Below are 115,343 nucleotides of genomic sequence, written 5' to 3' on the forward strand. Positions count from 1 at the left end.
TCAATTAGCAGTAAGTTTATTATCTAATTGATTTTTAGCTGTTTGCAAAATATTTTTGAAACAATTTTTTTAAATTTTTTATAATGAAATCTATTACAATTCAAGGTACAAAAAGAGAAAGCGTGGGCAAAAAGTCTACAAAAGCTTTACGTGATGCTGAATTAGTTCCTTGTGTTGTTTATGGAGGTGAAGCACCTTTAAACTTCTCTGCCGAAGAGAAAGCTTTCAAAGGGTTAGTATACACTCCTGAAGCACACACGGTATCTATTGAGGTTGACGGACAAACAATTCCGGCTGTTCTTCAGGACATTCAGTTTCACCCGATTACAGACAAAATTCTTCACGCAGACTTCTATCAGTTAGCTGACGATAAGCCGGTTATCATGGAAGTTCCTGTAAGAATTACCGGACGTTCTAAAGGTGTTGTAGCTGGTGGGGTTTTACGTCAGTCTTTCAGAAAATTGAAAGTAAAAGCTATTCCTGCTAACTTACCGGATGAGATCGTTGTAGATGTTACTCCATTAAGAATTGGTAACAAGCTTTACATCGGTAGCATTAAAACAGAAACATATACATTCATGCATCCTGACAACGCAGTTGTAGTAGCTGTGAAGATGTCTAGAAATGCAATGAAAGGTGGTGCTGCAGCTATGGATGATGAGGATGAAGAAGAAGTTGTAGCTGAAGAAGGAGCAGCTCCGGCAGCAGAAGAAACAGCAGCTGAATAAGATTTGCTTAAAAACAATAATATAAACCTGTCAAATATGGCAGGTTTTTATTTTTTAGATTGCATCTATCATCATATTCATCCGTCTTTCTTTAGGAAAAAAGCTGTAAATTTGAAGTGTTCTAAATAAGAACACCATTAATGATAAAATTGTAATAAATGTTTGACATTCAGGAAATCAGAAGTCAGTTTTCTATATTAAACAGGCAGGTGAATGGTAAACCATTGGTTTACTTAGATAATGCGGCAACCTCTCAGAAACCGGATTCAGTTTTAGAAGTCTGGAACAAGTATTATACAGAGCTTAATGCCAATGTACACAGAGGTATTCATACGTTAAGTCAGTTAGCAACAGAAGAAATGGAGCTTTCCAGAAGAAAGATTCAAAAATTTATAAATGCTGAATATGATTTTGAAGTGATCTTTACCAAAGGAACAACGGAAGGCCTGAACCTTATATCTTATATATTAACGCAGAAGCTTAAAAAAGATGATGAGATCATCATTTCTTATCTTGAACATCATTCCAATATAGTTCCATGGCAATTGCTTTGTGAAAGAACAGGAGCCAAGCTTAAAGTGATTCCTATAGATGAGAACGGAGTTCTTCAGTTGGAATATTTGGATCAATATTTAAGTGAAAAGACAAAAGTGGTCTCTGTAAACCAGGTATCCAATGCTTTGGGAATTGTAAACCCTGTTGAAGAGATCATTGCCAAAACAAGGAAAAGCTCAGAGGCGTATATTGTCATTGACGGAGCACAGTCTGCACCGCATTTTCAGATAGATGTACAGAAATTAGATTGCGATTTCTTCGTGTTTTCAGGCCATAAAATGTATGCTCCGATGGGAACAGGTATTTTATACGGAAAAAAAGAGATTTTAGAGTCTTTACCACCTTTTCATGGAGGTGGGGAGATGATCGCAACTTGCTCATTCGAAGGAACAACATATGCGGCTTTACCTTTTAAATATGAAGCAGGAACTCCCAATGTAGGCGGAAACATTGCTTTAGGAGCTGCCGTGGATTTTATTGAAAAAATAGGGCACAAGAATATCCAAAGCCATGAGAATGCTCTTTTAGAATATGCTCAGAAACAACTGTTGGAAATACAAGGTTTAAAGGTATATGGGGAAAAAGCCAAAAGAACCGGGGTAGTTTCTTTTAATTTGGAAGGAATAGGAATTGCTTCAGACGTGGGAATGATCCTGGATAAAATGGGGATTGCTGTGAGGACAGGGCACCACTGTACGCAGCCTATTATGGATTTCTTTAATATAGCAGGCACAGTAAGAGCAAGCTTTGCGGTGTATAATACCTTTGATGAAATAGATCTTCTCGTAGAAGGAGTAAAAAAAGCACAACGAATGCTAAGCTAATGAAGAATTGTATCAAGCAACTATAATAAAAAGTCCTTTCAATATTGAAAGGACTTTTTTATTTGATAATATCAGCTTTCCAAAGTTATGTGAGTCTAAAATAATTTAAACGTCTGGATCTTTATCCTTTGTTATTTAAGGTTTCCATTCCACAACTGCTCTGATAAAAGCCTCAGCATTTTCCAACGGAATATTAGGGAGAATGCCATGTCCAAGGTTGGCAATATACCGGTCTTTTCCAAAACGGTGAATCATCTCGTTCACCATTTTTTTTATGGTTTCAGGTGTTGAATGTAATCTTGCAGGATCAAAATTTCCTTGTAAGGTCATAGTGTGATTGGTCAAAGTTCTGGCAAACTCCGGTTTGATGGTCCAGTCCACCCCTAAAGCGGAAGCTTTGGACATCGTCATTTCTTCTAAAGCGAACCAGCACCCCTTTCCGAAAACCACTACATGACTAAGCGGGCTTAATGCTTCAACGATCTGATTAATATATTTCCATGAGAATTCCTGGTAATCCTCAGGGGAAAGCATTCCACCCCAGGAATCGAAAACCTGTACGGCAGAAACTCCTTTTTCAACCTTTCTTTTTAAATAGGCAATCGTAGTATCCGTTATTTTTTGAAGTAATAAATGAGCAGCTTCCGGTTGCTGGAAACAGAAAGATTTTGCAATATCAAAAGCTTTACTTCCTTTTCCTTCCACACAATAGCAAAGAATCGTCCAGGGAGAACCTGCGAAACCGATTAGTGGAATTTCATTGTCTAACTTTTGAAGAGTCAGTTCAATAGCGTCAAAAACATATCCTAACGTGTCGTTCACATCCGGAGTTATAATATTCTGAACCTGCTCCATTGTTCTGATGGGATTGTCTAACCATGGTCCAACAGATTCTTTCATTTTGAAATCAATTCCCATTGCCTGTGGCACTACCAAAATATCAGAAAACAGAATTGCAGCGTCTAACGGAAATCTGCGAATCGGCTGTACGGTAATTTCAGCAGCCAGCTCAGGAGTCTGACATCTTGTAAAGAAATCGTACTTATCACGAAGCGCAATGAATTCAGGCAAGTATCTTCCTGCCTGTCTCATCATCCAAACAGGTGGCCTTTCTACGGTTTCTCCGCGAAGTGCTTTTAAATAGAGGTCGTTTTTGATCATAATGTATTTCAATCAATACTGCCTTTGTGGCAATAGGTATTCATATATTGCTATTACTCTCCCTTCTTATGATTTCCAAGATAGAGCTTAAGTTTTTTCCTTCGGAAGTAAAAATTTTTCCCTGAGTGTGCTTTTTAAGCTCATTGGAAGTGGTTTCACCTATTGAAAACAGTTTCATGCCTTCCAATGAATTGTGCTTTGCAAAACTACGAACTCCGCTTGGACTAAAAAAAACTACAGCATGATATTTTTCAGGTATCGTAGGATAGGTTTCTGTAGTATGATACACCGTTACTTTTCTGTATTTGATATTCTGTAAAGGAAGGCTTTTGTCAAGAACATCAAGGGCCAGGTTGCCACAAAAATGGAGGAACTTTTCGTGCGAACAATTACCAATGATAAACTGTGAAAGATCTTCTGCACTTCTCAGCACTTTAAAAGTCCCGAAACCATGCTTTCTCAATTCTCTTTTCGTCTTTTCACCTACGCAATAGATCTTATTGTAATTTTTTGCCGTAAAATCTTCGTTAGGCTTAAATTGATTTTTAAAAAAGGAATTTACTCCATTTGCACTTGAAAAAATCAAAGAATAGTTTTTTAAGTCGAATGGAGTTACCTGTATAGGGTCAATCTTGATTACCTCAACATAATCAGTTGAAATATCCTTTCCTAATTCTTTGGATATAACAGACGGGTCTATATTTTTGGTAAATAAGATTTTCATTTTTGAATATTTGGTGGTGAAGATTGAAGAAACTTAATTTAATCTAAAATCCAGAATTTACAATTAAATCTTGCTTTTAATTTCTGCCATGAGTTCCTTCCCGCCGTTTTCAAGAACAACCCGGGCAAATTTTTCACCAAAGTTTTCTGTTTCATTGTATTCAAAATTTTCATCCAATGAAATACAGTTTTTACCATCTAATGAACAAAGTGCAGCTTTAAAGCGAACCTGGTTTTCAATGATTTCTGCAAAAGCTCCAATAGGAGCGGTACAGCCTCCTTCAAGAGTACTTAAGAAATTTCTTTCTATTTCCACGCAGATCTGCGTTTGTTTATGGTTAATTTGGGATACAATTTCGTTGATTTCTTTTTTATCCGAATGTCCGGCTACGGTGATTACTCCTTGCGATGGCGCGGAGATCATCAATGGAAGCATTTCGTAATCAATGCTCATTTTCATTCTTTTGATTCCGGCCAATGATAAAATAGTGGCATCAAAATCACCCTCTTCCAGCTTTTGAAGTCGGGTCTGTATATTTCCGCGGATATCGGAAAAAGAAGCATCAGGATAATATTTTAACCAGAATGCTCTTCTTCTCAGGCTGCTTGTTGCCAGCTTAAGCTCATGGAATTCTTTATCTCTCGATTCTTCCTTTCTGATCAGAACATCCTGAGGATAATCCCTTTCAAGGTAAGCGATAAGCTCAAGATTTTGAGGGAGTTGGGTAGGTACATCTTTTAAAGAGTGGACCGCAATATCGATTTCGTCATTTAATAATGCGACATCCAAATCTCTTGTGAAAACACCAGTAATCCCTAATGAATAGAGAGGTTGTGTAAGATTCTTATCTCCGGAGGAAACAATAGGAACGATCTCTGTTAAATAGTTATTGTTTTGTAAGTGTCTTGCCACTTCTCTTGCCTGCCAAAGAGCCAGTGCGGAATTCCTGGTTCCGATTCTAATGCTTTTCATTGAATTCGTTGTTTGGTTGTTCAACTAATATTTCGTGCATTAATTTACTAATTTCTTCGGCTTTCCAAGGATTATCGATGATATATTTTGCAAAACGGTTGGTAATTTTCTGGATCATTTTATCAGAAAGCTCCATATCCGTTACATTAATATATTTATTTTTTCTGTAGAAGTTATGCATTTCATTGCGCTCCATATTCTTTAAAACGGCTTTGAAATGATGGATATTAGGAGCCAGCCTTCTCTTTTTTTCCCATTCAAGGAAGTCCTTCGTTAGTTCCTTAATGATCTTCTCCGCTTTCGGAACTTCTTTTTCTCTTTGTTGAATGGTTTCCTGAATTTGTTTCGAAAGATCATCAACATCCACTAAAGTCACATTTTCATTATTGGTAACATCTTTTTCCACATTATGGGGAATGGAAAGATCAATCACCAGTGTTTCTTTTCCATTAGGAAAATGAGACGAATTAATAATAGGATGTTTGGCACCGGTTGCAACGATCAGGATGTCGGTATTTTTCAGTTCTTTATCAAAATCAGCATAGTCAACATGAGGAATGTTGTATTTCTGGGAAATCTTTTCCGCTTTATCCTGCGTTCTGTTGGCAATTTTGATTTTGGGCTGATACACGTGCTTTACCAAATTTTCAACAGTGTTCTGTCCGATTTCACCTACTCCTAAAAGAAGAATGTTTTTATCTGTGATTCTTTTCTGATTGTTCAAAATATAATGAACAGCAGCATAAGATACTGAAGCGGCTCCGTTAGAAATTCCGGTTTCGTTTTTAATTCTTTTGGAAATCTGAATGGCTGAATTAATTGCCCTTTCCAGATAAGGATTAGAATTTTGCCTTTCTTTTTTGAAACGGTTATAAGCTTTTTTGATCTGACCGATGATTTCAAAATCACCAATAATCTGGCTCTCCAATCCGGCGGCCACTCTGAAGAGATGAGTCAAAGCTTCCTCTTTCGTTAAAATATTGGCAAACTGAAGAAAGTCTGTAAGATGAACCCCGATAGTTTTGCAGTATTCTTCCGCAACTAAAAGGTAATTGGGAGTGGTAGTATAGATTTCCGTTCTGTTACAGGTGGAAACAACAAAAGCATCTCCTAAATTTTCATCATGAATTCGGGAAACAAAACTTTTAATGTTTTCATCAAAAAATGCAAATTTACCACGCGTTTCTCCGTCAGCCTTTTCATAGCTTATAGAAAGTACGGCGAAATTGGATGTTTGATGCATATCAGAATACTGTAACATAAGCGTTGCAAATTTACGTTTTTTTTAATTAATCACTTTCTGAAAATACATATGATAATTATCGTAAAAAACTATAGATAAAAGGGTAAGTTTAAGATAAATTTTAATGCGATGGAAAATGGAGCCAATAGTTAAAAAAAATATTTCAAATTTTAATAAAACTTTAACCAAATTATATAGGAGTGGAATTTTATTCGTAGTATGAAATTTATATCTTTGTAAACTTAAAATCAGAAGAAATATATGAGTTTATTTGATATGTTTACGCAAGAAATTGCGATAGACCTGGGAACTGCTAATACCCTTATCATTCATAATAATAAAATTGTTATCGATCAGCCTTCGATTGTTGCCATAGAACGTTCTACTGGAAGACCGATTGCTGTGGGGGAACAGGCAAAACATATGCAGGGAAAAACTCACGAAGATATCAAGACAATCCGTCCTTTGAAAGACGGGGTAATCGCTGATTTTCATGCTTCTGAACATATGATCAAAGAATTTATCAAAAAAATTCCGGGAATTAAAGGTAAATTCATTCAGCCTGCTTTAAGAATCGTGATCTGTATTCCTTCAGGAATTACCGAGGTAGAAAAAAGAGCGGTAAGAGATTCTGCACAGAAAGTGAATGCAAAAGAAGTAAAATTGATTTATGAGCCTATGGCAGCTGCAATAGGAGTAGGAATTGATGTTCAGAAACCGGAAGGAAATATGATCATCGATATAGGCGGAGGTACTACGGAAATTGCAGTAGTGGCTTTAGGAGGTATTGTGTGCGATAAATCTGTGAAAATTGCAGGTGACGTATTTACCAATGATATTGCGTATTACTTAAGAACTCACCATAACTTATACATCGGAGAAAGAACAGCGGAAAGAGTGAAAATTGAAGTGGGTTCAGCGGTTGAAGATCTTGATGTAGATATTGAAGATATCCCGGTACAAGGTAGAGATTTGATTACAGGGAAGCCAAAAGAAATTATGGTTGGATATAAAGAAATTGCAAGAGCATTAGACAAGTCGATCATCAGAATTGAGGATGCCGTAATGGAAACACTTTCTTTAACTCCACCGGAATTGGCAGCTGATATCTATAAAACAGGGATTTACCTTGCAGGAGGAGGCGCATTATTGAGGGGTCTTGCAGACAGAATTCACAAGAAAACAGGGCTTCCTGTATTTGTGGCAGAAGATCCGTTGAGAGCTGTTGTACGTGGAACAGGTATTGCGCTTAAGAATATGGATAAGTTCAATTTCTTAATTAAATAATTCTAACTTTTACGAACCTTATATCTGAATGGGATTTTTGCTGAGATTATTTTCGAAGAACGCACTTTTTGTCTTCTTTATTTTCTTGCAAATTATTGCTCTGGTTCTGATATTCTCTAAAAATGCCATGCAGAAATCCTGGATTGCAGGGCAGACTGCGGCATTCAATTCCTGGGTTTCAGGATATATTGATGAAGGAGTTTCCTATTTGAAGCTGAAACAGATCAATGAAGATCTGGTCGCTCAGAATAAGGCTTTAATGGTACAGCTTTACGGAAAAGAAGGGGCAAAGAATCCTGTTTTCAGAAAAGTTCATGATACATTGGGAGGAGGCCAGATCTATACATTTGTAGATGGGGAGATTGTTTTTAACAGTATCAACAGAAGGAATAATTATTTCACGATCAATCGTGGAAAAAGAGACGGCGTATTCCCGCAAATGGGGGTGATGGCTCCAAAAGGTATTGCAGGAATCGTGATTAATTCTACAGATAGCTATGCCCTGGTTCAATCAATTTTAAGCGTCAATAAAATCAGGATTAATGCTGCTTTAAAAAATTCAGGATATTTTGGAACCTTAACCTGGGGTGGGGATAATTCAAGAGTGATGCATTTGGCAGATATTCCTAAATATGTCGCTTTGAAAATTGGAGATACTGTTGTCACCGACGGTAAATCGGCCATTTTTCCTAAAGGGGTAATGATTGGGACCATTGCAGGATATTCAGTAGATAATAAAACAGGTTTCTGGGATATTTCTGTAGAGCTTAGCGAAAAAATGGGGGCATTGAACAAAGTATATGTAGTGAAGAACCTAAAGAAAGCTGAAGTACAGAGAATTCAGGATACATTGCAGGCCGTAATAAAAAAAGAAAATGATTAGCAGGACACTATTTACGGATATTTTAATCATGATTTTTCTTGTTGCATTGCAAATTTTTGTTTTGAACAGGATCACTATTTTCGGGAAATATACCCCGGTGCTATATCCCGTCTTCGTTATGTTTTATCCTTTTTTCAGAAATAAGTTCCAATTTTTAGCCTTAAGCTTCTTAATAGGTCTGGCTATTGATATGTTTTTAAATTCAGGAGGAATCAATGCATTTGCAACAACTTTGATCGCCTATTTCAGAACCTTGATTTTCAGGACATCCACAGACACTTCTACAGATTTCTTTTCATTTCAGTCCCTTCAGTGGGCTCAGTTTCTGTTATTCCTGTTTTCAAGCATATTTTTGCACCAGCTTTTAGTGCAATACATCGAATTCTTTAAATTTAGCCGATTTTTTGAAATATTACTTAATGTATTGGTAACAAGTATAATTTCCTTTATATTTATCGTTATATATGCATTAATATTTAAAATCAAACAGAAAGTTTGAACACACGTTATTTAAAAATCTTTTCCGTTCTTATCGTTGTTGCCGTAATTTTTGTGGCAAGACTTGCTTATTTGCAGCTGTTCACAGACCGTTATGCCTTAAATGCGGCGAACACTTCCATTAAAACCGAATACATCATTCCGCAAAGGGGTGTTATTTTTGATCGTAACGGAAAAATTCTGGTGGGAAACCAGCCCGCTTATGAAATTTCCTTTACCCAGGCTTTAATGAAACCTGATTTTGATACTGTAGGGTTCTGTAATCTGATGAGGATCACAAAACCTGATTTTATTAGCAGAATCAAGGCCATCAAAAAAGAGAAATATTATTCCAAGCTGACTCCTATGACATTCATAAAGAATCTCAGCAGAGAAGATATAGCCAGAGTTCAGGAAATCATTTTTAAATACCCTGCTTTCAGTATTGTTTCCAGACCTCAGCGCCAATATGAAGTTTCCACATCCGGAAACCTTTTAGGATATACCAGTGAAGTGAATGACAGAGAAATAAAGAAAGATTCCACATATTATCTGCCTGGGGATTTCATTGGAAAGACCGGTGTTGAAAAATCTTATGAAAAAGAGCTTCGGGGAATCAAAGGAATGAAATACATCCAGAAAGATATTAAACTCAGAAGTATTGGTTCCTATAAAAACGGGGCATTAGATAAAGATGTGGTTACCGGCAAAGATGTTACACTCACCATCGATTATGATTTACAGAGAATGGCAGAAGAAATGCTGGTGAATAAGCATGGAGCTATTGTTGCTATTGACCCTAATAATGGGGAAATATTAACTTTGGCAACGGGACCGGATATTGATCCTAATTTATTTACAGGTCCCAATAAATCTAAAAACTTATATGCCCTATCCAAAGATACGATCTATGAGAATAAACCTACTTTTGATCGTTCTGTTCAGGCGGCTTATCCACCGGGCTCTACCTTCAAGTTGCTCACAGCTCTGGCGGCTATGCAAATGGGAGTAATGGATGAGAATACTATTTTTCCTTGTGGAGGGGGCTTTAACTACAGAGGGTTAAGAATTAAGGGGCATGGAGGAGCAGATCCATTAATTCCGTCTATTCAGGTGTCAAGTAACTGTTTTTTTTCTTATGCCTATTTGGCTATTATTAATAAATATCCGGGAAATCCATCCAAAGGAGTTGATGAATGGAAAAACATCATGAACAGTTTTGGTGTGGGAGAATTTCTAAACAATGATTTAGCGGTAGGAGCAAAAGGAAGAATTCCTTCCGGAGAATTTTATGAAAAAAGAATGAAATCCATTCTTAAAGCTAGTGGTTCTAAGAAAGATCATAAAAATTGGGATCCTTTAGCTACGGGAGCTGTATTCAACGGAATGGGGCAGGGCGATGTTCTGGTAACTCCCCTTCAGTTAGCGAATTATACAGCTGCCATTGCCAATAAAGGATGGTATTATACACCGCATATTGTGAAATCCATTGACGGAAAGCCAAATCCGGATCCAAGATTTAAAAAGAAACATAAAACCCTTGTAGATCCGAAACATTTTGTCCCGGTTCTGAAAGGTATGGAAGCCGTAGTTTTAAGAGGTACCGCAGCTGGTTTAAAATCCAGTGATTTCACCCAATTAGCGAAGACCGGTACCGCACAGGTTCCGCAAGGAAAAGATAACTCTATTTTCGTTTTAATCGCACCGGCAGATAAGCCTAAAATTGTAGTGGCAGCGGTTATGGAGCATGCAGGATTCGGTGCAACATGGGCGGGCCCGGCTTGTACGGTAATTGCAGAAAAATATATTACGGGAGACTTGAAGAGAGAACATCTTTACAAAAAGATGACAACGTCCAGCTTTATGCCGGAATATAAAAGGCAATGGATCGCTGATCTGAAACGTAAAGGTTTGTATGTAGAGCCGAAACCGGATTCCATTAAACTTAAAAGAATGCAGGACAGCATTGAATTTGTTAAAAAACAAAAAGCCAAACTGCAGAAGAAAATAGAAGAAGAAATCAAGAACAGTAAGACCAAAACCACAAAGCAATGAAATGGACGGAAGGATTAGATAAAATAGGCCTGGGTTTATATTTCCTGCTTTGCAGTTTTGCCATCGCAAATATTTACAGTGTAGACCCAAAACTCGGTGAAAAACAACTGATATTCTTTTGTATTTCTCTTTTTGTAGGCTTAATCATCTTTGTAGGAAGAAGCAAGTTTTTCGAAAATATGGCCGGTATTTTTTATATCGGGGGGGTATTGCTGTTGATTGGCCTTTTCCCCTTCGGAAAGGAAATATTAGGACAAAAGAACTGGTATAAGTTTGGGAGCTTTACCATGCAGCCGGTAGAATTTGCCAAAATCGGGACGGCTCTTATGTTGGCGAATTATGTTTCAGGGCCGGATTTTAATTTGAGCAATAAAAAATCTCTGTGGACATCTTTAGGAATTATCGGTATTCCTGCCGTTGTGGTATTGGCTATTCCGGATGTAGGTTCCATGTTGGTTTTTATTGCGTTTTTTATCGCGTTATACCGGGAAGGATTAAGTGGACTGCTGTTTGGAATCGGTTTTCTGTTTGCTGGTGTTTTCCTGGTTTCCTTAGCCATTAACCCTATTTATATAGTTATCACCATATTACTGATTGCCGGAGGCTGGATTGCCATGAATTATTACAGAATGTCATGGAATGTCATTTCTATTTCGGGGATTGCCGGCTCCATTCTTATCTTGTGCGGATTGGCTTTCGCTTCTCCTTATATATTAGAAAAACTTCCTAAGCATCAGCGGGAAAGAATTGAAGTTCTTTATAAAGGAGAAAAAGCATTTAGAGATACTTCGGGCTACAATTTATTATATTCGAAAACAGCGATCGGTTCCGGTGGACTTTTAGGAAAAGGATATCGCGAAGGCTCCGTTACGCAGGGTAAATTTGTACCTGAACAGGAAACAGACTATATTTTCTGTACGGTAGGAGAAGAATGGGGATTTGTAGGAAGTGCCGTTCTAATTCTTTGTTACATGATCTACATCGGCAGAATCTATTATCTCGCAGAAAGGCAGAAATCTACTTTTAACCGTGTTTTTGGTTATTGCTTTGCCTCGATCCTTCTGATGCATTTTTCCATCAATTTAGGAATGGTTATGGGACTTTTCCCAACGGTTGGTATTCCGTTGCCTTATTTTAGTTATGGCGGGAGTTCATTACTGGCATTCTCTATCATGACGTTTATTTTCTTTAAATTAAATTATTCGGATAAGAATAGTCTGGTATAACCTCATCTGATATGTTTATCATAAAGAGATGGATTTAATATGTAATAATCTGCCATATCAGAGATAGATTTCTAAATTTACAACCACAAAAACATAAATACATGAAAGAATCTTATATTTCAGACCAAAATTTCGAGAATACAGACTTTGCCCAACATCCTTTAGAAAAAGGGGAATATGAAAACTGTACCTTTAAAAACTGCTGTTTTGAACAGGCTGATTTCTCCGGCTTTAAATTCACCGGTTGTGACTTCATCGGATGTAATCTGAGTCTGGCAAAACTTTTAAACACAGCCTTCAGGGACGTGAACTTCAAAGATTGTAAAATGCTTGGTCTTTCATTTAGTGATTGTAATGAATTCGGACTCTCATTTCAATTCGATGGTTGCTCTTTAAATAACTCCAGCTTTTATAAAACTTCCCTTAAAAAGATAATTTTTAAAAATTCAAAATTAATTGAAGCAGATTTTGAAGAATGTGACCTTTCTAATGCCTTGTTCCATCATTGTGATTTAAGCGGGGCTGTTTTCGAAAACAGCAATCTTGAAAAGGCAGATTTAAGAACCGCTTTCAATTATTCCATAGATCCTGTTAACAACCGTCTTAAAAAGGCGAAATTCTCTCTTTCTGAAATTTCAGGTCTTCTGTATAAGTTTGACATAGAAATCGAGAAAAATAGTTAGGGTTAAAATTAATAATTAGTATCAGCGATATAGACTCTCTTTTATCGAAATAGGATAGTTATAATAAAAAAGAGACTGTCCTACTTTTGAGACAGTCTCTTTTTGCAAGTTTCCCGGTACAAATTCACTCATTATTATCAGACTTGAAAAAGTTTCTTCCATTTTGTAACAGAATTGCGGCTCAACTTGAAATGTCTTGCAAGCTGAGTATTATTGAGGTTGTTCTTTCTCTGATAATCTAATATTTTCAGAATATCAGATTTCCGGTAGGAACGGTGCATTTTATTGAAATTTTCGGTTTGCTTATCCGATGTCCCGAAGATGATTGTATTAAGTGCAATAATGTTTAAAGCAGATAAACTTTCCTGGCTAAGCAATGCTTCGCATTCTTTTTGTTTTTGGGGGAATTTCTTGCTTAATATATCGGAATAAATGCTCTTATAGTTCGGAAGATTATTTTTCATTGGTTGTGTTCATTGTATGTTAAGATTTTATACTTTATCAAATTCTAAATAGAGCTATGTTAGCTTTCCATCTTTTTTCCATGTTTTATTAACCATTTGTAAAGAGTGGTTTTCGGAATCCAATATTTTTTTATTACCTCCATTTTGGTCATTTCACCTGTTTGTATCTGTTCCAGTATGAAATCAATGACTTCCCGGGTATAGATATTTTTTCGGAACTGGGGAAGTTTTGTCTCTTTGAATTTTTGATTCCCCACTTTTGCCGTGGGTGGTGCATACAGGATAAGATGTTGTGAATAGACACGAAAAAAATCATAATTCAACAGTTTACTCCATTTCAGCAAGGCTTCCGTTTCAAGGCTTTTTTGCTGATACATTTCTTTTATTTCTTCTTCGGTACATGTAAAGAAATTACAAATGCGGAATAATTCTATTTTTCGGTCTGCTACTTCTTGCTTAACCATTTCTCCGATATGAATGCTTTTGAAATTCATTTTTGTGTTTTTTTAATTTCTTTAGTAAATAAAAAATGCCCCCATGAATTCTTTCCCATCATTTGTGCATTTTAAGATTAAAAATGGGGGCATTAGTTAATTAATTATTTAAGCCGACATTCTCTGTGCTGTCATAAAGACACGTCGGATGTTATTAGTAGCATCAGTATCATTTAGGTTATCTACGGAAACATAAACAGTTATTCTATACCAGATTCCGTCTACCAGTAAATCCACTGTTTCTATCTCCTGGGAATTGTCACTAGAGCTGGTTGCTATTACAGGAATTGAACTGCTATTCATATTGTCTCCCCAGTTAAGATAAATTCCGTTGTCAGTTTCCATATAACCTCCTGGAGCGACCAGGACATTAGCACGACGATAATTAGTTTCATTTGATAATGCTGCATACCACAATTTAATGTTAGAAGTAGAGATATTTACCAAACGAGGATTGTAGGTAACAGCTCCTGACCCGGCATTAGAACTATTGGTAAAATTGATGTCTAATCTTACCTTTTGCCCTAAAATAGCATCATACCCACCGCCAATATATGTACTTAATAACCCAATATAGGTAGCAGGTAATGTATAAGTAAAGAACTGATATTCTCCTGGTGCCAGCTTTTTACCTCCGCCAACTTCTGCGCTACATGTTTGTCCTCCAATCGAGATTGGAAATGTGGTGGTATTAGGGCTGGATACGGTTGGTGTTCCGGTAATAGAGTAGCTTAAGGTACCGGCTCCCTGCGCAAAATTACCTTGTATAAGTGTAGCTGTAAGCCCGTTCACAGGGCCTATGGTCTGTCCTCCGTATATTCCTCCATTTCCTCCGGTATAAGGAATGGTCATTATCCCATCGAATGGAGTTCCGGCTGTATAAGTCAGTGGATTAAGGTTAGCTTCGGTGCATTTTAAAGTTCCTATTGTACCTGGCTTTAGAGATCGACCGTCTAAAAGCCTCCATTGGGTACCGTCCCAATATGCATAACCTGCAAAAGTAAAGCTGGGCTGTGTTCCCAGATTGTATACTAATAAACCAGTCGCAGGGTTGGGGATAGTAGTTGCATCATTATATGCCGTTAAAGCGACTCTTGGACCTAAAAACCCTTTTTGGCTTCCCGAGGCAAGCTGGCTGACATTCAGTTCCAAAATAGCTGAAGCATCAGGAATTGCACCAATACCAGTAGCTCCTGAAGATGTCACGATAAAATCATCTCTAAGCTGTGTGGCAGTCGGGGTACCCGTACTAGCATTAATGGTTGATGCACCGGATTTTCCATCGATATTGAAAACACCTTGAGGGTTTTGTGTGTTGATCCCGACCTGAGACCAGGCTAAGGAAGATAATGTTAAGGTTATGGCTGTGTATATATTTTTTTTCATTTGTTTTTATTTAAAATAGATTGAATACGAATTGTTTGTTCTGTTATTATTTATCTGCTATGATTATACGGCAGACTTCAAGGTTAATATTATTGGCTATAGCTTTATGTTGTTTTAAAGAGGTGGTGGCCGGATGTTGAAGTTTGTTACAAGGTAATAGGACACCATATCATCATGATATTCAGATTGAGTGCGTTCAGGAAAGGCAAGAAGGTGAACGCTGATTCCTATATCATTGATCAGCAGGTTATGGTAATCATTTTGTGTGAGACTAATACAAGACCGGTAATCCGAAACTAGTATGAAATGGTTTCGTTTATTATTGTTTAAAAAGCAATTGCTTATAATTTTTTCAGATTTGCTTGTACTTGTTTCGGTTGGCTTTTTATGCGGTTTTGTGTTTTTGGTAAAGAATTTCGCAGGTTTGGCAATATTTGATTTCTTTTCTTGATAAACAACAATATCCTGCAAATTGTATACTGCTGTTCCTTCTGAAATAAAAAGAGTGTTGTCTGTTTTTCTTTTTTTGGTTTTGATCGGAAGTGAGGATTTTTTATCAGTATGAATCGATTGATTTGCGTTAAAAAGAAGAGTTCCCTTCCGGATAAAAATTACAGGAGAATGGTTATTTTGATTATTTTTGTCAATAAGCTTACTGTCAGGTCTTAATGAATCAGACTTACCATACATTGGAAACACTGTTCCCAATACGAGAACAATGGGTAATAAATTTTTTCCTTTGTAAATTATTTGTTTTCTCATTGTGATGATGCAAAATTATATGCCCTGTTAGGGATTAAGAAATAAATGAGCAGAAAGCATCAGTGAAAAGTGACTATTGATTGAATATTAATAATAGAAGGATAAATCAATGATGGGAAAATCTAATTGACTTGTATTCAGTTATTTATTTTAGTCGAAAGTGATTTTTGATTGAAATCCTATTAAAAAAAGACAAAAAAATGAATAATGCGGAACTAAGAGAACAGGAAATAGTAAGATTAAAAAGAGAGCTGTCAATAAGATATAATTATCTGATGACGGTTATTCTACTGATATATGCACTAATATATTTTTTTATCATTAAGCACGAAGTATTAGCTTATTATTGTTTGATTGGAGCAGTTGTTATGTTCATTCATGCCTATGTTTTTGACACTATTTTTCCGTCACTTCTTTTAGAAAAGAGAGTACGAAGCTTTCTCATTATTGCACCACTATATATCTTTTTTTTCATACTCTATTTTTGGAAATACACTATTGTTAATTTGTGTTGGCTTGTTCCTATCCCATTTGGCGCATATATCTTTCTCGGTAAAAAAGAAGGACTTATTTTTTCTATATATGCTATGCTCATTCTTGTAATTATATGCTTTACCGCCATTTTTTTTCCGTTTAATTTTAAAGAAATTCCTTATGAAAAAACCAGGTATACTGATATCTCAGTAATTGGTTTTAATATCATTATCATCTGTCTTTTTGTTTATTATAAAGATAAAATCAGAGAACTGGAGATCATCACGGCCATTGAAGAGAAAGAACAAATTATCCTTCCTGTTAAACTGAACGACGAGGATAGGTCCGGTGCGGAATTACTTTTTGAAAATATCGAAAAGGAAATGATTAATAATAAGCTTTTTATCAATCCTGAATTCAATATTTCTATCCTGAGTACTATTCTAAAAGTAAGCAACAATTATATTTCAAGGGCAATAAGGCTGCAGGGATATTCTAACTTCAACAACTATGTGAATTCACACAGGATTAGTTATGTAAAAAAACTTATAGAAGAAAATGATCTGAGCAGGATAACACTAATGTATATTTATACCGGGGCAGGATTTACCAGCCAGTCTACTTTTAACAGAGCCTTTAAGCAATTTGTGGGGATGACTCCCAGTGAGTATATTCAAAATATCAATGATAAATTAGAGTCGAATGATTGATCAGGTAAATGATACCAGATAAGAGCTGGAGGTAAAAGCTTCAATGGGGTCATGGTCTGTGGGAAATAGAATCGGATTGGTTGCTTTTGCCTACATATTAAAAAAATTCAAAGCCGTTTTTTGATGTTATTTGAAATGGAATTAAAAAAAATAAGGCTGTCTTTTGGGACAGCCTATTCATTATTTAAATCAATTATTTAAAATTAAAAACTTGTTGAAGTTGTAGCTGTTGTTGCAGCTAAGTTGTTGTAAGCATCTCCGTTTTCGTTGATCACTCTCTTGGCAAATCTGTATTTAGGTCCCCAGTAAGAATCATTCAGTGAAGATACCATTACTCCTCTTGAAGTGGCAGCGTGAATGAACTTCACTTCACCGTCTTCAGAAACGCTCTCTACAATACCTACATGAGAAATTCTTCTTCCGTGGGAAAAGAAAACCAAATCCCCTTTCTGAAGGTCGCTCTTCTCAATTCTTTCCCCTTCCTGAGCCTGCGAAGCTGCTACTCTTGGCAAACTAAGACCAGCCGCAGCACCGAATACTGAAAGAACAAAAGCTGAACAATCTATGCCTTTTCTTGTTGTTCCTCCATATCTGTAAGGTGTTCCAAGGTAAGTGGCTGCCTCAGATAAGATATTATCGATAGTTTTATTGTATTTAATCGCTTTTGCGATCTCAGAATTTTTAATGGAATTTTTTGCGTTAGCTAAAGAAGCTGCCTTTTCAGCAAGGAAAGAATCGATCAATCTCTGCTTGTCCTGCTCCATTTTCTTGTTGTCGATAGAAGCTAGTTTGGCATCTGTTTTGTATTCTTTAATGTATGTTGCTGGTTTTGAAACTACATAGTTGGTAACACAAGATTGTAACGACATCGTAGACACAAAAGCAACTAAATAAAACAAAACTCTTTTCTTCATATATATTTGATTATCCGTGTTAAAAAGGAATATTTATTTTCAAAAGCATTACAAAAGTAGAAATTCCGAGAAAAGAACCCCAGATATGATTATTGTCAGGTTCTTATTTTAACACATTTTAACATATTATTTAGGTATGTTAAAGAAAAACAAACCGCAATGCCCCTTTTTTGGTAGGCTGCGGTTTTTTTTTATTAAGATTTTTTAACAAAATAAATTGCTTTTCCTTTATTGACGGGCTTTTAAGTTTTAAAACTCTAATTTTCATTTTTGTTAATAAAACAAAAAAAACTCCCCGGAAATACCGGGGAGTTTAACTAATATGGAACTTTAAAGATGTTACTTTGTAAATAACATTTCTCTATACTTCGTCATTGGCCAAAGCTCATCGTCCACCATCATTTCAAGATCATCAGAAGCTTCTCTGATCACATCAAAATAAGGCTTTACTTTGTTGCAATAATCTTCTGCCTGTTTTTGACTGTCTGATACCGCTTTTGCGGCCTCTCTTGCCTTAATAAGGTCTTCAACACCTACCTTAATCTTAGAAACGTTTTCGGAGATGCTTGCAATTAAGCTCATTTGCTCTTTTGCCAGTGTTTTGAATTCTTTATCTCCGAAGATTTCTTTAAGACCTTTGACATTTTCAATTAATCTGTTCTGGTAATTTAAAGCCGAAGGGATAATGTGATTTCTTGCGATATCACTTAAAACTCTTGCTTCAATATCAATAACAGTAGAGTATTTCTCTAATTTGATTTCATTTCTTGCTTCAACTTCTCGGTGTGTGAATACTCCAACTTCTTCATACAGATCAAGGAATTTCTTGTCCATTTCCTGCTTCAAAGCTTCGGGAGTGGTTTTTAAGTTATTTAAGCCTCTTTTCTTAGCCTCTTTAGCCCAGTCATCAGAATAACCGTCACCTTCAAACATGATGTTCTTACATTGTTTGATGTATTCTCTTAATACGTTGAAGATCGCTTCGTCTTTTTTCAATCCGCCTTCAATTAAAGTATCTACTTCTTTTTTGAAATCGTTCAATTGTTTTGCAGCGATAGTGTTCATTACCGTCATAGATTCCGCACAGTTGGCAGAAGATCCTACAGCTCTGATCTCAAATTTATTTCCGGTAAAGGCAAATGGAGAAGTTCTGTTTCTATCCGTATTGTCCAAAAGGATTTCAGGGATTTTTCCAACTACATTTAATTTTAATTCAGTTTTTTCTTCAGGAGATAGTTTCCCATTGGTTACTTTCTCAAGCTCTTCCAAAACGCTGAATAACTGGCTTCCGATGAATACGGAAATAATTGCCGGTGGAGCTTCATTAGCTCCTAATCTGTGGTCATTGCTTGCCGAAGCGATACTTGCTCTTAAAAGATCTGCATATTCATGAACCGCTTTAATTGTATTCACGAAGAATGTCAAGAACTGTAAGTTTTTCTTAGGATTTTTTCCAGGGCTTAACAAGTTTTCCCCTGTATCTGTAGCAAGAGACCAGTTGTTGTGCTTTCCGCTTCCGTTTACTCCCGCAAATGGCTTCTCGTGGAATAAGATATGGAAATGGTGTTTGTGAGCAACTCTCGCCATAATGTCCATCAATAAAGAGTTGTGGTCTACTGCAACGTTTACTTCTTCAAACATTGGAGCCAACTCAAATTGGTTGGGAGCGACCTCGTTATGCCTTGTTGTTACGGGAATCCCCAATTTCATACACTCGATTTCCAATTCCTTCATGAAGTTCATGACTCTTGTAGGAATTGAACCGAAATAATGGTCGTCTAACTGCTGTCCTTTCGCAGGGGAGTGACCTAATAATGTTTTACCGGTTAAAACTAAATCCGGACGAGATTGATATAATGCTGAGTCAACTAGGAAATACTCCTGTTCCCATCCTAAAGTGGGGGTTACTTTTGTAACATTTTTATCGAAATACTGCATTACACTGGTTGCCGCTTCATCTACCGCATTCAAAGCTCTTAAAAGAGGTGCTTTATAATCTAAAGTTTCTCCTGTATAAGAGATGAAGATGGAAGGAATACAAAGAGTAGTTCCCATGATGAAAGCCGGAGAAGTAGGATCCCAAGCTGTGTAACCTCTTGCCTCGAATGTATTTCTGATTCCTCCGTTCGGGAAAGAAGATGCATCCGGTTCTTGCTGGATAAGCATACCTCCGCTGAATCTTTCGATTGCTCTTCCTCCTTCAATGGGAGTAAAGAACGAATCGTGCTTTTCCGCAGTACTTCCTGTCAAAGGCTGAAACCAGTGAGTGTAATGAGTTACTCCTTTGCTCATTGCCCAATCTTTCATAGCCACCGCTACCTGATCTGCAATATGTCGCTGGATTTTAGTTCCTTTTTTGATCGCATCCATAATAGACTGGAATGCTTCTTTCGTTAAATATTCTCTCATTGTTTCTTCGGAAAAAACATTTTGACAGAATAATTCTGATAATTTAGCAGGAACCTCAACAGAGTTGTCTCTTCTAAAGTCCTTGAATGGTAAGGTTTCTAACGCTTTGAATCTTAAAGTTGACATAATAAGGTTAATTTTTACAGGGCAAATTTACAAAAAAAATGAATTCAAAATATTTTAGCCCTAAAAATTTTAGGGGTGTCATGAGAATTTTTTAAATTTAAACAGTAATTTAACTTTTTTAAACAGGGGTGTTGGCTTTAAAATAGAATTTAAAAGGTGTTGATATGCTTAAATATGATATTTTACATTGCAGATTATAAATATAAGCATAAGATTTTGATATTATGTTAAATCTCTTATTAAAAGATACTTAACGTGAAGTTGGCGGGAGATTTTGTATATTTGTGTGAAATTTATTTTATGACAAATTCCAGAGCAAGAGAAACAACGGAAGCAATTGAAAGATTGTATATTTCTATGAGACACCTCTTTTACAGAGGTTTTTTTAAACCCGCCGGTGTTTCAGGAGAAAGTATCAGAAGCTTGTTGAAAACCATCAATCCGGAAATTTACGGTACCATGAATGTTCCAAATAAATTGGAGCTGGATGGTCTAATGTATGTGTTAGACAGGCTTCCGGAAGGGATTGAGGAATGCGCTTTTATTCATCTTACTTCAGATGAAGGATTTGATAAAGGAAGTTTCGAACCTATTGTACCTAAAAAGAGAAGAAGAAACTGTTATAGAATAGATGAACACCAGATGAATATTGAAGTTCTTTTGGGACGTTCGGAAATCTATGACATTCTTACCCATCTTACCTTCTTATTTATAGAAGCGGATAAAGTGCGTAATCTGGCTTTTATCCAGGAAGAGAACTGGAAGCCGACCCGTGCTTTTAAGATCATTGAAGAAGTAGTAAAAGGGGAAAAGAAATTCAGCAGAAGAGAAAAGGAAGTGGCATTGATCCACCTTTCTTCTTTAATAGGAAGAACGTTTGATGAAACGTTGAATGCCTATAATACCTTTGGGGATGATGAAAACCCTGACCGTTTGTTTAAGATCATTTATAGCTTAGGAAAGGTAAGTTTAGAAGATGCTAAACAGACAAGAGAAAGAGAAATTCATTTTAGTGCTATACTAAAAGAAAGAGTAGGACACCACTATTTCGGTGAAAAATGGGCGAACAAAGTGAAAGAAGTTTTATTTGAAAACAATCTTCACATGCGTCCGCTTCATATTATTTCTGCCAATATGCATTCGGTGAAAAATATGCTGTATGCGAATGATGCCCTTAAAAAGAAACAGACCAAAGAAGTAGATTATAAGCTTTACGAAGATATCTCCAACAAAAAAGACCTTCGTGATAAGGTTTCAAAATATGCGTTGGATGAAGGATTGATCTATATTAATGATAAGAGTGGAAGTAATATAGACGTTCAAATCATTGATCTAAGCAAAACAGATCTGAAAAATACACCATTCGGGCATATCAAATTTAGCGGGGATGATGTGATTATGGTTTTCGATTATGCTTTCGGAGAACAGGCTTTTGAAGTAATGGACGAATTATTAAGACCTTTCGAACATCAGGGAGAAGTTTATATGATGAAAGTGAAATCGGTTTCCATCATGGGGAAAGCGGGAATTCTTGCAGGAGGAAAAGGAGATATTATGATCCCGACTTCGCATATCTTTGAAGGAACCGCAGACAATTATCCTTTTGAAAATGCTTTATCTCTTGAAGATTTTAAAGATGATGAATTAAAAGCTTTTGAAGGACCTATGATTACGGTTTTAGGAACTTCACTTCAGAACAGGGATATTCTTTCTTATTTTATGAATACTTCCTGGAAAGCCATCGGTCTTGAAATGGAAGGTGCTCATTATCAGAAAGCCATCCAGGTAGCTTCTAAGATCAGGCACCATATTTCACCGGATCTGTTTGTGATGTATGCCTATTATGCTTCAGATAATCCGTTGGAAACAGGAAGCACACTTTCTTCGGGAGGACTAGGACTTACGGGCGTAAAACCAACGTATCTGATCACGTTAAGAATCCTTGAAAAGATTTTGGATAGCGGTAAGAAACAAATCGCTAAAAAATAATCTTAGTCAAATATAAAGTACAAAACCTCAATGCTCTGTGTTTGAGGTTTTTATTTAATTATATTGATTCTTATGGATTTGATAAATGTGCAGATTTTGAGCATAATCATCTGTGGAAATCCGTGTAATCTGTGGGTAACTAAAATTAACTATACAATATAAGAGCCATCTAAATGTATAAAACCTCAAATAACTCTACATTTGAGGTTCAAACAGAAATTATTACCTTTAGAAAAAAATAAAATTTTAAATGAGAAAATCGGTTGCAATCCTATTTGCGTTTATCATTTCACAATTTCAGGCTCAGCAGACGCCTTATTATCAGCAGGCTGCGAAATACAAAATGGATATAGACGTTAATGCTGAAAAATTTACATACCAGGGAAATCAAACCTTAGAATATACCAATAACTCACCGGATGAGCTGAAGGTAGTGTACTTTCATTTATACTGGAATGCCTTTAAACCGAATTCCATGATGGACCAAAGAGTGAGCAATCAAGGGAAGAATGGTGATTCAAGATTGCAGAAAGATGGAGTTTCAAGATTGGCTTCTATTCCGAAAGATCAGGAAGGCGCTCAAAATATTCATTGGATCAAGCAAAACGGAAAAGATCTGAAATTTGAAGTTCAGGAAACCATTATGAAAGTGTATTTGAGTGAACCAATCAAACCAAATTCCAAAACGACTTTTACTTTGAAATGGGATGCGGTTATTCCTCAACAGATCAGGAGAAGCGGGAGAAATAACAGAGAAGGTGTTGATATGACGATGACACAATGGTACCCGAAGATTGCGGAATATGATTATGATGGCTGGGCAACTTTTGATTATGTGGGAAGAGAATTTCATGCTCCGTTTTCAGATTTTGATGTGACCATTAAAATCAATAAAGATTATGTAGTGGGAGCCGGTGGAATTCTTCAAAATCCTACTGAGGTAAAAGGATATGATGCCAATGCCAAGGTTAAAACCGAAAAAGATAAGAAAGCGGTTTGGAAATGGACTGCCAAAAATATGCTGGATTTTGCATGGAGTGCAGACAGAGATTATATTGTAAAAAGCTTTGATGTTCCTGAAGGTCCGAAAGTATTTTTAGTCTATCAGAATAATGAGAGGACTAAAGTTTGGGAGCAAGCACAATCTTACGTAACGAAATATTTCCAGCTTATGAATGCTCATTTCGGGAAATATGTGTATCCGACTTATGCATTTATCCAAGGAGGTGACGGTGGAATGGAATACGGAATGTGTACCATGATCTTGGGTGAGGCTCAGGATATAGAAGGATTAATGGGCTTAATGGCTCATGAAGGAGCGCATTCATGGTATCAGCAAATGTTGGCTACCAATGAAAGCATGCATCCGTGGATGGACGAAGGGTTTACCAGCTATGCGGAAAATTTTGTAATGAATCAGCTGTTCCCGCCAAAAGAACAGCTTCCGAATCCGTTTGCCAATAGTGTTAATGCTTATAGAAACTTTATTAAAAAAGGAATTGAAGAACCTGCAGTTTGGTTAGGAGACCATCACGATAATGGTTCGGCGTATACTTATTCTACTTATGTAAAAGGTGAATTGTATTTAGTACAGTTAGGATACATTATGGGTGAGCAAAACCTTGCTGAAACATTGAAGCAGTATTATGATCAATGGAGCATGAAGCATCCTTCAGACAGGGATTTTCTTCATATTGCTCAAAAAGTTTCCGGAATGGATCTGAAATGGTTTCATCATTATTGGATCAACACGACTAAGACCATTGATTATGGAATCAAGGATGTAAAATATGACGCTAAATCCACAACCATTACTTTGGTAAATAACGGACAGGTTCCGATGCCAATCGATTTCAGTGTGATGACTGCAGATAAAAAAATCGTGACTTATCAGATTCCATTAAATATGACCCACACCTGGAAAGAGAAAGATATTTACGGTGACTTTAAGACCATGGAATACTGGCCGTGGACTCAAAAAGAATATACTTTAACAATTCCATATACGAAATCTCAGCTGGCTGTTTTAGGAATAGACTTCAGCCAGAGGATTGCCGATGTCAATATGGAAAATAACTTTGTTGAAGTAAAATGATATAAATAAGGAGTGTTCTAACTCCTTATTTTTTTGAATATAATTCACCATATCGTCAAATTGGTCGTATTTTTAAAAATAATCATCAGATTCAGCAAATTTTTAATTTCTAAAATTTTATTTTTACCATTATTTTTTTGCCATCTTTTAGTTATAAAAATTCAATGAATTCAATCGTAATCAATATAGGAAACAGCAACATCAGATTCGGACTTTTTGATGATGACAATTGTGATATTTCCTGGGTAATCAATACAAAACCGTATAAAACAGCGGATGAGCTGTATGTTCAGATGCTGATGCTGTATCAAACCTATAAAGTGGAGCCGGAACAGATCAATAAGGTAATTATAGGATCTGTGGTGCCCCAGCTGACCAAAGTGATGAGCTCGGCGATCAAGAAAATTCACGGGATACTTCCGGTTATTGTAGACAGGACCACCCCTTCCGGGGTGCAGGCCAAATCCAAGCAAATGGGGACTGATATTTATGCTAACCTCGTAGCCGCACATAATTTATATCCTGACAGAAAAAAAATCATTCTAGATTTTGGAACGGCACTTACGGCAAGCTGCATTGCTGAAAGCGGAGAAACTTTAGGCGTAATTATTGCCCCGGGAATTGTTACTTCCCTGAATTCATTGATCAGTCAAACTGCACAACTTCCTGAAATTGAACTAAAGAAACCAAAATCTGTTTTGGGACTGGACACCATCACCTGTATGCAAAGTGGAATGGTGTATGGCTTTTTAGGAATGGTAGAAGGCTTTATAGACCGGATCAATGATGAAGTGAATGATGACTGTTTTGTGGTGGCAACAGGGGGTGTTTCTCATATTTATAAGCCATTAACCGATAAAATTCATGTCATGGACAGGCTTCATACCTTGAAAGGGCTTTATTTCTTAGGAAAGAATTTATAATGAAAAAACTGCCAGATATAGAAACCGAAAGGTTGATCCTCTCTCAACTGAAAGAAGAGGATATTCCTTTCATTGTAGAATATCTTCAGGAAAGGGATTTTTCTGAGCTTACATCCAATATTCCTTATCCTTACACAGAAAAGGATGCTGAATTCTGGTTGAAAGTTTCCAAAGAGACTTTCGAAATGAAAACCGGGTTTACTTTCGCCATCAGAAATAAAAAAAACCGAATAATTATAGGTGCAATAGGCCTTCATGACCGGGGCGATGATAAAGCTGAGCTGGGCTATTGGCTGGCTAAGCCATTTTGGAATAATGGCTTCGTGACGGAAGCTGCAAAAGCAATTCTTGTTTTTGGATTTAAAGAATTACAATTCAATAAAATTTATGCCACCCATTTTATTCATAATCCAGCTTCCGGTAAAATTATGCAAAAGATAGGAATGGAAAAAGAAGCCTTATTAAAGCAACACATAAAGAAAAACAACGAATACTTTGATGCAGCCATGTATTCGGTTTTCAGAAATAAAGATTAACGTTTAGATTGAAAGAATTCTTTCACAATGGAAGAGCATTCATTCTCCATAATTCCGGTAATAAGTTCCGTTTTAGGGTGAAGAGTAAGATGCTTATTGATGAAACCTCGCTGTTCATCGCGAGCCCCTATAACCACTTTGGAGATTTGTGCCCAGGAAAGTGCTCCAGAACACATTACGCAAGGTTCTAGCGTAACATATAACGTACAGTTCTTTAAATATTTTCCGCCCAGAAAATTAGCGGCAGATGTGATGGCCTGCATTTCCGCGTGAGCCGTAACGTCATTCAGGGTTTCTGTGAGATTATGAGCTCTTGCAATGACGCGATTATTGGATACTACAACACATCCGATGGGAACCTCATCTTTCTCCAAAGCTGTTTCGGCCTCCTGAAGGGCCATTTTCATAAAATATTCGTCGGTAAACATTAGTCTCCAATATTCATAGTTAAAGGAAGCCTGTAACTATATCTTACAGGAACACCGTTAATAATAGCCGGGGAGAATTTTTCTGAAATGCAATATAATGCAATTTCCGCCTGACGATTAAAAGTAAAGTTATCTCCCTGTGCGTGAACGTTACTTACGCTTCCGTCCTTTTCTACAATAAACGAAACATGAGCTTTGACTGTTTTTACTTCGGAATATACGCCTTCGGAATAAAACAATTTGGCAATTTCGTTACGTAAGGTATTCATCCCACCGGGATAGTCCGCACTTTTTTCCGTAATAGAACCTTCTTGAGTAGCTTCCGGTTTTTGATACGGATTTTTTAGCCTATTCACATCTTCAAGGTTCCTTACTTTTAATAAAGCTCCAATCATTGCTACATTTTCAATACTGTCCATTTTCTTCATGAAAAACAAAAAATCACGCTTGATGGCTGCCTTTCCAAAAGCATCGGTTTCGGCATCGAATTTTTTCTTAAACTCGGTGTTGAGCATGGTACGATGCTGGTTGTAAAAATTCCTTACCTGCTTAAACTCTTCCTTCTGTTGCGCATAACAAAAAGAAAATGAAAAACAAATCAGGTAAAGAAGTAAAGATTTCAATGTCAAAATATATTTATGTAAATGTAATCAAAAATAATTCAGAAAATTCTTATTCCTGAATATAATTGTTCAGGGACTCCTGTAAATGACTTCGGATGTCATCAACTAAACTTTTCGGTTCTAAAACGGTGACTTCTTTTCCGTAGGATAAAATTTCCTGCATGAAATCATAGGTTGGATGCAAAAAGAACTCAAAATAGATATCTTCCGGGGTTTCTTTAATACTTTTCTGTGACTGATGAAGCGGAAAGCTTTTAATATACTCTCCCTGATGTCTGCTGCATTGCAAAACAATTTTTTGTGGATTTTGTTCCGCAAGATTCATTACCCCAAATGCATTCTTGAAATGCTCCCTGAAATTATAACTGTATTTTTCCCTAAACTTATTTTTACTGACATCAAGATAATTGATGCGGTCCAGACCAAAAGATTTCAGCATTTTGTCTTTGGTGTCAATAGCAATAAGATACCATCTGTCTTTAGATTCTTTTAAGGCTAACGGATGAACCTTTCTGGAGGTCATGAGTTTGTTCTTGTAGTTATAATGCTCAAAGCTCACCACTCTTTTGTTTCGGATGGCAAAAAAAAGATCATAAAAATTTTCAATTCCCGTAGGTTTTCTAGATTCAAAAAAGATAAAATTAGAAAAATCCGGATGCAGATTTAAAGCGTTACTTACCTGGAAAGATTCCAGTAATTTCTGGTTGTATTCATCCACTTCCATAATGGGACGGCTTTCTATATAATACCGGTTATCGCCTTTTTTCTTATTGTGAATGGAAAGATTAAAAAGATCTGAAATTTCATGGATATCTCTTTGTAAAGTCCGGATAGAATAGCTTTTGATTCCAGCGTCCTGGAATTCAAAAGAATTTAAAAGATAGTCCTCCAGTTGCGAATACGTAGCCGGAGAACTTTCTAATCTTTTAATGATTAAGGCATATCTTGTCAGGTAAAAATCTTTTTTCATGATCTAATTTTATAAAACAAATATATGTCCTTAATGCGACAAACTATGTCGTGTTTTATTTTTGTGGATAAGTTTTTACTTAAAAGTAACTTCATCAAAAACTGCTTGCAACGGCTGTTTTATAAAAAGGCGAGTCTGATTTTAAGATTTTATTCCTTTTATTTTTTTCTCTATATATTCAGAAAAACTGTTATTTATCTTTTTATAGCCGGGCTTACTTTCACTGTTTTCCCATTCATCTAAATAAGAACAATAGTAATAAACCGGCGGATTATCTCCTTCATCAAAAAAGAAAAAATGAAACTGTTCACCGCCATCTAATGAAGATATGACCCAAAAATCTTTTTCCATTTTGAATTGATTATCACTTAAAACCCTTTCAACGGAACTTCTGAGGTTTTCATATATTGAAAAGCTGGATGATTCTGAAAATTGTATAACATTATTTGATTCGCCACCTAGATAAAGGAACTCGCGGTAAGAATCGGGAAATTTATTCTGAGCAAATGATTCCATTTTTTCAATTTGTTCGCGGGTAATCCCTTCATTACTTTCATTGTTAATAGAGGAATTATCTTTCATCATTTTTAGGTATTTAATTTTCATCCAAAAGTATATTAGAATCTTTTCCCGTAATTGCACAAACTTTTTCTAATAGTTCCCGAAGCAAAAAAATGACTTGAGATTTTATTTCCTTCCTTATCATATTCTGCAAAATATACGTCAGTCGCTCCATATTCTAAGCTTTCATTCCGTACATTTCCGTTCTCGTAAAACTCAATTACCCAACCAATATCTTCACCATTCACATATTCAGTTTCGCCGGCTATTTGTCCGTTTTCATAGTAACCATGAATTATAAATCCTGTAAATGGTTTACCATTATAGCTTCTATAAACTCCTCCAGAATAAATATTCATTTCTTCTTTTTTTAAATCATTATTATCCACTCTAATTTTATCAGGTCTTCTTTTATTTACATTCATAATTTATTATTTAAATTTTGTAATTTTTTCTAAAAATACTACATCTTTTAGGATTAATTGACAGTCACCACATCGAATCATATATTCCTGTTTAATTATATTTTTATTATAACCTAAAAAACCTTTTAATACATCATCTGTAAGTGTTATTCCATTATTCTCTAATGGTCCATAATAGATCATTAAGCGCCAGAACTTCAGCATGAGTTCCAGGCAATCCAGTTCTTCCCCAATCATATGAAGAAGGATGTTTTATTCCTTTTGCTATTTCATCAAAATGAATCTTAAGTAAATTTTCTATATGAGGATGCATATCATATTGTAAATATTCTTTTGATTTAGATATTTAAAACTAATATATCCATTCTTTAAATTCGCATTAGTTCCACTTTGACCATCTATAAACATTTAATTTTCTATTATTAGCTATCGTTCAATATTTGATTTCGTCATAGTTTGTAAGAATATTTTCAAGAATTTTCTCAATAGTTTAAGGTCTTTTACATGCCTGTGGTTTGTTGTTAGAAATTCATAGAAAAGACTATTTTTTCATAAGATATAGTAAGTAAAAAGAAGCTGCCCTTTTGAGACTGCTTCGTAAATTATCTTCTGATACCCTTAGAGTGCTTTCGAGCTTCGATAGAAGGTATTTCTCTTTCTTTAAAAGAATCATAATTATTTCTGATTTTTTCCGACAATTCTTTCAGTTGTTCAAAATCATAGTCTTGCTCTTCTTCATTGAGAATAAAACTTTTACTAATGTCTACAAAACTATTATGAAATACAACCTCTATAATTTTTTTATCATCAATTTGATAAAGTGTAAAATCCCAATTATGTTGAGCTAATTTTTTAATTGGTTTTTGCGGGTTATCCATACTTTAACGTTTACTTGTTGCCAATTCCTCTTTCCCCCTCTTTTATTATAGATTTTATTGTGGAAAAGTTGTATAAAGTTTTTCCAATACATAATACTCTTGGGCTCCAGAAGCGGCTGCTTTAGAAATCTTACCTGTTTTTAAAAATTCATCAACTTTTTGAACAACATTAACACAATTAGTGTTAGAAGCTTGTACAATTTTTCCATCAACAATATGATGGTTAAAATATATCATAGCATCATCTAAATACTCTAAAGCTTCTTCCGGTTTTATTTTTGAGAGTTTTTTAAGGCCTTCTTCAAATTCTTCTACAGTCATAGTAATGCATGCATTAATGTTTTCAGCCATTCCGGCCTTCTTCACTTTTTTCTCTCTCTCTCTCTCTCTCTCTCTAGTTTTTCCTGGATTTTCCACTGCTTATCCTTCCATCTCTTCTCCGTAGGAGTAAGCACATGATCAGCCACATTTTCCCCAAACCCGAAAGCTTCATCCAAAAATTTCTCTAATTTAGAAAAACAAAACCGCTTCAAGTGAAGCGGTTGAAAATCATTCTTCTATTCTTTCAAGTGACTGTGGTCCAATAATAAACTCTAACTTTAAAGTTTTCTCATCAAAAGCAGCAGAATAAAAAGCATTACTATCATATTGCTGATCATTAATAGAAACCATATAAGAAACAATGTGCATTTTTTTGAATGTGCCATTAGGTTGCTTAACGTTTCTTAAACTTACATAATTTACAGAATCTGAATAATAAACTTTTTCTTTTTTATCTAAATAGTTTTTTAGCTTTTTTTCTAATTCTTGTTCTATCATGATTTATATTTTGGAATTTTAATATTTCTTTTTTCTAATTTTATAATAACTTCAATATCAAGATAAATAAAAGCGTGATATAATTCCTCATTATTGAGATAAAATTTCTTTGCGTTAAAAAGTGCTTTTGTTAATGCATTAATGCAGTAATTGACGCATTCTCTGTTATAGAAATTTTACCTGGAGCTCCTCCTGCGGGATGTGGACCATAAGTCAAATTCTTTTCTCCGTATTTAATTTCACAACCTTTTTTCGCTAAATCATCCATAATGCTTTTCCAAAGCTTTGGGTGAGAAACTTTTCCTGAACCGCAGATTGAAAAAGAAGGGTCAGGATCATAACCATCTTTCCAGAATTTTTTTATCCTTTTTCGTCTCTCTATACCTTGTCTTCGGATTTCTGGTTTTCTGTTCTTCCTTGCAAGTCTTTCTAGTATAGCTTCCTGCTTATCCTTCCATCTCTTCTCCGCAGGAGTAAGCGCATGATCTGCCACATTTTCTCCAAATCCAAAAACCTCATCTAAAAATTTCTCTAATTTAGAAGAAAATAAAAACCGCTTCAAGTGAAGCGGTTGAAAACTATTCCTCTATTTTTTCAAAAGATTGAGGCCCTACTATTTCTAATAGTCTATGCGTTTTTTCATCAAAAGTAGCAAAGTATAATCCATTTCCATCATAAGGCTGGTCAGAAATGGGAACCATGAAATTTACCAAATGTAGTTTTTGATGGTCACCATTTAATCTCTTCATATTTCTAATGCCAGAATATTTAATAGAATTTTTATAATATATTCTTTTATTTTCTAATAAAAATTTTTCTAACTTTTTTTCTAATTCTTGTTCTAACATAATTTTTAGATTTTAGGAATTTTAATATTTCTTTTTTCTAATTCAAATATAACTCTACCATCAAAATAGAAAAACGCATGTTGTAATTCCTCATTATTGAGATAAAATTTCTTTGCGTTTTTTACCAATTGGTCATAAACGTATTTTTCTCTTTTATAAAGACGTTTCCAGTTTTCAGGAGTATAATTTTCCTCCATTATATGACTTAATGGGGCATCTTTCACATATTCATCAAATCCAATCTTATACATTTCTTCAGCATGAAAATGTTCATGTGCCATCAAATATTCTGTTACATTCTGTTTGTAAAGAATGGTATTGGTATTGGGGTCAAATTGAGCTAATACGCTTGGATCTTTAAATCTTTCTACTTTTTTTAATGATGTTCCAAACTTCTTCTTCAATAATTTCCCCCATTCTTCAATATCATATTTTGATAATATCTTTCCGTTATATACTCCGTTTCCTTTTATATTTTCAGGAGAATATTTTTTATTTTTCCGTTCTAGTTTCTCCTGAATTTTCCTTTGCTTATCCTTCCATCTTTTTTCTGCGGGAGTTAAAGCATGATCTGCCACATTTTCCCCAAACCCGAAAGCTTCATTCAAAAATTTCTCTAATTTAGAAAAAATTTCCTTTGGTCCTTTTTTAAACTCGCGAAGCATCATTCCGATGAAATCTAAGACCCGTGTCAATAGGTTTTCAGCTTTGGAAACTATCTGAGCAATCTTTTCCAATGGCTTTAGCAGAAAGCTTTCCACCGTTTTTGCTAATTTGGCTACAACTGCCGCTCCGCCTGTGAGAAGGGTTTCAACAATAATATCTGCTATCATACCAATGACATAACCGTAATAATAAGCAGCTTTCTCTAATGTAAATCCAGGCATTGCTTCATCGATCCACTTTACCAGTCGCAACACTGTTCTCATTTGAAAGGTAATACACCGATAAAAGAAATCTGCATAGTCAAACTTCATAATCCCTTCCATCATATCTTCCATCAGTTCCAAAAACATTTCTCCATATTCGACCTTGCGGTCTTTAATCTTCTCCATAGTAGCCACTGCTTTAAAAATAAAGCCTATGAGAGAGAAAATCCCTGCAATGATATCGATCAGGCTATTGTAAATACCACACAAAAGTGCATTCGCGACCTGATGGCCTCTGTAGATGACATGCTGCAGCCCGGTAAGGGGATCTGCAAGATATTCTTCCATTTTGTCGATCTTCCCAAAGAACAGGTTTAATGCCTGTTTGAGTTTTCTATAGATGAAATCCGGGAAAAAAGGGTCTGCATTATTAAGAAGGTTTTTAAAATCCGATTTCACATCACTGATCTTTGCAAAAAGAGTTCTAACGATTCCGGAGCTAATTTTTTTCTGACCGTCCAGGTTTTCATAAGGATTCGGGGAAGCTTTATGCTCGTAATATTTTTTGAGCTCCCTGTGAAGAGCGTCCGGAATAAAAGCAGGACTGTATTCTCCTTTTTTCGGGGTGGGGTTCCAGCCGTTTTCTGTGATTTTTAATCCGGCAATATTATCAGCAATCGTTTCTTCAAAAAAGGCTCCTGCTTTTTCCAACAAGTCCTGTTTAAAAAAACTGAATATTCTTCCTACACTCGCATCCTTTAATCCTAAAAACCAGCTGATAAAGCCGACTTTGTTTCGATAAATTTTTTCTTCGATCAGTTTTTTAAGGGCTTCCGGAGTTACGGTTACTTCATGCTTTCTTGTAAAATTGAGTATATCAGCAAAAGGAATGTCTTTTTTATGGGTAAGATTGGTTCCTGCAACTGCTCTGAGAACGGTGTTCCGGTTATATTTATCATCTATTTCCATGAAAAGGATGAGTTCGTTGCTTTGTGGCAGAGCTTCCATAAATCGTTGTAATAAGAATGCACCATCCCTGCTTGCAAACAGTACAACATCAATTCCTCCAATAGTCTGATTAAAACGGGTTTTGTAGAGGGTAACTTCTTCTATGTTTCCTCCGAATACAGGATCATCGGAATATATCTGAAAACCCTTTCCCTCTGTAACCGGCTTTCCATTGTAATAAGTATCAGCAATTTGTTTTGAAGTAAGTTGTTTGAATTCTACAGGTGATTTCAGAACAGAAAAGGATGAGCCGGAAAGATTTGGATTATTGCTTCCTAAAAGAGAATTCAAATGGGTTTCCAATAAAGGATTATTTAATATTTCTAAACTCATTTTGTGATTTTTAAAGTTAAAAGGGCAGAGTTTTTAGGCTCTGCCAATCATTATAATAAGAGGTTTTTTAATTATACACTCTAATTTCAATAGTTCCGGCTGTTCCGGAAACGCTTGCCGGGCTTCCGTCATTATTTCTAAAGATGCTCAGGAAAAACTGATCATCATTGAGTCTTCCGGCGCGGCATCCAAAAGGAACCCCACCGTCGGTAGAATTGATTTGGGATTGAGACCAGGCTTTATTGCTTGTGAAAGCGTCTGCCAATTCGCCTACGTATTCGCCCGTAGAAGTCTTCGACCAGACAATATCTCCTATTGTATTTTCTAAAACTACAAATGAAGGGTCAAATGTTCCAGCCTGAAAATTTAATAAAGCTGTATAAACTTTGTATGGTCTTGATGCTGTTACTTTATCATCGACATATTTTTTCTGCGTATAATCCAAATCACCGATGGCATTCGTAAAATCTTTTGCAGATGTATAACCTACTGTATCAAAAAAGCCATAATTAAATCCGTTATATGGGGGTAACGTATCATTAATACCTCCTTGAAAACCATATAGACCAATAACAAAATTGCTTGATTTTGTGGAATTTGAAACTGTCATATCAATACCAGTATCATCAGCAAACATGATTCTTTCAGTTAGTCCATCATCAGTACCTGCTTCTTTTGAGAGTCCTACATAATTAGTTGGAGCAAAATAAATATCACCGGTTATTGGTTTTGTTGATGGTGTTCCCGTTGAAGGTATAAAACTATCATCGACATATTTTTTCTGAACATAGTCAAGATCTGAAGAAGGAGCGTATTGCTTTCCTCCTCTTGCTCCGTGAGTAGAGTCAAAAGAAATAATAGGATCGCTTTGGCCAACTTCTTTTATGGTCAGACCATCAGCATTGGTGGCAGTTCTGATGTTTTTAAGGCCATCAGTGGTTTTTAAAGTAATACCGGCATTCGTTCCACCGATGTAGAGATCGGTAGTATTTTCATTTCCGATGGTTGCGGTATTGTTTCCATTTCCTACTGCGGCTTCCCCTATAACTATTTCGTTAACTGAAGTGGCAGAATCCTTAAATCTTGATCTGTTACCTATAATAACCCCTCCTGTAACATCTTTACACCATCCGGTTCCAGCCCCAAGAAAAACACTTCTTTTAGATTCTTCAACCTGGAAACCTGCTCCCCCTCCAACAGCAACAATTTCATTAAACGGATTAGGCGAATTTGAATTATATGTTCCTTTGAACTGTTGTAAAGCTCCGGTACCGATTAATGTTGCAGAACTAAGGTATTGGGCATTTGGGGCAATGTCCTGTCCAAGGGCAACAATCCTGTGAGGGGTTTCTGCATTTGCTACAATATTGTGCCCGACAACTTGGTTTAGTCTTGAGAGTTTAGCTGCTTTAAAATTATCATTTCCAATAACTGTTGTTGTATTGATAGAATTTGTACTTGTTAAAGAGTCTGTTCCCAGAATGGTATTATTGGCTCCGCTAGCATATTTACTTGCTGAATTTTTTCCGATGGCCACATGTTTTTCACTGGCGTTACCGGTTCTGATCTCAAATGTTTTATCACCATAATAATCCCTGATTTCATATACAGAATCCTGAAATTCATTGTTTTTAACATGATTGAGTTCAACATAAATATCCCCGGTAATATTAGTCCCTTCAAGAAGTAAATCAAAGTTATTTCCAGATGTAGCGGAAACACTTGCTAATTGGTTTTTTGTACCTAGCCATGAATCCGGATTACCTGAATCTATCACACCACTTACATTATATCCCCATGTACCTGTACTTCCTATATTGGAATATATTGTAAATAAGTAAACTTCACCCGGAATCAGATTGTCAAATAGCCTATAAGTCCCGGCGGGAGATAAGTTGAGTGTTAACTTCTTCGTAACGGTGTCATAAGTAGCATTAGAATTTGGCGGAGTATTGACAATCCCTAATGAAACATTTTCTGTTGGAATTTTATGATACTCATCCTGAATATGATTAATGCTTTTTCCGTTAACTCCTAAATACTTGTCTTTGAAGTTCCCTTCAATAAGAGGTTTATAGCTTGGATCCCAGGTTCCGCTGCCATAAAATTCTGTACTTCCTACAATAAAGTTATGCGTGGGTTGATGTCTCTTAGGGTCTTTGTATATTCCGTTTCCTAAGATTACATCATTGTCAAGGAAGATGTCATAAGCCTCTCCAGGATACTTAACTGTCGTAAGATCCATAATATTATTTCCTAAAACAACGGAATTGAATACATATCTGAAATTTCTGATATTAGCTCCTACAAGGGTTGAGGTATGAAAGTCACCTGCCCAGATCTCATTTCCGAAAGCAACAACTCCCGACATCATATTTCTAAGGTTAAAACCGTTACTGGCTGTTGCTACTCTATTAGGAGCGTTGTGGGGCATTTTAGCATTACAAATACCTTTACCCATACCAGTTACACTATCCCAGATTGGGACGTCATTAGTAGGGAATACCGCCGTTCCAAAAAGAGAAAGATTCGTTCCGTCAACGACCCCCTTTCCTAAAATATTTCCAAATGCTATTAGAGAGTCGTGGGCAGGATGTGAAGGGCGATAATCAGTATTACCTGTAAAATCCTCAAAAATATCACATCCCTGAACGGTATATCGTGAATTGTATCCATTATCACTTTCTTGTTTTCCAACCATATTTGGCAAAACATTCCAGCCAGAAACTAATGCGTCATACATTACTGCCTGATCCGGAGATTGCTCGGCTCCGTTAATGAATATCCTTCTGTCTGTATCTACATAATGAGAGACGCCATTATGAATTTCTTCCGTGTCTGCGAGTTTTCCAGATAACGCTAGTGAGCTTAAACCTTGTAAAACAGGCGTTTTTGCATCTCCGTTTTCATCAATGGCGTAGTCTGTATAAGTAGCTGTACCTGGTACAGCTACTTGGTAAAGTACATTGGTTTCTCTTTCTCCTTCAGGAGGCAATGTATTTACACGTATAATTTTTCCTATATTCGACATATTATGTTTTTTATTAAAAGTTGATTTTTTAGTTTACGGCAGGTTGCCAGTCTCCGGTGATTGCTTGCGCTGTTGAAGAAGGAAGTTCTATACCTAAAAGATGATCATTCTTTTCAAAGTTGAATTTATCCTCAGTAATCACTTCTGACGGAACCTCGAAATCATCAGGGTCTTCGGTAGTGAATGGTAAAGCATGGGCGACTTTTAAACCAATACTTTCTGCCTGAAGGATATTTAATGTTGTAGGAAGTCTCGTTAACCAGGCTTTTCCTTGTTTGATTCCTTTTGGTTCCTTCAATTCATCCACAATAGACAGATAAAGTTCATCCCCAATGACAGGAACCTCACCACCATTCCAGATTTTACCGGTTGCTAAGTAGAATTGTACGGCATCTTCAAATCCCGGTCGTACCGTTACAACAACTCTTGCCATACCACTTTGTAGAAAAGATCGGAATAATGGGTCCACATCATCGGATTGATACAGATCGCTCCAATTGCTTTTCTTTCCCCAATAGTACGGGTACAGATAATAGGATAGATTTTCCCATTCGAAAGCTTGTTCCATGAACTTCACAAAAGCTGTATATTTATCTAACGTAGAAGAAAGAACAGTTTCGTAATCTCCGAAAGAAGTGCCGATTGTAAGGCCTTCCAAACCATACCCATGTGTAGAATTAGCATTTCTGTCTGCCATATAGGAAATACAGTTTTTTCTAAGGATTATGTTTTCAATCTGACGATAAAATGCAGGATTTGACCCTTTTATCTGTACAGCCTTATTCTGTTCTTCTGATAATTTATTATTGTACTCTACCAAGGCTTCTTCATAAGCTGTAATAATAGCATTAAAAGTTTTTCTTAACCATGCTTTTTTATATTCAGGTAATACCTGAAGGTAAATAATTACCGAAGAAACCTGGCCATGCTGTGCCACACTAAAATAAGAAACAGGAACTTCTTCGGTGTATTTAGGCATGACTTTAGGATTACCTAAAACATTATTATACTGAGTATTATCGGCCACAGTAATAGCCTGCCACCCTTGTCCTAGGTAATTTTGGGCACCAAATTCAGACTCCGGTCCAATATTAATTTGAGAGTGTGTTGTATAATAACCTTCAGGGATTTGTATTTTTTCAACGGATGATTTAGTAAAGCCTGCTTCTTTGGAGTTTTGGTTGGTGGCGAAAGCTGTTCCTACTACTTTATAATCTTCCGGTTTGCCATCAATTTCGACATTATATTTACTGGCCCAGTATCTTAAAACCATATCATTCTCAAGTGCCAAATAATCTTTCATCGGCATATTTTGAGATGTTCTTGGATCTTCAGGCTTAATTAAAGAGGCTTGATTGGCATTTTTATCCAGTGCCGTTCCCAATAAATGAAGTTTAGCCGGTTCAGGGATCATAAACTCAAACATCATTCGCTTTCCATAGTTGTAGATCTGGTTTTTCATCAATTTATCTACCCATCTGTAAACACTCACAACATGTTTATCTCCTTTTCTGTTATCAAAACCATGAGAATTGTTTTCTTCAAATTCTTCGATAATTTTCTCAATTCTTTCTTCATGCACCTTATTAACAATTCTGTCCATTGCTCTTGATGTTATATCCTGAGCCTGGTTTGCAGCTTGTCTTGTACTTTCCTCCTTAGATTGATGATGAGCATAATTAGCTCCTGCATTCAATGAGAATGTACCTTTCGGAGATGTATAAGAAGTATTGGCATAAGCTCCAATGTCTGTTGCTTCCTGCATCATTTTCGCAATTTCGGTCTGCATTTCAAAACGATTGGCTGTAGTAGTATCTGAAAGCTGTTCTCGCTCTGTATCCGAAGATGTAGTGGTCGTATTCTCGGTTCTCCTTAATTTTCTAGTAGACTTTTCACGATATTCACGAGCCATAATATTTTCGATGTGCGCAACCTCACCTTCTACATAAGCATGTGTGCTTTGCTCTACCTTTAAATAATCTGCAATACCAATATTTTTAAAACCGAATCCTGAAGGGATAAATGTGTTTTCCGGATCTACCGGCTCTCCGGGATTCCCGGGATTATTTGCTGCCCAAGTCTCAAAATATCCAGATAAGCAGCTTTTTAATGTAACACCTGGTACGGTGAAATGAGTAGTCTGTCCATTGGTAAATGTAATATCAAATTCAAAATCGCGGGTAACATCAATAAGCATTACACCTGTTGTAGTAGGACTCGATAAAAGATCAGATAAATAAATGGTGTCTCCACTTCTGGATTTAGTGAAATAACTGAAGTTTGAAGTTATAATCTGATTATTGCTGCCGTATTCTTTATGAACAAGGTTGATTCCTGCTACATCCCATGAGCTGTCGGGAACAGTAATGGATAGTGAAAATGTATTATATCTTCCAATTTTTTGAGGACATAACTGATAGGTGTAAGGTTCAAAACCAGCTTTGGACATGGGAAGAATAACGCCGCCAATGCTTGTATAGACTTCATTATTGCCGTCTGTATTTTCAACAATTGTATTGTTTGATTTTTCAACAGATTCACTAATTAAGGCATTTATTTCTGCAAATGTGTTTCTGCCCTCCAATAAAGAATTGATTTGAGCAATATCAGCTTCAGTAGGTTTTACGGGATCAAACTCCGTGTAAAATTCAAATCCTAAAATGTTAAGAGCAGTTTCGAGGTTACCGGGCTTTAATGTTGCAGCTAATGATTCTCCGGAAATTTCATCTCTGAAATTAAATTCAAACTTTGGAAGTACTGGTTGCGGAACTTCTTTGGGCTGTCTGCAAGGATCATTTGGGTCATACTCCTGTTCAGGAGGTCTTACATTGCAATATTCAGCCTTAGCAGCAGCAACAGCTTCATTATATTCTGCCATAATAGGAGCAATTTCAGTCTGATATGCTTCTTGCTGTAATTGATATGCTGTTTGATATTCTTTGCTATACTGTTTTTCAGCTGTGGCAAGATTCTTTTTTAGCTCCTCATATTTTCCAAGCATTACTTTTGATAATGAAATTTCCTGCTGCTTTTTCATCTCTTCGGTTGGGAATGTTTCCTGAGCAACATCGGCAATTCGGGATGCTTGAGATGAAGAAGGGCTGTTCTCATCCATCATAAGTTCTTTAGGCAATACCACTCTGGCCTCTAGTAATGTTTTGGCTTCATTTTCATTGTTTGCCTGATGTTGAAGGGCATGGATAGCGAATAGCATTTGCATCACGGTTTCCTTGATATAAAAATCTTTTTGAGTGACCACCTGATAAATCAGGTTATTCCATAAAACAAGAAGATTAGGAGTAGTATACCCTATAGATGCATATACTATATCTCTTTGCTGTATGAATTCCTCATAGGTACAAGTTCCTTTGTTTCTGGCTAGCCAGGCTGCGAAGTGATAAACAATAGCATAAGTGTTTTTGAATGCATTCAAGTCAGTTATGCAATCACTGTTTTGTGCATAAAGACCTGCCCGCTCTCTTAAAAGGCTCAGTTTTGATCCTGTTCCGGTAGTTACAGGAACATAAAAATGAGTATCTGTTTTAAGATCTTCAGGAATTAGAATAAATCTTTTATCCTGTTCTTTCTCATCAGATAATTGTGGACTTCTCAGACTTACAAATCTGAAAAGTGTTTGTGTAGGTGTATTCTCTGCAATCGGTGTTACAGGAGTTTCATTTTCTGTCATTTTGTAATTTTTTTGTTTAATAAGTTAATTTGGAAGCTTCTTTTTATTAGAATGTCTTCATTTAGGAGCCTTATTTTTTTAGGTGGTTTCCGACTCTGATATCCACCGGGCTTTTTAATCAGAAGTTTCATTTATTTGTGATTTTATCATGTGGATTTTAAACACAGTTCTGGCCGTCCAGCATTTTTGTGAATGATGAATTCAAGGGCTTATAGAAGGTTAAATGATTATTTTTGTGTTCTTAACTAGCGTTTCAAAGGTAATGGTGAACGACGACAGAACTTGGCATGTTTAAAATTCTTTATAAAATTTCTTCTTCAAGAATATCATTTTCAAAATCATCTCTGAAGAAATTTTCAATCTCATTAAGATAGTTTTCATAATCTATCTCTGCATTTTCGATGTCACTCCATTCAATAGTATAGAGGTCTTCATCAAAAATAATATCTGAATGGTGATGTAGTGTTTCCATATCTTGTGTTGATGAGGGTTTGTTTAAATTTTGATACAATTTTGACTGTTCAGCATTAATAAATGTTGAATTCAATAGTTGTTGTAAAGTTTTTAATGATAGTTTTTTTGTGCTTGGTTTATACTTCAAAAGTAAGAGCTGAAAGCGACAAAACTTGACGTATATTTTAAACTTTTTAAAATTTAAAATATAAGCTAATTGGATTATATTTTATTGTTATAAGCAAAATGACTTATATTTTGTTTTTGATAAGCTTTTGCACAATCTGATTAAGCATTTCCCTGTTGTCATCAATATAACTTAATCCTGCCTGAATCAGATTTTCAATATTAGATCTTCTTACGTTATCCATCGCAGGAGAAGCATTTTTCAAGGAAGGATTGATACGGTAATAATTCTTCTGATTTCTCTGTCCTAAGGTTTGGAACATCTGACAAAGTTGATAATCAACGGTTTCAGCATTAGCAGACATTAAAATATCGATAATAGGATTCACCCATCCGATTTTTCCGGCTTTCTCCAGTTTCCTGAAAGAATAGCTTCTGGATTCAAATCCGGTTCCTATAGAAACAATAATCATATCATTTACACCAGGGTAGTTGGGTTTCTGATGGTTTTTTAACACTTCGGCAAAAGGCGTTTTTCTTGCTTCTGCGTAAGCACAAAGTGCAGGATTATTAGCAAACATTCCACCGTCGATCAGACTGAAGATCTGTCCATACATAGATTTGATCTGTACCGGGCTGAAATAAGTGGGCGCGGCTGAGGTAGCTCTGCAAACGTCTTTTACATAGAAGTTGTCGTTACTCAAATGGGCTTTCCATGAATTGAAAAGCTTGGCTCTTCTGTTTTCAATATCATAACTTGTTATTAAACATGGTTTTATCAATTCTTTTAGTTCTAAATTTCCAAAAAAGTCATTCAAATTTTTTTCAAGCGCTTCCTGGGAGATCTTTTCATTCAGCAAACCAAATGGGTTGATCAGTTTTTCCCAAAAAGACACCTGGAATATGTCGCCACCTTTTTCAGCATATAATTCTAATCCTTTCTGAATAGAATATTTTGCTTTCTGGTGTCCATCAGGACATAGAATGATAGAAGCAATCAGGCCTCCCGTACTGCTTCCTGCAATAAGATCAAAATAATCCCCGAGTTTGGCACCCGGCTTATCGTGATACTGTAGTTGCTCTTCTATGTAACGCAGAATAATGCAGGTAATGATTCCTCTTATTCCACCGCCGTCCAAAGAAAGAATGGTTGTCTTTTTCATGATGCTTTTAATTATGTAAAAAATACCAGACAGCTTTAGAAAATTAAACCAACAGTTTTTTCTCAAAAACTATTGGTTTTGGGCATTTATTTTTACAGCTTTTTGGTGTTTTTCTGTAAAGCAAAGGTAGGTGGGGGAAGCGACAGAACTTGACGTATAAAAAATTAATTTCAAATACAGGAGAATTAAAAAATGACATATCCATCTTTATCCCTTTTCATTTTAGAGAGGATTCTCCAGCTGGTTTTGATCAATTTTTTCTTAGTCGGAATGCTCTTTTTTTCAAAATGAGGAAGGTCTTTGAAAGTCTTCCAGCTTCCACCCCAATCCCATCCGTTTTTAGCGAAAATTTTCACACATTCGTACCAGTCGGCTATCTTATCATTATCCCAGTCTTTCGCAGTGTCCCAACTTGCCACTTTTCCATCAATGATCATGCATATATCTACAGCGAGGCCATAGTTGTGAATACTTTGCCCCGCTTTGGCGTTGGTTACTTTTTTCCCTTTTGTGATTCTACCAATGGCATATAATTTTTCCTGCTCCTCAAAAGATCTTAGTCCCTGAGTGATTCTTACTTTAGCTCTGCCGATCAGAGCCTCGTCACATTCTTTAATAATTTTTTCTACTTCCTCTCTTACGGAAGGGTGTAATTTTTCAATTCGTTGTAAAGATATCTTGTCCATATTTCTATTTAAATAAAGTTTTAGAAAGCAAAAGTAGAAGCGGGAGACGACAGAACGTGGCGTGTTTTTAAAAAAGAAATTAATTTCATTTAATGATGGATAAGCTATTTTGAGCAAATTATATTTCACCTAAACAAAACAGTTAAAAATTTAATATAATCTGATAATTGAAATGGAATTTTTCTTATATTCGTGAAATAAACTAATAAACATGATAAATATTTCAAACTCAGGTACCCCAAAGTCAGAACCTTACAAAACTTTAATGAAAACATTTATTCTATCTTAAGTGAATAAGTGATTTTTTTCAGATGATGATTAGTGGGAAATCTTTATAGATTTTTCATATCTATTGTTAACAAAACCTATTTTATGTATAAAATCTCTTACAGGAGAATTTTCACGATGGTACTATTGTCGTGCTCTTTCTCTGCCTATTCCCAGCTGGTTGGTTCGGATGCCCAACTATGGGAAAAGGCTAATCCTACTTTGCGTGAAGCGACACGATGTAAAGATGAAAATCTATTAAACTTTCATTGCGGCATCAAAGACAAACTTCTCAAAAAATATATTAAGTACAGTAAGAACAAGAGTCATACTCTGAGTTTGGTTCACACCTCAAAAGAGGATGAGCTGATCTGGAAGAATACAGACAAAAATGTTTCCTTAAGTAATATGGCATATGATAATGGTAAAGAAAAGAAAGAAATCAGAAAAAGACCAAGTATCTTTTCCTTTGCCGGTACTGCGGACATAAAAGAAAAATCCGATAGTTTGAAGATCAAATTTGAAGATCAAAATCTTTATGAGATTATTTTCTTTCCCAGAAAAGCCAAAACAATGGATCTCAACAAAATTCATTCTTATTTGTCTATCAAATATGGAATATCCTTGGAAAAAGGAAAGTATTATGGTAGTGATGGTAAGGTAATCTGGGATCCGGAAAAGCATAAAGATTACAAACACAGGCCAACAGGTTTAGGAAGAGATGACGGAAACGAGCTTTACCAGAAGCAATCCTCGAACCAGGCAGATCCGTTTTTGGCTATCGGAATGAATGATATCAAACGGACTAACGTAGAGAACCCCACGACTATTGACAATAATAATTTTGTGATATGGTCTGATGATAATAATGGAATGTCTTTAAAAGCAGAAAAAGATTTGGATGTTGTAGAGAGAACCTGGGAAATCAATTTTATAGGAAGCAAAATTCCCAAAACTGATTATAGTGTAAGGATTATTAAAGAAACCGTTAATCCGCGCGCGCTTCCTCTTTCCTACTGGATGCTGCTTAAAAAAGAGAACGGGGAGACTAAAAAAATTCCGGGAGTTGAAAATGAGAATTATATCATATTCAGCCAAGTTGATTTCCTGGATGCCTTTGACTCCGGAGATAAGACCCGTTTCACTTTTGCGGTGGGACCAAAAGGTAAAAAAGAAAATGAAACTGACCCTTATTCTGGGTCCGGTCCCGGGACTGAATATGATGAAAAAGCTCTTTCTTTAGATGTAAGCAAAATAATGCTGTATCCAAATCCTGTAAAGAAAGATCAAAATTTTAACATTGTTTTTCCTAAAATGGAAAATTTAGTGATTTCAATTTACGATGCTGGAGGAAGACTTATAAAAATGGAGAAAATCAGTGATAATGTAAGATCATATGTTGGTCATCTTCCGGTTCAAAGTTCTTACTTGATCAACCTTACGCAGAATGGGAAATTGATCAAAACATTTAAATTAATTGTTGACTAAGCTAACCATGAGAATAAATATTAAACAATCTTTTACAAAAAGATCAGTACTATTCGTATGTTTTTTTGCAAGTATGTTCTTATTTGCAAGTTTTACGAAAGAAGACCGCCAGAAAGTCCGGGCTTTCAAGCTTCGAATGATGGATAAATACGGGTATCATTCAAAAACGGAGGATACAGATTCAACAGATAATAAAGAAAAACAGAGCCCGGATCATGCTGTCTCGAACGTTGTCAAAAGCGAGAGTGAAGATAATAGCGGAATAGGAGATGTTTTAATGCCTGTTGCCTTGAAGAATAAGGATTCGGAAAATATCTTTAATTCTGAGGAAAAGCAGGGGATGATTGGAGAATTTTCTGATGATGAATCAGACAACCCGTCTGATAATTTCTTTACCATAACAATTCCTGAAATAAAAAAGAATATTAAGGCGTATTTGGTGTACGATTTATTTGGATTAGAGACTTATCACTCAGTTTCCCGATCCATCAATAAAAACTTTGCGTTTGGAGGAAATATCATTGTTCCAAGCAGCCAATGGAGCACTCAAAAAGAAGAAATTGCCCCGGGTTCTCTGGAAAAAGGGAAAAACACTATTCTTTTTACGTCTTCTGTTGATGGGGTAAAATATAAGGTAAAAAATGTAAAAATTGTTTTTGAAAACAGCTTTGCGCCTTCATCTGAAATTTCATCTTTATTGTCAGGAAATAATCTGTACATAAAAGGGGTCGAAACAGGATCGGCCCTCCATACGATACGAGTTAAAGACCACTCTGTTTCATCAGTAAAAGGAGAATATGAAAGTTTAATTGAACTTTCGGAAGAAGATAAGGCAAAAGGCTTTGTGAGTATTACGAATTCAACGGGAGTTAGAGACTATAAAATTCCGGAAAGCAAATCATCATTTAAAACACTGAATGAAAAGCAATATACTCCGCTTATCATCAATATATCCAAGGATTCTGAACAAACGAAAGTTTATGAAAACTCAACAATCGCCATTGAGAAGAATTCTGTAGCGGAGGTTGCCCAGATACAGGTTTTAAAATTACGGAAAAAAGATTATCCGGCTGTTTCGAGAGAGATTAAAGCCCTGACGGTAAATTCCAACGCGTATCGTTTAGAAAAACAATCCGGAGAATTAACGAAAAATCTGCTTTTCTCTTTCCCATACGATGAAAAGAAACTTGGCGCAAGGTCTGCAAAAGAAATAAAAGCTTTTTATTTTGATTATGCTTCGAAAAAATGGAGGGTGGACCCGTCCAGTAAAGTAGATACAGAGAAAAAAGTAGTCACTGTAGAGACCAAGGGAGACACCGATTATATCAACGGGGTTATTTCAGTCCCTGAATCTTCACAATTAGAAGCATTTGCTCCAACTAGTATCAGCGGACTTAAAGCGGCTGATCCTACGGCAGGTTTGCAGCTTATGGATATTCCTACGACAACACAAAAAGGGGATGCCAATGCCAATTATCCTATCCGTGTTCCAAAAGGAATCGGTGGGCTTGAACCTTCGTTATCGATAGGGTATAATAGTGCAGGAGGAAATGGCTGGATGGGAGACGGCTGGAATATTAATGGGGTATCTTCCATCACTGTAGATTCCAGATGGGGAGTTCCTGCATTCGATGGAGGCAAAGAAACAGAGCTCTATTCCTTTGATGGAGAAATGCTGGTTTATCCCAACGGATATCTGCCCCACAGACATAATGACGTAAGTGAAACCAATACGGCTATTACCACTGAAAAGCAATTGAGAACGGCATATACCGATCCCGGCAATAGTCAGGTGAAGAAATTCTACTTAAGAAAAAACCATGATTTTTCATTAATTGAAAGAATAGGAAACGGTCCCGGAAGTTATACATGGAAAGTAACGTCTACAGACGGAACCAAAAGATACTACGGCGGTTCTCCGGATTCCGTATTATATGGCCAGGGAGGAATTGCCCATTGGGGGCTCCGCTTGGTAGAAGATGCCCATGGCAATACCATGGAGTTCACTTATTATAATGAGTCAGCTGGCGGAGGGAATTTTTTCCAGATTAAAAAAGTAGCCTATGGGAAAAATAAAGACTATACGGTAAACTTTAATAAAGAAACGAGCATTACCAGAAAAGATATTACCACCAACGCCAAGCAGGGCTTCAAAAGATCAGAACCATTTTTATTAAAAGATATTGAGGTTAAATACAAAACGGAGCTCGTAAGAACGTATAAAATGGATTATATAGAAGGGGAGTTTTTTAAAACCCTTTTAAAAAGAATTTATATCGTTCCGAATAACCCCTGTTCGACTACACTTGCAAGTAAAAATAGTGGGGAAAGCGGTATGGAAAACAAATCAGAAAGGGAGATAGATGACGGATCTGGTGGCGGTGGCGGTACCAATGGAGGTATTGAGCCAACCTGTAATGAAATTTCAGACAGCTATACCTTTGAGTATTATAATGATGTAAAAGACGGTCAGGGTAACGTTAGGTTATTTGGTCCGGATACAGCTGTTAATCTTCAGAATGATAAGGAAGCTTATTCCGGGTTCATCAGAGGTTTCATCAGACCATCTAAAATTAATGGGAACATCAGTTCTGAAAAAGGCTTTAATTTCAGGCCTGCGGCAGGATTAAATTTCTATTATCCATCCAGTGACGCATATGGCCATTTAATGTTTGGGTTTCCGTTCGGATATTCAGACTCCGAAGCCAGAAATGCACAGCAGTTGGTAGATTTTAACGGCGATGGAGTACAGGATATGATCTATAGAGTTCCTGATGAAGGGTTATTTTTAAGACCCGGAAAGCTGGATGGCCAGGGAAATTTAAGCTTTTTGGCATCTCAGCCTATTGGGAACTACACAGGGGGCGACTTTTCGTTTACGGAAACAAAAACAACCAACTCAGGATGGGATATGGGAGCTATTGTATATAGCCATTCCGAAATCAGGTCATCTTCTACAGGAACTACCAAAACCTATCTGATTGATGCCAACTCAGACGGTCTGATGGATATTGTGAACAATGGGGAAGTGTGGTTTAATAGATTTGATACAGCTTCGGGTAAATCTGAAATGACCAAGCATTCTGAATATACAGAAAATATGGTGGTGAAAGCAAAAGCTATCCAAAATCAGCTGAATAATTGTACGGATCCCAAAAACTGTCCGGTGGCTCCTGAGCTTCCGAAAGTACCTATCACTGATGTGGTAAAAGTATGGATAGCTCCAAAAGACGGGTATATCAAATTTAATGATGAAATAACAATATCATCTTATGGAGCCCTTGAGAATCCACCACAAAAAATGTATTATTCTGTGGAAATCCAGGATCCGACACCCAATGGGACGACCAATCTTTATAAAAATGGAAGAATATATTTAAGAGAGCTTCATGCTGGGGATATGGTGCAGCACATCAACATTGAAAGATATAATGATTATTATACCCAAATGCAGGCTGTTCCGCAGTATGCTTCAAATCTTGCCTGGGGAATCAATAATCCGAACAGATTGTATGTAAAAAGTGGTGATAAAGTGTATGTGAGATTACATAAGAATATGGTTAAAAATTATCCTATTTCTACTAATCCAAATATCACCTATGTAGATGCCAATGGATTTGCAATCCAGAATACATTTGAACTTTCACAGAACCAGTTCCAGTTAAATAATGGACCTTATGGCAATAATTTCTTTTTAAATAATCTGACAGCACCTATTTACCTGGATGCGCAGGGAACGGCTACCATTAATGTAGAAAGCATCAATCTTTCCGGGATAAGCGATGATTTTACCTTTAGGATTGTTACTGAAAATGCTGCTACAGGGACTCTTACAGATTTAATTACACCGGAAATATATAATGCCAATACTTTTGCAACTACACCGGCTCATACCTTAACGCTGAATGTTAATCCTTCAGAGCCTGTATACTTAAGGTTTATTGTAGAATCTGATTCACATACCAATTTCCTGCCTTCTAACTGGACGAATAAAATTACGGTAGATTATAATGCTTCAACAAGTTTTAATCCGAATGTGAATGTCAGCTTTTTACCTGTTCCGGAATATCCTTCTTTTGCGGTGATGCAACTAAAAGAAAAATTGGATATTAGGAATGTTTCCATGTTTGGAATGGTAGGAAATCATACTTATGGGATACAGATCAAAAAAAACATCAGTAATTATTCTGCTCTAGGAACAGGAACATTTTATTATATCATAAAAAAAGGCAACCAGGTTCTTGGGAAAAGAAGGGTTATTGTTTCGCATACAAACGGGATACTTGTAGAGGAAGATATGTCCACAGGTCAGAGCATTACGGGTAATTCGCCAATTGATTTCTTTACCGGGGACATGTCCACTATTCTGGGTAATAGTCACTTGGTAACCATTGAGGTATACTGTAAAACAGGGGGAGACTATGCTCTATTCAATGCATATTCACAATATTTTGCCGGGAAACCTTTTGATATTTATTATGATAACGTTAACTGGTATGGTACTGCTTCTGCAACAGCCGTTAACACGGCCATGTTTAATACGAAAACCGCTTTATTTAATAACTGGGGACAATTTTTATATAAACCCGGAACTTACAGCGATTATACTTTTGGAGAACCTATAGATATATCAGCTTTTTCGGCTAATGCCTCCACACAAAATACTTATACAGCCTGTCAGAATATTACGAATGATAACGCAGCCTTAGCGGATTGTATTATCAACATCACAAATGATCCAAACGCAAGTAACAATACCGTTTCTCAGATGGTAGCATCTATGAAACCTAATATAATAAGAGCACGAGGAACGCTTTATAGAAGTTATTATGTAGGTATAGGACCTAATCAATATTCAACAGCGCTGGACTTCAATAATGATGAAACGGTCAGCTATTTTTCAAACCCAATCCCGAACGTACCTGTTGTAACACCTACCACATATACTTCAGGGCAACTTTCTGTAGATACAACCATGAAGTCTATCAACAGAATCCAAAAAAGCAGTTCCAAAAATAAGACGGACGGATTGAGCTTTGGAATGGGAAGTGGAGGAAATTCAGAAACCGTACTTATGGGAATAGGAAGTGTTGAAACGCAGACATTTTCTGATTTGAACGGCGACGGCTATCCTGATATTGTATATCCTCTTTCTGTACAGTTCACCAATTCAACCGGAAGCTTGGAAGATATCAAAGATTTGAATTCCGGTGATTTCCCGACGAATTCAGCAAGTTATCAGAAAATGAATTCTCTGGGATTCTCCTATAACGCATTCTCTGTAACAGGAAGAATTGGTGCACAGGGAGATAATGGTACTTCTACCCAGCCTGATACAGGCTTACCTTGGTCTGGAGGAGCTTCAATAAGTGCAGGAGTGAATGATTATTATAATTCTTACGACTCCGGAAGGACGTTTTGGATGGATGTCAATGGCGACGGTCTTCCAGACAGGCTAAAAAACGGAGGCGGATCAGCAATGGCTGTAGCATTTAATTTAGGAACTACCTTAAGCGGAGACTCAACTTTTGAAAATCTGATTACCTATCGTTCACATCCAAAAGGAAGTGTGAGCCTCGGAATAGGGGGAGGACTTGGATCTTCAGCGAATCTGGGAGCTTTAAGCAGCTTTGGATTCGGAATAAGTGCCAGTATAGGGGCATCCGCCTCTATAGGTACAGCAGATGTAGTGTATGAAGATGTAAATGGAGATGGTTTAATTGATATTCTTGAAATAAACAATTCCAATAATTCCGCTACCGTACGGTATAATTTAGGAAGTAAATTCAATACAGCCGTTCCTTTGGTAAAAAGTGGAGGGGAAATCAATTTTACGGATGAAACAAGGTCATTCAACGGTTCCTTCTCTTTCGGGGGGAATTATATGTTCAACATGGGGCCTATTACCCTTATCCCACCTGTGGTACTATTAATACTATGGATTAAAGCAGGAGCAGGAGCAACGGTTAACCTGGGATTAAACGTATCTGAAACAAGAAAAGCATTTAAGGATATGAATGGTGATGGATTTACGGATGTAGTACAGGACACAAGCAGCGGATTTATTGTGAATTATTCGCTGGTAGGCAGAACCAATAAGCTGAAGTCTATTACCAATAGTTTTACCAAAGGGAAATATATGCTGGATTATCAGTTTGCCCGTGCCAATTACAATAACCCGCATGCCAAGCTAGTGGTGAATAAAATAAGTGTTGTGGAGCCGGATGTATTTTCAGTAAACTATACAACTGAGCAGGGAACCAAGATGGAAACCCGTTATACGTTCCGAAACAGAAAATATGACAGACGAGAAAGAGAGGATTTTGGTTTTGATACGGTCATCAAACAGGAAATGAACAACGGTTCTGTTGAGAGAACAACTACCGATTTATATTTTAACAATAGTTATCTATTAAACGGATTAATTAAACAGAGTACCGTGCAGAATGGCAGCGGAAGCTATATGTCTGATGTAAAATACGGATATAAGCTTAGAAAATTTATCACTAATAACTCACAGCTTGAAATCAATCTAAATTCAGACTTACCGATTGATTATGATAAAGGAGGACGGGAAGGTAGAAAAATGGCAACTGCCATGTTGAATGAAAAAGTGAAAACGGCATTTGAATCCGGCGGAAGCATTAAAACTACCGAACAGTTTTCGTATACGACAAAAGGACTCGTTTCGAAATATCAATATATCAGTCCTTCTACTTCATACAATACAAATATTAAGTATCAGGCGGTTAATAATAACATTATTGGGATCCCTGTACTTGTTGAGGTTTATGAAGGAAATACGCAATCTGTACTATTAAGAAGAAGAACTGCCTCCAATATCAATTGGAATAACGGTGATGTGGGAACTTATGCGGTTTTCGATGGCGCCAACTACATTCCTACCGATATAGAATATAATGCCGCAGGAAATATCAAGAAAATAACCTATCCGCCGAATAACAACAGCGGACAGAGGTACACGCTGGAATATACTTACGATGATGCAGTAACCGGGAAATATATTGTTCAGGTAAAAGATATTTTCAATATTCAGTCAACGGCAATATACAATCCGCTGTTCGATGTGGTAACAAGAAAAGTGGATACGGGTGGAAATGCCATGGTGTTTTATTATGACGGTTTCGGAAGAGTAAAATCTATTATGGGGCCTAATGAAATTGCAAGTGCCTCTACCGTACCGACCGTTAAGTACAAATATTGGCTAGACCATGCCGGAATTCCGAATCCTGATGCGACAATAAAAATATATAGAGCATCCACTTCCAATTTCGATCCTGAATATGCAGCAGCCGGGAATACGATTATGACGGACACCTATTCAGACTTCCTGGGAAGAATAGTGCAGGTGAAGAAAGATATTGAGATGAATGGGTATGAAGGAAGATCAGTATCCGGTAGAACAATATATGATGGCTTAGGAAGGGCAACCCGACAATATCATCCAAAATATGAAGGAATCGGGTATCAGAGTTTGAATTCTTACGCATTGTCTGAACCTTTTACCTCGAATATATATGACAGTAAGGATAGGGTTACCTCTTTTACAGATGAAGATGGTGCAATAAAAAAGACCATCTACACCATTGAAAATGGCTTGTTTAAGACAACAGAGGAGATTTCAACAGAAAAGACAGAGTCGTATGCCAATGCTGAAGGAAAAATAGTGCAGAAAAATGATTATCTGTATTCACAGCCGGTTACTACACTATTTGTCTATAATACCGTTGGGGAACTGATGACAGTAAAAGATCCGGAAGGTATGGAAACACGTTACTTCTATGATCTAGTAGGAAGACGTACACAGCAGGTTCATCCTGATAAGGGAAAAACTACCTATGAATATGATCAGGCAGGGAACCTTGTGAGATTAATGACAGAAAACCTGATCAATGATCCTGCGATCAGTACTCATTTTATAGAATACAAATATGATTATAACAGGCTTTCAGGAATCATATTACCGGATCTGCCTTCCGGGGATCCTAACCCGAACAATGTTATGTATCAGTATGCTCCTTCTACAGCAGGGAACAATGCCGGTAAGCTTCTTGTGAAAGAAGACGGATCAGGAAGCACTAAATATGCCTATGGAAGAATGGGTGAGGTACTTTCTGAATTGAGAGTGGTACGAGGTTACCATATCCCTGAAATGTATTTTAAAACCTATTTCAACTATGATAGCTGGAACCGTATCACCAAAATTAAGTATCCGGATGATGAGCTTGTTTCTTACCATTACGATAAGGGAGGAAATCTTAAATCTGTAAACAATAACCTTGGAGATACCTATATTCAGAATGTCTTTTATGATCAATATGAACAGCGTGTAGGAATTCAATATGGTAATGGAACCTATCAAAATTATGGATATAATGCCCAGAACCGAAGATTGGATTATTATAGTTTATATAATGCCTCTAACAATATAATGCTGAATAATTCATACAAATATGATGAGTTTTCGAATATTACCACGATTAAGAATGAGGCATACCCTCTGGGAAATGGTATGGGAGGAGCGTTTCAGTTTGAGCTCAGTTATGATACCCTGAACCGGTTAATAGGAACTGGGACAAGGCAAACAATCTTGGACGGAGAACAGCAGCCTATTCATATTTCTAATATGGCACAATCAACCTATCAGCTTGAAATGAAATATAATAATGTAGGAGGAATTGTCCGAAAAATGCAGCACCATGAAAGAGACCAGATTGTTGTACCGGAAAATACATACCAAAATGATTACGGCTATATAAGCGGAACACATAAGGTAGATAAAGTAACTGATAGTTTTACCGGAAATACAGAAGCTTTTGAATATGATTATAACGGGAATGCCGTAACACATAATGATAATAACGGAACAAAGAAAATGTTCTGGGATGAACAGGATCGTATGAGAGCATTTTATAATGATAACACGGGAATTTACCAGTATTATACTTATGATGACAAAGGGGAGAGAGTTATTAAGTATGGTCTGGAAGCTCCTACCCAGCTTTACCAGAACGGAGTACCTGTTATAGTTGATGAATTGAAACTGTTTGAGTATAAACTTTATCCGAATCCTTATGTTACGGTAAGTTCCACAGGACAGTACACGAAGCATTATTTTGAGGGCTCCAAAAGGTTTGCCAGCAGACTCTTGGATGGAGCTGTGAGATTTGAAGATCCTTCAGTCCTCTATAGCAGAACAACACCGCAAAAAGCACCTGAAAAGACAGCGGACGTAGAGGCAGACTTTAAAAAATATCTGGAGAAAACAGATCTTGGAAATAATGTATCGGTGGAACTGAGAGAAGTGTACCAAAGCCCAGATTTATATTACCTGCATGGAGATCATTTAGGAACAGCTACATTTGTAACCAATTCCCAGTCTCAGGCTACGCAGTTTTTCCTAAATTTACCATTCGGAGAAACGATGCTGGAACAGATGGATGGGTCTTACAACAATCCGTTTAAATTTAATGCAAAAGAATTGGATGAGGATACCGGATTGTATTATTATGGGGCCAGGTATTATAACCCTAGGTTAAGTATTTGGTATGGAGTCGATCCGTTGGCTATTTATAATCCGGTTATGGAAAATGAGTTTTACGGAGACGGAAAGCATAATGGAGGAGTATATAATTGGGGTAATTTAAATCCTTATATTTATACTTATCAAAATCCTCTTCGTTATATAGATCCTAATGGAAAACAGGTAGATGCAGTATTTAATAAATCAACAGGACTTCTTGCAATTATACCTGATAAAAGTAAAGTCAATTCAAAATTACCTTACAAATTTGTATCGGCTCAAAACTATAGCAAATTAACTCCTGCAGACAAAGCTAAATTTAATTATGGAATACTTGTAAAAGGAGTATTTACAGGAGGGCATTCTGAAAATGGAGTTGTTACGAGAGATCCTGAAAGACCACAACAACAACCAATTCCAAATGGGAATTATGATATCCTGGATAATAATGCGGATACAAATCACACAGGATGGTTCAGGTTAGATAGGAAGGATAGCAATCCATATAATGATAAAGATGATGCAACACAAAGAGACGGATTTAGGCTTCATTTAGGAACTGAAAGTTGGGGGTGCGTTACTTGTGATGTTTCTCAAGGTGATAGAAAACAAGAGTGGGATATTATCAGTAATGCTTTAGAAACTTCAAAAACTACAACAGTTCCTGAAAGAAGAGGAAGGCAAAGGTGGAATCCTTTTTCTACATTGACAAATTATGGGACCCTAAGAGTTATAGGGAAAGATAAAATACCTCAAAAAGTGAAATAATATGATAAAAAAATTAAAAGTATGTTTAATAATCTTATTGTTTGGAATGATCTCCTGCACCAATACATGTGTGACCCATGGTATTGAAGTTAGTGAATTATTAAATTCGGTTTCAGAAGAGAAATCAATAAATTATTGTAGTCTGTTGGACTCTTCTTTAAATAAGGATAGTGAATCAATAAAAAAGATATCATTATTGGATTTTAGTGATGCCGCGGGTTATGATCATGGTGCTGTTTTAGTAGAGTTAATTTTAAATATAGGAGAAGATCATTATTTACAAAGTATCCAAACTATAAACAGCAAGCAAAAAAAAATGATATTATCCTATCTGGAAGTAGGTCTGGAGTATGGAAATAATCCAGCCATAAAAAGTAAAAATGTAAATAATGTTTTCCCAAAAGTATATGAATACTTGACGGAGAATTAATAATGGTAATTTCTATTTCCGATAATAAAAAATGAAAAAGCGTATTGATTTCAATACGCTTTATTTTTTGCATTATATTCCGAAATAAACCAGTCTTGGAATCAGATAACGATCAGCAAAATAGAAAAGTCTGCGACAAAACTTGACGTATTTAAAAAAAATATTTAAAATACTGTTTTTCAGGTTGTTAAATATGTTGTTAAATTTTTCTTTAGCATCATTGTTTCTCATTCAAAAGTTATAATTTTGCTTAAAATATCTTCATCATGTATGCGTTGGTAGACTGCAATAATTTTTTTGTTTCCTGTGAAAGAACGTTGGATTCTTCACTGGAAAACAAGCCTGTTGTGGTCCTTTCCAATAATGATGGCTGTGTGGTTTCCAGAAGCAGGGAAGCTCAGGATCTCGGGATTCCTATGGGGGCTCCGGCATTTAAATACAAAGATCTCTTCAAGGAGCATGATGTGAAAAGCTTCTCCGCTAAATTTGAATATTATAACTATAAAAGTCAACAGGTTATTGATATTGCAGCTTCCTATGTTGATAAGATGGATTATGAGGTCTATAGTATTGATGAGCTGTTTCTGGACCTGACCAGTTTTAAGTACATTGATATTGATGATTATTGCCTTGAGATCCGGAACAAGATCATGGAAGACACAAAAATTCCCGTAAGCATAGGAATTGCCCCTACAAAAACTCTATGTAAGATTGCCAACAGGATTGTAAAGAAATACCCGGGAAAATTTGATGGCGTTTATGTTTTAGATACCCAAGGCAAAATAGAAAAAGCACTGAAATGGCTTCCCATAGAAGATGTCTGGGGAATCGGATGGAAATTGGGAGTGAAAATGCGCGATAATGGAGTGCATAAAGCCTGGGATCTGCTTCAGAAACCTGAAATGTGGGTCCGCAAGATCATGGGAATTCATGGCGTGAGAATGATTAATGAATTGAAAGGCATTCGCCAGTTGGAACTATCAGCGGCTTCTCCTAAGAAATCCATTGCCGTAACACGAAGCTTTATGGAAATGCTTACGACCAAAGAAGACGTGAGGGAACGCGTGGAAACCTTTGGGATGTATTGCTCCGAAAGGCTGAGAAAGCAGAATACCTGCTGTAAAATGATCACGGTTTTTGTACAAACCAATCGTTTCAGAAAAGATCTGCCTGAATATAAAAAAGCAATCACCCAGATTCTTCCTAATCCTACCAATTCTTCCATTCTTATCGGGAGAGTGGTGAATGAACTGTTTGAAGCTATTTATAAAGAAGGATTTCATTATAAAAGAGCAGGCGTGATGGTGAATGATTTTGTTCCGGAGAATGAAAGGTTGATCAGTCTTTTCGAAGAAGATACTCAAAATCAGCATTTGCCTGTCATGAGAGCTATGGATGCGATGAACAAAAAATTCGGAAAAGATAAGGTCCGTTTGGGAAGCATGAGCGGGAAAAATACTTTCGGCCGCGCCCATCTGTCTCCGGAGTATGAAGCATTTTTAAAAAATAATACATTACCTGAAGCCAATTTCAGGTTTCATTGACCCTGACTAAAAATTAATATTTTTTCTAATTAGAGTAAATCTTATTTGAGTAAAAAGGGTACTTTTTTTATCCATTTTTATTAAAATTCCGAATTTTATTAGTGTAAAAACACATGTAAAATGTTGTTTTTCAGCCATTTGTGTTTTAAGATTCTTTTGATGTTTGTAGCCGGATATTTTTTGGTTTTACCTTTGTCACAGAATTTTACGATTTCAAAAAACACAACATTATATGAAAAATTATTTCACTCTGCTAAAGGGTGTACTGATTTCGGGCTGCTTTTTTCTCAATTATGCAAACGCCCAAATAGGAATCAACACTTCCAATCCTCAGGCAACTTTCCATATTGACGGAGCTAAAGATAATCCATCAACCGGAGCTCCAACTTCTGCTCAGATTGCCAATGACGTTGCTTTTACTTCTTCAGGAGAAATGGGTATAGGAACATTGACTCCTGCCACTAAATTGGATGCTCGTTCAGCAAACAATACGGATAACTCTATAGGTATCGGAGAAACCACTCAAACAGCGGCTGTAGCCGGAGCGGGAGCGATGAGGTATAATCCTTTGAGTGGTGGGAAAATGCAATATTCAGATGGGGTTGTTTGGCAGGAGCTCATTTCCACTCCGACAAAGGCGGTGGTGGTTGCCAATATCCAGGCTGCTAATTTTGCCATCAAAATACCCTATCAGGTTTCCACAGGAATTTCTGGATGGAATGAAATTTCTGATCCCACAATCAATTTTAATAATACAACAGGAGTTTTCACAGCCCCGCGAACCGGCGTTTATCTGGTATCATTTACCTATGATTTTGTAAGAATTCCCATTGTTTCAGGCTATTTTTCTGAAGCCAGATATGTGGTGAACGGAAGTACAGTAGTGAGAAAATGTGTAAAATCTTTTTCAAATACCTCTAAACAAGCCCAGGTTGCCGGATCATGTGTTGCGGGTGTTCAACTGAATAAAGGTGATAATTTCCAGCCTCAGATTTATCAATCTGTCTATAATGGAAATCTGAGTTTGAGAACAGATCTTACGCCTGCGAGTAATGATTATGGTTTTGTAAATCTCTCAATAGTAGAACAATAACACAAAGGATATGAACAAAATTTTGATATGTATATTGATCTCTTTTTATGGCTTTATCAATGCGCAGATTGGGATTAACATGACTTCTCCTGAAGGAATATTCCATGTGGATGGACAGAAAAATACTTCCACAGCATCATCTTCTACTTATTATGATGACTTAGTGATCACTTCATCCGGAAAAGTAGGAGTAGGAACAAAAGCCCCGAAAACAAGACTGGATATAAGATCAGATGAACGCTTGAATGCCATTGGGATTGGAGGTACGTCACAAACAGCTTCGGCAGCAAAAGCAGGAGCGTTACGATATAATGCAGGAACTCAGGATCTGAGTTACTCTAACGGAACCACTTGGGTATCTTTAGCTCATAAAGTCCCGAATGATTTTGTTGATGCTGAAAATTCTTCAATGCAGAATTTCAGCAGTGGTGTGCAGACTGCCATTACGAACTGGACGAAAAAAACAGATGTTAATGGCAGTTTTAATTCTTCAACCGGAGTTTTTACCGCGTCAAAAACAGGGATATATATTGTTTCTTTTACTTTTTCCCTTGCTTCAGGAACTATTGGCAACGATTCCCGTTTTGAAAGCCTGATTCAAACCAACTCAACATCTTCTGCCACGAATAAAGTGTTCAAATGTGTGGGAAGTTATCCGGGAAATAATACCATTTCTAACAGAGTTGCCGGAAATTGTTCGGGGATTTTTAACCTGAACCAGGGAGATAATATTACAATAAGTCTTACTCAAAGTTTGGGAAGCGCTAAAACATTAGATAGTGATGGAACCCTTACATCAGTAAGTATTTTTGGATTATAAAACATAAATGATGAGAAAGAATATTTTTTTAATGATTACATTATTAAGCTTTACCCGTATGTTTTGTCAAATCGGAATTCAAACTCCTAATCCAAGAGGAATTCTGCATATTGACGGACAAAAGGATAATCCGGTAACGGGAACTACATTTACTCCTGCACAGCAAAGTAATGATATTATCGTTACGAATACAGGAAGAATAGGAGCAGGAACTCATTCTCCTGCTGTAAAAGTGGATGCAAGGAATTCAGGAAACGGAGCTATTGGCTTTGGACCCTCTACCTTAACTGCAACGGCAGCGGATGAAGGAGCGGTGCGATATAATAATGGAGTAGAATATTCCAATGGAAATGAATGGCTCCCACTACTTACGGCTCAGCCTGCAACCAATAAAGTAATTGTTATTGCTTCAAAAACCAATAATAATGTAAAACTGATCACTCCCGCAGCAGTCACAACGACAACAGGGCTGCAAAACCGCCAAAGTAATTATCTGGTAGGCTGGACGAAAACTTTTGAAAGCAATTCAGGAACTGGTTTCAATGCCACAACGGGAGTTTTTACAGCACCTCGTAACGGAGTATATATTGCTTCTTTTACCACAGATTTGTCTCCATTGGCTATTAATTATACTGTGGATGTATTAAACCCGATTCAGATTGAAGCGATTTGGCAATTGTATGACAATACGGCAGGTTTAACCGCTGCAAATATTGTGAACACAGTAAAGTGCGTCAATACCATGTCTTCCAACAGCATCGGGAATATTGATGCGGGAAGTAACTGCACCGCTTCTTTTTATATGACAGCCGGACAAAGATTGATGCCTTATATCTGGTTCAATTTGAATAATTCCGATGTGGCTAATTTTTCTTTGAACAATACAGGCGGCTATAACAACCTTACCATTGCAGAGCAGTGATCAGGAAATATCTTCTAATGCTTTTATAAAGGCAGAAGGGTGCATTCCTATGATCTTTTTGAATTCAAGGGAAAAGGCGCTGTGGGAGGAATATCCTGTGATCTCAGCAAGATGATTGATCTTGTATTTTCTGTATTGCGGATTACTTTTAAGATGATCAACAATATAGTTAATTCGTAAATGATTAATGTATTGGTTGAAGTTAAAATTCTTATGCTTTTTGATCACTGCAGAAAGGTATTTAGTATTTACATTCAGATCATTAGCCAAATTGTAACGTGAAATGTTTTTATTATTAAAATGAAGGCTTTCTTCGAAATTTTTCAAACCTTTTAGAATATTTTCCTCTGCTTCAGGGGAAATTTTTATATCGGAAAGCGGATTGTTTTCTTCGGATTTATTATCTTCCGTAGATTCCAGAGGATCTTCTTCGTAAGAAACCGGTGTAATTCCTTTCTGATAAATCTCAGCGACGATCTTCTTATGTTTTTTTCTGAGCTGGATGCTGTTGAAAACCACTATTCCTAAAATGATTGCTAAAGCGATACAGGCAATGATCAAACCTTTGGAAAGAGTATGGCTCTCCGTCAGCTTTTCATCAAAATGTTCGTCTTTAGTGGATAAAGTTTGGTTTACAGCCATTTTCTGGTTATAGGCTACGCTGTCCTTCAGCTCAAGATTTTGCAATCTGTATTTTTGAGAATTGTCCCTGTCGTTTAATTTTTCGTACGCTTTCTCTAAATTTTTGGTAATTTCTATCTTCTTCTCGTTAAAATCATATGTGCCGGCAATTTTTAAAGCTTTCTGAAAATAAGAAACTGCACTGTCCGGTTTGTTCTGCTCGGAAAATGAAAAACCTATATCGTGAAGGATATTGCATTTCAGGTAATGATTCTCATTCCCTACTAGAGCAAGCGCTTTTTTAAAAAAAACTTTGGACTGATCAAACTTTTTTACTTCGGAAAGGTTGTATCCCATATTGGTGTAGGCGGAAACCAGAAGTTCATTTCGTCTCGCAATATTGGATATTTTCTGAAACTCCCGGATGGCATTTTTAGAATAATATTCTTTTTTGCCATACTCATTCTGGTTGAGCAGAATTAAAAAAGAATTGTAAATCATTCCTTTCAGCTCATGTCCCTCATCCGTATTGTCATTTTTTACTTCTGATATTGCATTGTTCAAACTTTGAGAAGATTCTTTCAAAAGACCCAGTTTGGCATATTGGGTTCCCTGCATCCTGTAAGCAAGCGCTTTCCCGATCGCATAATCATTCTGCTCGGAAATGTTCAGAGCTTTTTCCGCAAAATCCAGGCTGCTTTTTGCATCCGATTTCAGATAGCTGTTGAATGATTTTAAATAATAGGCTTTCACCAGATATTTTGGCTGGTTTTCTTTTTGAGCAGCATCAATAATCTGATTCAGGACAATTTCCGAACTATCCGGACTTTTAGAGGATAATAGTCTCGCATACTTGTATTTTTCCTCAAAATTATAGGATTGAGAAAAAAGATACATCGAAATAAGGGAGAAGAAAACGGATAAAGCTTTTTTCTTCATTGGTGTTGTGTTTTATTTTTTTTCGTATTTCCAGTTCCGGCCTTTGCCTTCGGCAATCCATTCCAAAGATTGTTCCATTCTTTTGTTTCGGGTGGCTTCGGTTTTGGCATCTGTGATCCACATAATATATTCTTTTCTGAATGAAGGAGACTTGTTTTCAAAAACTTCTAAAGCCTTTTTATTTTGTTGTAAAGCTTCTTGAAAATAATCGGGAATTTCAGTTTCCGTTTTGCTGGGGGCTGCCTTTTTCATGGTTACTCCCATATCCGTTAATTCCATGGCTTCGAGAATTGCTTTTTTCAGTAGAAGTTTTGATGGAAGATCTTCCATTTTAGTGATTTTCCCCAGACTAAACATTGAACTCTTTTCGGCATTTGTTTCTAATTCCTTTATCATTTTCATTTCTCCATGCAGCCAGAATCCCATACTGCAATACTGTTTGAAAGAAGTAAGGGAACAAAGGATCTTTCCTTTATACATAAACGTCGGAAATTTCCACTTGATGGCTTCTTCTGCATCAGGACATACTTCATGAATTGTTTCTCGAAGGTAATGTAAGACCGGTTTAGCAAAATCCGGAGAATTTTCGATGTATTCATCAACTTTTGTGCTGTATTTTTCCATCATGTTTTAACTAAATAATTGAACGGTTTCGTTGACAAGGAATTTTACCTGATCCGGTCTTCCTCTGTCAGTTTTAGGGAGATTGTTATAGCTTCCTGTTCTCACAATCACCATTTTATGGTCAGGAATCATAATGATATACTGTCCCTGAAGTCCCAGGAAATAATAGTGTTTAACAGGGTTATCATTATTAATCCAGAAACCCATCCCGTAAATCTCTTTGGATTTTTGAGTGGGCGTTTTCATTTGTTCGATAAAGTTGGGGTTTAAAATTTGTTCGTTACCAACTTTTCCGTCATCTAAAAATAACTGTCCGAGCTTCGCAAAATCCCTGCTGTTGGAGTGGATGCAACAATAGGTTTTTTCCATTCCGTTTTCGTCGGTACTCCATTCTGCGTCCTGCTCCATACCTAATGGAATCCAGAATTTTTCTGATAAATAACCAGCCAAAGACTGTCCTGTCGCTTTTTTTACTGCAAAACCCAATAATTGTGTAGAACCGCTTTGATATTCAAACCTGGTTCCCGGCTCTTCTTTGAATTTGCGTGAAAAGGTAGCTTTCATCAGATTTCTTCCATAATAGGCTTTGGCGTTAGGAAGAAACGGGTTCTTATAATCTTCATCCCAGTCTAAACCGGCTTCCATTTGTGCGAGGTTTTTCAAGGTCAGGCTTTTCCCGAATTCTTTGTTTGAAAATTCTTCAAAATACTCAGAAAAATTTTCATCAATATTATTAATTTTTCCTTCCTCTAAAGCTTTGCCCAACAACATAACGGTAACCGCTTTTGCCATAGAAAAGGAATTGGTTTTCGAAAGCTTAGTATAGCCGTTCCAATATTGTTCATGAACCAATTTTCCATCTTTAACGACCAAAAAAGAAGCGGTATTGGAACGAATCAAGTCATCAACTAAATTTTTAGGTAATTCGATTGTGTTATAGTCCGGAGACTCTTTCCAGGATTTGGGTGTTCGGGTAGCAATTTTATTGCTGGAAAAATATTTTCCGTCATCAATATTGGCACTTAGTTTTCCTTTTAAATACGTTTTGGAAATTCCATTGAAAAGGTACCCATATCCGAAAACATACATGAGGATAACGAGAACGATAAGAACAATCAGAAAGCTTTGTAAAACGATTAGCCACATAATGTTTCAGAATAAATTAGATCAAAAACAAATCTATTTAAAAAAAGTGTATAAAAAAAGCCTTGATTTCTCAAGGCTTTATTCTATATTTTCGAAAGTATATTTCTGAAGTTGGTCTTCTCATCAATGATTCTTCTCAGCTCAGAAACAGGGACTCTTTCCTGAACCATTGTGTCTCTGTCTCTAAGAGTTACTGTATTGTCATTCAATGAGTCATGGTCAATCGTAATACAATAAGGTGTACCAATGGCATCCTGTCTTCTGTAACGTTTACCAATACTGTCTTTTTCTTCATAAATCAGGTTGAAATCATACTTGAGATCATTGAAGATTTTTTCTGCGTATTCATCTAATCCATCTCTCTTTAACAATGGAAGAATAGCAGCCTTCACAGGAGCTAAAGCAGGAGGAAGTGACAATACTGTTCTCTCTGAGCCGTCTTCCAATACTTCATCTTTCAGGCAGTGAGAGAATAAGGCTAAGAATAATCTGTCTAAACCTACCGATGTTTCTACAACATAAGGAACATAGCTTTCATTTCTTTCAGGATCGAAGAACTGTAATTTTCTTCCTGAGTATTTTTCGTGAGCTTTTAAGTCAAAGTCTGTTCTAGAGTGGATACCTTCCAATTCTTTAAATCCAAATGGGAAGTTGAATTCAATATCAGCAGCAGCATTAGCATAATGCGCTAATTTCTCATGATCATGGAATCTGTAATTTTCATCTCCCAATCCAAGAGCAAGATGCCATTTTAAACGGGTTTCCTTCCATTTTTCATAGAACTCAAGCTCTGTTCCCGGAGCTACAAAAAACTGCATTTCCATTTGCTCGAATTCACGCATTCTGAAGATAAATTGTCTTGCAACGATCTCATTTCTGAACGCTTTTCCGATCTGTGCGATACCGAAAGGAAGCTTATGACGCGAAGTTTTCTGAACATTCAGAAAGTTCACGAAGATACCTTGTGCTGTTTCCGGTCTTAAATAAAGATCCATTGCGCTGTCGGCAGAAGCTCCTAATTTAGTTCCGAACATCAGGTTGAACTGTCTCACATCCGTCCAGTTTTTGGAACCGGTATCCGGATCAGCAATTTCAAGCTCTTCGATTAAAGCTTTTACGTTCGCAAGGTCCTCATTTTCTAAAGATTTAGCAAGTCTTGAAAGAATGGCTTCTCTTTTAGCTCTGTATTCCAACATTTTTGGATTCGTGGCAATAAACTGATCTTTATCAAAAGCATCACCGAATCTTTTGGCTGCTTTTTCAATTTCTTTTTTCTCTTTATCTTCAATTTTAGCACAATAATCTTCCACCAAAACGTCTGCTCTGAAACGTTTTTTAGAATCTTTATTGTCAATAAGAGGATCATTGAAAGCGTCTACGTGGCCTGAAGCTTTCCAGGTTGTAGGATGCATAAGGATCGCCGAATCAATACCCACAATATTTTCGTTAAGCTGTACCATCGCTTTCCACCAGTATTGTTTGATATTATTTTTTAGTTCGGCACCGTTCTGTCCATAGTCATAAACAGCGGATAAACCATCGTAGATCTCACTGGAAGGGAAAATAAAACCATATTCCTTAGCGTGAGAAATCACTTTCTTGAAAACATCTTCTTGCTTTGCCATAATTTTTTTACGTCTGAATTTGCAAAAATAGTGAAAAAGCGGGAAGTAGGAAGATGAAGAAGGAAGTTTTTGTGTATAAGAAAATTAGGAGCCGGGAACCTGCTTTCACTGCTCGCTTTTTCCGGGATTAGGCTGCGGCGGCTCCGCCGCCGCAGCCTAATCCCGGAAAAAGAATTCAACCATGCCACTCAATCAGAGCTAATCAGTTTAAAATTTCTACTTTTGTCCCATGTTAGAAATTCTTTATCGGGATGAGTATCTTATTGCCATTAACAAGCCTAGCGGATTATTGGTTCATAAATCTTTTTATTCAGGAGAAGCCGATACTTATGCGATTCAGGAGTTGAGAAATCAAATTGGGCAGAAAGTTTACCCTGTTCATCGATTAGATCGAAAAACTTCGGGTGTTTTGCTGTTCACTTTAGATAAAGAAACATTGAGAACGATGAGCGATCAGTTTGCCTCACGGGAAGTCGAAAAAAAATACATCGCCATTCTTCGTGGTTGGACAAAGGAAGAGGAAACCATCGATTATGACTTAGTTAATGAAAATGAAGTCAGGCAAAATGCAATTACCTATTATCGCCGTTTACAGACGTCGGAAATAGAGTTACCCTTTTTAAAACATCAGACTTCCAGATATTGTCTGGTTGAAACCATTCCTGAAACGGGACGGTTTCATCAGTTAAGAAAGCACTTTAAACACATTTTACATCCGATTTTAGGTTGCCGGAAACATGGATGCAATAAACAAAATAAGTTGTGGCTTCAAACATTTGGCATCAACAAAATGACGCTTCATGCTCATCAATTGATTTTTAATCATCCTGTTACTCATGAAAAAATAATTCTCAATGCTTCCATTGATGATGAATTCAAAAGAGTCGCGGATATTTTAAACCTTGATGTAAGTTCTTATATATAACTCTATTTTCGTGCGGTCGCTAAGTTTACACTCTCAATTAAAATAGTTATCTTTGTACTCCAAAAAAAGGCATGTACAAAAACCTGATCCGTCCCATTCTTTTTAAATTCGATCCGGAAGAAGTTCACTATTTTACTTTTTCAATGCTTAAAAATTTCTCCTTTTTCACGAAGCTTTTTCTTCCGAAACCGATAGAAGATAAAAGGCTGGAAAGAGAAGTGTTCGGATTGAAGTTTAAAAACCCGGTGGGCTTGGCTGCCGGTTTTGATAAAAATGCAATGCTTTACAATGAATTGTCGGATCTTGGTTTTGGGTTCATAGAAATTGGAACGTTAACTCCGAAAGCCCAGCCAGGAAATGATAAAAAGAGACTTTTCCGTTTAATGGAAGACTCTGCAATCATCAACAGAATGGGTTTCAATAATGATGGAGTGGATGCAGCCGTAGAGCGCCTTAAGAAAAATAAAAATGTACTGATCGGCGGAAACATCGGAAAAAATAAAGTAACTCCGAATGAAGAAGCCGTAAACGATTATAAAATCTGTTTTGAAAAGCTTTTCCCTTACGTAGATTACTTTGTAGTGAATGTGAGTTCACCGAATACCCCCAATTTACGTGAGCTTCAGGATAAAGAACCTTTAACCCAGCTTTTAGGGACTTTACAGCAGATGAATACTGAAAAAGCGAACCCTAAACCCATTCTTCTGAAAATTGCTCCGGATTTAACGGATGAACAGCTTTTAGATATCATCGATATTGTAAAGGAAACTAAAATCGCAGGGGTAATTGCTACGAATACCACACTTTCGCGTGAAGGTTTAGTTTCAGAAAATAAATCTGAAATGGGTGGACTTTCCGGAAAACCTTTAACAAAGAGATCTACGGAAGTGATCCGTTTTCTTTCTGAAAAAAGTAACAGAGCTTTTCCGATTATTGGAGTCGGAGGAATTCATTCAGCAAAAGATGCCATTGAAAAACTGGATGCGGGTGCAAGTTTAGTTCAGTTATATACAGGATTTATCTATGAAGGCCCTGAATTGATTAACGAGATCAACAAAGAGCTTTTAAAAAGAGCAAGCCGGTTGCCGAGATAATTGAAAATATGTAAAGAGAGTCAAAATGACTCTCTTTTTTATTTAACTTAAGTCTAGAACGTTGCTACGTCAGTTCGAGTAATTTTTTGAAATGAAATGAAGAAAATATATCGAGAACTTTCAAAACCTAATTTCTCGATACGATTTCTTCAAAATATACTCGAAATGACGACAGTTCAAGCTCAGATTACTTAGATTTTACAACAGATGCATTCTTCATATCTACAGTTAGGGTATAAGCAGGAGAAGTCGTAGTTTTTTTGATATTGAATTTTATTACTTTCGGATCTTTGGTTTTTGTCTCCGTAGTTTCATAAATATTGGTCAGGCAGCTTTCCGTAAGAAATTCTTCAAATCTCTTGTAGTTCCAGTCTTTGGTAAAATAAAGCACTCTGTAGCCTTTTTCACCGTCACTGGCGCCGCACATCCCGCAAAAATTAAAATTGGATGCCCTTTCAAAATATAAAAGAACCCTGTTCCCGGTATTGTCGGATTTGTAGGAAATGAGCTCATTTCCTCCATAACGGTCAATTACATCATACGTATTGATTTTCTTATTATGGGGAAGAATAAGATAATTGTTGTACCGGTAGATCATATTGTTCTTGGTAGAAAGCTTAGCGGAATGCATTTTACTTTTTAGGTAGAAATGACCTGTAATTTCATTGCTTTCATTATGGCTTGTAAAATCCAGGATTTCTTTAGGTTTCAGAGTTTTTGCGATACTGTCCACTTTTTCAATCGTACGGATAGAGGTAATTTTACCTTGGAATGTTTTGAAAACCTGCTTTTGTTTACCACCGAAATGATAGAGATTTAAATTACCATGATCATAAATGCCTGACAAAGGGATTTTTTTCTGGTACTTATCATAATAGTACCATCCGTCCACAAAATGCTGATACTGGTTACAATCAACAATTCCTGCATAATTTAATTGCATGGTAACCGGCATTCCTGCTATTTCTCCTTTGAATATCTGAGAAGAATCGGTCACGCTTTTGAGCTCGACTTTCTGGCAGAGAAAAAAAAAAGAATAGAGTAGAAGTAAAAAAGTAAAAGTTTTTTTCATGGTTTGGTAAGGTGAGTTTTATATGAAGAAATGGGCAACCGTATAGATAATTAAACCGACTAATCCACCCACTAATGTTCCGTTGACCCGGATAAATTGCAGGTCTTTCCCAACTTCAAGCTCAAATTTTTCACTAAGTTCTTTTCCTTTCCAGTTTCCTACGGTGGAACTGATGAGGTTTCCAAACTGATGGGTGTTTTTCAGGATATATTTGTAAGCGGTAACACGTACCCAATGATCAATTTTGTTCTGAAGATTTTCATCTGTTTTCAGGTTTTGTGAAAACTCATTCAGGTTTTTGGAAATATAGTTCTTCAGCGCCGATTGTTCTTCCTGAAGCTCTTTCATCAAGGTTTTTTTGATCGAAATCCAGATGTCATTAGAATATTCTTCTAGTTTTTCATTTTTCAGCAAATCATTTTTGATGTTTTGAAATTCTTCATTCCATTTCGGATCTTCTTTCAGATCAGTGGAAAACTCATGGATTTTTTTGGTAATTAAAGCCCGGATTTCATGTTCCGGATCTTCTTCGATCTCTTTAAAAAAATCAGATAAACCGGAAGCAATTTTTTCGGCAATTTTATTATCTACAAATTTGGGAATGAAGGTATAGCTTCCTTCACTTACCCTGTTTTTGATCATTTCATCATTTTCAAGAACATAATCTTTAATTTGCCTTGCAAGATTGGTGATAATTCTTTGATGATCATTTTTTTCCAGAAGATAATTGATTCCGTTTCCGATGATTTTATTAAGCTTAATGTCATCCGTCATTTCCGAAACCTTTTTGCTGATAAAATGGCTTACGGTAGAATCATCCAGTTTATTGAGAATATCCAATACGATATCTGAAAGGTTTTTAATTAAAATGTCCTGGTTTTTTTCTTTGGCGAGCCATTCCCCTACAAAGTTGGAGACTCTCAGCTTTTGAATATAAGGTCGGATATTTTGAGGGGAAAGGAAATTATTGACCACAAAACTTCCCAGGTTGTCACCCAGTCTCTGTTTGCTGTTTTCAATGAGATTGGTATGGGGAATAGGCAGTCCCAACGGATGCCGGAATAATGCGGTAACAGCAAACCAGTCTGCCAAAGCACCTACCATTGCCGCTTCCGAAAAAGCGCGAACATAGCCTATCCAGTGTGAATCATTTGTTTTCTGGAGGATAGTCATGACAATAAAAATAATGGCCATCAGTACAAATAACCCCGTGGCGAAAGATTTATATTTCCTTAGCTGTATTCTTTTAGCTTCATCATTCATATTCTCAAATTTAGTAAATTTGGTTATGAAATTTTTGATTTCAATAGTATTATTCACATTTCTGCAAACTTGCTCACAGACCAATCAACCCATCAAAACCTCATCTATGGAAAATAAAGATGCAAAAAACAATCCATACTATTCAAGAACAGATACAGCCCAGCTAAAAATTTCCAATGAAGAATGGAAAAAGATTCTTGCTCCGGATTTATATGCAATAGCCAGAGAAGCTGCTACAGAAAGAGCGTTTACCGGAAAATATAATGAATTTGATGAGGTTGGAGAGTATTATTGTGCTGTCTGTGGCAACCATCTGTTCCGTTCCACTTCCAAATTTTCCAGCAGCTGTGGCTGGCCGAGCTTTTTTGAAGCAGATAAGGAAGGCGTATATTATGAAAGAGATCTTACCTACGGAATGGATAGAGTAGAAGTACTTTGTAAAAGATGCGATTCTCATTTGGGACATGTTTTTGATGACGGTCCGAAGCCTACAGGATTAAGGTATTGTATGAATTCTATAAGCCTTGAGTTTGTCCCGGATCCACAAAAATAATGCTGTTTAATTCACGAAATCAGGAAGTTAAAGTTTCTTAAATTGAGTTAAACTTTGTAGGGTTATTGGCTTCAGTTATTATGTAATTTATAAATTTGCTCCGCTTAATTGAATTTAACATAATAGTGAATGAAGGGATTATATAGTGTATTAGGTGTTGTATACATGGTTACGACGTCGTTTTACCTTGCTCCAAAAAAGGAATTAACGGCGAAAGAAAATATCAGCACCACAAAGATTGAAAGATTAGTAGCAGACACGAAATCTGAGAAGACAAACAGTGTATCTTCTGCAGAAGAATTGTACCACTCGATTGCATTTGAGCCCAACCACGAGCTGAATTACGAAGTTTTCTCAAAGGCATTGACGGGATTTGAAAATTTAAAGAAGGCAGGATTGCTGAACAATGACTCGCATTTATTAACCATTTGCGATTTTTCTATGTCTTCCAACACGAAAAGGCTTTGGGTAATTGACCTGAATGATAAAAAAGTATTATTCAACTCATTAGTAGCTCACGGAAAAAATACAGGCGAAGAGTTTGCGACGAATTTTTCAAACACGGAAAGTTCGTTGCAGAGCAGCTTAGGATTTTATATCACGGATGCTACGTATAATGGAGATAACGGATTTTCTTTAAGATTGTTGGGAATGGATAAAGGATTTAATGATGCAGCGTACAGAAGAGCAATCGTAATGCACGGAGCAGATTATGTAAGTGATGAGTTTGCAGCGGCACATAAAAGAATCGGGAGAAGTTGGGGTTGTCCTGCTGTGCCGAGAGATCTTACACAGCCGATCATTAATACGATCAAAGGAAGAAACCTTCTTTTCATCTATTATCCTGATCAGAATTATCTTTCCAAATCGGAGTGGTTAAAAGCTTAAAAATCAAAAGCGGTCCAATTGGACTGCTTTTTTATTTAAATAGTATTTTTTTGTTATTCTGATGAAGGAAGAATCTCTTACACTTTAATCAGACACAAACATCTGCGTCATCAGCTCAATCAGAGAGAAATTTATTTGAACTTCTTGAAAATCAGAGATGCATTATGTCCTCCAAAACCAAAAGCATTACTCAGTGCAAAATTGATCTCTTTCTCTTTCGCTTCTCCAAAAACAATATTCACTTCCTTCGGAATATTTTCATCAATATGTTCCACATTGATCGTTGGCGGAATAATCCCGGTCTGAATCGCTTTAATGGAAAGAATCGCTTCTGCTGCGCCTGCTGCCCCTAATAAATGCCCCGTCATGGATTTGGTAGCACTGATGTCAAGATTTTTACTTCCCTTGAATACATTGTTAATTGCTTTTAATTCAATCAGATCTCCAATCGGAGTTGAGGTCGCATGAGGATTTAAATAATCAATGGCTTCTGCATTTATTCCCGCTTCTTTTAGGGCTAACTGCATGGATTTGATTGCTCCAATGCCATCCGGGTGCGGCGCTGTCATGTGATATGCATCGGCGGTCATTGCTGTTCCTACTAATTCTGCATAAATTTTGGCACCTCTGGCTTTTGCATGTTCATATTCTTCCAAGACCAAAGCTCCTGCACCTTCACCCATGACAAAACCGTCTCTGTTGGCATCATAAGGACGGCTTGCCGTTTTGAAATCATCATTTCTTGTGGACATTGCTTTCATAATCGAAAAACCTCCCACGGAAGCAGGGGTAATAGCTGCTTCTGATCCTCCGCTAATGATTACTTTTGCTTTTCCAAGACGGATATAATTGAAAGCATCCATTAAAGCTGTATTTCCGGTAGCACAGGCAGAAACCGTGGTGTAATTGATTCCCTGGAGCCCATATTTCATCGAGATCATTCCTGAAGCCATATTGGCAATGAATTTAGGCACAAAGAACGGATTAAAACGGGGAGTTCCGTCTCCTTTTGAAAAATCCATGACCTCGCTTTCAAAAGTCCACATTCCGCCCTGTCCGGTTCCCCAGATCACTCCGGTGTCAAAAGGGTCCATATTTTCCAGCTCCAATCCGGAATCCTGGATCGCTTCTGCGGATGAATATAGAGCGTATTGAGTGAAAAGATCACTTCTTTTGATTTCATTATGATTTAAATGGATTTTAGGATCAAAGTCTTTTACCTCGCAGGCAAAATGAACTTTGAATTTCTCTGTATCGAAGTGTTGAATCAGATTCGCTCCGCTTTGTCCGTTGATACTGTTTTGCCAAAAATCTTCTACGTTATTTCCCAAAGGTGTTACTGCACCTAATCCTGTTATGACAACTCTTTTCATATGTGGATGTTAAATTTTAAGGTCATATGCAATCACTATTACTGTTTTGTCTGTCAGAACAATCTGGTAATGGTGATTTCATACTTAGTTATTAATTTTAAATAAATTGGAGGTTCCTCTTGCAATTAACCTGGTTTTGTCTGCATTCCAGATTTCGCACTGGGCATTTACAAATTGTTTTCCTCTTTTTATAATTTTGGTTTCAGCTACAATAATATCATTTTCTTTTGCAGCTGAAAAATAATCGATCACATTATTGATGGTGGTGATGAATGAATTTTCATTTAAAGAAAACATGGTAGCTCCGATAATGTCATCAATAATAGCGGCAGTTACACCTCCATGAAGATTTCCGATCGGGTTCAGCCATTCCGGCCTTACGGTATATTGAAATTCCACATGGCCTTCTTCTGCGGAAATGACAATAGGATTCAGCCATTTCATGAACGGAGAAGGAGACTGATCAAATTCCTTTCCTATAAATTGTTGTAGTTGTGCTAATCTGTCCATACTTTCAATGTTTATTTTTCTAAAATCATGGTTACTCCCTGTCCTCTTGCGGCACAAATGGAAATAAATCCTTTTCCGCTTCCTTTTTCGTTGAGCAATTTGGCTAGAGTTCCGATGATTCTTCCTCCTGTTGCGGCGAAAGGGTGAGCTACGGCAAGACTTCCGCCTTTTACGTTTAATTTATCCCTGTCAATTTTCCCCAAAGCTTTTTCAAGTCCGAATTTTTTAGCCAGATCATCGTTTTCCCAGATTTTGATGGTGGCTAAAACCTGTGCAGCGAACGCTTCATGAATTTCATAGTAATCGAAATCTTCAAGATTCATTCCTGCTTTTTTTAACATTCTATCCGCTGCAAAAACAGGAGCTAAAAGTAAATTGTGTTTGTTTTCAACATATTCAATTCCTGCAACTTCCGAAAAAGTAATATAGGCTAAAATGGGTAAATTATTGGCTTTGGCCCACTCCTCACTGGCTAATAATACCGCAGAAGCACCATCTGTAAACGGAGTGGAATTTCCGGCGGTCAATGTCCCGTTCTGTTTATCAAAAGCAGGTTTTAATGAAGCCAATTTTTCCAGGCTAGTATCACGGCGAAGATTATTGTCTGTATCTAAGCCAAAAGCTGGAGAGATCATATCATCAAAGAAACCTTCATCGTATGCTTTTGCCATATTCTGATGGCTCTTTAAAGCCAGTTGATCCTGTTCTTCACGGGAGATCTGGTAATATTTGGCTGTAATTTCTGTATGCTCTCCCATAACCAGACCTGTTTTTGGTTCCTGGCCTTTGTAAGGAATTGGCATCCAGTCTTTCAGCTTGGGACTTAATAATTGTTTTAGTTTACCAAAAGCTGATTTTTCTTTATTGGCTTTTAATAATGCCTTTCTCAATCTTGGAGAAGACTCAAAAGGGATATTGCTCATCGCTTCAACACCGCAGGCGATTCCGCTTTCAATTTGTCCTAAAGCAATTTTATTTCCGATATAAACGGCTGCTTCAATTCCTGTGTCACATGCCTGCTGAAGATCACAGGCCGGAGTAGCCGGATCTAGTGAGGTATTCATTACCGATTCTCTGATGAGGTTGCTTTCGGAAATATGTTTAATTACGGCGCCACCCGCAACTTCTCCAAGAAGTTTTCCTTTCAGGTGGTAACGATCGATAAGGCCGTTTAATGCAGCAATCAATAATTCCTGGTTTCCCTGGTCAGCATAAGCGGTGTTGATTCTGGCAAACGGAATTCTGTTGTATCCTACGATGGCCACTTTTTTTGTTTCCATAGATTAAAATTTATGATGGAATAAGGGTAAGTTCATGATCAATAATGCTAAGAATACGGTCTAAAGCGAGATGCAGATATTTTTCATCTTCTGTGGTTTTGGAAAGTAAAATACCTCCTTCAATGAGCATAATGAATAATGAAGCGTATTCTTCCGCATTGAGTTTTGGATTAAGCTCTTTACTTTTTTGACCTGCTGAAATAACGGCGGCAATCTTTTTTGTCCATTCCTCAAACGATTTCTTAACCTGGTTTTTCAGAATAGGAAAATTATCATCAGCTTCAGTGGCGGCATTCATTAATGGACATCCTCCATTAAGGAAAACGGCTTTCCAGTTTTTTCTGTAAAAAGCAACAAAAGCATATAGTTTGTCCAATGTTGTTGGAAATTCATCCCCGAATGAGTGGGCCATATTTTTACCCAATACCCCAGAGTTATACTTGTAAACTTCAACGGCTACTTCATCTTTGTTTTCAAAATTCCCGTAAATGCTTCCTTTAGTTAATCCTGTTGCCTGCGTAATGTCTGAAAGTGACGTAGCCAGATAACCTTTGGTATTGAACAAGGATGCGGTTTTCTCAATAATGAGCTGTTTTGTTTTTTCTGCTTTTGACATTCTCAATAGAATATGATGCAAATATACAAATAAATATACCGATCGGTATATTTTATGTTAAAATAAATCTGAGCTGGTACATGCAGCCCAGATCATTTATGAATATTATTAAGCTAAAGTAGCGTTTAAAGTGATTTCAAAATTGAAAGCGGCACTTACCGGGCATCCTTCTTCTGCGATTTTAGCATATTTCTGAAACTCTTCTTCGGTAATTCCTGGAACTTTAGCGGTTAAGGTCAGTTCAGATTTCGTGATCTTTCCGATGCTTGGATCTAAAGTGATGACGGATGTAGTCTTTAATTCTTCAGGAGTGAAACCTGCCTGTGATAATTCAGCGCTTAATTTCATCGTGAAGCATCCTGCATGAGCGGCGGCTAATAATTCTTCAGGATTAGTTCCCACTCCGTCTGCAAAACGGCTGTTGAAAGAATATTGTGTTTCGTTTAAAGTAGTGCTTTGAGTAGTTAAATGTCCGTTTCCTTCTTTGATGGTGCCGTTCCAAACGGCAGTAGCGTTACGTCTCATAATGTTTTGTTTTTTATTGTTAATGTATATTTGTTTTTGATGTTACAAAGATATATTGGTTATTGGTCAAAATAAATAGAGAAAAAGGCTTAAATGTTGTACTTTTTTCCCGATGTGTAATTTTTCTTGAAAGTGGCTGGTGTGCTTCCCGTTTTGCTGGTAAAAAGCCTGTTGAAATAAGCCGGATCTTCATAGCCTAAATCATATGCGATTTCCTTAATAGGCTTGTCCGTATAAAATAAGAGCCTTTTGGCTTCCAGTAAAATCCTGTTGATAATAAGCTGGTTGGGAGACTCAAGATTTAGATGTTTAAACTTATGGGTTAATGTTTTTGGAGCTACATGAAGCAGGTCGGCATACTCTGAAACATGATGCTTTTCTTTAAAATGAATTTCAAGATATCTGCTGAAATCCCGGAAAATGTCCAGTTCACTACCAGGAATTTTGATATGTTCATTATCAATATTTTGTTTTTTCCATTTTCTTGTAGCACGGATGATCAGTTGTTTTACATAAGTTCTTATCATTTCTTCTGCCGAAGAATCCTGCCATTCAAGTTCATACTTTATATGCCGGAAGAGATCTTTGATAATGACTGCTTCCTCGTCTTCCAGTTCCACAAAAGGGATTTCAAAAATGTTATGAAAAAGAAGCCCGTCACAAGCCACCTCTTTATCATGAATCTGGATACAGTAAAAATCGCGGTTATAAAATAGAATAACAGCTTCTTCTTTTCCTTTTGTTATCGTAAAGTTCTGATTGGTTAAGAAAAACAGGGAAGTTTTTTGAATGGTATATTGTTTAAAGTCCACAGTAAGTTCATAACCGGGAGGAAGCAGGAGTATTTTGATATAGGGACGGAATTGTTCACTGTTGATGATTTCAAGATTTTTATCAGAAAAAATTTCAAACCCCAGTTTCTTGTAATGATCTTCAAAAATAAGCGGTCGCGGCATACATTTACTTTAGCTTAAAGATACAAAAAAGCATGATTTAATATAGATTGAGATAATGCAAAAAGAAAAGTACACGGAAGCATAAAAATTCATATATTACCAGATAATATTTTTCCCTTTTTAAAAGCCTTGTATTTGAATTATAACTTAATTTTCTTCACAAAATAATGAGCAAGCTAGAAAATATTTTGAGAGAAATAACCCCGTTATCTCCCGAGGACAGTTTTCTTGTATTTGACCGGATAAAAGCATCATTTGATTTCCCGTATCATTATCATCCGGAAATTGAAATCAACTTTGTCTATAAAGGAAAGGGATACCGGAGAATGATTGGCGATCACACAGGAGAAATCGGGAATTTAGAATTGGTATTGGTGGGACCTAATTTACCGCATTGCTGGGCAAATCATAAGTGTAAAAACAGGAAAACCCATGAGATAACGGTTCAGTTTAACCAGGACTTTTTTAACCAGTCGGTTATGGAGAAAAATATTCTGAAGCCTATCAATAATCTGATAAAGGAATCCATCCGGGGAATTTTGTTTTCCCAAGAAACGGCTGAAAAACTGAAGGACTCATTCCTCAATTTATCAAAAATGAGCAGCTTTGAATCCTTTATTGAGATCATGAAAATTCTTAACGAATTAGCTACTGCCGAAAATAAAACACTTTTATCTTCTTACAGCATAGAGCTTGAAACCTTTGTGGACAATGATAAAATGAAAACCGTTCATGATTTTGTCCATAAGAATTTTGAGAATAAGATTACTCTTAATGATGCAGCTGCTCTTGTGAATATGAGCAGTGTAACGTTCAACAGGTTTATCAAGAAGAGAACCGGGAAAACGTTTGTCAATTATCTCAATGAAATAAGAATAAGCTACGCCGCGCGATGGCTGATGGAAAAGAACCTTACGGTTTCTGAAACCGCATTTGAAGCAGGGTTCAATAATATAGCCAACTTCAATAAGGTGTTCAAATCCATCAAAAAAACAACGCCTACAGAATTCAAGGAGCTTTTTAAAGGAGTGAAAAAAATAGAGTAAGGTTTTGTTAAAAATATACTTTTAGATAAGACAGTCCGGATTATAGAGATCCGGATTTTCTTTTTTTTAAATTAAAATCCACAAAAGGATAAATATATGATGCAGAAAATATAAAAAATAGTAAAAAAACATCAGTTTTTGATAAAAAATTAAATTATATATTTTCATTTAAAGTATTATAAATCAGTGGTTAATTAGTATTTTGTTAAAATACCTGAAAAAATAATATCGTTTTATGATAAAATAACATTATATCTGACTGGCTACAAAATTTAGATTTGTTAATGTGAATTAAATCTTAAGAAAACTTTAATTATTTGATGCATTTGAAACATTATGTTGAGGAAAATGAGAGAATTGTTTTTAAAAGCGGTAAAACAGTTAAAGAATAAAGTGAATTCTCAGATAACCCTTAACTAATCTAATATTTATGAGAAAAATAGTTGTACCGGTTGTATTGGCCTTTTCTGTGTCTGGATATACACAGGAAACAAAGGCTTCCGACACTGCTAAAACAACCAATATCCAAGAGGTTGTTGTCACATCCTTAGGGATAAAAAGACAAGCACGTTCACTCACTTACTCCAGCCAGCAAATCGGCGGAGATGACCTGACGGAAGTAAAAACTCCCAATCTTTTAAACTCTATCAACGGAAAGGTTTCCAACGTACAGATCAATAAAACCAACGGTGGCGTCGGAGGATCTGTAAGAGTAGTGATGAGAGGGGACAAATCTACGAGAAACAGTCAGCCGCTTTATGTGATTGACGGTATTCCGATTATTAACAATACGGGAGTTACCGGAACTGGAGGTCCGAATGTTGACTATTTTAACTCAATGCCTGATACCGGAGACGTACTGAGTACCATCAACCCGGAAGATATCGAAAGTATTAACTTTCTTAAGGGAGCATCAGCTGCCGCTTTATATGGAGCTCAGGGAAGTAACGGGGCAATCCTTATTACCACTAAAAAAGGATCTGCCGGAAGAAGCAGCCTTTCGTACAGCTCAAGTTTGACATTTGACAGAGTGTATGATCTTCCGGAACTTCAGCACAGCTATCTTCAAACCACTCCTTATGATCCGGCCAATGGGAATACGGGATCATATGACAGTTGGGGAGCAAAAGGAACATCAAAAGATTATACAAAAGATTTTTTCCAAACGGGAGTTACCTGGATCAACAGTATAAGTTTTCAGGCAGGTAATGAAAAATCCACCAGCTTTTTCTCTTTAGGAAATACGACGAATAAGGGGATTATTCCCACATCTAATTTAGATCAATACAACGTTAATTATAGAACGACAAGTAAATTTTTGGATGATAAGCTTGTTTTGGACGCGAATGTAATGGCCTCATTACAAACTTCAAAAAACAGGCTGTCGCCGGGATCTTACTTCTCACCGATTACGAACCTATATTGGCTGCCAAGAGGAGTAGATTTTGATCATTTTGCTGAAAATTATTCTTATTTTGATCAAACCAGATACCTGGATGCACAAAACTGGTGGGCGGTAAAACCCAATGGCGAATTTGCAGACAATGAAACCCAAAATCCATATTGGATACTCAATAAGAACCCTGTAATTACTAAAAATAAAAATGTATACGGTTCTGCAGCATTAAGCTATGCCATTAATAACTGGTTAACTGCAAAAGTAAGAGGGAATTATAATTATTTTAATTCCGATTCACAAAGAAATGTGGCTGCTTTTTCTCAGCCAACTGTCTTAGGAAGTAAAGACAGTAACGGGAAAATCTATAAAAATACCTTAGAAAAAACTACCATTTATGGAGATGCCTTGTTAATAGGTAATCCTAAAATCAATGATGATATCAGTTTAGACTTCACCTTAGGGGCAAGTATTTCCGATCTTAAATATAATATTGCCACAATCGAAAATAATAAGCTTTTTGTAGCTAACCTTTTTGCTCTTAATAATTTAGACTGGGGGAATGAGCAAGGGCAGGGAGTTTTTGGTAACGGAAGAAGCTATATTATCACCCATCCTCAGAGACAGGATCAGTCCGTGTTCGCAAGCGCGAGTCTTGGATATAAGAGTAAAGTATACTTGGATCTGACTTTCAGAAATGACTGGTCTTCCACATTAGCAGGAACAGGAAATAACGGGATCGATTATGAATCAATAGGTGCGAACGGAATTTTAACTGAGATTTTTGATCTTCCACAAGCGATTTCTTTTTGGAAAGTCAGAGCTTCTTATGCTACTGTAGGAAATGCCTTGGATCCGACTTCTACTATTCCGCAACCGGAATTTAATGCCGGAGTGATCACCGGATCTTATTCTTCAGCACCTGTAAGCAATGCTATGTTTAGCGATTTGTTCCCGAAACCGGAATTTAACCGGACTTTTGAAGCCGGAACAGAATTAAGAATGTTCAAGAACAGATTATCGTTTGATTTTACATTCTATAAATCAGTGGTGAGCAATCAGTATTTAAAAGGTGTGGATGCAGCAACCAACTTCGGCGTGCAATCCGGTAAGGTTGATATCAATGCCGGGAAAATTGAAAACATAGGTTTTGAATCCAGCTTGTCTTATAAAGTTTTCAATAATGGAAAATTCAGCTGGACCACAACACTTAATGCTTCATCCAATAAAAATACCATCAAAGAACTTTTACCTTTGAAATATTATCCGGATCCTGAAAAACTTTTCGTGTTAACGGGAGGAGGCTTTAATATGTTGAAGGTTGGTGGTTCATTTGGAGATCTTTATGGGACAGCATTTAAAAGAGATGCCCAAGGAAGAATCGTAGTAGATCCTAACGGAGTTCCGATTAAAGACAGCAATGAAAAGCAGTATCTTGGTAATCCTAATCCGAAATTTATGCTCGGACTGAATAATACCTTCAATATTGGGAAATTCAATGTAAGTTTCCTTGTAGACGGAAGATTCGGAGGCCAGGTTTTAGGATTCACTCAGTCGGTTAATGACGGACTGGGAGTGAGTCAGGCATCTGCCGATTCCAGAGACGCAGGCGGAGTTTCCATTGCGAATGCCGTGTATGAAAACGGTACTCCTTACACAGGATTAACGGATGCTGAAGATTATTATAAGGTTGTTGGAGGAAGAGGAGGTATCAATGAAGCTTATATTTATAAAGCCACGGCTGTAAGATTGAGACAAGCTTCCATTGCCTATACGCTTAAAACGAATTCAAAAGTATTCAGAGATGCTACATTAAGTATTATCGGAACAAACCTGTTCTTCTTCTACAAAGATGCTCCGTTTGACCCCGAACAAGTATCCGGAGTAAATCCGGGTGGAGTGGGTGTTGATATGTTCGGGATGCCGATTACCCGTTCTTTAGGTTTCTCTTTAAAAGCAAACTTCTAATTACCTGAGATATGAAAAAAATAAATTCTAAGATTATTATTTTGAGTCTTGTGGCTGCATTATTTTCAGGCAGTTGCACTGATGATTTCGAAAATATCAACTCACAATATAGCGGAGTTACGAATGAACAATTACTTGCGGATTTTGTGGTTCTTACCAATCCGTTAAAGCAAATGCAGAAAAATCTGCAAAGTCCTACCAACTGGATTTATCAGCTACAAACTAACCTTAACGCAGATATGTACAGTGGTTTGTTCAGTACAGCTACTCCTTACAATGGTGGAAAGAACAACACCACCTACTTTATTATGGATGGCTGGAATGAAAGAATCATGATGAACCAGCTGGAAGATGTGAACCAACAGTATAAAAACTTCTTCAGAGAATCTGCGGAGAAATACCCGGGAGTAGATTTTTCACAATCCAAAGCAATTCTTACGATTTTAAGAGTAATTGCTGCTCAGAAAGTCTCCGATGCGCATGGACCTGTGATCTACAGTAAATTTGAATCTCCGAATGCCAACGGAATCACAGATTTCGATTCACAGCAGGATGCTTATAACTATTTCGTTACCGATCTTAATAAGGCAATTCAGGCTTTCACCGGAACTCCAAGTATTGAAGATAAGACCGTCATCCAAAAATCTGATGTCGTTTTTTCAGGAAATACGGCAAACTGGGCAAAATTAGCCAATTCACTTAAGTTGAGGCTTGCGATGAGATTAAGCTATGCAGATCCGGCAAAATCTAAACAATATGCAGAAGAAGCTTTATCATCTTCGGTAGGTTTAATTGATGATAACTCAGAAAATGCTTTGGTAAGCTATGGCGGAGCTTCACCTCTTAATGATATTATTTATTCATGGGGAGATTGTAAAATCGGAGCACCTCTCATGGCATTTATGAACGGATTCCATGATCCTAGAATTTCTGCCTATGCTAAACCTGCTACAGATCCAGCGGCTTCTGGTCAGTATATCGGAGTGAGACTGGGGGTAGATCTTGGGGGAAGTAAAGACCGTTATGGAGACTTTTCACAACCTATCGCAGCAGCGGCAACAGGAGATTACTTCTCAGCGAGCAATGGAAAAAATAAAATATTTACCGCAGCAGAAGCATGGTTCCTAAAAGCAGAAGCAGCTATCAGAGGCTATGCCGGAGCAGGAGATGCAGAAGTCAATTACAATAAAGGAATAGAAATGTCATTTGGAGAATGGGGGAAAAGTTCAGGATATGCAGCTTATGTTGCAGATGCTACTTCCACAGAAGCACCTTATATTGATCCTAAAAATTCAGCCAATAATATACCGGTAGGAAATCCAATGCTAAGTACGATAACGATCAAATGGAATGCTGGAGATACTTTCGAAAGAAAATTGGAAAGAATCATGACCCAGAAATGGATTGCTATCTATCCGGATGGAGCAGAAGCATGGGCAGAACAGAGAAGGACAGGATATCCTATTATTTTTAAAAATATTCTGAATGACAGCCAGGGAACCATAAGTACGGATGTAATGATCAGAAGAATACCGATTCCGACCAAGTATAGAAATAACACGCTTAATTATCCTCAAGCCGTACAATATCTTGGCGGTCCGGATAACGGAGGAACCAAATTGTGGTGGGATAAAAAAATATAATTCCAACCATTATATCAGATAAACTAGAAGGAGAGAGGTTGTCTCAGATGCTCAATCACGGCATTTCATATAGTTTCTTTTTTTGAGACTTCCTCTTTCTTTTATCTTTGTACTAACATGGGAAAAAACAGTTTTGCAACGAATCGTATACGACCAATCTTATGGATTTCAACATTGTATTTTGCAATGGGAATGCCCTTTGTTACTGTAAATGCAGTTTCAGGGATCATGTATAAGGATATGGGGATATCGGATTCGAAAATTGCTTTCTGGACGGCACTTATTTTATTTTCCTGGACGCTGAAGCCTCTTTGGAGCCCTTTTCTGGAAATTTATAAAACAAAAAAATTCTTTGTCGTTTTTACCCAGTTTGCCATAGGAATTCTGTTTGCTTTGATTGCATTAAGTCTTCCTTTACCCGGATTTTTTAAGTACAGTATTGCCCTTTTCGCCGTCATCGCATTTTGCGGAGCAACCCATGATATTGCTGCGGATGGTACATACATCTACTTTTTAACTAATAAAGAACAAGCCCAATACATTGGTTGGCAAGGCGCTTTCTATAACCTGGCGAAGATTATCAGTAGTGGAATTCTGGTGTATTTCGCCGGTGTTTTAGAAAAGACAAAAGGAATTACCCAGGCATGGATGATCATCATGGGAGTATATGCACTCTTGTTTTTTGCGCTAGGTGTTTATCATTATTTCATTTTGCCGAAAGAAAATAAATCTGTACAGGAAAAATTCGAGAAAACAGCAGGAAATGTTCGTAAAGAATTATTAGAGGTCATTACTTCATTCTTTACCAAACGAAATATTGTAGGGTCCTTGTTATTTATAATTCTCTACCGTTTTGCAGAAGGATTTGCCATTAAAATTGCTCCATTATTCTTCAAAGCCCCGAGGTCTTCAGGCGGATTAGGATTATCCACATCAGATATTGGGCTTATTTATGGAACGTATGGCTCTGGTGCATTTATTTTAGGGTCTGTATTGGCGGGGTACTTTATTTCTGCCCGCGGATTGAAAAAATCATTGATATGGCTTTGTGCGGCATTCAATATTCCTTTTGTAGTGTATGCTTTGCTTGCTTACTATCAGCCGGCTAATCTGTTACCTGTAAGTATAGCCGTTATAATAGAATATTTTGGCTATGGATTTGGCTTTGTAGGATTGATTCTCTACATGATGCAGCAAATTGCTCCCGGAAAGCACAAAACAGCACATTATGCCTTTGCAACGGGGATTATGAATTTAGGAGTGATGCTTCCCGGAATGTTTAGCGGAATGATCAGCGATTGGGTGGGATATAAACTATTCTTCATCTGGGTTCTTGTAGCTACCATTCCCGCATTTATCATCACATGGTTGGTTCCTTTTCCATATCCAGAACAACAAAAAGAACAAGCTTAATCACAAATAATATAAATAAAAAGTAAAAATACTTTATGACATCTCAATCAGTAATGATCCCTTGGCAGGATCGCCCGAAAGATTGCCGCGACATCATGTGGCGATTCTCTGAAAACCCGATCATAGACAGGTACGCAATCCCTACCTCAAACAGTATTTTCAATAGTGCGGTAGTGCCTTTTGAAGACGGATTTGCAGGGGTGTTCCGTTGTGATAATAAGGCGGTACAGATGAATATCTATGCGGGCTTCAGCAAGGATGGTATCAATTGGAAGATCAATCATGATCCTATAGAAATGCAGGCTGGAAATACCGAAATGATCGAGTCTGATTACAAATATGACCCACGCGTTACCTTTATTGAAGACCGCTACTGGATCACCTGGTGTAACGGCTACAATGGTCCAACGATCGGAATTGGATATACCTTTGATTTTAAAGAGTTCTTTCAATGCGAAAATGCCTTTTTACCCTACAATAGAAACGGGGTTTTGTTCCCTGAGAAAATAGACGGTAAATATGCGATGTTAAGCAGACCGAGTGATAACGGTCACACGCCTTTCGGGGATATCTATATCAGCTATAGCCCGGATATGAAATATTGGGGAGAACACCGTTGCGTCATGAAAGTAACTCCATTTGAAGACAGTGCTTGGCAATGTACCAAAATCGGAGCCGGGCCTGTTCCCATAAAAACAAAAGAAGGGTGGCTTCTTTTTTATCATGGGGTGATCAATACCTGCAGAGGATTCAGGTATTCTATGGGAGCAGCATTGCTCGATCTTGAAGATCCTTCAAAAGTATTGTACCGTACGAAGCCGTATTTGTTAGCTCCGGCAGAAATGTATGAGCTTACAGGGGATATCCCCAATGTAATTTTCCCATGTGCGGCCATTACAGAAGGAGATAAGGTCACCGTGTATTACGGAGCAGCAGATACCGTTGTTTCTATTGCCTTTGGATATATTTCAGAGATTATAGATTTTATGAAAAAGAATTCAGTTTAAAAGAATCTGTATGAAAATCATTGTGAATTTTATTTTGATCATATTTAAAATCATCGTGATGGTTTTCATACTTTTAAGTAAACTCCTATCTTGAAGACATTTTTGAGAGATCCTATTATGAAAAAACAACTGCTTATATTTTTATGTACTCTGTTCATTCTCAATGCTTCTGCCCAACAGCGGAAGAATGATGTTCTTTCCTGGGTAGATCCGTTCATAGGAACCGGAGGACATGGCCATACCTTTCCGGGGGCAACCACACCATTCGGAATGATCCAGCTAAGCCCGGATCAGAATACCAAAAGCGGAGATTGGGACTGGTGTTCCGGATATCATTACAGCAGTAAAACCATAATGGGATTCAGTCACAACCATCTTAGCGGAACAGGTTGGGCGGATCTTGGAGATATTCTGGTAATGCCGACAACGGGGGACATAAAAATGGTTCCCGGCTCGGAAGAGAAACCGGAAACAGGATATCGTTCCAAATTCAGCCATGAAAGAGAAACTGCTTCACCGGGATATTATTCCGTGATGCTGGACAGCTATGGAATTAAGGCTGAACTAACCGCTTCTCCAAGAGTGGGATTTCATAAATATACCTTCCCGAAAAGTGAAGAATCCAATATCATTATTGATCCCACCAACAAAATATTCGGAAATATTTACCATACACTCGTAAGTATAGAAGGCAACAATACAATCAAAGGATACTGTTACAGTAACGGATGGGGCGGGAAAAGATTCGCTTACTTTGTGATGGAATTTTCAAAACCTTTTAAATCTTACGGAGTTTATGCAGAAGGAAAAATAAGAAATAATGAAAAATTTGCATTAGCCAAAGATGCTAAAGCGTTTGTGCGATTCTCTACCCAGCAGAATGAAAGTGTTGAGGTAAAGGTTTCCTTATCTCCGGTAAGTATGGAAGGAGCGCAGGAAAATTTTGATTCCGAAGCAAAAAATGTAGATTTTGCAAAGGCAAGAGAAACGGCACAAAATATATGGCGAGATCTTATCGGCAGATTTCAAGTAACGGGAGGTACAGACAATCAGAGAAAGATTTTTTACACCGGGGTTTACCATACTTTCATTGCCCCTAATCTTTATATGGATGTGAACGGAGATTATGTAGCTGCCCAAGAAAATATGAACACCAAATGGTTTACCAATTACAGTACCTACTCTTATTGGGACGGATTTCGGGCAACTCATCCATTGTTGACTATTATGGATCAGAAACACACCAAAGAATTCGCCAATTCTCTGATCAGCAGATACACCGACAGAAAAGACCACATGCCGATCTGGGAGCTTTGCGGATATGACAATTTCTGTATGCTTGGTTATCACAGTGCTTCCGTAATTTGGGATGCCATTTCCAAAGGCGTACCAGGAATTGATCCTGAAAAAGCATTTGCAGCCATGAAAGATGCTTCCTTAACGGATAAGATGAGCAGTAGTGACGGTGGAGGCGGCCTTAATGATTATATTAAGCTTGGATATACTCCGTCAGAAAACGGAGCTTCAGTTTCTGCAACCCTGGAATATGCTTATGACGACTGGTGTATTCAGCAATTAGCGGAAAAATTGGGTAAAAAAGAAGAAGCGGAAGTGTATAAAAAACGGTCAATGAGTTTCTTGAATACATTCAATAAGCAGAACAATCATTTCTGGCCTAGACAGAAAAACGGAGAATTTATCCCTGATTTTGCTTTGAATGACTGGAAAAAACTACAGCCTCACTGGGTTTCAGGAAATATCTGGGCGTATGACTTTTTTGTTCCCCATCAGATCGAGGAGATGATCAATTTATACGGCGGAAAGAAAGGGTTTGAAGAAAAACTGGACAAAACATTTACCGAAGAGCTTACAATGGAAGGCGAACAGCACGTTGATATTTCAGGCTTTATCGGGTCTTTAGGATTTGGAGATGAGCCGGGGCATCACGTTCCATACCTTTATAACTATGCAGGAGCTCCCTACAAAACCCAGAAAATGGTAAAATACATCCGCGACAATATGTACGCTGCAAAACCAGATGGAATTGTCAACAATGAAGATTGCGGACAAATGTCGGCCTGGTATATTTTCTCTTCATTAGGATTTTACCCTGTAACACCGGGAAAACCAGTGTATGCAATCGGGGCGCCGCAATTCCCGAAAGCATCCTTACAATTGGAAAACGGAAAAACCTTCACGGTAATAGCAGATAAAATATCCGATAAGAATATCTATGTTCAGAAAATGTTTTTGAACGGAAAAGAATTCAAAAGCTGGGAACTGAACCACAGCGATATCATGAATGGCGGTGAGCTTAGATTTGTAATGGGAAGCAAGCCTGTAAAATAATTAATAAAAAATAACGAAATAAAGTATCAATGGAAAGGAGAAAGTTTATAAAGACAAGTGCACTCGCAGGAGCAGGATTACTGTTTACGCAGAACGTTTTTGCCAAAAGCTTAAGCATTGAAGAATTTCCCATAGTCCGTGTACCTAAAAATAAAAGACACTTTACCAGTGAAGCGGTGGAAAATGCGATCGCCGCCTTTAAAAAGAAAGTGAAAAATAAAGAACTGGCCTGGCTTTTTGAAAATTGCTTTCCGAATACATTAGATACTACCGTTTTTTATAAAGAAATTAATGGAGATCCGGATACGTATGTGATTACCGGAGATATAGATGCGATGTGGCTTCGTGACAGTTCCGCACAGGTTTTTCCTTATCTGCAGTTTTCAAAGAAAGACGAAAAGCTTCACAAACTTATTTCGGGCGTTATTCATAAACAAACAGAATTTATTCTTAAAGATCCCTATGCTAATGCATTCTATAATGACGTAAATAAAGTAAGCGAATGGAAAGAACATGATCATACAGATATGAAACCGGGTACCCATGAAAGAAAATGGGAAATAGATTCCCTGTGTTATCCTATCCGTTTGGCATATCATTTCTGGAAAACAACAGGAGATACAAAACCTTTTGACAACAAATGGTTACAGGGAATAAAACTTACTCTACAGACTTTCATAGAACAGCAGAGAAAAACCAATTTAGGACCCTATAAATTTGAACGTACAACATCCTGGGCTACAGACGGAATTCCGATGGGAGGATATGGCTATCCTACAAAACCTGTAGGGCTCATCAATTCAATGTTCCGTCCAAGTGATGATGCTACTATTTATGCATTTTTGATACCGTCTAATTTATTTGCCGTAGTAAGTTTGCGACAGGCAGCAGAAATGGTTTCACAGATCAAAAATGAAAAAACATTAGCACAGCAGCTGAACAATCTTGCGGATGAGGTAGATGCCGCCATTAAAAAATACGGGATCTATGACCATCCTGAATATGGGAGAATATATGCTTTTGAAACCAATGGATTTGGAAGTTATAATTTAATGGATGATGCCAATTGTCCAAGCTTATTAGGGTTACCTTATCTCGATGCTGTAAAATCCGATGATCCGGTATATCTCAATACCAGAAAATATGTGTGGTCAAAAGATAATCCATTCTTTTTCAAAGGTAAATTAGCAGAAGGGATCGGAGGTCCTCATATCGGTCTTGATATGATCTGGCCGATGAGCATCATTATGAAAGCCCTTACTTCCAAAGATAAAAAAGAGATCCGATGGTGCATAGAAACCTTACAGAAAACCCACGGTGGTACAGGTTTCATGCATGAGTCCTTCCACAAGGACGACGACAAGAAATTTACCAGAGCATGGTTTGCATGGGCAAATACACTGTTCGGGGAGCTACTATGGAAAACCTTTAACGAAAATCAGGATTTATTGACGTAAACAGATAAATAACATTCCGTTTTCTTTTTTTGAATGATAACATTGGCAAAGCTTGTTCAGGCATTGCTCATGGGAACGTTGGCTCAAAAACGAGCATACTTTTTCTTTTTCAAACAGAACAATACAGTTAAAAACTCTTGAAAAATGGGAAACAGTGATCATTTTACCCCGGTAGAAAAATCATTTTTAAATGATTCTTTGAGAAACAATACGGTGAATGTACCCTATATTGTGGTGGACAATTTTCCTAATCTGGGAATGCTTACGGCGTTCCGCTTTCTGGAATGGGTAAGTGAAAACCCGGACGGAGTGATCAGCCTTCCCACAGGAAAAACACCGGAATATTTTATTTTCTGGACCAAACATATCCTTGAAAACTGGGATCAGGAAAATATTGTTGAGCTTAGAAAAAAACACCATTTGGTTTTCAACGAAAAACCATCACTGGCTGATCTTCATTTCGTTCAGATTGATGAATTTTATCCCATAGATTCATCACAGGCCAACAGCTTTTATCATTATGTAAACAAATACTATATTGAAGGATTTGGCTTGAAACCGGAAAATGCATTGTTGATTAATTGTAATGAAATTCCTTTGGCTTCTGGTAAAAGCATTCACGAAGTTTTCCCGGATCATAAAGTGAATCTTGAGCTGAGATATCGTGAAGCTCAAAACCCTTTGGAAGAATTACAAAAAGAATCTATTTTCCTTATTGATAACTGGTGTTCAGACTATGAACAAAAAATCCGCAAATTGGGCGGGATTGGTTTTTTCCTGGGCGGGATCGGCCCGGACGGACATATCGCATTCAACATTAAAGGGTCTGATCCTTATTCCACTACACGGTTAACCTCCACCAATTTCGAAACACAAGCTGTTGCCGCCGGAGATCTTGGAGGAATTGAAATTTCACGGGAACGATTGGTCATTACGATTGGTCTGGAAACCATCATTTATAATAAAAATGCAGTAGCCATCATCTTTGCAGCGGGAGAAGCAAAGGCTCCTATGGTAAAAAATGCACTCGAGCTTCCGCCTTCCAATCTGTATCCTGCAACAGTTCTCACTCATCTTCCGAATGGCAGATTTTATCTTACAGCAGGTGCAGCAAGCTTATTGAAAGACTCCATTGATGAATATTATCATTCAGGAGACTGGTCTCAGGAAAAAACAGATAAGGCAGTGATGAGCCTGACTGAAAAGCTGAATAAGTATGCAGAACACATTACATTAGATGACCTTAGGTCAGATGAGTATACCCGATTGATTCCGGATCTCAATGAAAATACGGTTCAATCAGTTATTCATTCTATTAAAAATAAAATACAAAAAGGAACAGACAAGCTTGGAAATGAAACGTTCTACCACACAGGTCCCCATCATGATGATATTTCTTTAGGGCTTTTGCCTTACATTCATTATCAATCAAGAGACGAAACTAATATATCTCATTATTCGGTTCTTACTTCAGGATTTACGGCTGTTACCAATAAATTTTTAGTGAAAATCCTGAATGATACCCTTTCTTTTATAAAAAAGGGCGAAATAGAAATGCTTCAGTACCCGGATTTTTTTGAAGCCGGGTATAAAAATAAAAGAAACAAGGATGTTTATCATTACCTGATTCATATTGCCTCCGGGAATGCAGATGAAAAATCACGAGCTGTTTCCCACAGAATGGTAAGGAATATCGTTGAGCTTTGGGATCTGAAAACTCAATCGGAGCTGGAAGAAAAGATCAGTGAAATTATCACAACTATTGGTTCCAGCTATGACGGACAAAATCCGGCACCCAAAATTCAGATATTGAAAGGAATGATCCGTGAATATGAAGAAGAATTGGTCTGGGCACATTTCGGGGTACGGACAAAGAATGTTCACCACCTCAGACTTGGATTTTATACCGGAGCCATTTTCACGGAAAAACCCAACAGGGAAAGAGATGTTATTCCCATCCTTCAGCAGCTCAGAGACATCAATCCAACTGTAATAAGCTTAGCGTTTGATCCTGAAGGAAGCGGTCCGGATACTCATTATAAAGTTTTACAAGCCATTGCAGAAGCTGTAAGAGAATGGAGTAAGGAAAAAGATCTTTCTCAGCTTAAAATTTGGGGCTATAGAAACGTCTGGTATCAGTTCCATGCAGCGGATGTTACCCATATCTTCCCGGTATCGCTCAATGCCATGAATACAATGGATGAAAGTTTTACCAACAGCTATCTGAGCCAGGTTGAAGCCTCTTTTCCGAGTTACCGGTACAATGGGAAATTCAGCAGTCTTTCCATACAAACCTGGGTGGAACAATTAAAAGCTGTCCAACTTGTTCTGGGGAAACCCTACTTCTATGATAACGAAAGCCCGAGATTAAGGGCTACACACGGGCTCCTTTTCTTCAAAGAAATGAATGTGGAGGAATTTTTACGATCTGCACGAGAACTGGAAAAATCAACGGAAGGAGTACTGTGATCTCATTGAAATTTTTGTTTTAACAATGCTATAAAAAACCAACAAAAAATGCTTGATTTATGAAAAAAATGAAACTCTTTTCTCTATTGGCTATACTTTTTATGTATGGCTCGTTATGTGCCCAAGGCAATAATCCTAAAGGAATTTGCTATGTGGAAGTGAATAACAACAACATCCTGAATGCAGGATCGTACAAACTGCAGACATCTAATAAATATTTATTTGATGTGGTGAATATTTTTGCGGCCAATATCAACTATGATACAAGCCGTGGAAGAGCGTATTTATACAGTAATAATAATGTGACCAAAGTACTGACTAACGCACAGACCTATATTAAGCCATTACAGGATAAAGGAATGAAAGTATTGCTAACTATCCTGGGGAATCATCAAGGTGCGGGAATCTGTAATTTCCCAACCCGTGAGGCGGCAAAAGACTTTGCATTACAGCTGGCTCATACCGTGAATACCTACGGCTTGGACGGAATTGATTTTGATGATGAATATTCAGATTATGGAAATAATGGAACAGGGCAGCCTAACTCAAGTTCATTTGTCATGCTAGTTCAGGAATTGAGAGCCCTGTTGCCGGATAAAATTATTTCATTTTACTATTACGGGCCGGCTTCTTCAAGGCTTTCCTGGAACGGACTTAGAGCGGGAGATTATCTCAACTACAGCTGGAATGCCATGTATGGTACTTTCTCCGCCCCGAATGTTCCGCCTCTTACCAATGCACAGATTTCTCCTGCGGCAGTTTGGTTGGGAAATACGTCTAATTCTACCACGACCAGCCTGGCCAATCAAACCAAGAATGGCGGTTACGGACTATTCCTTTGGTATGATCTTCACGGAACCAATGAAACCGCACAGCTTTCTGCAGGGACTCAAACATTATATGGAGAACAAACGGTGTTAAGCACTCCTTTACAATCATGGTCACAGGGAACCAACTGTGATGCTCCTATTGGATTATTAGCGAATAATCTTACCGGAACAAGTGCTAAATTGAACTGGACCGCGGTGGGAACCAATACCTATGATATAGACTATAAACCGGCAACTTCCACTACCTGGACTAATGCAGCAACAGCAACTACGGCAACTTCCATTACCATATCAGGATTAACCGCAAACACGGAATATGACTGGAGGATCAGAACGAATTGCAGTGTGAAAGGTACCTATATGTTCGCGCCGAGATTCAACAGCGGAACCGGAGTAGTGCCTCCAACCGGGTCATATTCTCTTTCTCTGGACGGAAGCAGTGAGTCAGGATCAGCCGGAAGCCTTAATTTAAGTGGTTCTGCACTATCTTTTGAAGGTTGGATAAAGCCATCATCTTTCAAATCCGGATTTCCTTACATCTCATCGATCATGGGAACTGAAGTAAGTGACAGTAATTCCGCCTTATTAAGATTAGGGGATGGAAATCTTGCCAACAACAAGCTTCAGTTTGTATTAAGCATCAACAATGCACAACAGAAATTAGCCTCCAACACGGCGTTAAATGCCAATACCTGGTATCATGTGGCCGCTACTTATGATGGCGCTACCATGAAAATTTACATCAATGGTGTTCTTGACGCCAGCAAATCCCAGACGGGAAGTGTGAATTCCAGCGGAACATTCAATGTAGGATATTCATACAACACATCCAGAAACTTCAATGGTAAAGTAGATGAGGTGAGAGTGTGGAAACGTGCCTTAAGCCAGACAGAGATCAGCCAGAATACATGTAATGTAACTCTTCCTGCGACTTCTCTTACAGCCTATTGGAAATTTAATGAAGGAAGCGGAACGTCTGTTCAGGATCATTCAGGAAACGGAAGTGCATTAGCATTAACGGGAGTGGATAATACGAACTGGTCTACAGATGTAGCATGTACTACGGGAACCCAAAGAGGTCTAGTTGCAACGGAAAGCCAAAATCAAAAGGCTTTAGAAAATGAACAGGTTGTTAAAAAACAAATAAAACTGTATCCGAATCCGGTAAGCAGATCTTCTCAGCTTATGATTTCTGTTCCGGCGGAATTCAATAAAGGGAAACTAACGGTATATAGCTTAAGCGGAAGTGTTATAGAAACTCAAACACTCAATGTGGGAGACCATTTGTATAATCCGTCGAAACTGTCTACAGGTAATTATATCATTCAATTTGAATCTCAGAACGGAAGTCTGAAACAGGTTGAAAGATTCATTGTAAAATAATAACCTAAACCGGGGAATTGGATTCAAGATTCCCCGGTTTTATCAATCATTAAAACTGACTATACTATGAAGCAAAAATCTTATCTTTTTATTCTTTTGATACTCATTTTTCAGGCCAAAAACCTGATGAATGCTCAGCCGCTTAACCCTTTGGGAATATGCTATGTGGAAGTGAATAATAACAATATCCTGAACGCTGGATCTTACACTTTACAGACAAGCAATAAACAATTATTCAATGTTGCGGTTATTTTTGCAGCCAACATTAACTATGATGTGTCCAAAAGCAGGGCTTATATTTATAATAACAATAATGTATCGAAGGTTCTGAACGATGTCAATACCTACGTAAAGCCTTTGCAGCAAAAAGGAATAAAAGTATTGCTGGATATTTTGGGAAACCATCAGGGAGCGGGAATTTGTAACTTTCCTACCCGTGAAGCCGCACGTGATTTTGCGTTACAGATCGCTCATACCGTATATACTTATGATTTAGACGGCGTTGATCTGGATGATGAATATTCCGATTATGGAAATAATGGGACAGGTCAGCCTAATAACAGCTCTTTTGTCATGCTTTTACAAGAGTTGAAAGCAGCAATGCCTGATAAACTGATCACTTTTTATTATATAGGTCCGGCAACAACCAGACAATCCTATAATGGTGATGCCGCCGGAAATTATATAGACTATAGCTGGAATGCCTATTACGGAACATACAGCGCTCCGAACGTACCACCTCTTACCAAAGCCAAGCTTTCTGCTGCAGCAACCTGGATCAACAATACTTCTACCACTACGCTTGCGAATCTGGCAACCAATACCATTAATGACGCGTACGGAGTATTCATGTGGTATGATTTGAAAGGGACAAACTCGGCAAGTTATTTAAGTACGGGATCAAACATTCTTTATGGCGAGAATACAGTTTTAAGCGGGCCTTTGTATTCATGGACAGCAGGAACGACGTGTGATCCGCCTTTGGGATTGGAAGCAACCAATATTACAGGAACTTCCGCTAAATTAAACTGGACTTCCAATGGTTCTCAAACCTATAATATTGATTATAAGCCAGCCAATTCAACGACTTGGACTAATATAGCAAGCAATTATTCAGGAAACAATATCACGGTCAATAACCTGACTGTGAACACGAATTACGACTGGAGAATACAAACCAATTGTTCTCCTACATTGACCAGTACTTATATTTTTGCGCCAAGGTTCAATTCCGGGAACGGATGTACAATTCCTTCCGGCCTTACATCGGGAAGCTTTTTAGGAAATACGGTTCAGTTATCTTGGGATGCGGGAACAGCGTCTTCTTATACCCTGCAATATAAAACGGCAGCCGCAACCACATGGACCGAAGTCCAAAATATTACCACCAATACATATACGCTTCAGAATCTGGTACAAAACACCAATTATGTGTGGAAAATACAGGCGGTATGCGGTTCTACCACTTCTGCATATTCGGCGGAAGCATCATTTAACAGTGGATTTACACCGGTGCAGAGTCCCGGAGCGAGGTCACTTACCTTTAATGGAAGCACCACTTATCTGAACGCGGGACAATTTAATCTTAGCGGAAATGCCATAACATTTGAAGGTTGGGTAAAGATCAACTCATTTAAATCTGCTTTCCCTTATATTTCATCTGTAATAGGAGTTGAGGTTGGAGATAATAATTCTGCCATGCTGAGATTTGGCGATGGTAACCTTGCCAATAACAAACTGCAGTTTATATTGAGTTTCGGATCGGCTCAGGTAAAACTTAACAGTAATACAGGGTTAAACACCAATACGTGGTACCATATAGCAGCAACGTATGATGGAGTCTCCATGAAAATCTATATCAATGGAAATCTTGATGCAAGTTCAAACGCTACCGGGAATTTTACGGCAAATGGTATTCTTTACCTCGCGAGAAATTATGATAATTCAAGAACACTTAACGGTTTCCTTGATGAATTCAGGGTTTGGAAAAAAGCATTAACGCCACAGGAAATTGCAGCCAATAATTGTAATGTTCCTGCCAATTCTACAGGGCTTGAAGCGAACTGGAAAATGGATGAGGGAAGTGGCAGTGGAGCTTTAGATGCAACGGCCAATACTCATTTTGCCACTTTGATCAATATGTCAAACTCTAACTGGAGTACAGATGTAGCCTGCGCAGCTCCATTATCTACAGAAAATATTGATTTGAAAAAAGAAAGCGGTATCTATCCGAATCCTGTTAAAAAAGGAGAAGATATCCATTTTAATATCAACTCTGTAAGTGAAGTATCACTGTATGATATTTCAGGAAAACTCGTTAAAAAACAAAGTATAGATCAAAATAATGCTACGGTAAGTACACAGAATTTATCCAGTGGTACTTATATCTATACCATAACATCAACAAAAAAACAGACTGCCTCTTCCGGAAAAGTAATTGTGAAATAAATCGTAAAAATGAAAGCATACTGACGGAAAATTAGAAATTAGGATTAAAATTGGCGTCTGTAATGGACGACAAGAAGCATTTTTCGTATGAAAATACTTAACTTGCTTTCTTGTTTGTCTATTTTAATTTCACAAACAATCTGTCTAAAATAAAGTAAGAAAATAATGCAAAATATACTAGGGATAGACATTGGCGGCTCACATATCACGATGGCACAGGTACACCCTGAAAGGCGTGAAATTATGGCTTCCACCTACATCAGGGAACATGTCGATTCTTTTGAACCCCGCGAAGTTATCTTTTCCACGTGGATTTCCGCTATAGAGAAAGCTATACAGAGTCTTGTCAAAGAACACCTTTTAATCGGAATTGCCATGCCCGGTCCTTTCGATTATGAAAATGGGGTTTCTCACATGCAGCAGGGCAAATTTATGGATATTTACCAGGTGAATATTAAAGATGAATTGGCTAAAAGATTATCTATTTCTAATGATCAGATCCATTTTGTCAATGATGCGGCTGCTTTTTTAGAAGGGGAAGTATTCGGAGGCTGTGTGAAAGAGTATAAAAGGATTTTCGGAGTAACCCTAGGAACAGGACTCGGAACAACTTTTTACGACGGAATATCGGTTATGGACGAAGATTTATGGGATTCTCCGTTAAAAAACTCGATTTGTGAAGATTATCTGGCGACACGCTGGTTTATTAACCGCTATGCTGAATTAACCGGCGAACAAATCTCGGGAACTAAAGACCTTTTGGAAAAACCTGAAGAAATCCAAACTAAAATGTTCGGTGAATATGCCGATTCTTTCGCAGAGTTCATCATATCATATGTGAAATCTTATGATCCCGAAGTTTTGGTCATAGGAGGAAATATTGCAAAAGCCTATCCCTATTTTAAGGAAAGATTCAATCAAAACTTAATTAAAAACAATATTCACCTGCCTGTTAAAATTTCTGCCATCTTTGAAGATGCGGCCATTTTAGGAGCAGCAAGCTACGCTTTGAAAAAATCTAAAGAATGAATAAAAATTGTATAATGAAGTCTCTGTTTTCAACCGTCTTTATTGTTTTGAATATCTTGGCCTTTGGTCAGGATTCATCCCCTGTTGATTATGTGAATCCTTTGATGGGAACCCAGTCCAAGCCGTCCTTATCAAACGGGAATACCTATCCTGCAGTGGGGCTTCCGTGGGGAATGAATCTTTGGACACCGCAAACCGGAAAAATGGGTGACGGTTGGGCTTATACCTACGATGCAGACAAAATAAGAGGTTTTAAACAAACGCATCAGCCGTCTCCCTGGATGAACGATTACGGTGCTTTTACTCTAATGCCGGGAGTGGGAAAATTAAAATTCAAAGAAGATGACCGTGCAAGCTGGTTCAGTCATAAAGCTGAGGTAGCAACCCCTTACTTTTATAGCGTTTACCTTGCGGATATCAACGTAACTACGGAATTCACTCCTACAGAGAGAGCAGCCTTTTTTAAATTTGATTTCCCTAAAACGGACAGTGCTTATGTGGTTATCGATGCTTTGAATAAAGGATCATACATCAAAATTCTTCCTAAAGAAAGAAAAATTATAGGATATACTACCAAATACTCCAGAGGAAAATATGAGAACTTCAAAAACTATTTCGTTATTCAGTTTGATAAAAAGTTTGATGTAACGACAGCCTGGAAAGACGATAAGCTGGTAAACAATCAATTGGAAATTACCAGTGATCATGCAGGAGCAGTGGTTGGATTTAAACTGAAAAATAAAGAATCTGTTTATGCCAAAGTAGCCTCTTCATTCATCAGCTTTGAACAGGCGGAACTAAATTTAAGCAGAGAAATTGGGAAACGTGATTTCGAACAGGTAAAAGCCGATGCCAAAAACATCTGGAACAAAACCTTAGGAAGAATTGAAGTGAAAGGAGGAACAGATCAACAAATGAGAACCTTTTATTCTTCTTTATACAGAACCCTGTTTTTTCCGCAGAAGCTATACGAAATCGATGCTCAAAACAAGATAAAACACTGGAGCCCTTACAACAGTAAAATCTTGGACGGAAGAATGTTTGCCGGAACAGGTTTCTGGGATACTTTCCGTGCTTTATATCCTTTCCTGAATCTGGTATATCCAAGCATCAATGTAGAAATGCAGGAAGGATTGGCTAATGCTTTCAAAGAAGGTGGCTTTCTGCCGGAATGGAGCAGTCCGGGATATTCTGATATTATGATCGGGAACAATTCCGCTTCCGTGGTAGCTGATGCGTATATAAAAGGACTTCGTGGCTATGATATCGAAACGCTTTGGCAGGCGGTGAAACATGGGGCAGACCATGAAGGTCCGATCAGTGCGGTAGGACGTAAAGGAGTAGAATATTACAATACCTTAGGCTATGTTCCTTATGACGTGAAAATCAATGAAAATGCGGCCAGAACGTTGGAATATGCATACGACGATTTTTCCATATATCAATTGGGAAAAGCGTTGGGAAAACCGGAGTCCGAAATTGAAATCTATAAAAAAAGAGCAAATAATTATAAGAACCTATTCGATCCGGAATCGGGTTTAATGCGAGGGAAAAATAAAGACGGAAAATTTCAGTCGCCTTTCAATCCTTTCAAATGGGGTGATGCCTTCACCGAAGGAAATAGTTGGCATTACACATGGTCCGTTTTCCAGGATATTGATGGATTAGCCAGATTAATGGGCGGGAAAAAGAAATTCGAAGCCAAGCTGGATGAGGTTTTCTCATTACCGCCGGTTTTCGATGACAGCTATTATGGAAGCGTTATCCATGAAATCCGCGAAATGCAGATTATGAACATGGGGCAATATGCGCACGGAAACCAGCCTATCCAGCACATGATTTATCTATACAATTATGCTGGAGCGCCATACAAAACCCAATATTGGGCAAGACAGGTGATGGATAAATTATATTATGCAACACCGGATGGCTATTGCGGAGATGAAGATAACGGGCAGACTTCCGCCTGGTATGTATTTTCGGCTTTAGGATTTTATCCGGTGACGCCTGCTACAGATCAGTATGTTTTGGGAGCACCGTTATTCAAACAGGCGGTAATTCATTTGGAAAATGGAAAGACAATTGAAATAAAAGCACCGGAAAACAGTGCAAAAAACCTTTATGTAAAATCATTAAACGTGAATCTTCAACCGTACACCAAGAACTGGCTGAGCCATAAAGAGCTTATGAAAGGGGCGGTTCTTGACTTCAGTATGGATGATCAGCCGAACAAAGAAAGAGGATCACAGGAAAAAGATTTCCCGTATTCCATGTCAAAAGAGAAACAATAAAACAGAAATACTATTAAAAGAGAAACGGATATGAGTGCAGAAAAACAGCAAATATTTGAGAAAGTAGAAAAAATGTTGACATCACAAGGGTTTAATCTTGTTGCCAAAGATGATACAAGACCTTGGGGCGGTTTTTTCGTAATTGATGAGAATCAGGCACAGGATTTTGCCAACCAGTATTTTGATGGAATTGATGTTGAAAATCTGAGAATTGGAGGAAAACTAAGCCCTAAAATCCTTCTGGTAGCTCCAAATGCAAGATTAAGCTGGCAATATCACCACAGGAGAGCTGAAATCTGGCAGGTAGTGGAAGGAACAGTCGGAATCAAAAGAAGCAATACCGATGAAGAAGGTGAATTAAAAGAATATCAGCCAAAAGATCAGGTAAAGCTTCAACAGGGAGAAAGACACCGTTTGATCGGTTTAGACGGGTGGGGTGTAGTGGCTGAAATCTGGCAGCATACCGATGCATCCAATCCTTCAGATGAAGATGATATTGTGAGAGTGCAGGATGACTTCGGGAGATAAAATAAAAAAACAGCTTCAATATTGAAGCTGTTTTTTTATTTAGGAAGATTGAGGCAGCCAATACTCTCGGCTTCATTCTTCCCGCTTTCTGTTTTTAAAACGTCACATCCAGACCCACATAAAAATTAGCTTTCATAATCGGAGCATACACCATTCCGCCATCAAAATAATTTCCGAAAGGGTTCTTAAAATCGATGATAGGATTGTCCTGCTGATAAGAAGTTAAATTCTCCCCGCCAAGATAAGCTCTGAGCTTTTTATTGAAATTTCTTGAAATCTGGGCATTCAACACCGCATAAGATTCGGAATAAGCCGGAAGTTGAAATTCTGCCGGATTGCCCGACATATTCGGAAGCCTTTGTTTTCCCACCCAGTTTAAGGTTGTATCAAAGCTCCAGAAGCCTCCTTTGCTGTTTTTATTGGTAGCATAAGCCAGATTCATAAACCCTCTGTGTTTTGCCATAAAAGGAATTTCTCTTCTTCCGTCCATATAATCGGCCTGAACATCATAATATTTATAAGCCAGCCTTACATCAAAATTCTTGAAAGGGGTGAAATCCCATTGGGTCTGAAAACTGTTGGCAAAAGATTTTCCTTCAAGGTTATAGAATGTTAATTGTTGAGGCGATCTGTCCAGATCTACCAAAACCTGATCCTGGAAATCTGTTCTGAAAAAATCCGCCACAATACTGGATTTTCTTCCGAAAAGCTTAAACTCCTGCTGTAAGCTTACTCCATAGTTCCATGCAATTTCCGGTTTCAAGCCGTAAATATTCCCTCCGTTCTGTAAAATATTGATACTACGGTTTGATGCAAAATACTGTTGGTTTTCTGCAAATACAGAAGCTGTTCTGAATCCTCTGCCCGCAGAAAGCCTTAGAATAGTTTGTGGAGTGAAGTCATATTTGAAATTTAGTCTTGGGGTAAACTGCGTACCTGCAAGATTATGAAAATCTGCCCTTGCTCCGGCTACTAAAGTATATTTTAAACCTGTCAATGTATATTCTGCAAAAATGCCCGGAACAATTTCATTTCTTTTGAAATTGTCCGTTAAATACGTTTCATCGTATCCGTCATATAGAAAACTTGCTCCCGCTTTATACTTATGATTGGTATTTCCGAGAATACTTTCAAAAATTAAATTGGAATAATACGTATGCTGTTTTCCCGAATAATTTCTCAACCCGAAGAAACTGTCCTGCTGATGATACACATATTGATTCATCCATCCTAAACTCTGATAAGGTTTTCCTTTGAAAACATACCCCGTTTTATTCCACACCTGGAATCTTGAAATATTAATTCCCACTCCGTAAGCCGACTGCTCATCCTGGTCCAATTGCTTATTAAATCCGGTTTGCCCTGCCGTTCTTTCATCCTTGATGAAATTAATCCCAAAATGCGAACCTAAGCCGGACTTCTCCAAATCATTGTAATTAAGTAAATAAGCTGCATTTAATTGGGTGCCTTTCGGTCTGTCCAGAAACCCGTCATCATTTATATCCGTGTTTCCGAAAGTTCCGTTTCCATGCAATAAAAAAGTCTGTAACCATTTCTCATTAATAGGAGCAACGCTTGTAAAATTAGCCTCCGCTCTTCCATTGAAATCTGAAAAAAGATTCAGGGATGTTTCCGGTTTTTCCGAATTCTTTAAAAGTTCTGTATTGATTTGCCCGGTAATGCTTTCATAACCATTGGTAACTGTACTTCCCCCCTTCGTCAGCTGAATGCTTTCAATCCATCTTCCCGGAATGAAATTTAAACCATAAGCCGAAGCAAGACCCCTGATTTCCGGTAAAAGCTCTTTCGTCAGGCTTGTATATTTTTGATCTAAACCCAACATTTTTAATTGCTTTGTACCAGTAACCGCATTGCTGAAAGAAACATCCACGGTAGCATTGGTTTCAAAACTTTCGGATAAATTACAGCATGCAGCTTTCAATAATTCTTTTTTGTCAATATTGAAAGTCAGGCCTGCCTCTTTTTTATTCAAAGAAGTTGGAGCCTTAGAACCTGATACGGTAACACCATCAATTTTATTCTCATGTTGGCTATAACTATTTTCTGACACCTCATTATCCTCATCATGATCTTGATGCTCAGATTTTGAGCCTTCTTCAAAATGGACTTTAGGATTTGCAGCACCCATCGGAATTCCCCTGTCATAAAGGCAGCACCCCGGAAGACCATTATAAACATCATCGGAAGCCTTATACTTTTCATTGTCATGCCCTACTTCGGCAATCTTTTTTAAAATTTTGTCCGCTGAGGTTTTGGAAGCATCGAATTGCAGACTTACGGTTTGTGTTTCTGCATTCCATTCCGCTGAATCAGCACCTGCATCATAAGCTGCTTTTTCAATTCTCGCTTTACATGAACCACAATTTCCTTTTACATAAAATTCGTTTTCTTTTTTATGCTGCTGGTGGTGTGCTTCCGTTTGGGGAGAAGGTTGAAGATCTCTTTCATAATGACAGCATCCCGGAAGCTTTTCATAGGTTTCATCCAGTGCTTTGAATTTTTCATTGTCGTGGCCGGCTTCCGCTACTTTTTTAAGGATGTCATCCGTTAAAATGTTGGGCTCTGTTTCTAAAGTTAACATTTGGGTATCAATAGAATAACGTGCTTCTTTAGCCCCTGCTTTTTTAGCGGTGTTTTCTATTCTTTCCTTACACATGTCGCAGTTTCCTCTTACCTGGAACTGGCTTTTTGATAGGTTTTGAGCAAAAATAAAGGATGTTGATAATAAGAATAAACCAAGAATTAACTTGGAAATATATAATTTCATTTTGTTTACAATTTAGATTAAATAAAAAACTGTCCATTAATGAATAATGAACGCGGTTGGATTTAATTAACCTATTTTCGGCGGCTGCCAGATTTCTTTTAAACGGTCTGAAATATAAGGATCGGAATACTGGAACTGCAAATTCTTATTGACTTTGTAATAAGATAATTCCAGGTTCAGGCTTTTAGAAAAAGGGGTTTCTATAAAGGTATAACAGGCAATGCAGGAAGAACAGCAGTCATCATTGCATGATTTTGTTTTTCCCTGATGCTGATCCGAAGAAGGGGACTGGTGATTTTTGCAGCAGTCAACATCCGTTTTGGAATCTGCTTTACAGCAGGTTTCCTTGGCAGATAAATTATAGAAGTTATCCTTAGGAACCAGAAAAATTCCCAGACAGAAAATGATCGTCAGAATCTGCAATAACTTCATAGGGCAAAATTACGAAAATTATGGCAAAGGATCTCCCACTTTTACGGCGCAATTATGCCAAGGTTCTCCGTGAGCCGGGTTTACTTTCGGTTTTTCTCCGGTTGGAGCCGGTTGCTGTACGGGAGCCGGTGTATTCTGAGCGATAGTCTGAGCCGGTTGTGGAGCCGGAGCAGGTTTGCTGTTTAAAGGCTGTCCTACGGGAATATCACAACGATGTCCCGGTTCTCCATGTGGAGGATTCATTCCCGGAGCAGTTTTTACAGGTTTTCCTGTTTTGCTATCCACCGTAAATTTGCCCGGCTTCATCGCATTAGGATCAATCTGAATGGTTTGGTTGTTTCCTACCGTAACGTTTTGTGCAGAACCTGCTTGGGCAGGTTTGCCGTTCAAAGGTTGTCCTACAGGGATATCACATCGGTGTCCCGGCTGTCCGTGGGGCGGGTTCATTCCCGGAGCAGTAGCCTGAGCCACAGGTGCAGCAGTTTGGGCAGGCTGAATTCCCGCCTGATTCAAAAGAGAGGCTTGAGGAGCATTATTTGCCGCCACATTGACTTGCTGAGTTCCTGCTTCTTCTTTCAGGTAGGTTGCTCTTTCATCTTTTTTACATGAAGCGGTAAGTATGGAAATGGCAACAAGGCCTAAAAATGTATTTTTCATATCCAGTCGTATGAAACAAAATTAGCAAAACATTTTTAATTGTTTTGCTAATTTGATATTTATAATCTTTTTTACGGATTAATTTTTAACTAAAAGTCTGAATCCTTCCCCGTGAACGTTGATGATTTCCAATCCTTCATCATCTTTCAGTAATTTACGAAGCTTGGCAATATAAACGTCCATACTTCTTGCCGTAAAATAATTCTCTTTCTTCCAGATTTTTCTTAAAGCCAGATCTCTCGGCATGAAATCGTTTCTGTGGATGCAAAGAAGCTTCAACAATTCATTTTCTTTCGGTGAAAGCTTATATTCTTTGTCACCTACTCTTAATTGTCTCAGCATAGAATCGAAAAAGATATTGCTGATCTTAAATTGCTCCTGCTCTTCATTTTCCAACGTAGAGCTTCTTTGAAGGATAGCCTTGATCTTATATAAAAGCAGCTCAGTATCAAAAGGTTTGGTGATGTAATCATCTGCGCCCAACTGATATCCTTTTAAAATATCTTCCCTCATGTTTCTTGCTGTCAGGAAAATGATCGGTGTATTTTTATCGATCTTTTTCACATCTTCCGCCAATGAAAAACCGTCTTTTTTAGGCATCATCACATCGAAAATACAGATGTCGAATTCATTTTCCGTGAATTCTTTTAAACCCTGTTCTCCATCTGTAGCAAGGGTAACATCAAAATTATTGATCGTTAGGTAGTCTTTCAATACAGCTCCAAAACTCTGATCGTCTTCTACTAGTAATATTCTGTTGCTCATAATTTCAGTAATTAAAAATTAATAATAAGAATGAACGTTTTCACTCTGTCTTCTATACTTTGTTATTTAGGTTTTATTATTTAATGCATCGGCAGCTTGATGATAAACGTGCTTCCCTTTCCTTTATGGGAGTCTACGATAATCTGGCCTTTATGCAGTTCTACTATTTTCTTTACATAAGACAATCCTAATCCTTGTCCTTTTACATTGTGGATATTTCCCGTTTCTTCTCTGAAGAATTTCTCAAATATCTTGGTCTTGTTCTGGGTTTCCATTCCCATTCCTTTGTCGGAAATCTCAATTACGTACCAACTTCCTTCATTTCTGGTTTTCACATGTATTTCAGGGGCTTCTGGAGAATATTTGTTGGCATTGTCCAATAAATTTACCAGCATATTCGAGATGTGGAATTCATCTATTTTGAAGGTGTATTTATCGGCTGTAAATTCCTGGGTAAGAGATCCGTTTCTCTGTTCTACGATGAGGTTGAATGATTCTGTGGTTTTTTTGATCAGTTCTCTCACATTGGCCTCCTTTAAGAATAATTTCACCTCATTTCTTTCAAGCTTGGACATATTCAACACATTCTCTACCTGCTTTTTCATCCTTAAATTTTCCTGTTTGATCAGATTGGAATAATACCTTACTTTCTCAGGATTGGTGGCAATTTTGTCATTCGCTAAAGAATCCGTTGCAACAGAAATGGTTGCTAATGGAGTTTTAAACTCATGCGACATATTATTGATGAAATCCGTCTTCACTTCAGCCAGTTTCTTCTGCTTCATCATATAATTGATGGAAATAATATAAATCCCTAAGATGGTAAGTAGAGAAAGGAAAGTTCCTAATAACATCGGCCAGTTGTTCATCGCTAAAGAATATTCTTTCTTAGGGAACACCAAAGCCAGGTTATATAATGTGCGGTCTTTTTTATCCGTAAAAAGAGGATAAGTATAAGTATCGCTATCCTTTTTTTCTTTATATACCTTATTGGCTACACTCGTTAGTTTATTGTTCTTATCTGTAACCCCAAAACCGAATTTGGCATTAATTCCTCTTATGGTTAATTCTTTGGTAAGAACTGAGTCCAGGATTTTATTGTCAACTCTTTTTGTGATCGGCAGATTGTTTCCATATATTTTGGCAAATTCCTTCATGGAATAATCCCCGTTTTCTATATCCTGGTTGATTTCTGCTGTAAGAGGCTCACGGTTAGTAGTATCTCTTTTTATTTTATAAGCCGCTTCATCAGTATACAGGGTAGTAAGCTTGATGGAGTCTCCTTTTTGAGAGATAGGAAGCTGCGTTTTTTCAATGATGTTTTTAGAGTAAATAATCTGTCTCTGGGTACCGGAATCCTCTACTTGCTGAATAGTGGTTAAAGAAGGTTGATCATTGTTCGCAAGAACATTGGATCTGAAATTTTTAAAATCAGCATTCAGGTATTTTTCCACTTCAATCTCAGAAACACTTTTAGAGGTGTTCTCTAGAGCGGAATATACCTTGTTGGAAAAGTCCTGTTCCAAGGCACCGTAATAACCTTTCAGCCAATAAAACTGGAGCGTGACAAAAACAATCAGGGAGATTGTCATAAACACCGAGATTATTGGGATGAATTTATTATTCATTACTTATTTTTAGGTTTATTTTAGAATCGTGAATGTTAAAATTAATTATTTTAAGACTTGATAAACAAAAAACGAGCCAAAAAATTGTATAATTTTTCTTAAAAAGAAGTTTTTTAACATTTATTTATAAGTATTTAAATACTTGTCATATGAAAAGAGCTTCCCAGGAATAAAGATGTAAGTTTGATAAAAATATTTATTTATGGAATCTAATATTGTTTTCAACAAAGATTTTGACTCAAACAGTGTGTATGTCATGAAAATTTATGACGCCGAAGTGTCAAAAGTATGGGATTATTTTACCAAATCCGAATTATTGGATCAATGGTGGGCTCCGAAGCCCTGGAAATGTGAAACCGTAAATCAGGATTTCAGAGAAGGGGGAGAGTGGTTCTATGCCATGGTAGGCCCGGAAGGGGAAAAGCATTATGCTAAAGTAAAATATGGAGAAATTATAGAACACAGAAGTTTCGACGGTATTGATGCTTTCTGTGATGAAAAGGGAAATATCAATGAAAGTTTTCCTGAAGCAAAATGGTTGTTGGGTTTTACAGGTGTAGACGAAGGAACCAAAGTAACCGTGAATATCCATTTTGAATCCTCTGAAGCGATGAAGCAGCTTATTGAAATGGGTTTTGAAGAAGGCTTCAAAATGGGACTGAATCAATTGGAAGAAATTCTAAAAGGGCAACTTTAAAAATTTGAGAATTTGAAAATGAAATAGTTTGAAAATAACATATCAAATTTGCTTATCAATGTTAATAGGAACGGGCTTCGGCCCGTTCATTTTTTTATGTAACCCAAATTCTAAAAGTTTAGTTCAAACAAAAACTTAGGAACAGAAAAACATTTTTCAAATTATTTCATTTTCAAATTCTCAAATTGAATTAAAGCAATTCTTCATCTTGAAAATACTGAATAATTGCTTTTTTCATCAAAATTTGTTGTTCATTCGGTTTCAGTTCCGGGAGTTGTTCCAGCTCTTCAAAATGTGGATATCCATCATCATCGTAATGTGAAAATTTATAATATCCAAAAGGCTCCAATAATCTGCAAACGGCAATATGAATTAAATTTACCTTATCATCCTTCGTGTATTTTTGCTTACCGCTGCCTAACTCCTGAAGACCGATCAAAAACAGATATGTTTCAATCGGAGCATTTTTTTCGGTATCGAAATTTTCAATGAAAAATTGTTCTACTTTTTGCCAATATTCCGCTTCGTTAATCATAATTATTCTCAAGTTTTAATAAAAATGCATATTCTAACGCATCCTCTTTCAACGATTCAAATCTTCCGCTTGCTCCTCCATGTCCTGCACTCATATCTGTTTTAAAGATAAGCAGATTGTTATCTGTCTTTAATTCTCTGAGCTTAGCTGTCCATTTTGCCGGTTCCCAATATTGAACCTGAGAATCATGCAATCCTGTTGTGATCAGCATGTGAGGATAATCTTTTGCTTCCACATTGTCATAAGGAGAATAGGATTTTATATAATCATAATACTCCTTATTGTTGGGATTCCCCCATTCATCGTATTCTCCGGTAGTCAATGGAATAGTTTCATCAAGCATAGTAGTCACTACATCCACAAAAGGCACTTGTGCTACAATTCCGTGGAATAAAGCAGGCTCGTAATTAACGATAGCTCCCATCAGTAATCCTCCTGCACTTCCACCCATCGCATACAGATGTTCGGATGAAGTGTAATTTTCTTTGATTAAATACTTACCTGCATCAATGAAATCAAAGAATGTATTCTTTTTGAAAAGCATTTTTCCATCTTCATACCATTCTCTTCCGAGATATTCTCCACCACGGATGTGAGCAATCGCATAAATAAATCCTCTGTCTAAAATGGATAACCTTACGTTGGAAAAGCTGGCATCTACAGTGTGCCCGTAACTTCCGTAGCCATACAAAAGCAAAGGAGTATCTGCAGATTTCTTAGTATTCTTATGATAGACCAGAGAAATTGGAACTTTGGTTTTCCTATCTCTTGAGTCTGCCCAAATTCTTTCGGAAATATAATTTTCAGAGAAAAACTTCCCGCCTAAAACTTCCTGTTGCTTTAAAAGTTGAGTGGTTTTCTCCTTCATATTGTACTCATACGTAGAACTTGGCTGGGTCAATGAAGTATAACCGTAACGCAGAACTTCAGTATCAAATTCTAAATTAATACCAATATAAGCAGTATAAGTAGGATCTGAAAAAGGTAAATAATGAGACTCTTGTGTATGTTCATTAATAATTTTGATCTGCAACAATCCTTTTTCTCTTTCTTCAAGAACCAGATAATCTTTGAATATTTCAAAACCTTCTAACAGAACTTCTTTGCGGTGGGGGATTACATCTGTCCAGTTTTCCATTCCGCAATTATTGATGTTGGTCTTTACAATCTTAAAATTGATGGCATCATCAGCATTGGTAATGATATAAAATTCATCTTTATAATGTTCCACAGAATATTCCAGATCATCTATTCTAGGCTGAATAATTGTCCAGTCCGCGAAAACATTATCAGAAGGGATAAAACGGTGTTCATCTGAAATTGTGCTGGAACTAGCAATGAAAATATATTGTAAAGATTTTGTCTTGAACACATTCACATCAAATGTATCATCCTTTTCATGGAAAATCAGAACGTCTTCTGAAGAATCGGTTCCTATTTTGTGTCTGTACACTTGGAATGCACGAAGGTTTTTATCTTTTCGGATATAGAAAACATGTTCATTATCATTCGCCCAAACTGCTTTTCCTGTGGTATTGGGAATCATATCCGCTAAAATTTCCCCGGTTTCTAAATTCTTAAAATTGATGGTGTAGATTCTTCGGCTTACATTATCTGTAGAAAAAGAGACTAGCTTATTGTTCGGAGAAACAGCTACGCTTCCCACTTCAAAATAGCTTTCACCTTCTGCCAGAATATTAACATCAATAAGGATTTCTTCCGTATTGTCTAAACTTGTATGTTTTCTGCAAAAAATAGGATACTCTTTTCCTTCCTCATAACGAACGATATACCAATACTCATTAAAAAAGTAGGGAAGAGACTCGTCATCTTTTTTATAGCGGGCTTTCATTTCTTCAAAAAGATCCTCCTGGAGCTTTTCCGTATCCTTCATCATGAAATCGGCATACGCATTTTCTTCTTCAAGATATTGTATTACTGCCGGATTTTCCCTTTCATTGAGCCAAAAATAATTGTCGATCCTTTTATCGCCGTGTATTTCTAATATTTTTTCTATTTTTTGTGCCTGTGGAGCTTTCATTCAATATTAATTCTTGTTCAAATGTAATTAAAAAAAAACCATCTTTCCTGTATTGAAAAGACGGTTGCTATATTTTTAGGATGAAAACCTATTTATGAAGTGCTTTCACATACTTTTCAAGGGCCATTGTCATGGATGGTGTTTCCTTGGTAGGAGCCATTAAATCTACTCTTAATCCCGCTTCCTCGGCTGCTGCTAAAGTGGTGTTTCCGAAAACACCGATTTTAGTTTCATCCTGGCTGAAGTTAGGGAAATTCTGCTGTAAAGATTTGATTCCTTGCGGGCTGAAGAAGATCAGCATATCATAATCTTTTACATTAATATCTGTCAGATCACTGCAAACGGTTCTGTACATAATTGCTCTTGTCCAATCAATATTGGCGGCATCTAATGTTTTAGGAATATCCGGGCTCAATACATCCGATGATGGAAGTAAATATTTTTCCGTCGGGAACTTCTTGAAAAGAGGTAACAGGTCAGAGAAATTTTTCTCTCCGAAACTGATCTTTCTTTTTCTATACACAATATGCTTTTGAAGATAGTTGGCAATAGCTTCTGATTGACAGATGTATCTCATGGTATCCGGAACGGCAAAACGCAGCTCTTCGGCAAGTCTGAAATAATGATCTACCGCATTTTTACTGGTAAAAATAATTCCTGTATACTGCGTCAGATCAATCTTCTGAGTTCTAAGCTCTTTATTGTCAACCCCTTCAACATGGATAAAAGGACGGAAATCAATTTTTATTTTTTCCTTCTTCGCTATATCCAAATATGGGGAAGACTCACTTGGTGCTGGTTGTGAAACCAATATAGACTTTATTCTCATCATTGACTATATTAAAAAAATAATAATTTCCAAAGCAACAATAAAGGCGCGATTTGGAGGGTGCAAATATACAAAAATTTATAATACCATTTTTCCGGTAAGATGTTGTTTCTGTGAAATAAATAGAAAAACACCTTGAAAATGAAGACGAAAGAAAAGAAGAATAAATAATATAAAAATATTTTATTTCTGTCTATCGGGAAATAATAATGGGTGATACACAAAATGATCAGTAAAAATGAAAGAATGAAATAAAATTTGGTGGCAGTAAAGTAGAAAATAGTCCATTTTTTTCCGTCCCCTATACTTTGATAGAATAAAAAACCTAAGGCAGACTTCACCAGATAGAAAAATATAATGGCAATTAGGCTGAATCCGAATTTGTTGAGCTGATATCCGGCAATTTGCAAATTCGCTATATATTCAGGTACAACAGGGATATATTGTGAAAGAAGAACAGCCAGGGTGAGAGTGGTGATACAAGAGGTGATAAGCCAGCTCGGAAGGTTATTGCTTGCATCAAAATATTTTTGAAGCATAAAGTCTCTCAGGTTGGCTTCCCTTTCTATGACATTCATCATAAAAATATATAAAAACACACAGCCCAGCAATATAAAGATTACCCAATCGTTGTTCTCAGGTATTCTTACATGATTTGTAAAATTTTGTGATAGCGGCAACGGAATATTTTTTGCAAAATTATAGATTATTTTGTATAAAATAAAAAGGTTAAATAAACTATCTTTGCAAACTGAAATGAAAAAACTCGTCATTATTCCAACCTATAACGAAAAGGAAAATATTGAACATATTATTTCCGCGGTTTTTGCATTGGAAGATGGCTTTCATATTCTGGTAGTGGATGATTCATCTCCTGATGGAACTGCGGAAATCGTAAAAAACCTACAGAAATCATATCCACATCATCTGCATTTGTCGATAAGGCATACAAAAGATGGTTTAGGAAAAGCTTATATCCATGGATTCAAATGGGCAATTCAGAATAATTATGATTATATCTTTGAAATGGATGCCGATTTTTCCCATAATCCGAATGATCTGCCTAAATTATTTAACGCCTGTTTACAGGCCGATATGGCGATCGGGTCACGTTATTCAAAAGGAGTGAATGTAGTAAATTGGCCTATGGGAAGGGTTTTGCTCTCCTATTTTGCCTCTAAATATGTAAGATTCATTTTAGGGCTTCCTATTCATGACACCACCGCAGGTTTTGTTTGTTTTTCAAGAAAAGTTTTGGAAGAAATAGGATTGGATAACGTAAAACTGAAAGGCTACGGCTTTCAGATTGAAATGAAATTCAGGGCATTTAAAAAAGGGTTCAGAATTGTAGAAGAACCTATTATCTTTACGAACAGGATTTTAGGGGAAAGTAAAATGAACGGCGGAATTATTCATGAAGCGGTTTTTGGGGTCCTGAATCTGAAATGGAAATCATTAATTAACAGATTATGAAAAAAATAATCAGTGTTTTCATTCTGATGAGCATGCTTTCATGTGTAGACTATATCGACAAGCCTAAAAATCTTGTAGATGAAGATACTATGGCTGAAATTTTGGCTGATCTGGCTGTGAACGATCAGGCAACTTATATGTTTCAGGGAAAAAATCTGGAAAGTGGAACCAGGTTTGTTCTTAAAACCCACAATGTAAAGGCGGATGATTTTGTAGAAAGCTACAAATATTATGTTGTAAAAAATAAGCTGAAAGGAATTGCTGAAGACGCTCAGAAAATTTTATTGGAGAAAGACCCGAAGGCGGAAAAATATGTTGACGAGAAAATGAAAAAGAATCAGAATATACCTTCTTTTGTAAGATAAAGTATGATGCAGAAACATGTTCCATTCGGTAAAATATCAATGCCAATGGGCGGTAACTAAAAGTATACGAATGAAATTTTTTAATATAGAAAAAACCTCTGAGGGAAAAGCAAGAGCGGGAGAAATTACCACCGATCATGGCACCATCCAGACTCCTATATTCATGCCGGTAGGTACTGTAGCCAGTGTGAAAACAGTCCATCAGAGAGAATTAAAAGAAGATATCAAAGCCCAGATCATTCTGGGAAATACCTATCACCTCTACCTTCGTCCTACTATGGATATAATGCAGGAAGCGGGAGGTTTGCATCAATTCATGAACTGGGACCTTCCTATTCTTACGGATTCAGGAGGATTTCAGGTGTTTTCACTTGCTAGTAGCAGAAAAATGACGGAAGAAGGTGTAAAATTCAAGTCCCATATCGACGGAAGCTATCATTTTATCTCTCCGGAAAAATCTATGGAAATCCAAAGACAGATCGGAGCCGATATCTTTATGGCGTTTGATGAATGTACACCATATCCTTGCGAATACAATCAGGCCAAATCATCGATGGAGCTTACCCACCGTTGGTTGAAAAGATGTATTGAATGGACGAAAGAGAACAAAGAATTATACGGTCACAAACAAAGACTATTCCCGATTGTTCAAGGGTCTACCTATTCAGATCTGAGAAAGATCTCTGCGGAGGTAATTTCTGAAGCAGGGGCGGAAGGAAACGCAATCGGAGGCCTTTCTGTGGGAGAACCAGAAGAGGAGATGTACAGAATAACGGATGAGGTAACGGACATTTTACCAAAAGAAAAACCAAGATATCTGATGGGAGTTGGTACGCCGTGGAATATTCTTGAGTCTATTGGCTTAGGAATTGATATGATGGATTGTGTGATGCCGACAAGAAATGCCAGAAATGCTATGCTTTTCACTTGGAAAGGAGTGATGAATCTGAAGAACGAAAAATGGAAACGCGATTTTTCGCCTTTGGATGAATTCGGAACCAGCTATGTAGATCAGGAATATTCAAAAGCCTATCTTCGTCACTTGTTTGTATCAAAAGAATACTTAGCGAAGCAGATTGCGTCCATCCATAATCTTGCATTTTATTTAGATTTGGTGAAAGTAGCAAGAGAACATATTATAGTAGGGGATTTTTATGAATGGAAAAAATCTGTAGTGCCGGTTTTAAGACAAAGACTTTAAAATAAGAAGATGTTTACGATTATAGACAGATACATCATTAAAAAATACCTTGGGACTTTCAGTTTCATGTTGATATTGTTGTCTATAGTAGTGTTGGTTATTGATATCCAGCAGAAAATTCCAAGAATAGAAAATGCAAAGCTATTGGATCCTAAATTAGATTTAGGGTATTTCCTGATGCATTTTTATCCCTTCTGGATCATCAATCTTGTAATGACTTTTTTATCGATTCTGGTCTTTATTTCCGTAATTTATTTCACCTCCAGAATGGCAAATAATACGGAAATTGTAGCTGTAATCAGTAGTGGAGCAAGTTTTCACAGATTCGCAAAACCTTACTTATTAACCTCATTATTTATTGCTTCCATATCTTTGGTGATCAATCACTTTGTATTGCCTTGGGCTAATATCAAAAAAAATGAATTGGAAGCTTATACCTATAATGCTGCTAATAAAGAAAAAGTTTTAGGAACCGCACCTGTTTCTGCACAGCTTAGCAAAACAGAATATATCTTTATAAACTCCTGGAACAAAAGAGAAAGAAGAGGTTCAGGTTTTATCTTTCAAAAGTTTGATAAGAACAGGAAGCTGATGTATGAGCTCAAAGCCAATGATGTATATTGGGATAAAGCCAAAAAACAGTTTGTTCTGAACAGCTACTTTGAGAAATCGGTCAATAAAGACGATTCTCAAAAACTGGGAAATGGCTTTGAGTTAAGGAAAAGCTACGGGCATGCTCCGGAAGAACTTTTCCCGAATGAGCTTTTAGGACAAAACAAAACGACCCCGGAACTGCTGAAATTTATCCAGAGAGAAAAAGAAAAAGGAAACAGTAACCTGAATGCCCACTTGAATGAGCTGTATCAAAGAACCTCAATGCCGGTTTCCATCGTTATTCTTACCTTTTTGGCCCTGTCGTTGTCTTCTCAGAAAAGGAGAGGGGGGTTGGGAATTAACCTTGCAGTGGGAATTTCTCTGGCGTTTATTTTTGTATTCTCATTCGAAGCGTTGAAAGTGGTCTCTGAAAACAAGAGTATGAGCCCGGCTTTAGCCATGTGGTTCCCGAACATGATATTTCTGCCTTTAGCATTGTTCCTGTATCTTAAAAGAGCCAATCAGTAAAGCAGCTTTATTTCTTTGTGATAAAAAGATTGAAGTCCGTCTTTTTCCATCTCGATCCATATTTCACCCTTTTCATCTGCAAAACGGATAATGCCATTTTGTCTTCCCTGTTCATTTTCAAAAACCGAAATTTCATCTTTTCGGAATAAGTTGGAATTAAAGCGATCCAGTATTTCCTGTTCGGAAGGAATGTTTTTCAAATTTTCCACCAGGGAATCATGATATTCGGAAACAAAATCCTGAAGGTCAAAACGTTTTCCTGTCTGCGTTAAAAGGGACCCTGCATTGGAAACTTCAAATTTTTCCTGAAGAATATTGATCCCGGTTCCGATGATGAAATAGTTTTGATCATTAATTTTCTTCTTTTCAATAAGAATTCCGACTATTTTCTTATTTTTAAGAATAATATCATTCGGCCACTTGATTTTCACAGGGCTTTCAGTCAATTTGGCAAGAAAATCCCTGATGATGGTTGCGGTATAATAATTGAATAGACTATCAGTAACAGTAAAGTTTGAAGTGTTTACGGCCAACGTGTAAGCCAGATTGTGTTCCGGAGCAGATGCCCAGCTATTTCCATATTGCCCTCTTCCTTTGGTTTGATTGAAAGTGTATAAGCACACAAAATCTGAACCTTCGTAAAGTAAAAACCTGGAAATTTCGTCATTAGTAGAAGAACATTCTTTTAGGTAAAACAGTTCACTCATTTAAGAAAACTTTAAGACATTAAAGGCCTAAAAGTAAGGTTAAAGTAAAGAAAAAACAATAAATTTGCAGATTATAGTATTTTTTTAATGAATAAAACAGCAGAAAAGCAAGAATTATTAGATAAAATCGTTGACGCTATCCAGGATGTAAAAGGTGAAGATATCATGATCTTCAATCTATCCAAAATAGAAAACTCTGTAGCAGAGACGTTTGTAATATGTAGCGGAAATTCCAACACGCAGGTTGCCGCCATTGCAGGAAGTGTAGAAAAGAAAGTGAGAAACGAGCTTAAAGAAAGGCCATGGCATGTGGAGGGTACCGAAAATGCGATGTGGGTTTTGGTAGATTACGTTTCAGTAGTAGTTCATATATTTCAGAAACAGGTACGCGAGTACTATGATATAGAAGAACTATGGGGTGATGCGGTAATCACCAAAATTGAAAATGAATTTTAATTTTAAAAAGGATCAATGAACAATAAAGGATTTAACTGGTTTTTTCCTATTGCGATCATAGCACTTTTGTTATTTTTTGGTTCCAACTTTTTAGGAGGCGATAATGCAAAATCTATAGATGAAGATGAATTCTTCCAAGTCATGCAGTCGGGAAAAGTTCAGAATGTATTAATATATAAAGACACCGAAAAGGCTGATGTATTCCTTACTCAGGCTGCTAAAACGGAAATGGTGAAGAAAAATACCGAAACCAATCCGCTTTCAGCTTTCGAAATGGCTCCCAAAGCAGATTATACTGTAAAATATGGAGACCTTCAGCTTTTTCTTCAAAAATTTGATAAAGTAAAAGCCGATAACCCGAATTTAAAAACCACGAAGGATTACGGGGCTGGAAAAAGTCCGTTCACGGATATTCTGGTTTCTGCATTGATCTGGATCGCCATCTTAGGATTATTTTATTTTCTTCTGTTCAGAAGAATGGGCGGTGGCGGAGGT

Annotated in this window: 94 protein-coding genes (2 of these 94 only partly in view); 45 read left to right on the forward strand and 49 right to left on the reverse strand. The window is 37.1% G+C overall.

Annotated elements, in window-relative coordinates; translation table 11 throughout:
* From ACGHIN_RS01180 to ACGHIN_RS01190, 3 genes are all read left to right on the forward strand, one after another.
* Positions 1–27, forward strand: the end of a protein-coding gene (locus tag ACGHIN_RS01180; protein ID WP_390450184.1) for a ribose-phosphate pyrophosphokinase. The gene continues 912 nt to the left of window position 1, outside the view; 27 of the gene's 939 nt are visible here — the last part of the coding sequence; the start codon falls outside the window, past its left edge; the stop codon is at positions 25–27.
* A 56-nt stretch (positions 28–83) separates the two neighbouring features.
* Positions 84–728 (forward strand): 50S ribosomal protein L25/general stress protein Ctc, encoded by a 645-nt coding sequence (locus ACGHIN_RS01185; RefSeq protein WP_390450185.1) that lies wholly within the window; start codon positions 84–86, stop codon positions 726–728.
* A gap of 158 nt (positions 729–886) precedes the next feature.
* Complete coding sequence (locus tag ACGHIN_RS01190) at positions 887–2,107, forward strand: cysteine desulfurase (protein ID WP_390450186.1); 1,221 nt, start codon at positions 887–889, stop codon at positions 2,105–2,107.
* Between the two features lie 135 nt (positions 2,108–2,242).
* Here ACGHIN_RS01190 and hemE read toward each other — a convergent pair whose 3' ends face one another.
* From hemE to hemA, 4 genes are all read right to left on the reverse strand, one after another.
* On the reverse strand, positions 2,243–3,268 hold the full coding sequence (hemE, locus tag ACGHIN_RS01195; RefSeq protein ID WP_390450187.1) for a uroporphyrinogen decarboxylase: 1,026 nt from the start codon (positions 3,266–3,268) through the stop codon (positions 2,243–2,245).
* Between the two features lie 40 nt (positions 3,269–3,308).
* Positions 3,309–3,992, reverse strand: coding sequence for a uroporphyrinogen-III synthase (locus ACGHIN_RS01200; protein WP_390450188.1), 684 nt, complete (start codon positions 3,990–3,992; stop codon positions 3,309–3,311).
* Positions 3,993–4,055: 63 nt separating this feature from the next.
* Positions 4,056–4,964: a hydroxymethylbilane synthase gene (gene hemC, locus ACGHIN_RS01205; protein ID WP_390450189.1), complete on the reverse strand. Its 909-nt coding sequence runs from the start codon at positions 4,962–4,964 to the stop codon at positions 4,056–4,058.
* A complete protein-coding gene (gene hemA / locus ACGHIN_RS01210; RefSeq protein WP_390450190.1) occupies positions 4,951–6,225 on the reverse strand; it encodes a glutamyl-tRNA reductase in 1,275 nt (424 codons plus the stop codon). The genes hemC and hemA overlap by 14 nt, the downstream gene beginning before the upstream one ends.
* Before the next feature lie 243 nt (positions 6,226–6,468).
* Between hemA and ACGHIN_RS01215 the strand changes: the two genes are divergently transcribed.
* The 6 genes from ACGHIN_RS01215 to ACGHIN_RS01240 all read left to right on the forward strand — a co-directional run bounded on the left by ACGHIN_RS01215 (position 6,469) and on the right by ACGHIN_RS01240 (position 12,818).
* The gene (locus tag ACGHIN_RS01215) at positions 6,469–7,494 is read left to right on the forward strand and encodes a rod shape-determining protein (RefSeq protein WP_121462419.1); all 1,026 of its coding nucleotides are present in this window, start codon (positions 6,469–6,471) and stop codon (positions 7,492–7,494) included.
* Positions 7,495–7,522: 28 nt separating this feature from the next.
* On the forward strand, positions 7,523–8,377 hold the full coding sequence (mreC, locus tag ACGHIN_RS01220; protein WP_390450191.1) for a rod shape-determining protein MreC: 855 nt from the start codon (positions 7,523–7,525) through the stop codon (positions 8,375–8,377).
* Entirely contained in the window at positions 8,370–8,876 is a 507-nt protein-coding gene (locus ACGHIN_RS01225) for a rod shape-determining protein MreD (protein WP_123263924.1), read from the forward strand. The genes mreC and ACGHIN_RS01225 overlap by 8 nt, the downstream gene beginning before the upstream one ends.
* Positions 8,873–10,909 carry a peptidoglycan D,D-transpeptidase FtsI family protein gene (locus tag ACGHIN_RS01230; protein ID WP_390450192.1) on the forward strand — a complete coding sequence of 679 codons (2,037 nt, stop codon included), beginning with the start codon at positions 8,873–8,875 and terminating at the stop codon, positions 10,907–10,909. Before ACGHIN_RS01225 ends, ACGHIN_RS01230 begins: the two co-directional genes overlap by 4 nt.
* Positions 10,906–12,135 carry a rod shape-determining protein RodA gene (rodA, locus tag ACGHIN_RS01235; protein ID WP_390450193.1) on the forward strand — a complete coding sequence of 410 codons (1,230 nt, stop codon included), beginning with the start codon at positions 10,906–10,908 and terminating at the stop codon, positions 12,133–12,135. Before ACGHIN_RS01230 ends, rodA begins: the two co-directional genes overlap by 4 nt.
* Positions 12,136–12,236: 101 nt before the next feature.
* The gene (locus ACGHIN_RS01240; protein ID WP_390450194.1) at positions 12,237–12,818 is read left to right on the forward strand and encodes a pentapeptide repeat-containing protein; all 582 of its coding nucleotides are present in this window, start codon (positions 12,237–12,239) and stop codon (positions 12,816–12,818) included.
* A 137-nt stretch (positions 12,819–12,955) separates the two neighbouring features.
* On the opposite strand, the gene ACGHIN_RS01245 is transcribed toward ACGHIN_RS01240, so the two are convergent.
* The 4 genes from ACGHIN_RS01245 to ACGHIN_RS01260 form a co-directional block, all read right to left on the reverse strand.
* Positions 12,956–13,282 carry a helix-turn-helix domain-containing protein gene (locus ACGHIN_RS01245; protein ID WP_390450195.1) on the reverse strand — a complete coding sequence of 109 codons (327 nt, stop codon included), beginning with the start codon at positions 13,280–13,282 and terminating at the stop codon, positions 12,956–12,958.
* Positions 13,283–13,341: 59 nt separating this feature from the next.
* The gene (locus ACGHIN_RS01250; RefSeq protein ID WP_390450196.1) at positions 13,342–13,776 is read right to left on the reverse strand and encodes a transposase; all 435 of its coding nucleotides are present in this window, start codon (positions 13,774–13,776) and stop codon (positions 13,342–13,344) included.
* A 108-nt stretch (positions 13,777–13,884) separates the two neighbouring features.
* Complete coding sequence (locus ACGHIN_RS01255) at positions 13,885–15,162, reverse strand: hypothetical protein (protein WP_390450197.1); 1,278 nt, start codon at positions 15,160–15,162, stop codon at positions 13,885–13,887.
* Between the two features lie 114 nt (positions 15,163–15,276).
* Entirely contained in the window at positions 15,277–15,924 is a 648-nt protein-coding gene (locus ACGHIN_RS01260; protein ID WP_390450198.1) for a hypothetical protein, read from the reverse strand.
* 587 nt (positions 15,925–16,511) lie between these two features.
* Between ACGHIN_RS01260 and ACGHIN_RS01265 the strand changes: the two genes are divergently transcribed.
* Complete coding sequence (locus ACGHIN_RS01265) at positions 16,512–17,108, forward strand: helix-turn-helix domain-containing protein (RefSeq protein ID WP_390450199.1); 597 nt, start codon at positions 16,512–16,514, stop codon at positions 17,106–17,108.
* Positions 17,109–17,311: 203 nt separating this feature from the next.
* Here ACGHIN_RS01265 and ACGHIN_RS01270 read toward each other — a convergent pair whose 3' ends face one another.
* Entirely contained in the window at positions 17,312–18,022 is a 711-nt protein-coding gene (locus tag ACGHIN_RS01270; RefSeq protein WP_390450200.1) for a C40 family peptidase, read from the reverse strand.
* 339 nt (positions 18,023–18,361) lie between these two features.
* Positions 18,362–20,557 (reverse strand): glutamine synthetase III family protein, encoded by a 2,196-nt coding sequence (locus ACGHIN_RS01275; protein WP_390450201.1) that lies wholly within the window; start codon positions 20,555–20,557, stop codon positions 18,362–18,364.
* 300 nt (positions 20,558–20,857) lie between these two features.
* Between ACGHIN_RS01275 and ACGHIN_RS01280 the strand changes: the two genes are divergently transcribed.
* From ACGHIN_RS01280 to ACGHIN_RS01295, 4 genes are all read left to right on the forward strand, one after another.
* Positions 20,858–22,546 carry a DUF6909 family protein gene (locus ACGHIN_RS01280; RefSeq protein WP_390450202.1) on the forward strand — a complete coding sequence of 563 codons (1,689 nt, stop codon included), beginning with the start codon at positions 20,858–20,860 and terminating at the stop codon, positions 22,544–22,546.
* 250 nt (positions 22,547–22,796) lie between these two features.
* A complete protein-coding gene (locus tag ACGHIN_RS01285) occupies positions 22,797–24,641 on the forward strand; it encodes a M1 family metallopeptidase (protein WP_390450203.1) in 1,845 nt (614 codons plus the stop codon).
* A gap of 164 nt (positions 24,642–24,805) precedes the next feature.
* Complete coding sequence (locus ACGHIN_RS01290; protein WP_390450204.1) at positions 24,806–25,564, forward strand: type III pantothenate kinase; 759 nt, start codon at positions 24,806–24,808, stop codon at positions 25,562–25,564.
* A complete protein-coding gene (locus ACGHIN_RS01295; protein ID WP_390450205.1) occupies positions 25,564–26,100 on the forward strand; it encodes a GNAT family N-acetyltransferase in 537 nt (178 codons plus the stop codon). The genes ACGHIN_RS01290 and ACGHIN_RS01295 overlap by 1 nt, the downstream gene beginning before the upstream one ends.
* On the opposite strand, the gene ACGHIN_RS01300 is transcribed toward ACGHIN_RS01295, so the two are convergent.
* The 17 genes from ACGHIN_RS01300 to ACGHIN_RS01380 all read right to left on the reverse strand — a co-directional run bounded on the left by ACGHIN_RS01300 (position 26,097) and on the right by ACGHIN_RS01380 (position 43,009).
* A complete protein-coding gene (locus ACGHIN_RS01300; protein ID WP_390450206.1) occupies positions 26,097–26,528 on the reverse strand; it encodes a nucleoside deaminase in 432 nt (143 codons plus the stop codon). The two genes, ACGHIN_RS01295 and ACGHIN_RS01300, sit on opposite strands and share 4 nt — an antisense overlap.
* The gene (locus tag ACGHIN_RS01305) at positions 26,528–27,151 is read right to left on the reverse strand and encodes an energy transducer TonB (RefSeq protein ID WP_390450207.1); all 624 of its coding nucleotides are present in this window, start codon (positions 27,149–27,151) and stop codon (positions 26,528–26,530) included. Before ACGHIN_RS01305 ends, ACGHIN_RS01300 begins: the two co-directional genes overlap by 1 nt.
* Before the next feature lie 49 nt (positions 27,152–27,200).
* Complete coding sequence (locus ACGHIN_RS01310; RefSeq protein ID WP_390450208.1) at positions 27,201–28,121, reverse strand: helix-turn-helix transcriptional regulator; 921 nt, start codon at positions 28,119–28,121, stop codon at positions 27,201–27,203.
* 141 nt (positions 28,122–28,262) lie between these two features.
* A complete protein-coding gene (locus ACGHIN_RS01315; protein WP_390450209.1) occupies positions 28,263–28,706 on the reverse strand; it encodes an SMI1/KNR4 family protein in 444 nt (147 codons plus the stop codon).
* Positions 28,707–28,738: 32 nt separating this feature from the next.
* The gene (locus tag ACGHIN_RS01320; RefSeq protein WP_390450210.1) at positions 28,739–29,041 is read right to left on the reverse strand and encodes a toxin-antitoxin system YwqK family antitoxin; all 303 of its coding nucleotides are present in this window, start codon (positions 29,039–29,041) and stop codon (positions 28,739–28,741) included.
* A gap of 72 nt (positions 29,042–29,113) precedes the next feature.
* On the reverse strand, positions 29,114–29,344 hold the full coding sequence (locus tag ACGHIN_RS01325; protein WP_390450211.1) for a hypothetical protein: 231 nt from the start codon (positions 29,342–29,344) through the stop codon (positions 29,114–29,116).
* A gap of 365 nt (positions 29,345–29,709) precedes the next feature.
* Positions 29,710–29,985: a hypothetical protein gene (locus tag ACGHIN_RS01330; protein ID WP_390450212.1), complete on the reverse strand. Its 276-nt coding sequence runs from the start codon at positions 29,983–29,985 to the stop codon at positions 29,710–29,712.
* Between the two features lie 54 nt (positions 29,986–30,039).
* Positions 30,040–30,402 (reverse strand): hypothetical protein, encoded by a 363-nt coding sequence (locus ACGHIN_RS01335; protein ID WP_390450213.1) that lies wholly within the window; start codon positions 30,400–30,402, stop codon positions 30,040–30,042.
* Positions 30,403–30,534: 132 nt separating this feature from the next.
* Complete coding sequence (locus ACGHIN_RS01340) at positions 30,535–30,804, reverse strand: hypothetical protein (protein ID WP_390450214.1); 270 nt, start codon at positions 30,802–30,804, stop codon at positions 30,535–30,537.
* Between the two features lie 130 nt (positions 30,805–30,934).
* Entirely contained in the window at positions 30,935–31,366 is a 432-nt protein-coding gene (locus ACGHIN_RS01345) for a hypothetical protein (protein WP_390450215.1), read from the reverse strand.
* A gap of 16 nt (positions 31,367–31,382) precedes the next feature.
* Positions 31,383–31,652 carry a hypothetical protein gene (locus tag ACGHIN_RS01350; RefSeq protein ID WP_390450216.1) on the reverse strand — a complete coding sequence of 90 codons (270 nt, stop codon included), beginning with the start codon at positions 31,650–31,652 and terminating at the stop codon, positions 31,383–31,385.
* Positions 31,653–31,657: 5 nt separating this feature from the next.
* On the reverse strand, positions 31,658–33,862 hold the full coding sequence (locus tag ACGHIN_RS01355; protein WP_390450217.1) for a zincin-like metallopeptidase toxin domain-containing protein: 2,205 nt from the start codon (positions 33,860–33,862) through the stop codon (positions 31,658–31,660).
* A 67-nt stretch (positions 33,863–33,929) separates the two neighbouring features.
* Positions 33,930–36,893, reverse strand: coding sequence for a hypothetical protein (locus tag ACGHIN_RS01360; protein ID WP_390450218.1), 2,964 nt, complete (start codon positions 36,891–36,893; stop codon positions 33,930–33,932).
* A 28-nt stretch (positions 36,894–36,921) separates the two neighbouring features.
* On the reverse strand, positions 36,922–40,581 hold the full coding sequence (locus ACGHIN_RS01365; protein ID WP_390450219.1) for a hypothetical protein: 3,660 nt from the start codon (positions 40,579–40,581) through the stop codon (positions 36,922–36,924).
* Positions 40,582–40,882: 301 nt separating this feature from the next.
* Positions 40,883–41,053, reverse strand: coding sequence for a hypothetical protein (locus tag ACGHIN_RS01370; protein ID WP_390450220.1), 171 nt, complete (start codon positions 41,051–41,053; stop codon positions 40,883–40,885).
* A 232-nt stretch (positions 41,054–41,285) separates the two neighbouring features.
* The gene (locus ACGHIN_RS01375) at positions 41,286–42,323 is read right to left on the reverse strand and encodes a patatin-like phospholipase family protein (RefSeq protein WP_390450221.1); all 1,038 of its coding nucleotides are present in this window, start codon (positions 42,321–42,323) and stop codon (positions 41,286–41,288) included.
* Between the two features lie 185 nt (positions 42,324–42,508).
* Positions 42,509–43,009 carry a M15 family metallopeptidase gene (locus ACGHIN_RS01380; protein WP_390450222.1) on the reverse strand — a complete coding sequence of 167 codons (501 nt, stop codon included), beginning with the start codon at positions 43,007–43,009 and terminating at the stop codon, positions 42,509–42,511.
* A gap of 372 nt (positions 43,010–43,381) precedes the next feature.
* On the opposite strand from ACGHIN_RS01380, the gene ACGHIN_RS01385 reads away from it, so the two are divergent.
* From ACGHIN_RS01385 to ACGHIN_RS01415, 7 genes are all read left to right on the forward strand, one after another.
* Positions 43,382–44,764 carry a T9SS type A sorting domain-containing protein gene (locus ACGHIN_RS01385; RefSeq protein ID WP_390450223.1) on the forward strand — a complete coding sequence of 461 codons (1,383 nt, stop codon included), beginning with the start codon at positions 43,382–43,384 and terminating at the stop codon, positions 44,762–44,764.
* A gap of 7 nt (positions 44,765–44,771) precedes the next feature.
* Complete coding sequence (locus ACGHIN_RS01390) at positions 44,772–55,076, forward strand: SpvB/TcaC N-terminal domain-containing protein (protein WP_390450224.1); 10,305 nt, start codon at positions 44,772–44,774, stop codon at positions 55,074–55,076.
* 1 nt (position 55,077) lies between these two features.
* Positions 55,078–55,506 (forward strand): hypothetical protein, encoded by a 429-nt coding sequence (locus ACGHIN_RS01395; RefSeq protein WP_390450225.1) that lies wholly within the window; start codon positions 55,078–55,080, stop codon positions 55,504–55,506.
* Positions 55,507–55,772: 266 nt separating this feature from the next.
* The gene (locus tag ACGHIN_RS01400; protein WP_390450226.1) at positions 55,773–57,050 is read left to right on the forward strand and encodes a Y-family DNA polymerase; all 1,278 of its coding nucleotides are present in this window, start codon (positions 55,773–55,775) and stop codon (positions 57,048–57,050) included.
* 232 nt (positions 57,051–57,282) lie between these two features.
* A complete protein-coding gene (locus tag ACGHIN_RS01405) occupies positions 57,283–58,143 on the forward strand; it encodes a complement C1q domain-containing protein (protein WP_390450227.1) in 861 nt (286 codons plus the stop codon).
* 10 nt (positions 58,144–58,153) lie between these two features.
* Complete coding sequence (locus ACGHIN_RS01410) at positions 58,154–58,963, forward strand: hypothetical protein (protein ID WP_390450228.1); 810 nt, start codon at positions 58,154–58,156, stop codon at positions 58,961–58,963.
* Between the two features lie 10 nt (positions 58,964–58,973).
* Positions 58,974–59,885, forward strand: a complete 912-nt coding sequence (locus tag ACGHIN_RS01415; RefSeq protein WP_390450229.1) for a hypothetical protein — start codon at positions 58,974–58,976, stop codon at positions 59,883–59,885.
* Here ACGHIN_RS01415 and ACGHIN_RS01420 read toward each other — a convergent pair whose 3' ends face one another.
* The 4 genes from ACGHIN_RS01420 to ACGHIN_RS01435 all read right to left on the reverse strand — a co-directional run bounded on the left by ACGHIN_RS01420 (position 59,886) and on the right by ACGHIN_RS01435 (position 64,840).
* Positions 59,886–61,445 (reverse strand): helix-turn-helix domain-containing protein, encoded by a 1,560-nt coding sequence (locus ACGHIN_RS01420; RefSeq protein ID WP_390450230.1) that lies wholly within the window; start codon positions 61,443–61,445, stop codon positions 59,886–59,888.
* A 12-nt stretch (positions 61,446–61,457) separates the two neighbouring features.
* Positions 61,458–62,072, reverse strand: coding sequence for a YdeI/OmpD-associated family protein (locus ACGHIN_RS01425; protein ID WP_390450231.1), 615 nt, complete (start codon positions 62,070–62,072; stop codon positions 61,458–61,460).
* A 3-nt stretch (positions 62,073–62,075) separates the two neighbouring features.
* A complete protein-coding gene (locus ACGHIN_RS01430) occupies positions 62,076–63,215 on the reverse strand; it encodes a serine hydrolase domain-containing protein (protein WP_390450232.1) in 1,140 nt (379 codons plus the stop codon).
* 83 nt (positions 63,216–63,298) lie between these two features.
* Positions 63,299–64,840 carry a glycine--tRNA ligase gene (locus tag ACGHIN_RS01435; RefSeq protein ID WP_390450233.1) on the reverse strand — a complete coding sequence of 514 codons (1,542 nt, stop codon included), beginning with the start codon at positions 64,838–64,840 and terminating at the stop codon, positions 63,299–63,301.
* Positions 64,841–65,069: 229 nt separating this feature from the next.
* Between ACGHIN_RS01435 and ACGHIN_RS01440 the strand changes: the two genes are divergently transcribed.
* Together ACGHIN_RS01440 and ACGHIN_RS01445 are read left to right on the forward strand one after the other, a co-directional pair.
* Entirely contained in the window at positions 65,070–65,765 is a 696-nt protein-coding gene (locus ACGHIN_RS01440) for a pseudouridine synthase (protein WP_390450234.1), read from the forward strand.
* A gap of 71 nt (positions 65,766–65,836) precedes the next feature.
* Positions 65,837–66,859: a quinone-dependent dihydroorotate dehydrogenase gene (locus ACGHIN_RS01445; RefSeq protein ID WP_390450235.1), complete on the forward strand. Its 1,023-nt coding sequence runs from the start codon at positions 65,837–65,839 to the stop codon at positions 66,857–66,859.
* 187 nt (positions 66,860–67,046) lie between these two features.
* Here ACGHIN_RS01445 and ACGHIN_RS01450 read toward each other — a convergent pair whose 3' ends face one another.
* Entirely contained in the window at positions 67,047–67,856 is an 810-nt protein-coding gene (locus tag ACGHIN_RS01450; RefSeq protein ID WP_390450236.1) for a hypothetical protein, read from the reverse strand.
* Positions 67,857–67,949: 93 nt separating this feature from the next.
* Positions 67,950–69,194: a DUF445 domain-containing protein gene (locus tag ACGHIN_RS01455; protein ID WP_390450237.1), complete on the reverse strand. Its 1,245-nt coding sequence runs from the start codon at positions 69,192–69,194 to the stop codon at positions 67,950–67,952.
* 25 nt (positions 69,195–69,219) lie between these two features.
* Here ACGHIN_RS01455 and msrB point away from each other — a divergent pair, with 25 nt between their 5' ends.
* Both msrB and ACGHIN_RS01465 read left to right on the forward strand, forming a co-directional pair.
* On the forward strand, positions 69,220–69,747 hold the full coding sequence (msrB, locus tag ACGHIN_RS01460; RefSeq protein ID WP_390450238.1) for a peptide-methionine (R)-S-oxide reductase MsrB: 528 nt from the start codon (positions 69,220–69,222) through the stop codon (positions 69,745–69,747).
* A gap of 129 nt (positions 69,748–69,876) precedes the next feature.
* Positions 69,877–70,635 carry a murein L,D-transpeptidase catalytic domain family protein gene (locus ACGHIN_RS01465; RefSeq protein ID WP_390450239.1) on the forward strand — a complete coding sequence of 253 codons (759 nt, stop codon included), beginning with the start codon at positions 69,877–69,879 and terminating at the stop codon, positions 70,633–70,635.
* Positions 70,636–70,766: 131 nt separating this feature from the next.
* Here ACGHIN_RS01465 and fabF read toward each other — a convergent pair whose 3' ends face one another.
* The 6 genes from fabF to ACGHIN_RS01495 form a co-directional block, all read right to left on the reverse strand.
* Positions 70,767–72,008: a beta-ketoacyl-ACP synthase II gene (gene fabF / locus ACGHIN_RS01470; RefSeq protein ID WP_390450240.1), complete on the reverse strand. Its 1,242-nt coding sequence runs from the start codon at positions 72,006–72,008 to the stop codon at positions 70,767–70,769.
* Between the two features lie 84 nt (positions 72,009–72,092).
* Positions 72,093–72,518, reverse strand: a complete 426-nt coding sequence (locus tag ACGHIN_RS01475; RefSeq protein WP_390450241.1) for a PaaI family thioesterase — start codon at positions 72,516–72,518, stop codon at positions 72,093–72,095.
* Positions 72,519–72,529: 11 nt separating this feature from the next.
* Positions 72,530–73,798: an acetyl-CoA C-acetyltransferase gene (locus ACGHIN_RS01480; RefSeq protein WP_390450242.1), complete on the reverse strand. Its 1,269-nt coding sequence runs from the start codon at positions 73,796–73,798 to the stop codon at positions 72,530–72,532.
* Positions 73,799–73,808: 10 nt separating this feature from the next.
* Entirely contained in the window at positions 73,809–74,414 is a 606-nt protein-coding gene (locus tag ACGHIN_RS01485; RefSeq protein ID WP_390450243.1) for a TetR/AcrR family transcriptional regulator, read from the reverse strand.
* Between the two features lie 108 nt (positions 74,415–74,522).
* Entirely contained in the window at positions 74,523–74,939 is a 417-nt protein-coding gene (locus tag ACGHIN_RS01490; RefSeq protein ID WP_390450244.1) for an OsmC family protein, read from the reverse strand.
* Positions 74,940–75,028: 89 nt separating this feature from the next.
* On the reverse strand, positions 75,029–75,895 hold the full coding sequence (locus tag ACGHIN_RS01495) for a helix-turn-helix domain-containing protein (protein WP_390450245.1): 867 nt from the start codon (positions 75,893–75,895) through the stop codon (positions 75,029–75,031).
* Positions 75,896–76,062: 167 nt separating this feature from the next.
* Here ACGHIN_RS01495 and ACGHIN_RS01500 point away from each other — a divergent pair, with 167 nt between their 5' ends.
* From ACGHIN_RS01500 to ACGHIN_RS01560, 13 genes are all read left to right on the forward strand, one after another.
* Positions 76,063–76,941 (forward strand): AraC family transcriptional regulator, encoded by an 879-nt coding sequence (locus ACGHIN_RS01500; protein WP_390450246.1) that lies wholly within the window; start codon positions 76,063–76,065, stop codon positions 76,939–76,941.
* A 430-nt stretch (positions 76,942–77,371) separates the two neighbouring features.
* On the forward strand, positions 77,372–80,305 hold the full coding sequence (locus ACGHIN_RS01505) for a SusC/RagA family TonB-linked outer membrane protein (protein ID WP_390450247.1): 2,934 nt from the start codon (positions 77,372–77,374) through the stop codon (positions 80,303–80,305).
* An 11-nt stretch (positions 80,306–80,316) separates the two neighbouring features.
* Positions 80,317–81,948, forward strand: a complete 1,632-nt coding sequence (locus tag ACGHIN_RS01510; RefSeq protein ID WP_390450248.1) for a SusD/RagB family nutrient-binding outer membrane lipoprotein — start codon at positions 80,317–80,319, stop codon at positions 81,946–81,948.
* Between the two features lie 117 nt (positions 81,949–82,065).
* Positions 82,066–83,361, forward strand: coding sequence for an MFS transporter (locus ACGHIN_RS01515; RefSeq protein ID WP_390450249.1), 1,296 nt, complete (start codon positions 82,066–82,068; stop codon positions 83,359–83,361).
* A 35-nt stretch (positions 83,362–83,396) separates the two neighbouring features.
* Complete coding sequence (locus ACGHIN_RS01520; RefSeq protein WP_390450250.1) at positions 83,397–84,368, forward strand: glycoside hydrolase family 130 protein; 972 nt, start codon at positions 83,397–83,399, stop codon at positions 84,366–84,368.
* Between the two features lie 117 nt (positions 84,369–84,485).
* The gene (locus ACGHIN_RS01525) at positions 84,486–86,717 is read left to right on the forward strand and encodes a GH92 family glycosyl hydrolase (protein WP_390450251.1); all 2,232 of its coding nucleotides are present in this window, start codon (positions 84,486–84,488) and stop codon (positions 86,715–86,717) included.
* Between the two features lie 29 nt (positions 86,718–86,746).
* A complete protein-coding gene (locus tag ACGHIN_RS01530) occupies positions 86,747–88,174 on the forward strand; it encodes a glycoside hydrolase family 125 protein (RefSeq protein WP_390450252.1) in 1,428 nt (475 codons plus the stop codon).
* 144 nt (positions 88,175–88,318) lie between these two features.
* Complete coding sequence (locus ACGHIN_RS01535; protein WP_390450253.1) at positions 88,319–90,643, forward strand: glucosamine-6-phosphate isomerase; 2,325 nt, start codon at positions 88,319–88,321, stop codon at positions 90,641–90,643.
* Between the two features lie 59 nt (positions 90,644–90,702).
* Positions 90,703–92,856, forward strand: coding sequence for an endo-beta-N-acetylglucosaminidase H (locus ACGHIN_RS01540; protein WP_390450254.1), 2,154 nt, complete (start codon positions 90,703–90,705; stop codon positions 92,854–92,856).
* 66 nt (positions 92,857–92,922) lie between these two features.
* Positions 92,923–95,304 carry an endo-beta-N-acetylglucosaminidase H gene (locus ACGHIN_RS01545; protein WP_390450255.1) on the forward strand — a complete coding sequence of 794 codons (2,382 nt, stop codon included), beginning with the start codon at positions 92,923–92,925 and terminating at the stop codon, positions 95,302–95,304.
* A 165-nt stretch (positions 95,305–95,469) separates the two neighbouring features.
* The gene (locus tag ACGHIN_RS01550) at positions 95,470–96,333 is read left to right on the forward strand and encodes an ROK family protein (protein ID WP_390450256.1); all 864 of its coding nucleotides are present in this window, start codon (positions 95,470–95,472) and stop codon (positions 96,331–96,333) included.
* A 14-nt stretch (positions 96,334–96,347) separates the two neighbouring features.
* On the forward strand, positions 96,348–98,624 hold the full coding sequence (locus ACGHIN_RS01555; RefSeq protein WP_390450257.1) for a GH92 family glycosyl hydrolase: 2,277 nt from the start codon (positions 96,348–96,350) through the stop codon (positions 98,622–98,624).
* A gap of 30 nt (positions 98,625–98,654) precedes the next feature.
* On the forward strand, positions 98,655–99,152 hold the full coding sequence (locus ACGHIN_RS01560; protein ID WP_245143005.1) for a cupin domain-containing protein: 498 nt from the start codon (positions 98,655–98,657) through the stop codon (positions 99,150–99,152).
* 94 nt (positions 99,153–99,246) lie between these two features.
* On the opposite strand, the gene ACGHIN_RS01565 is transcribed toward ACGHIN_RS01560, so the two are convergent.
* The 5 genes from ACGHIN_RS01565 to ACGHIN_RS01585 form a co-directional block, all read right to left on the reverse strand.
* Positions 99,247–101,940, reverse strand: coding sequence for a TonB-dependent receptor domain-containing protein (locus tag ACGHIN_RS01565; RefSeq protein WP_390450258.1), 2,694 nt, complete (start codon positions 101,938–101,940; stop codon positions 99,247–99,249).
* 66 nt (positions 101,941–102,006) lie between these two features.
* Positions 102,007–102,372, reverse strand: a complete 366-nt coding sequence (locus ACGHIN_RS01570; RefSeq protein ID WP_390450259.1) for a hypothetical protein — start codon at positions 102,370–102,372, stop codon at positions 102,007–102,009.
* A gap of 18 nt (positions 102,373–102,390) precedes the next feature.
* The gene (locus ACGHIN_RS01575; RefSeq protein WP_390450260.1) at positions 102,391–103,029 is read right to left on the reverse strand and encodes a hypothetical protein; all 639 of its coding nucleotides are present in this window, start codon (positions 103,027–103,029) and stop codon (positions 102,391–102,393) included.
* 78 nt (positions 103,030–103,107) lie between these two features.
* Positions 103,108–103,794, reverse strand: coding sequence for a response regulator transcription factor (locus ACGHIN_RS01580; RefSeq protein ID WP_121462357.1), 687 nt, complete (start codon positions 103,792–103,794; stop codon positions 103,108–103,110).
* Positions 103,795–103,874: 80 nt separating this feature from the next.
* Entirely contained in the window at positions 103,875–105,422 is a 1,548-nt protein-coding gene (locus ACGHIN_RS01585; RefSeq protein WP_390450261.1) for a sensor histidine kinase, read from the reverse strand.
* A 202-nt stretch (positions 105,423–105,624) separates the two neighbouring features.
* Here ACGHIN_RS01585 and ACGHIN_RS01590 point away from each other — a divergent pair, with 202 nt between their 5' ends.
* Positions 105,625–106,119, forward strand: a complete 495-nt coding sequence (locus tag ACGHIN_RS01590) for an SRPBCC family protein (RefSeq protein ID WP_390450262.1) — start codon at positions 105,625–105,627, stop codon at positions 106,117–106,119.
* 190 nt (positions 106,120–106,309) lie between these two features.
* Here ACGHIN_RS01590 and ACGHIN_RS01595 read toward each other — a convergent pair whose 3' ends face one another.
* The 4 genes from ACGHIN_RS01595 to ACGHIN_RS01610 form a co-directional block, all read right to left on the reverse strand.
* The gene (locus tag ACGHIN_RS01595) at positions 106,310–106,654 is read right to left on the reverse strand and encodes a hypothetical protein (RefSeq protein WP_390450263.1); all 345 of its coding nucleotides are present in this window, start codon (positions 106,652–106,654) and stop codon (positions 106,310–106,312) included.
* Entirely contained in the window at positions 106,647–108,695 is a 2,049-nt protein-coding gene (locus ACGHIN_RS01600) for a S9 family peptidase (protein ID WP_390450264.1), read from the reverse strand. Before ACGHIN_RS01600 ends, ACGHIN_RS01595 begins: the two co-directional genes overlap by 8 nt.
* Positions 108,696–108,783: 88 nt before the next feature.
* Entirely contained in the window at positions 108,784–109,524 is a 741-nt protein-coding gene (locus tag ACGHIN_RS01605; RefSeq protein WP_390450451.1) for a uroporphyrinogen-III synthase, read from the reverse strand.
* Between the two features lie 11 nt (positions 109,525–109,535).
* Entirely contained in the window at positions 109,536–110,105 is a 570-nt protein-coding gene (locus ACGHIN_RS01610) for a DUF4271 domain-containing protein (RefSeq protein ID WP_390450265.1), read from the reverse strand.
* Positions 110,106–110,280: 175 nt separating this feature from the next.
* Between ACGHIN_RS01610 and ACGHIN_RS01615 the strand changes: the two genes are divergently transcribed.
* The 4 genes from ACGHIN_RS01615 (at position 110,281) to ACGHIN_RS01630 (ending at position 113,685) form a co-directional block, all read left to right on the forward strand.
* Positions 110,281–110,997: a polyprenol monophosphomannose synthase gene (locus tag ACGHIN_RS01615; protein ID WP_390450266.1), complete on the forward strand. Its 717-nt coding sequence runs from the start codon at positions 110,281–110,283 to the stop codon at positions 110,995–110,997.
* Complete coding sequence (locus tag ACGHIN_RS01620; protein ID WP_390450267.1) at positions 110,994–111,362, forward strand: DUF4296 domain-containing protein; 369 nt, start codon at positions 110,994–110,996, stop codon at positions 111,360–111,362. Before ACGHIN_RS01615 ends, ACGHIN_RS01620 begins: the two co-directional genes overlap by 4 nt.
* Positions 111,363–111,432: 70 nt before the next feature.
* Entirely contained in the window at positions 111,433–112,563 is a 1,131-nt protein-coding gene (gene tgt / locus ACGHIN_RS01625) for a tRNA guanosine(34) transglycosylase Tgt (protein WP_390450268.1), read from the forward strand.
* A 9-nt stretch (positions 112,564–112,572) separates the two neighbouring features.
* Positions 112,573–113,685 (forward strand): LptF/LptG family permease, encoded by a 1,113-nt coding sequence (locus ACGHIN_RS01630; protein ID WP_390450269.1) that lies wholly within the window; start codon positions 112,573–112,575, stop codon positions 113,683–113,685.
* Here ACGHIN_RS01630 and ACGHIN_RS01635 read toward each other — a convergent pair.
* Entirely contained in the window at positions 113,679–114,392 is a 714-nt protein-coding gene (locus tag ACGHIN_RS01635) for a biotin--[acetyl-CoA-carboxylase] ligase (protein WP_390450270.1), read from the reverse strand. The genes ACGHIN_RS01630 and ACGHIN_RS01635 overlap by 7 nt on opposite strands.
* 87 nt (positions 114,393–114,479) lie before the next feature.
* On the opposite strand from ACGHIN_RS01635, the gene rsfS reads away from it, so the two are divergent.
* Both rsfS and ftsH read left to right on the forward strand, forming a co-directional pair.
* A complete protein-coding gene (gene rsfS / locus ACGHIN_RS01640; RefSeq protein WP_390450271.1) occupies positions 114,480–114,848 on the forward strand; it encodes a ribosome silencing factor in 369 nt (122 codons plus the stop codon).
* 15 nt (positions 114,849–114,863) lie between these two features.
* Positions 114,864–115,343: the 5' end (the start) of an ATP-dependent zinc metalloprotease FtsH gene (gene ftsH, locus ACGHIN_RS01645; protein ID WP_390450272.1), read on the forward strand. It continues 1,512 nt past the right edge of the window; 480 of the gene's 1,992 nt are visible here — the first part of the coding sequence; the start codon lies at positions 114,864–114,866; the stop codon falls past the right edge of the window.

It is taken from the genome of Chryseobacterium barbadense (assembly GCF_042849955.1).
Taxonomy (GTDB): domain Bacteria; phylum Bacteroidota; class Bacteroidia; order Flavobacteriales; family Weeksellaceae; genus Chryseobacterium.

Excerpts from the sequence above, each read along its gene's own strand:
- ACGHIN_RS01185 (WP_390450185.1), top strand. The coding sequence starts at position 84 with ATGAAATCTATTACAATTCAAGGTACAAAAAGAGAAAGCGTGGGCAAA.
- ACGHIN_RS01190 (WP_390450186.1), top strand. The coding sequence starts at position 887 with ATGTTTGACATTCAGGAAATCAGAAGTCAGTTTTCTATATTAAACAGG.
- hemE (WP_390450187.1), bottom strand. The coding sequence starts at position 3,268 with ATGATCAAAAACGACCTCTATTTAAAAGCACTTCGCGGAGAAACCGTA.
- ACGHIN_RS01200 (WP_390450188.1), bottom strand. The coding sequence starts at position 3,992 with ATGAAAATCTTATTTACCAAAAATATAGACCCGTCTGTTATATCCAAA.
- hemC (WP_390450189.1), bottom strand. The coding sequence starts at position 4,964 with ATGAAAAGCATTAGAATCGGAACCAGGAATTCCGCACTGGCTCTTTGG.
- hemA (WP_390450190.1), bottom strand. The coding sequence starts at position 6,225 with ATGTTACAGTATTCTGATATGCATCAAACATCCAATTTCGCCGTACTT.
- ACGHIN_RS01215 (WP_121462419.1), top strand. The coding sequence starts at position 6,469 with ATGAGTTTATTTGATATGTTTACGCAAGAAATTGCGATAGACCTGGGA.
- mreC (WP_390450191.1), top strand. The coding sequence starts at position 7,523 with ATGGGATTTTTGCTGAGATTATTTTCGAAGAACGCACTTTTTGTCTTC.
- ACGHIN_RS01225 (WP_123263924.1), top strand. The coding sequence starts at position 8,370 with ATGATTAGCAGGACACTATTTACGGATATTTTAATCATGATTTTTCTT.
- rodA (WP_390450193.1), top strand. The coding sequence starts at position 10,906 with ATGAAATGGACGGAAGGATTAGATAAAATAGGCCTGGGTTTATATTTC.
- ACGHIN_RS01240 (WP_390450194.1), top strand. The coding sequence starts at position 12,237 with ATGAAAGAATCTTATATTTCAGACCAAAATTTCGAGAATACAGACTTT.
- ACGHIN_RS01245 (WP_390450195.1), bottom strand. The coding sequence starts at position 13,282 with ATGAAAAATAATCTTCCGAACTATAAGAGCATTTATTCCGATATATTA.
- ACGHIN_RS01250 (WP_390450196.1), bottom strand. The coding sequence starts at position 13,776 with ATGAATTTCAAAAGCATTCATATCGGAGAAATGGTTAAGCAAGAAGTA.
- ACGHIN_RS01255 (WP_390450197.1), bottom strand. The coding sequence starts at position 15,162 with ATGAAAAAAAATATATACACAGCCATAACCTTAACATTATCTTCCTTA.
- ACGHIN_RS01260 (WP_390450198.1), bottom strand. The coding sequence starts at position 15,924 with ATGAGAAAACAAATAATTTACAAAGGAAAAAATTTATTACCCATTGTT.
- ACGHIN_RS01265 (WP_390450199.1), top strand. The coding sequence starts at position 16,512 with ATGCTCATTCTTGTAATTATATGCTTTACCGCCATTTTTTTTCCGTTT.
- ACGHIN_RS01270 (WP_390450200.1), bottom strand. The coding sequence starts at position 18,022 with ATGAAGAAAAGAGTTTTGTTTTATTTAGTTGCTTTTGTGTCTACGATG.
- ACGHIN_RS01275 (WP_390450201.1), bottom strand. The coding sequence starts at position 20,557 with ATGTCAACTTTAAGATTCAAAGCGTTAGAAACCTTACCATTCAAGGAC.
- ACGHIN_RS01280 (WP_390450202.1), top strand. The coding sequence starts at position 20,858 with ATGACAAATTCCAGAGCAAGAGAAACAACGGAAGCAATTGAAAGATTG.
- ACGHIN_RS01285 (WP_390450203.1), top strand. The coding sequence starts at position 22,797 with ATGAGAAAATCGGTTGCAATCCTATTTGCGTTTATCATTTCACAATTT.
- ACGHIN_RS01290 (WP_390450204.1), top strand. The coding sequence starts at position 24,806 with ATGAATTCAATCGTAATCAATATAGGAAACAGCAACATCAGATTCGGA.
- ACGHIN_RS01295 (WP_390450205.1), top strand. The coding sequence starts at position 25,564 with ATGAAAAAACTGCCAGATATAGAAACCGAAAGGTTGATCCTCTCTCAA.
- ACGHIN_RS01300 (WP_390450206.1), bottom strand. The coding sequence starts at position 26,528 with ATGTTTACCGACGAATATTTTATGAAAATGGCCCTTCAGGAGGCCGAA.
- ACGHIN_RS01310 (WP_390450208.1), bottom strand. The coding sequence starts at position 28,121 with ATGAAAAAAGATTTTTACCTGACAAGATATGCCTTAATCATTAAAAGA.
- ACGHIN_RS01315 (WP_390450209.1), bottom strand. The coding sequence starts at position 28,706 with ATGATGAAAGATAATTCCTCTATTAACAATGAAAGTAATGAAGGGATT.
- ACGHIN_RS01320 (WP_390450210.1), bottom strand. The coding sequence starts at position 29,041 with ATGAATATTTATTCTGGAGGAGTTTATAGAAGCTATAATGGTAAACCA.
- ACGHIN_RS01325 (WP_390450211.1), bottom strand. The coding sequence starts at position 29,344 with ATGATTGGGGAAGAACTGGATTGCCTGGAACTCATGCTGAAGTTCTGG.
- ACGHIN_RS01330 (WP_390450212.1), bottom strand. The coding sequence starts at position 29,985 with ATGGATAACCCGCAAAAACCAATTAAAAAATTAGCTCAACATAATTGG.
- ACGHIN_RS01340 (WP_390450214.1), bottom strand. The coding sequence starts at position 30,804 with ATGATAGAACAAGAATTAGAAAAAAAGCTAAAAAACTATTTAGATAAA.
- ACGHIN_RS01350 (WP_390450216.1), bottom strand. The coding sequence starts at position 31,652 with ATGTTAGAACAAGAATTAGAAAAAAAGTTAGAAAAATTTTTATTAGAA.
- ACGHIN_RS01355 (WP_390450217.1), bottom strand. The coding sequence starts at position 33,862 with ATGAGTTTAGAAATATTAAATAATCCTTTATTGGAAACCCATTTGAAT.
- ACGHIN_RS01360 (WP_390450218.1), bottom strand. The coding sequence starts at position 36,893 with ATGTCGAATATAGGAAAAATTATACGTGTAAATACATTGCCTCCTGAA.
- ACGHIN_RS01365 (WP_390450219.1), bottom strand. The coding sequence starts at position 40,581 with ATGACAGAAAATGAAACTCCTGTAACACCGATTGCAGAGAATACACCT.
- ACGHIN_RS01370 (WP_390450220.1), bottom strand. The coding sequence starts at position 41,053 with ATGGAAACACTACATCACCATTCAGATATTATTTTTGATGAAGACCTC.
- ACGHIN_RS01375 (WP_390450221.1), bottom strand. The coding sequence starts at position 42,323 with ATGAAAAAGACAACCATTCTTTCTTTGGACGGCGGTGGAATAAGAGGA.
- ACGHIN_RS01380 (WP_390450222.1), bottom strand. The coding sequence starts at position 43,009 with ATGGACAAGATATCTTTACAACGAATTGAAAAATTACACCCTTCCGTA.
- ACGHIN_RS01385 (WP_390450223.1), top strand. The coding sequence starts at position 43,382 with ATGTATAAAATCTCTTACAGGAGAATTTTCACGATGGTACTATTGTCG.
- ACGHIN_RS01390 (WP_390450224.1), top strand. The coding sequence starts at position 44,772 with ATGAGAATAAATATTAAACAATCTTTTACAAAAAGATCAGTACTATTC.
- ACGHIN_RS01395 (WP_390450225.1), top strand. The coding sequence starts at position 55,078 with ATGATAAAAAAATTAAAAGTATGTTTAATAATCTTATTGTTTGGAATG.
- ACGHIN_RS01400 (WP_390450226.1), top strand. The coding sequence starts at position 55,773 with ATGTATGCGTTGGTAGACTGCAATAATTTTTTTGTTTCCTGTGAAAGA.
- ACGHIN_RS01405 (WP_390450227.1), top strand. The coding sequence starts at position 57,283 with ATGAAAAATTATTTCACTCTGCTAAAGGGTGTACTGATTTCGGGCTGC.
- ACGHIN_RS01410 (WP_390450228.1), top strand. The coding sequence starts at position 58,154 with ATGAACAAAATTTTGATATGTATATTGATCTCTTTTTATGGCTTTATC.
- ACGHIN_RS01415 (WP_390450229.1), top strand. The coding sequence starts at position 58,974 with ATGAGAAAGAATATTTTTTTAATGATTACATTATTAAGCTTTACCCGT.
- ACGHIN_RS01420 (WP_390450230.1), bottom strand. The coding sequence starts at position 61,445 with ATGAAGAAAAAAGCTTTATCCGTTTTCTTCTCCCTTATTTCGATGTAT.
- ACGHIN_RS01425 (WP_390450231.1), bottom strand. The coding sequence starts at position 62,072 with ATGATGGAAAAATACAGCACAAAAGTTGATGAATACATCGAAAATTCT.
- ACGHIN_RS01430 (WP_390450232.1), bottom strand. The coding sequence starts at position 63,215 with ATGTGGCTAATCGTTTTACAAAGCTTTCTGATTGTTCTTATCGTTCTC.
- ACGHIN_RS01435 (WP_390450233.1), bottom strand. The coding sequence starts at position 64,840 with ATGGCAAAGCAAGAAGATGTTTTCAAGAAAGTGATTTCTCACGCTAAG.
- ACGHIN_RS01440 (WP_390450234.1), top strand. The coding sequence starts at position 65,070 with ATGTTAGAAATTCTTTATCGGGATGAGTATCTTATTGCCATTAACAAG.
- ACGHIN_RS01445 (WP_390450235.1), top strand. The coding sequence starts at position 65,837 with ATGTACAAAAACCTGATCCGTCCCATTCTTTTTAAATTCGATCCGGAA.
- ACGHIN_RS01455 (WP_390450237.1), bottom strand. The coding sequence starts at position 69,194 with ATGAATGATGAAGCTAAAAGAATACAGCTAAGGAAATATAAATCTTTC.
- msrB (WP_390450238.1), top strand. The coding sequence starts at position 69,220 with ATGAAATTTTTGATTTCAATAGTATTATTCACATTTCTGCAAACTTGC.
- ACGHIN_RS01465 (WP_390450239.1), top strand. The coding sequence starts at position 69,877 with ATGAAGGGATTATATAGTGTATTAGGTGTTGTATACATGGTTACGACG.
- fabF (WP_390450240.1), bottom strand. The coding sequence starts at position 72,008 with ATGAAAAGAGTTGTCATAACAGGATTAGGTGCAGTAACACCTTTGGGA.
- ACGHIN_RS01475 (WP_390450241.1), bottom strand. The coding sequence starts at position 72,518 with ATGGACAGATTAGCACAACTACAACAATTTATAGGAAAGGAATTTGAT.
- ACGHIN_RS01480 (WP_390450242.1), bottom strand. The coding sequence starts at position 73,798 with ATGGAAACAAAAAAAGTGGCCATCGTAGGATACAACAGAATTCCGTTT.
- ACGHIN_RS01485 (WP_390450243.1), bottom strand. The coding sequence starts at position 74,414 with ATGTCAAAAGCAGAAAAAACAAAACAGCTCATTATTGAGAAAACCGCA.
- ACGHIN_RS01490 (WP_390450244.1), bottom strand. The coding sequence starts at position 74,939 with ATGAGACGTAACGCTACTGCCGTTTGGAACGGCACCATCAAAGAAGGA.
- ACGHIN_RS01495 (WP_390450245.1), bottom strand. The coding sequence starts at position 75,895 with ATGCCGCGACCGCTTATTTTTGAAGATCATTACAAGAAACTGGGGTTT.
- ACGHIN_RS01500 (WP_390450246.1), top strand. The coding sequence starts at position 76,063 with ATGAGCAAGCTAGAAAATATTTTGAGAGAAATAACCCCGTTATCTCCC.
- ACGHIN_RS01505 (WP_390450247.1), top strand. The coding sequence starts at position 77,372 with ATGAGAAAAATAGTTGTACCGGTTGTATTGGCCTTTTCTGTGTCTGGA.
- ACGHIN_RS01510 (WP_390450248.1), top strand. The coding sequence starts at position 80,317 with ATGAAAAAAATAAATTCTAAGATTATTATTTTGAGTCTTGTGGCTGCA.
- ACGHIN_RS01515 (WP_390450249.1), top strand. The coding sequence starts at position 82,066 with ATGGGAAAAAACAGTTTTGCAACGAATCGTATACGACCAATCTTATGG.
- ACGHIN_RS01520 (WP_390450250.1), top strand. The coding sequence starts at position 83,397 with ATGACATCTCAATCAGTAATGATCCCTTGGCAGGATCGCCCGAAAGAT.
- ACGHIN_RS01525 (WP_390450251.1), top strand. The coding sequence starts at position 84,486 with ATGAAAAAACAACTGCTTATATTTTTATGTACTCTGTTCATTCTCAAT.
- ACGHIN_RS01530 (WP_390450252.1), top strand. The coding sequence starts at position 86,747 with ATGGAAAGGAGAAAGTTTATAAAGACAAGTGCACTCGCAGGAGCAGGA.
- ACGHIN_RS01535 (WP_390450253.1), top strand. The coding sequence starts at position 88,319 with ATGGGAAACAGTGATCATTTTACCCCGGTAGAAAAATCATTTTTAAAT.
- ACGHIN_RS01540 (WP_390450254.1), top strand. The coding sequence starts at position 90,703 with ATGAAAAAAATGAAACTCTTTTCTCTATTGGCTATACTTTTTATGTAT.
- ACGHIN_RS01545 (WP_390450255.1), top strand. The coding sequence starts at position 92,923 with ATGAAGCAAAAATCTTATCTTTTTATTCTTTTGATACTCATTTTTCAG.
- ACGHIN_RS01550 (WP_390450256.1), top strand. The coding sequence starts at position 95,470 with ATGCAAAATATACTAGGGATAGACATTGGCGGCTCACATATCACGATG.
- ACGHIN_RS01555 (WP_390450257.1), top strand. The coding sequence starts at position 96,348 with ATGAAGTCTCTGTTTTCAACCGTCTTTATTGTTTTGAATATCTTGGCC.
- ACGHIN_RS01560 (WP_245143005.1), top strand. The coding sequence starts at position 98,655 with ATGAGTGCAGAAAAACAGCAAATATTTGAGAAAGTAGAAAAAATGTTG.
- ACGHIN_RS01565 (WP_390450258.1), bottom strand. The coding sequence starts at position 101,940 with ATGAAATTATATATTTCCAAGTTAATTCTTGGTTTATTCTTATTATCA.
- ACGHIN_RS01570 (WP_390450259.1), bottom strand. The coding sequence starts at position 102,372 with ATGAAGTTATTGCAGATTCTGACGATCATTTTCTGTCTGGGAATTTTT.
- ACGHIN_RS01575 (WP_390450260.1), bottom strand. The coding sequence starts at position 103,029 with ATGAAAAATACATTTTTAGGCCTTGTTGCCATTTCCATACTTACCGCT.
- ACGHIN_RS01580 (WP_121462357.1), bottom strand. The coding sequence starts at position 103,794 with ATGAGCAACAGAATATTACTAGTAGAAGACGATCAGAGTTTTGGAGCT.
- ACGHIN_RS01585 (WP_390450261.1), bottom strand. The coding sequence starts at position 105,422 with ATGAATAATAAATTCATCCCAATAATCTCGGTGTTTATGACAATCTCC.
- ACGHIN_RS01590 (WP_390450262.1), top strand. The coding sequence starts at position 105,625 with ATGGAATCTAATATTGTTTTCAACAAAGATTTTGACTCAAACAGTGTG.
- ACGHIN_RS01595 (WP_390450263.1), bottom strand. The coding sequence starts at position 106,654 with ATGATTAACGAAGCGGAATATTGGCAAAAAGTAGAACAATTTTTCATT.
- ACGHIN_RS01600 (WP_390450264.1), bottom strand. The coding sequence starts at position 108,695 with ATGAAAGCTCCACAGGCACAAAAAATAGAAAAAATATTAGAAATACAC.
- ACGHIN_RS01605 (WP_390450451.1), bottom strand. The coding sequence starts at position 109,524 with ATGAGAATAAAGTCTATATTGGTTTCACAACCAGCACCAAGTGAGTCT.
- ACGHIN_RS01610 (WP_390450265.1), bottom strand. The coding sequence starts at position 110,105 with ATGATGAATGTCATAGAAAGGGAAGCCAACCTGAGAGACTTTATGCTT.
- ACGHIN_RS01615 (WP_390450266.1), top strand. The coding sequence starts at position 110,281 with ATGAAAAAACTCGTCATTATTCCAACCTATAACGAAAAGGAAAATATT.
- ACGHIN_RS01620 (WP_390450267.1), top strand. The coding sequence starts at position 110,994 with ATGAAAAAAATAATCAGTGTTTTCATTCTGATGAGCATGCTTTCATGT.
- tgt (WP_390450268.1), top strand. The coding sequence starts at position 111,433 with ATGAAATTTTTTAATATAGAAAAAACCTCTGAGGGAAAAGCAAGAGCG.
- ACGHIN_RS01630 (WP_390450269.1), top strand. The coding sequence starts at position 112,573 with ATGTTTACGATTATAGACAGATACATCATTAAAAAATACCTTGGGACT.
- ACGHIN_RS01635 (WP_390450270.1), bottom strand. The coding sequence starts at position 114,392 with ATGAGTGAACTGTTTTACCTAAAAGAATGTTCTTCTACTAATGACGAA.
- rsfS (WP_390450271.1), top strand. The coding sequence starts at position 114,480 with ATGAATAAAACAGCAGAAAAGCAAGAATTATTAGATAAAATCGTTGAC.